General features: G+C 71.6%; 103 protein-coding genes and 2 pseudogenes (2 of these 105 running past the window's edge). 35 read left to right on the top strand and 70 right to left on the bottom strand.

The annotated features are described in order from the left end of the window. Positions 1-37, bottom strand: partial view of an argininosuccinate lyase gene (gene argH, locus ACFYZA_RS25315; protein WP_388492911.1) — the 5' portion only. It extends 1,391 nt beyond the left edge of the window; 37 of the gene's 1,428 nt are visible here — the first part of the coding sequence; it begins with the start codon at positions 35-37; its stop codon lies off the left edge, out of view. A gap of 349 nt (positions 38-386) precedes the next feature. Here argH and ACFYZA_RS25310 point away from each other — a divergent pair, with 349 nt between their 5' ends. Next, positions 387-1,085, top strand: a complete 699-nt coding sequence (locus tag ACFYZA_RS25310; protein WP_382599027.1) for a L,D-transpeptidase — start codon at positions 387-389, stop codon at positions 1,083-1,085. Positions 1,086-1,133: 48 nt separating this feature from the next. Here ACFYZA_RS25310 and ACFYZA_RS25305 read toward each other — a convergent pair whose 3' ends face one another. The 6 genes from ACFYZA_RS25305 to ACFYZA_RS25280 form a co-directional block, all read right to left on the bottom strand. Then, positions 1,134-1,676: an arginine repressor gene (locus ACFYZA_RS25305; protein WP_100577228.1), complete on the bottom strand. Its 543-nt coding sequence runs from the start codon at positions 1,674-1,676 to the stop codon at positions 1,134-1,136. A 7-nt stretch (positions 1,677-1,683) separates the two neighbouring features. Beyond that, positions 1,684-2,841, bottom strand: a complete 1,158-nt coding sequence (locus tag ACFYZA_RS25300; protein WP_388492973.1) for an acetylornithine transaminase — start codon at positions 2,839-2,841, stop codon at positions 1,684-1,686. Between the two features lie 35 nt (positions 2,842-2,876). Continuing rightward, positions 2,877-3,797, bottom strand: coding sequence for an acetylglutamate kinase (gene argB, locus ACFYZA_RS25295; protein WP_382599029.1), 921 nt, complete (start codon positions 3,795-3,797; stop codon positions 2,877-2,879). Next, entirely contained in the window at positions 3,794-4,951 is a 1,158-nt protein-coding gene (gene argJ, locus ACFYZA_RS25290) for a bifunctional glutamate N-acetyltransferase/amino-acid acetyltransferase ArgJ (protein WP_388492909.1), read from the bottom strand. The genes argB and argJ overlap by 4 nt, the downstream gene beginning before the upstream one ends. Next, the gene (argC, locus tag ACFYZA_RS25285) at positions 4,948-5,979 is read right to left on the bottom strand and encodes an N-acetyl-gamma-glutamyl-phosphate reductase (protein ID WP_382599065.1); all 1,032 of its coding nucleotides are present in this window, start codon (positions 5,977-5,979) and stop codon (positions 4,948-4,950) included. The genes argJ and argC overlap by 4 nt, the downstream gene beginning before the upstream one ends. Positions 5,980-6,229: 250 nt before the next feature. After that, a complete protein-coding gene (locus tag ACFYZA_RS25280; protein WP_388492907.1) occupies positions 6,230-7,864 on the bottom strand; it encodes a glycoside hydrolase family 20 protein in 1,635 nt (544 codons plus the stop codon). 76 nt (positions 7,865-7,940) lie between these two features. On the opposite strand from ACFYZA_RS25280, the pseudogene ACFYZA_RS25275 reads away from it, so the two are divergent. The 3 genes and pseudogenes from ACFYZA_RS25275 to ACFYZA_RS25265 form a co-directional block, all read left to right on the top strand. After that, a pseudogene (locus ACFYZA_RS25275) lies at positions 7,941-8,153 on the top strand (SDR family oxidoreductase); the annotation flags it as partial. Between the two features lie 100 nt (positions 8,154-8,253). Beyond that, positions 8,254-9,198: an RNA polymerase sigma factor SigJ gene (sigJ, locus tag ACFYZA_RS25270; protein ID WP_388492906.1), complete on the top strand. Its 945-nt coding sequence runs from the start codon at positions 8,254-8,256 to the stop codon at positions 9,196-9,198. 93 nt (positions 9,199-9,291) lie between these two features. Then, positions 9,292-10,527, top strand: coding sequence for an NAD(P)/FAD-dependent oxidoreductase (locus ACFYZA_RS25265; RefSeq protein ID WP_388492904.1), 1,236 nt, complete (start codon positions 9,292-9,294; stop codon positions 10,525-10,527). A gap of 25 nt (positions 10,528-10,552) precedes the next feature. On the opposite strand, the gene ACFYZA_RS25260 is transcribed toward ACFYZA_RS25265, so the two are convergent. The 4 genes from ACFYZA_RS25260 to ACFYZA_RS25245 form a co-directional block, all read right to left on the bottom strand. Further along, on the bottom strand, positions 10,553-11,800 hold the full coding sequence (locus ACFYZA_RS25260) for an RNA polymerase sigma factor (protein WP_388492902.1): 1,248 nt from the start codon (positions 11,798-11,800) through the stop codon (positions 10,553-10,555). After that, positions 11,797-12,162, bottom strand: a complete 366-nt coding sequence (locus tag ACFYZA_RS25255; protein ID WP_382599039.1) for a YciI family protein — start codon at positions 12,160-12,162, stop codon at positions 11,797-11,799. Before ACFYZA_RS25255 ends, ACFYZA_RS25260 begins: the two co-directional genes overlap by 4 nt. 266 nt (positions 12,163-12,428) lie before the next feature. Beyond that, positions 12,429-12,860, bottom strand: a complete 432-nt coding sequence (locus ACFYZA_RS25250) for a GNAT family N-acetyltransferase (RefSeq protein WP_388492900.1) — start codon at positions 12,858-12,860, stop codon at positions 12,429-12,431. Positions 12,861-12,885: 25 nt separating this feature from the next. Continuing rightward, positions 12,886-14,325, bottom strand: coding sequence for a PLP-dependent aminotransferase family protein (locus ACFYZA_RS25245; protein WP_388492899.1), 1,440 nt, complete (start codon positions 14,323-14,325; stop codon positions 12,886-12,888). On the opposite strand from ACFYZA_RS25245, the gene ACFYZA_RS25240 reads away from it, so the two are divergent. Beyond that, positions 14,324-15,319 (top strand): DMT family transporter, encoded by a 996-nt coding sequence (locus ACFYZA_RS25240; protein WP_388492898.1) that lies wholly within the window; start codon positions 14,324-14,326, stop codon positions 15,317-15,319. The two genes, ACFYZA_RS25245 and ACFYZA_RS25240, sit on opposite strands and share 2 nt — an antisense overlap. Before the next feature lie 22 nt (positions 15,320-15,341). Here ACFYZA_RS25240 and ACFYZA_RS25235 read toward each other — a convergent pair whose 3' ends face one another. After that, a complete protein-coding gene (locus ACFYZA_RS25235) occupies positions 15,342-16,601 on the bottom strand; it encodes a glycoside hydrolase family 10 protein (RefSeq protein ID WP_388492896.1) in 1,260 nt (419 codons plus the stop codon). A gap of 169 nt (positions 16,602-16,770) precedes the next feature. Here ACFYZA_RS25235 and ACFYZA_RS25230 point away from each other — a divergent pair, with 169 nt between their 5' ends. Together ACFYZA_RS25230 and ACFYZA_RS25225 are read left to right on the top strand one after the other, a co-directional pair. Continuing rightward, the gene (locus tag ACFYZA_RS25230; protein ID WP_382599049.1) at positions 16,771-17,631 is read left to right on the top strand and encodes a 3-hydroxybutyryl-CoA dehydrogenase; all 861 of its coding nucleotides are present in this window, start codon (positions 16,771-16,773) and stop codon (positions 17,629-17,631) included. A 191-nt stretch (positions 17,632-17,822) separates the two neighbouring features. Continuing rightward, entirely contained in the window at positions 17,823-18,080 is a 258-nt protein-coding gene (locus ACFYZA_RS25225) for a hypothetical protein (protein ID WP_382599052.1), read from the top strand. Positions 18,081-18,092: 12 nt separating this feature from the next. Here ACFYZA_RS25225 and ACFYZA_RS25220 read toward each other — a convergent pair whose 3' ends face one another. The 10 genes from ACFYZA_RS25220 to infC all read right to left on the bottom strand — a co-directional run bounded on the left by ACFYZA_RS25220 (position 18,093) and on the right by infC (position 29,036). Next, on the bottom strand, positions 18,093-18,629 hold the full coding sequence (locus ACFYZA_RS25220) for an NUDIX domain-containing protein (protein ID WP_382599054.1): 537 nt from the start codon (positions 18,627-18,629) through the stop codon (positions 18,093-18,095). A 51-nt stretch (positions 18,630-18,680) separates the two neighbouring features. After that, positions 18,681-20,021, bottom strand: coding sequence for a transcriptional regulator (locus ACFYZA_RS25215; RefSeq protein WP_382599056.1), 1,341 nt, complete (start codon positions 20,019-20,021; stop codon positions 18,681-18,683). Positions 20,022-20,270: 249 nt separating this feature from the next. After that, complete coding sequence (locus ACFYZA_RS25210) at positions 20,271-21,338, bottom strand: PP2C family protein-serine/threonine phosphatase (RefSeq protein WP_388492893.1); 1,068 nt, start codon at positions 21,336-21,338, stop codon at positions 20,271-20,273. 229 nt (positions 21,339-21,567) lie between these two features. Further along, positions 21,568-24,096, bottom strand: a complete 2,529-nt coding sequence (pheT, locus tag ACFYZA_RS25205) for a phenylalanine--tRNA ligase subunit beta (protein WP_388492891.1) — start codon at positions 24,094-24,096, stop codon at positions 21,568-21,570. After that, a complete protein-coding gene (gene pheS / locus ACFYZA_RS25200) occupies positions 24,096-25,217 on the bottom strand; it encodes a phenylalanine--tRNA ligase subunit alpha (RefSeq protein WP_382600864.1) in 1,122 nt (373 codons plus the stop codon). The genes pheT and pheS overlap by 1 nt, the downstream gene beginning before the upstream one ends. Positions 25,218-25,364: 147 nt before the next feature. Further along, positions 25,365-26,489 (bottom strand): ATP-binding protein, encoded by a 1,125-nt coding sequence (locus ACFYZA_RS25195; RefSeq protein WP_382600866.1) that lies wholly within the window; start codon positions 26,487-26,489, stop codon positions 25,365-25,367. Positions 26,490-26,544: 55 nt separating this feature from the next. Then, a complete protein-coding gene (locus tag ACFYZA_RS25190) occupies positions 26,545-27,399 on the bottom strand; it encodes a TrmH family RNA methyltransferase (RefSeq protein WP_382600868.1) in 855 nt (284 codons plus the stop codon). 158 nt (positions 27,400-27,557) lie between these two features. Then, positions 27,558-27,941 carry a 50S ribosomal protein L20 gene (gene rplT / locus ACFYZA_RS25185; RefSeq protein ID WP_003970214.1) on the bottom strand — a complete coding sequence of 128 codons (384 nt, stop codon included), beginning with the start codon at positions 27,939-27,941 and terminating at the stop codon, positions 27,558-27,560. A 104-nt stretch (positions 27,942-28,045) separates the two neighbouring features. Continuing rightward, on the bottom strand, positions 28,046-28,240 hold the full coding sequence (gene rpmI / locus ACFYZA_RS25180; protein WP_329466136.1) for a 50S ribosomal protein L35: 195 nt from the start codon (positions 28,238-28,240) through the stop codon (positions 28,046-28,048). A 103-nt stretch (positions 28,241-28,343) separates the two neighbouring features. Beyond that, a complete protein-coding gene (gene infC, locus ACFYZA_RS25175; protein WP_382600545.1) occupies positions 28,344-29,036 on the bottom strand; it encodes a translation initiation factor IF-3 in 693 nt (230 codons plus the stop codon). A gap of 347 nt (positions 29,037-29,383) precedes the next feature. Between infC and ACFYZA_RS25170 the strand changes: the two genes are divergently transcribed. Beyond that, a complete protein-coding gene (locus tag ACFYZA_RS25170; RefSeq protein ID WP_382600502.1) occupies positions 29,384-29,743 on the top strand; it encodes a DUF1844 domain-containing protein in 360 nt (119 codons plus the stop codon). Between the two features lie 65 nt (positions 29,744-29,808). Here ACFYZA_RS25170 and ACFYZA_RS25165 read toward each other — a convergent pair whose 3' ends face one another. From ACFYZA_RS25165 to ACFYZA_RS25155, 3 genes are read right to left on the bottom strand one after another with little or no spacing between them, the layout of a single operon-like run. Continuing rightward, the gene (locus ACFYZA_RS25165) at positions 29,809-30,537 is read right to left on the bottom strand and encodes an SseB family protein (protein WP_382600504.1); all 729 of its coding nucleotides are present in this window, start codon (positions 30,535-30,537) and stop codon (positions 29,809-29,811) included. 50 nt (positions 30,538-30,587) lie between these two features. After that, on the bottom strand, positions 30,588-31,814 hold the full coding sequence (mycP, locus tag ACFYZA_RS25160) for a type VII secretion-associated serine protease mycosin (protein ID WP_382600506.1): 1,227 nt from the start codon (positions 31,812-31,814) through the stop codon (positions 30,588-30,590). Then, positions 31,811-32,689, bottom strand: coding sequence for a hypothetical protein (locus ACFYZA_RS25155; protein ID WP_388492888.1), 879 nt, complete (start codon positions 32,687-32,689; stop codon positions 31,811-31,813). Before ACFYZA_RS25155 ends, mycP begins: the two co-directional genes overlap by 4 nt. 22 nt (positions 32,690-32,711) lie before the next feature. Between ACFYZA_RS25155 and ACFYZA_RS25150 the strand changes: the two genes are divergently transcribed. Further along, complete coding sequence (locus tag ACFYZA_RS25150; RefSeq protein WP_388492886.1) at positions 32,712-33,035, top strand: hypothetical protein; 324 nt, start codon at positions 32,712-32,714, stop codon at positions 33,033-33,035. 192 nt (positions 33,036-33,227) lie between these two features. After that, positions 33,228-34,430 carry an amino acid deaminase/aldolase gene (locus ACFYZA_RS25145; RefSeq protein ID WP_388492885.1) on the top strand — a complete coding sequence of 401 codons (1,203 nt, stop codon included), beginning with the start codon at positions 33,228-33,230 and terminating at the stop codon, positions 34,428-34,430. Position 34,431: 1 nt separating this feature from the next. On the opposite strand, the gene ACFYZA_RS25140 is transcribed toward ACFYZA_RS25145, so the two are convergent. The 5 genes from ACFYZA_RS25140 to ACFYZA_RS25120 all read right to left on the bottom strand — a co-directional run bounded on the left by ACFYZA_RS25140 (position 34,432) and on the right by ACFYZA_RS25120 (position 40,305). Further along, positions 34,432-35,346, bottom strand: coding sequence for a DUF2510 domain-containing protein (locus ACFYZA_RS25140; protein WP_388492883.1), 915 nt, complete (start codon positions 35,344-35,346; stop codon positions 34,432-34,434). 22 nt (positions 35,347-35,368) lie between these two features. Beyond that, positions 35,369-36,652, bottom strand: a complete 1,284-nt coding sequence (locus tag ACFYZA_RS25135; protein WP_388492882.1) for a haloacid dehalogenase-like hydrolase — start codon at positions 36,650-36,652, stop codon at positions 35,369-35,371. 120 nt (positions 36,653-36,772) lie between these two features. Beyond that, positions 36,773-37,555, bottom strand: coding sequence for a 3-oxoacyl-ACP reductase (locus tag ACFYZA_RS25130; protein ID WP_382600520.1), 783 nt, complete (start codon positions 37,553-37,555; stop codon positions 36,773-36,775). A gap of 6 nt (positions 37,556-37,561) precedes the next feature. Beyond that, positions 37,562-38,932 (bottom strand): aldehyde dehydrogenase family protein, encoded by a 1,371-nt coding sequence (locus ACFYZA_RS25125; protein WP_388492881.1) that lies wholly within the window; start codon positions 38,930-38,932, stop codon positions 37,562-37,564. Positions 38,933-38,940: 8 nt separating this feature from the next. Then, the gene (locus ACFYZA_RS25120; RefSeq protein WP_382600524.1) at positions 38,941-40,305 is read right to left on the bottom strand and encodes a glutamine synthetase family protein; all 1,365 of its coding nucleotides are present in this window, start codon (positions 40,303-40,305) and stop codon (positions 38,941-38,943) included. 77 nt (positions 40,306-40,382) lie between these two features. Here ACFYZA_RS25120 and ACFYZA_RS25115 point away from each other — a divergent pair, with 77 nt between their 5' ends. The 4 genes from ACFYZA_RS25115 to ACFYZA_RS25100 all read left to right on the top strand — a co-directional run bounded on the left by ACFYZA_RS25115 (position 40,383) and on the right by ACFYZA_RS25100 (position 44,499). Next, positions 40,383-41,135 carry a FadR/GntR family transcriptional regulator gene (locus tag ACFYZA_RS25115; protein WP_382600527.1) on the top strand — a complete coding sequence of 251 codons (753 nt, stop codon included), beginning with the start codon at positions 40,383-40,385 and terminating at the stop codon, positions 41,133-41,135. Between the two features lie 204 nt (positions 41,136-41,339). Further along, positions 41,340-42,791, top strand: a complete 1,452-nt coding sequence (gene eat, locus ACFYZA_RS25110; protein ID WP_388492879.1) for an ethanolamine permease — start codon at positions 41,340-41,342, stop codon at positions 42,789-42,791. A 25-nt stretch (positions 42,792-42,816) separates the two neighbouring features. Beyond that, positions 42,817-43,503: a gamma-glutamyl-gamma-aminobutyrate hydrolase family protein gene (locus ACFYZA_RS25105; RefSeq protein WP_388492878.1), complete on the top strand. Its 687-nt coding sequence runs from the start codon at positions 42,817-42,819 to the stop codon at positions 43,501-43,503. Between the two features lie 312 nt (positions 43,504-43,815). Next, the gene (locus ACFYZA_RS25100; protein ID WP_388492876.1) at positions 43,816-44,499 is read left to right on the top strand and encodes a GNAT family N-acetyltransferase; all 684 of its coding nucleotides are present in this window, start codon (positions 43,816-43,818) and stop codon (positions 44,497-44,499) included. A 7-nt stretch (positions 44,500-44,506) separates the two neighbouring features. Here ACFYZA_RS25100 and ACFYZA_RS25095 read toward each other — a convergent pair whose 3' ends face one another. Then, the gene (locus ACFYZA_RS25095; protein ID WP_382600536.1) at positions 44,507-45,436 is read right to left on the bottom strand and encodes a LysR family transcriptional regulator; all 930 of its coding nucleotides are present in this window, start codon (positions 45,434-45,436) and stop codon (positions 44,507-44,509) included. A gap of 70 nt (positions 45,437-45,506) precedes the next feature. On the opposite strand from ACFYZA_RS25095, the gene ACFYZA_RS25090 reads away from it, so the two are divergent. Then, positions 45,507-46,622 carry a TDT family transporter gene (locus ACFYZA_RS25090; protein ID WP_388492874.1) on the top strand — a complete coding sequence of 372 codons (1,116 nt, stop codon included), beginning with the start codon at positions 45,507-45,509 and terminating at the stop codon, positions 46,620-46,622. A gap of 69 nt (positions 46,623-46,691) precedes the next feature. On the opposite strand, the gene ACFYZA_RS25085 is transcribed toward ACFYZA_RS25090, so the two are convergent. The 4 genes from ACFYZA_RS25085 to ACFYZA_RS25070 all read right to left on the bottom strand — a co-directional run bounded on the left by ACFYZA_RS25085 (position 46,692) and on the right by ACFYZA_RS25070 (position 51,076). Further along, a complete protein-coding gene (locus ACFYZA_RS25085) occupies positions 46,692-47,405 on the bottom strand; it encodes a helical backbone metal receptor (RefSeq protein ID WP_388492870.1) in 714 nt (237 codons plus the stop codon). After that, positions 47,405-47,965 (bottom strand): helix-turn-helix domain-containing protein, encoded by a 561-nt coding sequence (locus tag ACFYZA_RS25080; protein ID WP_388492869.1) that lies wholly within the window; start codon positions 47,963-47,965, stop codon positions 47,405-47,407. Before ACFYZA_RS25080 ends, ACFYZA_RS25085 begins: the two co-directional genes overlap by 1 nt. A 212-nt stretch (positions 47,966-48,177) precedes the next feature. Further along, positions 48,178-49,980, bottom strand: coding sequence for an ABC transporter permease/substrate binding protein (locus ACFYZA_RS25075; protein ID WP_382599883.1), 1,803 nt, complete (start codon positions 49,978-49,980; stop codon positions 48,178-48,180). After that, positions 49,973-51,076 (bottom strand): glycine betaine/L-proline ABC transporter ATP-binding protein, encoded by a 1,104-nt coding sequence (locus tag ACFYZA_RS25070; protein ID WP_382599928.1) that lies wholly within the window; start codon positions 51,074-51,076, stop codon positions 49,973-49,975. Before ACFYZA_RS25070 ends, ACFYZA_RS25075 begins: the two co-directional genes overlap by 8 nt. Positions 51,077-51,326: 250 nt before the next feature. On the opposite strand from ACFYZA_RS25070, the gene ACFYZA_RS25065 reads away from it, so the two are divergent. After that, positions 51,327-52,235, top strand: a complete 909-nt coding sequence (locus ACFYZA_RS25065; protein ID WP_388492970.1) for a 5'-3' exonuclease H3TH domain-containing protein — start codon at positions 51,327-51,329, stop codon at positions 52,233-52,235. 121 nt (positions 52,236-52,356) lie between these two features. Next, complete coding sequence (locus ACFYZA_RS25060) at positions 52,357-53,202, top strand: siderophore-interacting protein (protein ID WP_382599885.1); 846 nt, start codon at positions 52,357-52,359, stop codon at positions 53,200-53,202. Positions 53,203-53,273: 71 nt separating this feature from the next. Here the strand turns inward: ACFYZA_RS25060 and ACFYZA_RS25055 are convergent, their stop codons facing one another. From ACFYZA_RS25055 to ACFYZA_RS25040, 4 genes are all read right to left on the bottom strand, one after another. After that, positions 53,274-54,083, bottom strand: a complete 810-nt coding sequence (locus ACFYZA_RS25055) for an ABC transporter permease (protein ID WP_382599887.1) — start codon at positions 54,081-54,083, stop codon at positions 53,274-53,276. Beyond that, entirely contained in the window at positions 54,080-55,090 is a 1,011-nt protein-coding gene (locus ACFYZA_RS25050; protein ID WP_382599889.1) for an ATP-binding cassette domain-containing protein, read from the bottom strand. The genes ACFYZA_RS25055 and ACFYZA_RS25050 overlap by 4 nt, the downstream gene beginning before the upstream one ends. 268 nt (positions 55,091-55,358) lie before the next feature. Beyond that, positions 55,359-56,012, bottom strand: coding sequence for a PadR family transcriptional regulator (locus ACFYZA_RS25045; RefSeq protein WP_382599932.1), 654 nt, complete (start codon positions 56,010-56,012; stop codon positions 55,359-55,361). 239 nt (positions 56,013-56,251) lie between these two features. Next, a complete protein-coding gene (locus ACFYZA_RS25040; RefSeq protein WP_388492866.1) occupies positions 56,252-56,536 on the bottom strand; it encodes an MMPL family transporter in 285 nt (94 codons plus the stop codon). Here ACFYZA_RS25040 and ACFYZA_RS25035 point away from each other — a divergent pair. Continuing rightward, a complete protein-coding gene (locus ACFYZA_RS25035) occupies positions 56,514-56,906 on the top strand; it encodes an ATP-binding protein (protein WP_388492865.1) in 393 nt (130 codons plus the stop codon). The two genes, ACFYZA_RS25040 and ACFYZA_RS25035, sit on opposite strands and share 23 nt — an antisense overlap. Next, positions 56,903-57,619 carry a response regulator gene (locus ACFYZA_RS25030; protein WP_388492864.1) on the top strand — a complete coding sequence of 239 codons (717 nt, stop codon included), beginning with the start codon at positions 56,903-56,905 and terminating at the stop codon, positions 57,617-57,619. Before ACFYZA_RS25035 ends, ACFYZA_RS25030 begins: the two co-directional genes overlap by 4 nt. Before the next feature lies 1 nt (position 57,620). Here the strand turns inward: ACFYZA_RS25030 and ACFYZA_RS25025 are convergent, their stop codons facing one another. Next, the gene (locus tag ACFYZA_RS25025; protein ID WP_382599897.1) at positions 57,621-57,899 is read right to left on the bottom strand and encodes a glutaredoxin domain-containing protein; all 279 of its coding nucleotides are present in this window, start codon (positions 57,897-57,899) and stop codon (positions 57,621-57,623) included. Between the two features lie 138 nt (positions 57,900-58,037). Between ACFYZA_RS25025 and ACFYZA_RS25020 the strand changes: the two genes are divergently transcribed. Then, the gene (locus ACFYZA_RS25020) at positions 58,038-59,021 is read left to right on the top strand and encodes an ADP-ribosylglycohydrolase family protein (RefSeq protein ID WP_388492863.1); all 984 of its coding nucleotides are present in this window, start codon (positions 58,038-58,040) and stop codon (positions 59,019-59,021) included. 226 nt (positions 59,022-59,247) lie between these two features. Here the strand turns inward: ACFYZA_RS25020 and ACFYZA_RS25015 are convergent, their stop codons facing one another. From ACFYZA_RS25015 to ACFYZA_RS24960, 12 genes are all read right to left on the bottom strand, one after another. After that, complete coding sequence (locus ACFYZA_RS25015) at positions 59,248-62,076, bottom strand: DEAD/DEAH box helicase (protein WP_382599901.1); 2,829 nt, start codon at positions 62,074-62,076, stop codon at positions 59,248-59,250. A 45-nt stretch (positions 62,077-62,121) separates the two neighbouring features. Continuing rightward, positions 62,122-63,054 carry a diacylglycerol kinase gene (locus tag ACFYZA_RS25010; protein ID WP_388492861.1) on the bottom strand — a complete coding sequence of 311 codons (933 nt, stop codon included), beginning with the start codon at positions 63,052-63,054 and terminating at the stop codon, positions 62,122-62,124. A 37-nt stretch (positions 63,055-63,091) separates the two neighbouring features. Then, the gene (gene tatC, locus ACFYZA_RS25005) at positions 63,092-64,045 is read right to left on the bottom strand and encodes a twin-arginine translocase subunit TatC (RefSeq protein WP_382599905.1); all 954 of its coding nucleotides are present in this window, start codon (positions 64,043-64,045) and stop codon (positions 63,092-63,094) included. A gap of 70 nt (positions 64,046-64,115) precedes the next feature. Further along, positions 64,116-64,400 carry a Sec-independent protein translocase subunit TatA gene (gene tatA, locus ACFYZA_RS25000; protein ID WP_382599907.1) on the bottom strand — a complete coding sequence of 95 codons (285 nt, stop codon included), beginning with the start codon at positions 64,398-64,400 and terminating at the stop codon, positions 64,116-64,118. 212 nt (positions 64,401-64,612) lie between these two features. Then, entirely contained in the window at positions 64,613-64,810 is a 198-nt protein-coding gene (locus ACFYZA_RS24995) for a hypothetical protein (protein ID WP_167156401.1), read from the bottom strand. Between the two features lie 10 nt (positions 64,811-64,820). Then, positions 64,821-65,075, bottom strand: coding sequence for a hypothetical protein (locus tag ACFYZA_RS24990; RefSeq protein WP_161250528.1), 255 nt, complete (start codon positions 65,073-65,075; stop codon positions 64,821-64,823). Positions 65,076-65,139: 64 nt separating this feature from the next. Continuing rightward, positions 65,140-66,114, bottom strand: a complete 975-nt coding sequence (locus ACFYZA_RS24985; protein WP_382599910.1) for a helix-turn-helix transcriptional regulator — start codon at positions 66,112-66,114, stop codon at positions 65,140-65,142. 16 nt (positions 66,115-66,130) lie between these two features. Further along, positions 66,131-67,081 carry a YafY family protein gene (locus ACFYZA_RS24980; protein ID WP_161250532.1) on the bottom strand — a complete coding sequence of 317 codons (951 nt, stop codon included), beginning with the start codon at positions 67,079-67,081 and terminating at the stop codon, positions 66,131-66,133. Between the two features lie 147 nt (positions 67,082-67,228). Beyond that, positions 67,229-67,600: an FKBP-type peptidyl-prolyl cis-trans isomerase gene (locus tag ACFYZA_RS24975; RefSeq protein WP_382599912.1), complete on the bottom strand. Its 372-nt coding sequence runs from the start codon at positions 67,598-67,600 to the stop codon at positions 67,229-67,231. Between the two features lie 40 nt (positions 67,601-67,640). Continuing rightward, entirely contained in the window at positions 67,641-68,654 is a 1,014-nt protein-coding gene (locus ACFYZA_RS24970) for an FKBP-type peptidyl-prolyl cis-trans isomerase (protein ID WP_388492857.1), read from the bottom strand. Between the two features lie 136 nt (positions 68,655-68,790). Further along, on the bottom strand, positions 68,791-70,152 hold the full coding sequence (gene pafA / locus ACFYZA_RS24965; RefSeq protein ID WP_053723508.1) for a Pup--protein ligase: 1,362 nt from the start codon (positions 70,150-70,152) through the stop codon (positions 68,791-68,793). A 9-nt stretch (positions 70,153-70,161) separates the two neighbouring features. Further along, on the bottom strand, positions 70,162-71,421 hold the full coding sequence (locus ACFYZA_RS24960; protein WP_382599916.1) for an MFS transporter: 1,260 nt from the start codon (positions 71,419-71,421) through the stop codon (positions 70,162-70,164). Positions 71,422-71,587: 166 nt separating this feature from the next. Between ACFYZA_RS24960 and ACFYZA_RS24955 the strand changes: the two genes are divergently transcribed. Continuing rightward, positions 71,588-72,634: a LacI family DNA-binding transcriptional regulator gene (locus ACFYZA_RS24955; protein ID WP_382599934.1), complete on the top strand. Its 1,047-nt coding sequence runs from the start codon at positions 71,588-71,590 to the stop codon at positions 72,632-72,634. A 34-nt stretch (positions 72,635-72,668) separates the two neighbouring features. Here the strand turns inward: ACFYZA_RS24955 and prcA are convergent, their stop codons facing one another. The 6 genes and pseudogenes from prcA to arc form a co-directional block, all read right to left on the bottom strand. Further along, positions 72,669-73,427: a proteasome subunit alpha gene (gene prcA / locus ACFYZA_RS24950; RefSeq protein WP_382599918.1), complete on the bottom strand. Its 759-nt coding sequence runs from the start codon at positions 73,425-73,427 to the stop codon at positions 72,669-72,671. 55 nt (positions 73,428-73,482) lie between these two features. Beyond that, complete coding sequence (gene prcB / locus ACFYZA_RS24945) at positions 73,483-74,328, bottom strand: proteasome subunit beta (protein ID WP_382599920.1); 846 nt, start codon at positions 74,326-74,328, stop codon at positions 73,483-73,485. Next, positions 74,280-74,474: pseudogene (locus ACFYZA_RS24940) on the bottom strand (endonuclease domain-containing protein); the annotation flags it as partial. The pseudogene ACFYZA_RS24940 and the gene prcB, both read right to left, overlap by 49 nt. A gap of 110 nt (positions 74,475-74,584) precedes the next feature. Next, the gene (locus ACFYZA_RS24935; RefSeq protein ID WP_016325855.1) at positions 74,585-74,803 is read right to left on the bottom strand and encodes a ubiquitin-like protein Pup; all 219 of its coding nucleotides are present in this window, start codon (positions 74,801-74,803) and stop codon (positions 74,585-74,587) included. A 120-nt stretch (positions 74,804-74,923) separates the two neighbouring features. After that, the gene (gene dop, locus ACFYZA_RS24930; RefSeq protein ID WP_388492854.1) at positions 74,924-76,435 is read right to left on the bottom strand and encodes a depupylase/deamidase Dop; all 1,512 of its coding nucleotides are present in this window, start codon (positions 76,433-76,435) and stop codon (positions 74,924-74,926) included. A gap of 234 nt (positions 76,436-76,669) precedes the next feature. Next, positions 76,670-78,436, bottom strand: coding sequence for a proteasome ATPase (gene arc, locus ACFYZA_RS24925; protein ID WP_100577081.1), 1,767 nt, complete (start codon positions 78,434-78,436; stop codon positions 76,670-76,672). Between the two features lie 240 nt (positions 78,437-78,676). Here arc and ACFYZA_RS24920 point away from each other — a divergent pair, with 240 nt between their 5' ends. Next, a complete protein-coding gene (locus ACFYZA_RS24920; RefSeq protein WP_382599925.1) occupies positions 78,677-78,955 on the top strand; it encodes a ferredoxin in 279 nt (92 codons plus the stop codon). A 53-nt stretch (positions 78,956-79,008) separates the two neighbouring features. Here the strand turns inward: ACFYZA_RS24920 and ACFYZA_RS24915 are convergent, their stop codons facing one another. From ACFYZA_RS24915 to ACFYZA_RS24905, 3 genes are all read right to left on the bottom strand, one after another. Continuing rightward, positions 79,009-79,587, bottom strand: coding sequence for a hypothetical protein (locus tag ACFYZA_RS24915; protein WP_382599927.1), 579 nt, complete (start codon positions 79,585-79,587; stop codon positions 79,009-79,011). Between the two features lie 187 nt (positions 79,588-79,774). Next, positions 79,775-80,662, bottom strand: a complete 888-nt coding sequence (locus tag ACFYZA_RS24910) for a tRNA (adenine-N1)-methyltransferase (protein ID WP_100577078.1) — start codon at positions 80,660-80,662, stop codon at positions 79,775-79,777. Positions 80,663-80,719: 57 nt separating this feature from the next. Further along, positions 80,720-82,069: a site-2 protease family protein gene (locus ACFYZA_RS24905; RefSeq protein ID WP_382599147.1), complete on the bottom strand. Its 1,350-nt coding sequence runs from the start codon at positions 82,067-82,069 to the stop codon at positions 80,720-80,722. An 88-nt stretch (positions 82,070-82,157) separates the two neighbouring features. Between ACFYZA_RS24905 and ACFYZA_RS24900 the strand changes: the two genes are divergently transcribed. After that, a complete protein-coding gene (locus tag ACFYZA_RS24900; RefSeq protein ID WP_382599149.1) occupies positions 82,158-83,015 on the top strand; it encodes a RecB family exonuclease in 858 nt (285 codons plus the stop codon). Positions 83,016-83,141: 126 nt separating this feature from the next. Beyond that, the gene (locus ACFYZA_RS24895; RefSeq protein ID WP_053723497.1) at positions 83,142-83,813 is read left to right on the top strand and encodes a response regulator transcription factor; all 672 of its coding nucleotides are present in this window, start codon (positions 83,142-83,144) and stop codon (positions 83,811-83,813) included. Positions 83,814-84,034: 221 nt separating this feature from the next. Here the strand turns inward: ACFYZA_RS24895 and ACFYZA_RS24890 are convergent, their stop codons facing one another. From ACFYZA_RS24890 to metH, 4 genes are all read right to left on the bottom strand, one after another. Continuing rightward, the gene (locus tag ACFYZA_RS24890) at positions 84,035-85,627 is read right to left on the bottom strand and encodes an ABC transporter substrate-binding protein (RefSeq protein WP_382599151.1); all 1,593 of its coding nucleotides are present in this window, start codon (positions 85,625-85,627) and stop codon (positions 84,035-84,037) included. Between the two features lie 73 nt (positions 85,628-85,700). Beyond that, positions 85,701-87,302 (bottom strand): ABC transporter substrate-binding protein, encoded by a 1,602-nt coding sequence (locus ACFYZA_RS24885; protein WP_382599153.1) that lies wholly within the window; start codon positions 87,300-87,302, stop codon positions 85,701-85,703. A gap of 489 nt (positions 87,303-87,791) precedes the next feature. Continuing rightward, on the bottom strand, positions 87,792-88,493 hold the full coding sequence (locus ACFYZA_RS24880; protein WP_382599155.1) for an HAD family hydrolase: 702 nt from the start codon (positions 88,491-88,493) through the stop codon (positions 87,792-87,794). 130 nt (positions 88,494-88,623) lie between these two features. Further along, positions 88,624-92,133 (bottom strand): methionine synthase, encoded by a 3,510-nt coding sequence (metH, locus tag ACFYZA_RS24875; protein ID WP_382599158.1) that lies wholly within the window; start codon positions 92,131-92,133, stop codon positions 88,624-88,626. A gap of 289 nt (positions 92,134-92,422) precedes the next feature. Between metH and ACFYZA_RS24870 the strand changes: the two genes are divergently transcribed. The 10 genes from ACFYZA_RS24870 (at position 92,423) to ACFYZA_RS24825 (ending at position 105,237) form a co-directional block, all read left to right on the top strand. Continuing rightward, entirely contained in the window at positions 92,423-93,187 is a 765-nt protein-coding gene (locus ACFYZA_RS24870; protein WP_382599160.1) for an IclR family transcriptional regulator, read from the top strand. Between the two features lie 389 nt (positions 93,188-93,576). Further along, entirely contained in the window at positions 93,577-94,359 is a 783-nt protein-coding gene (locus ACFYZA_RS24865; RefSeq protein WP_382599162.1) for an MIP/aquaporin family protein, read from the top strand. Positions 94,360-94,402: 43 nt separating this feature from the next. Next, on the top strand, positions 94,403-95,929 hold the full coding sequence (gene glpK / locus ACFYZA_RS24860; RefSeq protein ID WP_382599164.1) for a glycerol kinase GlpK: 1,527 nt from the start codon (positions 94,403-94,405) through the stop codon (positions 95,927-95,929). 5 nt (positions 95,930-95,934) lie between these two features. After that, positions 95,935-97,563, top strand: a complete 1,629-nt coding sequence (locus ACFYZA_RS24855; RefSeq protein WP_382599166.1) for an FAD-dependent oxidoreductase — start codon at positions 95,935-95,937, stop codon at positions 97,561-97,563. Between the two features lie 120 nt (positions 97,564-97,683). Further along, positions 97,684-98,742: an LLM class flavin-dependent oxidoreductase gene (locus tag ACFYZA_RS24850; protein WP_388492850.1), complete on the top strand. Its 1,059-nt coding sequence runs from the start codon at positions 97,684-97,686 to the stop codon at positions 98,740-98,742. A gap of 66 nt (positions 98,743-98,808) precedes the next feature. Further along, on the top strand, positions 98,809-99,480 hold the full coding sequence (locus ACFYZA_RS24845; RefSeq protein WP_388492849.1) for a FadR/GntR family transcriptional regulator: 672 nt from the start codon (positions 98,809-98,811) through the stop codon (positions 99,478-99,480). Positions 99,481-99,959: 479 nt separating this feature from the next. Then, complete coding sequence (locus ACFYZA_RS24840) at positions 99,960-100,952, top strand: PAC2 family protein (protein WP_382599173.1); 993 nt, start codon at positions 99,960-99,962, stop codon at positions 100,950-100,952. 88 nt (positions 100,953-101,040) lie between these two features. After that, entirely contained in the window at positions 101,041-102,447 is a 1,407-nt protein-coding gene (locus ACFYZA_RS24835; protein ID WP_388492848.1) for an NADP-dependent succinic semialdehyde dehydrogenase, read from the top strand. Positions 102,448-102,818: 371 nt separating this feature from the next. Then, complete coding sequence (locus tag ACFYZA_RS24830) at positions 102,819-104,555, top strand: S8 family peptidase (RefSeq protein WP_388492847.1); 1,737 nt, start codon at positions 102,819-102,821, stop codon at positions 104,553-104,555. Between the two features lie 64 nt (positions 104,556-104,619). Continuing rightward, a complete protein-coding gene (locus ACFYZA_RS24825; protein WP_388492845.1) occupies positions 104,620-105,237 on the top strand; it encodes a hypothetical protein in 618 nt (205 codons plus the stop codon). Positions 105,238-105,297: 60 nt separating this feature from the next. Here the strand turns inward: ACFYZA_RS24825 and ACFYZA_RS24820 are convergent, their stop codons facing one another. The 5 genes from ACFYZA_RS24820 to ACFYZA_RS24800 form a co-directional block, all read right to left on the bottom strand. Then, positions 105,298-108,345, bottom strand: coding sequence for an NPCBM/NEW2 domain-containing protein (locus tag ACFYZA_RS24820; RefSeq protein WP_388492843.1), 3,048 nt, complete (start codon positions 108,343-108,345; stop codon positions 105,298-105,300). A gap of 126 nt (positions 108,346-108,471) precedes the next feature. Further along, positions 108,472-109,701 carry a cysteine--1-D-myo-inosityl 2-amino-2-deoxy-alpha-D-glucopyranoside ligase gene (mshC, locus tag ACFYZA_RS24815; RefSeq protein ID WP_382599183.1) on the bottom strand — a complete coding sequence of 410 codons (1,230 nt, stop codon included), beginning with the start codon at positions 109,699-109,701 and terminating at the stop codon, positions 108,472-108,474. A gap of 389 nt (positions 109,702-110,090) precedes the next feature. Then, the gene (locus ACFYZA_RS24810) at positions 110,091-110,912 is read right to left on the bottom strand and encodes an SCO1664 family protein (protein WP_382599185.1); all 822 of its coding nucleotides are present in this window, start codon (positions 110,910-110,912) and stop codon (positions 110,091-110,093) included. Beyond that, positions 110,876-111,466 (bottom strand): DUF3090 domain-containing protein, encoded by a 591-nt coding sequence (locus tag ACFYZA_RS24805; RefSeq protein WP_344375820.1) that lies wholly within the window; start codon positions 111,464-111,466, stop codon positions 110,876-110,878. The genes ACFYZA_RS24810 and ACFYZA_RS24805 overlap by 37 nt, the downstream gene beginning before the upstream one ends. A gap of 68 nt (positions 111,467-111,534) precedes the next feature. Further along, complete coding sequence (locus ACFYZA_RS24800) at positions 111,535-112,221, bottom strand: histidine phosphatase family protein (RefSeq protein ID WP_382599187.1); 687 nt, start codon at positions 112,219-112,221, stop codon at positions 111,535-111,537. 59 nt (positions 112,222-112,280) lie between these two features. Here ACFYZA_RS24800 and corA point away from each other — a divergent pair, with 59 nt between their 5' ends. Continuing rightward, a protein-coding gene (corA, locus tag ACFYZA_RS24795; protein WP_382599189.1) for a magnesium/cobalt transporter CorA crosses the window boundary here: on the top strand, positions 112,281-112,832 show its 5' portion. Its footprint extends 447 nt past the window's final position; the window shows 552 of its 999 coding nt (coding positions 1-552); the start codon lies at positions 112,281-112,283; its stop codon lies beyond the right edge, outside the window.

Here is a 112,832-nt window from a genome sequence, read left to right as displayed (position 1 = left end):
CGCCCCAGAGCCGGACGTCACCGTTGTTGCTGCTCACAGCTCAAGCTCCTCAGAAGTGGATGTGCGGCCGCCTCCCCGCCGCGGAGGAACGGGGAGGCGGCCGTACAACGAGTCGGGCCGACCCGAAGTCGCGCCGGGCGACATTCTCGCCGTTAGGCATAACTATGCAATCCACCGTATGTTTTGTCAACGGCTCAAGGTCCCGACGGCTCGACGGCTCAGTCGCTCCTCGACTGCTCAGTGGCTCTACGGGCCGAACAGGCTCCCCCGCTCCAACCACCGGGTGGCGGCCCGGCACCCCCCGCGCCGCCGCCCGACCGCACGTACGGAGCAACTCCGGCCGGTTGGGGCGGCCCGGCGCCACTGCGGCGCATACGGTCCGGAGCATGCGCATCGTTGCCCTGCTCCTGGCGTCCCTGCTGGTTCCGCTCGCCGCGCCCGCGCACCCCGCGCCGCTGCCGCCGCTGCCCGAACGGCTCGCCCGCACCGGGGGCGGCAGCCAGCTCCTGACCGCCGAGGCGCCCGACACCGGGGCCACCACCGGCCGGCTCACCTGGTGGGACAGGCGCGGCGGACGCTGGGTGGAGGTGGGCTCGGCGCCGGCCAGGTTCGGCGCGAAGGGCCTGGTGGAGGGCGCCTCGCGGGTCCAGGGCACGGACACCACGCCGACCGGCCTCTACCCGCTCCCGTACGCCTTCGGGGTGGCGGCCGCGCCGCCCGGCACCCGCTACCCCTACCGGCGCGCCACGGACCGGTCCTGGTGGTGCGAGGACAACGAGGCCCGCGCCTACAACCGCTGGGTGGAGGGCCTGCCCCGGGACTGCCGGGCGGGCGAGTCGGAACACCTGACGGCGTACGCGAGCCAGTACGCCCGGGCGCTCGTCATCGGCTTCAATTACTGGCGGCCCGTGCGCGGCCGGGGCGCCGGGATCTTCCTGCACGTCAACGGGCGGGGTGCGACGGCCGGTTGCGTATCCGTGCCGGCCGAGGCGATGGACCGGGTCCTCGCCTGGGCGGACCCGGCGCGGCTCCCCCACATCGCGATCGGCACGACCGGCGGCCCGACCGCGATCACGCGGTACTGAACTCGCCCACCACACAGGGGAGTTGGGGATCAGGACCCCAACTCCCGGTCAGCGGTGGTCGTTCTGGGCCAGGCGCAGCAGATGGTCCGCGAGGGCCTGGCCGCCCGACGGGTCGCGGCTGATCAGCATCAGGGTGTCGTCACCCGCGATCGTGCCGAGGATGTCGTGCAGTTCGGCCTGGTCGATGGCCGAGGCGAGGAACTGCGCGGCGCCGGGCGGAGTGCGCAGGACCACCAGGTTGGCGGAGGCCTCCGCGGAGATGAGGAGTTCCGCGGACAGCCGGCGCATCCGCTCCTCCTTCGCCGACTCCCCGAGCGGCGCCTTCGGCGTACGGAAACCGCCCTCGCTGGGCACCGCGTAGATCAGCTCGCCGCCGGTGTTGCGGATCTTCACCGCGCCCAGCTCGTCGAGGTCGCGGGAGAGCGTCGCCTGGGTGACGCTCAGCCCGTCGTCGGCGAGGAGCTTGGCGAGCTGGCTCTGGGACCGCACCGGCTGCCGGTTGAGGATGTCCACGATCCGGCGGTGGCGGGCGGTGCGGGTCTGCGGTACGGCGGGGCCGCCCGGGTCGAAGTCCTGCGCCTCGTCGGTCATCGTCGTCTCATTCTCCGGATCGTCCGTCCCCGTTGACTGTGCCGAGGACGCCGGGCAGTGCCTGGAGGAACGCGTCCACCTCCGCGTCACCGATGATGAGCGGCGGCATGAGCCGTACGACATCGGGGGCGGGCACGTTGACCAGGAAGCCGGCATCCTGAGCCGCCTGCTGCACCTGAGGTGCGAGGGGCTCGTTGAGCACGATACCCAGCAGCAGCCCCGCACCACGGACATGGGAGACCAGCGGGTGCCCCAGGGCCTCGATTCCGTCGCGCAGCCTCTCGCCGGTCCGCTTGACCCGGTCGAGCGCTCCGTCGGCGGACAGCACGTCGAGCACGGCGAGGCCGGCGGCGCAGGCGACCGGGTTCCCGCCGAAGGTGGTGCCGTGCATGCCGGGCTTCAACAGCTCGGCCGCCGCGCCGAAGGCGACCGCGGCGCCGATCGGCAGACCGCCGCCCAGCCCCTTGGCCAGGGTCACGACATCGGGCTCGACGCCCTCGTGCCGCTGGTACTCGAACCAGGAGCCGGTCCGCCCGATGCCGGTCTGCACCTCGTCGAGGACGAGCAGCGCCCCGGTGGCGCGGGTGATCTCGCGGGCGGCCTTGAGGTAGCCGGCCGGCGGGACGACGACGCCGATCTCGCCCTGGATGGGCTCGATGACGACGAACGCGGTCTCCTCGGTGACGGCCGCCCGCAGCGCCTCGACGTCCCCGAACGGCACGTGGGTGACATCGCCGGGCAGCGGCAGGAACGGCGTCCGCTTGCCCTCCTGGCCGGTGAGGGCGAGCGAGCCCATCGTCCGGCCGTGGAAACCGCCGTGTGTGGCGACCATGTGGGTGCGCCCGGTCAGCCGGCCGATCTTGAAGGCGGCCTCGTTGGCCTCGGCCCCGGAGTTGCAGAAGAAAACCCTGCCGGGCCGGCCGAAGAGCTGGACGAGCCGCTCGGCGAGCGCCACCGGCGGCTCCGCCACGAACAGGTTCGAGACGTGCCCGAGCGAGGCGATCTGCTGGGACACGGCCTGGACGACGGCCGGGTGGGCGTGGCCGAGCGCGTTGACCGCGATGCCGCCCACGAAGTCGGCGTACGCGGTGCCGTCCGCGTCCCAGACCGTCGCCCCGGCGCCGCGCACCAGCGACAGCTTCGGCGTGCCGTAGTTGTCCGTCATGACCTGCTGCCAGCGCTGTGCGAGCTCCTGGTTGGTCACCGCGCTCCCCCTTGTCCATCGCTTACGTACGGTCCGTCGGGCACGACCATGGTGCCGATGCCCTCATCGGTGAAGATCTCCAGCAGGATCGAGTGCGGGACCCGTCCGTCGATCACGCGCGCGGTGTTGACCCCGTTGCGCACGGCGAACAGGCAGCCCTCCATCTTGGGGACCATGCCGCTGGAGAGCTCGGGCAGCAGCTTCTCCAGCTGACGTGCCGTCAACTTGCTGATCACGTCGTCGCTGTTGGGCCAGTCCTCGTACAGCCCCTCGACGTCGGTCAGAACCATCAGGGTCTCGGCGCCCAGCGCAGCCGCAAGTGCCGCAGCCGCCGTATCAGCATTGACGTTGTAGACATGTCCGTCGTCCTGGGAGCGGGCGATCGAGGAGATGACCGGGATCCGGCCGTCGTCCAGGAGCGCCTTGATGGCGCCCGGGTCGATCGCGGTGATCTGGCCCACCCGGCCGATGTCGACCAGTTCGCCGTCGATCTCGGGGCGGTGCTGGGTGGCGGTGATGGTGTGGGCGTCCTCGCCGGTCATGCCGACGGCGAGCGGCCCGTGCTGGTTGAGCAGCCCGACCAGCTCGCGCTGCACCTGGCCGGCGAGCACCATGCGGACGACGTCCATGGCCTCCGGGGTGGTGACCCGCAGGCCCGCCTTGAACTCGCTGACCAGGCCCTGCTTGTCGAGCTGCGCGCTGATCTGCGGGCCGCCGCCGTGCACGACGACGGGCTTGAGGCCGGACTGCCGCAGGAACACCACGTCCTGGGCGAACGCGGCCTTCAGGTCCTCGTCGACCATGGCGTTGCCGCCGAACTTGATGACGACGGTCCTGCCGTGGTGCCGGGTCAGCCAGGGCAGCGCCTCGATGAGGATCTGCGCCTTGGGCAGGGCGGTGTGTTTGCGAGTGCTCATGAGCTGTACGCGCTGTTCTCGTGGACGTAGTCGGCAGTGAGGTCGTTCGCCCAGATGACGACGGGACCTGCGGTGCCGGCCGCGAGGTCGGCGGTGATCCCGACCTCCCGGTAACGCATGTCGACGAGGTCGCGGTCCTCGCCGACCGAGCCGTTCCTGCACACCCAGACGCCGTTGATGGCGACGTTGAGGCGGTCCGGGTCGAAGGCGGCCTTCGTGGTGCCGATGGCGGACAGGACCCGGCCCCAGTTGGGGTCCTCGCCGTGGATGGCGCACTTGAGCAGGTTGTTCCGGGCGATCGAGCGCCCGACCTCGACGGCGTCGTCCTCGTCGGCTGCGTTGATCACCTCGATGCGGATGTCCTTGGAGGCGCCCTCGGCGTCCCCGATCAGCTGGCGCGCGAGATCGTCGCAGACGGTGCGGACGGCCTCGGCGAACTCGCCGTATTCCGGGGCCAGTTGAGCGGCGCCGGAGGCGAGCAGCAACACCGTGTCGTTGGTGGACATGCAGCCGTCGGAGTCGACCCGGTCGAAGGTCTGCCGCGTCGCGTCGCGCAGGGCCTTGTCGAGGGTGGCGGCGTCGAGGTCGACGTCGGTGGTGAGCACGACCAGCATGGTGGCGAGCCCGGGGGCGAGCATGCCGGCGCCCTTGGCCATGCCGCCCACGGTCCAGCCGTCCCGGGTGACCACGCTGGTCTTGTGCACGGTGTCGGTGGTCTTGATGGCGATGGCGGCCTTCTCGCCGCCGTGCGGGGAGAGTTCGGCGGCCGCCCGCTCGATGCCCGGCAGCAGCTTGTCCATCGGCAGGGTCACGCCGATGAGGCCGGTGGAGGCGACGGCGACCTCGCCCGCGCTGTGCCCTTCGAGCACCTCGGCGACCTTCTCGGCCGTGGCGTGGGTGTCCTGGAAGCCCTTGGGGCCCGTACAGGCGTTGGCGCCACCGGAGTTGAGGACCACGGCGCTCACCTCGCCGCCCTTGAGCACCTGCTCGGACCACAGGACCGGGGCGGCCTTGACGCGGTTGGAGGTGAAGACGCCCGCGGCGGCGCGGCGGGGCCCGGTGTTGACCACGAGGGCCAGGTCGGGGTTGCCGTTCTGCTTGATTCCGGCGGCGATGCCCGCCGCCGTGAACCCCTGCGCTGCCGTCACGCTCACGGCGCAACTCCAATCGTGGAAAGGCCCGTCGACTCGTCGAGCCCGAGGGCGATGTTCATGCTCTGCACCGCGCCGCCGGCGGTGCCCTTGGTGAGGTTGTCGATGGCGCTGACGGCGATGACGCGGCCGGCGCTCTCGTCGTGGGCGACCTGTACGTGAACGGAGTTGGACCCGTACACCGATGCGGTGGTGGGCCACTGCCCGGCGGGGAGCAGGTGCGCGAACGGCTCGTCCGCGAAGGCCTTCTCGTACGCGGCCCGTACGCTCTCGGCGCTCACCCCCTCCTTCGCCTTGGCGGAGCAGGTGGCGAGGATGCCACGGGACATCGGCGCGAGGGTGGGCGTGAAGGACACGGTGACGTCCTCGCCGGCCACGGCGCTCAGGTTCTGGATCATCTCGGGGGTGTGCCGGTGCCCGCCGCCGACGCCGTACGGCGACATCGAGCCCATCACCTCGCTGCCCAGCAGATGCGGCTTGAGCGCCTTGCCCGCGCCGGAGGTGCCGGTGGCGGCGACGATCACGGCGTCGGGCTCGACGAGTCCGTCCCGGTACGCGGGGAACAGCGCGAGGGAGACGGCCGTCGGGTAGCAGCCGGGCACGGCGATCCGCCGCGTGGACGTCAACGCGGCGCGAGCGCCCGGCAGTTCGGGCAGCCCGTAGGGCCAGGACCCGGCGTGCGCCGAGCCGTAGAACTTCTCCCAGTCGCCGGCGTCCCGCAGCCGGAAGTCGGCCCCCATGTCGACGACCAGGACGTCGTCGCCGAGCTGCTCGGCCACGGCGGCGGACTGCCCGTGCGGCAGCGCGAGGAAGACGACGTCGTGCCCCGCGAGGACCTCGGCCGTGGTGGCCTCCAGCACCCGCCCGGCCAGCGGAACAAGGTGCGGCTGCAGCGCGCCGAGCGGCTGCCCGGCGTTGGAGTTCGCGGTCAGCGCCCCGATCTCGACCGCCGGATGCCCGAGCAGCAGACGCAACAGCTCCCCGCCCGCATACCCACTGGCCCCTGCCACTGCCGCCCGTACCGCCGCCATCGAATCCTCCTCGGTGATGGCATGACTATACGCAGCCATGCAGTTTTATGCAAAGAGTTCCGGTGTGGGCCACGGGCTGCCGGGGTGCGCGGTGCCCAGGCAGGACACGTCCTGGTCGCCGGCCGCCGGCCCGCCGGGACTCGGCGGAGCGGGGAGGACCGCAACCGTTCGGGGAGAGGAGCCGGTCATGGCTGCGGCCACACACCGCCGTCCCGTGGACGGGCGCCGGGCCACTCCGCCCGTCGACCGGTCAGTGAGGGCCGCCGGACGCGGAAGCGCCGCCGGCAGGAGAGGTCGCACCGGCCCGGGCGGGGCCAGCACCCGGGACGGCCCGGCCCACGAGTTCCTGGAAACCGCTCCAGGACCGGGTGGGCTGCCCCGCGTTCCACACCTTCTCCGACAGAGCCGCGAGCGGCATCTTGATCCCGCTCGCCACCTGCGCCTCGGTCTGCGCCCCCGCCCTGTCGCCCCAGACGGCCAGCCGGCCGCCCAGGATGGAGTCCTGGTAGCGGGCGGCGTCGGGGACGGGCCGGCTGCCGCGCAGCACCGCGGGGGTCCATTCCTCGTAGATCGCCCGACCGGTCGGATACGTGAAGTCGTTGGGCTGGCCCAGGACGTAGTACAGGTACGCGTCGTTGAGGTTGACCACCTTGCGCCCCTCGGCGAGGTACCCCTCGGGCAGCCGGGCGCCGATCTCCTTGCCGGTCCAGTACTCGGCCTCGATGGCCGCGTCGGCCTTGGCGATGCCACCGGTGTAGAAGCCGTCGTTCCACGCCTTGAGCCGCTTCTTGGAGGGGGGCAGCGCCCGGGCCCTGTCGTCGAGCCAGCGGGTGGCGAGGTCCTTGACCGTGCCGCCCGGCCCGTACAGCCGGTGGGCCGCGGCCGCGAGGCCCGGGAACGAGGCCTCCGGGTTGCGCCGGGTCAGGGCCTGGTACTCGTCACCGCCCAGATGCCACGCACCACCGGGGAACAGGGGCAGGAACTCCTTGTACAGCGCGTCGACCACCGGGCCGGCGCCGGCCTGGGAGATGTCGATCGCCCCTTGCACGATCCGGCCGTCGACGTCCTTCAGCCGCAGGTCCGGGAAGGACTTGAGCACCGCTCCCAGATGTCCGGGGGAATCGATCTCGGGCACCACCGTGATGTGGAGGGACTCGGCCAGCTTGACGATCCCGGCCAGTTGCGCCTGGCTCAGGCGGGCCGTCGAGACACTCTTCGCGTATCGGGGGTTCTTTATCTCGATCCCGAACCCCTGGTCGTCGGAGAAGTGCAGGACGAGCTGGTTGAGCTTGAGGTCGGCCATCTCGCGCAGCCGTGCCTCGATCCACCCCGGGGTGAAGTACTTGCGGGCGATGTCCAGGTTCAGGCCCCGCTGAGGCTTGGCCGGACCGTCGGTGACCGTGCCCTCGGCCAGTGCTCCCGTGGTGCGCACGGCCTGCTTGACGGTACGGGTGCCGTAGAAGACGCCCGCCTCGTCCGGGCCGGTGACGTCCACCCGGCCATCCCGCACGGTGATCCCGTACGACTCCGCCGGGCCCGAGGCCCCGGACAGCGCGAGGCGTATGTCCCCGGGCCCCGCAGCGGCGGTCTTCCCGTACGCCAGCCCCAACTCCCGTGCCAGGAGCTCGCCTTCGTCGGCCAGGCCGGGGCTCTTCCCGTCCGTCACCACGCGCGAGCCGGGTCCCGGGCGCCAGCCCGGGCCGGAAGCCGCCTTGAACGCGCGGACGGAGGGCACCACGGACGGCGGACCGGTGGCCGTCGGCGCCGCGGGCCGTCCGGGGGCGGCGGGCACCACCGCGGAGGCTGTCCCGGAACCCGCGAGGAAGAGGGCCGAGACGACGACCGTCGTCACGGTGTACCGGTGGTTGTTCCTGTGTACGGACATGTTCCTCCGCTCCGCTCCGTTCGCCCTACCACGCTGGCACGCGGGCCGGGAGGCCGCGACCGGGGCGGGGTGCGGCAACTCGCTGCATCCCGGGGTGATCGCCACACCGATGATCCAGGACCTCCTGGACGAGCAGGGTGACCAGCAGCCGGACATCCGGCGCACCCCGATGCGCCGGGCCGGCCGCGCCGACGAGGTCGCATCCGCGATCCTCTTCCTGGCCTGCGACGACTCCTCGTTCGTCACCGGCTCGGAGCTGGTGGTCGACGGGGGGCTCACGGCGCACTGAACAGCCGGGCCGCGTGGCGGCCCGCCTCCAACGCCGCACCCTCCAGTGGCCGGACCCGCAGGGGGTTGCTCGGCCGGCACGGGAAGCTAGGATCCGCCCCATGGGGCTGACCGTGGATGACGTGGACCGGTTCGAGGCATCGAGGCCCCGGCTGGAGGCCATCGGCTATCGGATGCTCGGTTCCGCGAGCGAGGCCGAGGACGCGGTGCAGGAGACGTTCCTGCGGTGGCAGGCGTCCGGGGGCGCCCACGTCGAGGTGCCCGAGGCGTGGCTGACCAAGGTGCTCACCAACATCTGCCTCAACCAGCTCACCTCGGCGCGGGCCCGGCGGGAAACGTACGTGGGGCAGTGGCTGCCCGAGCCGCTGCTCGACGGGGACCCGATGCTCGGCCCCGCCGACACCGTCGAGCAGCGCGACTCGGTGTCGTACGCGGTGCTCGCCCTGCTGGAGCGGCTTTCCCCCAACGAGCGGGCGGTGTACGTCCTGCGGGAGGCGTTCGGATACCGGCACCGGGAGATCGCCGAGGTGCTCGACCTCACCGAGGCCGCCTGTCAGCAGATCTTCCACCGGGCCAGGAAGCACGTGGCCGAGGGCACGGCCCGTACCGAGATCGACCGTGCCGCGGCGCGGCGGGTCGTCGAGGAGTTCCTCGCCGCCGCCGCCAGCGGAGAGACCGAGCCGCTGGTGCGGCTGCTCACCTCGGACGCCCGGGCGATCGGCGACGGCGGCGGAAAGGTCCCGGCCCGCACCAAGGCGTTCGAGGGCGCTGTCGCGGTCGCGAAGTTCATGCGGGGCCTGTTCAAGCCCGGGAAGGCCAAGCGGGACCTGGTCGGCGGTTCGGCCGAGGTCTACGCCGCGAGCGCCAATGGCGGGCCCGCCGTCGTGGCGGTCGTGGGCGGGCGGGTCGTGGGCGTCGTGTGCCTGGAGATCGGCGCCGACGGCATCGCCGCGTTCCGCAGCCAGGGCAACCCCGACAAGCTCGAACGCGCGACCCGGCAGTGGGCCGCCGGTGACCACGGGGAGCCGCTGCACCGCATCTTCTGACCCGGATGTGACGTGCTTCACATCCGGCACCTGTCAGGAAACGGCGGGCCGCCCGGTTCAAGGGGCGACACCGCGCGAGACAGGAGCAGGGACATGCAGCACCGCATCATCGTTCTCGGAGCCGGATACGCCGGAGCCATCGCCGCCGGACGCCTCGCCAGGCGGCTGTACCGCGAAGACGTGGCCGTCACCCTCGTCAACGCCGAGCCCGACTTCGTCGAGCGCGTCCGACTGCACCAGCTCGCGGCCGGCCAGGACCTCAGGCCCCGGCCCCTCGACGAGATGTTCGCGGACACCGGCGTCGAGGTTCGGCTCGCGAAGGTCACCGGCGTCGATGCCGACCGGAAGGCCGTCGCCGTCGTGGACTCGGACGGGGTGGCCGGGGAGCTCTCGTACGACACCCTCGTGTACGCCCTCGGCAGCGGCTGGAGCGACCACGGCGTCCCCGGCGCGGCCGAGCACGCCCACGAGATCGCCGGCCGCGCGGGCGCGCTGCGGCTGCGCGAGCGGCTGGCCGGGATCGGCGCGGGACAGCAGGTGGTCGTGGTCGGCGGTGGTCTCACCGGCCTGGAGGCCGTGACCGAGATCGCCGAGGCCCGCCCGGACCTCGATGTCGCCCTCGTCGCCCGTGGCGGGCTCGGCGACTGGCTCTCGCCCAAGGGCCGCGCGCATCTGCGCAAGGTGTTCGGCGCCCTCGGCATCACCGCGTACGAGAGCACGGCCGTCACCGGCGTGGCGGCCGACCATGTCACCACCGCCGACGGCCGCGCGATCCCGGCCGCGGTCACCGTGTGGACGACCGGATTCGCCGTCCACCCCATCGCCGGGGCCACCACCCTGGAGGTGGACGGCACCGGCCGGATCGCGGTCGACGCGACCATGCGCTCGCTCTCGCACCCGGACGTGTACGCCGTCGGCGACGCGGCCACCGCGACGGGCCCCGGCGGCAAGCCGCTGCGCATGTCGTGCGCGTCGGGCACCCCCATGGCGTGGCAGGCCGCCGACGCGATCGCGGCCCGCCTGACCGGCGGGAAGCTGCCGAGCGTGGCGCTGCGCTACTTCAACCAGTGTGTCTCGCTGGGCCGCCGGGAGGGTCTGATCCAGTACGTGACGGCCGACGACCGGGCGGTGCGCGGGGTCCTGACGGGGCGGTTCGCCGCCCTGTACAAGGAGCTGGTCTGCAAGGGCGCGGCCTGGGGCGTCGCCAACCCGCTGCTCGGGATGCCGGCCCGGCGCCGCCATGTCGTGGCCCGGCCGTCCCGCACCGACACGGTGAACCCGGCCGGCCCTGCCGACGCGGCCGACTCCACCGCCAAGGTCTCGGCCTGACCGGTGGCCCGTGGAGGGCCGCCCGCTACGCGGCCCCCAGCTCGGCCAACCTCCGTTCCAGGAAGGCCCGTTCGGCCGCGTTTCCCGTGCGGGCGAGTGCCTCCTCGTACGCCCGCGCCGCTTCCTTGGCCCGGCCGAGCCGGCGCAGGAGGTCCGCGCGGGTGGCGTGGAAGAGGTGGTACTCCGCCAGGTCGAGCGCGTCCACGAGGGCGAGGGCCTCGGCCGGGCCCTCGGTCTCGGCCACCGCGACGGCCCGGTTGAGGGCCACGACCGGCGTCGGGGCGAGGGCGAGCAGCTGGTCGTACAGCTGCCGGATCTGGTGCCAGTCCGTCTCCCCCGCTGTCGCGGCGTCGCTGTGCACGGCGTTGATCGCGGCCAGGATCTGGTACGGCCCCGGCCGGCCCAGGCGCAGACAGCGGCGCACCAACTCCTGTCCCCGGGCGATGAGTTCGGGGTCCCAGCGGGTGCGGTCCTGGTCCGCCAGGAGGACCAGCTCGCCGGCCGGGCCGGATCTGGCGGCGCGGCGCGACTCGGTGAGCAGCATGAGCGCGAGCAGGCCGAGGGGCTCCGGCTCGTCCGGCATCAGCTCGACGAGCAGCCGGCCGAGGCGCAGGGCCTCCGCGCAGAGGTCGTCGCGTACCAGGCGCTCGCCGGAACTCGCCGCGTACCCCTCGTTGAAGACCAGGTAGACGACGGCGAGCACCGCGCGCAGCCGCTCCGGGAGGTCCGCCTCGTGCGGGACTCGGTACGGGATGCGGGCGTCGCGGATCTTGCCCTTGGCCCGCACCAGGCGCTGGGCCATCGTCGGTTCGGGCACCAGGAAGGCCCGGGCGATCTCGGCGGCACTGAGGCCGCCCAACAGCCGCAGCGTCAGGGCCACTTGGGCCGTGGGGGCGAGCGAGGGGTGGCAGCACGTGAAGATCAGGCGGAGCCGGTCGTCGTGCACGGGGCCCTCCTGGACGGGTTCGTCGGCCGCGTACAGGAGGTCGCGCCGGGCGGCCTCGGCCTGCCGGTCGGCGCGGGTGGCCTCCCGGCGAAGCCGGTCGACGGCCCGGTTGCGGGCGGTGGTGATGATCCAGCCGGCCGGGCTCGGCGGTGGCCCGTCGACGGGCCACCGGGCCAGCGCGGTCGTGAACGCGTCCTGCACCGCTTCCTCGGCGAGGTCGATGTCCCCGAGCACCCGCACGAGGACCGCGACCGCCCGGCCGTACTCCGCGCGGAAGATCCGCTCGACCCCGGCGTCGCCCGCCTCCCCGTACCGCGACCGCGTCACTCCTGGACTTCGCCGTAGAAGGGCCGCACCTCGATGGGCAGCGTGGTCGCCCGCACCGCCTTGCGGCCCCACTCCAGGGCCGCGTCCAGATCGGGCGCCTTCACGACGCACAGTCCGCCGAGGTATTCCTTGCTCTCGATGTACGGCCCGTCGGTGGTGAGCACGTCGCCGTTCCTCTCGCGCAGCACCGTGGCCGTGGAGGGCGCCGCGAGCCCCCCGGCGAAGACCCAGGCGCCGGCCTCCTTCAGCTCCTGGTGGAAGGCCTGGAGGTTGCCGGTGATCCTGGCCATCTCGGCCGCAGACGGCGGGGTGCCCTCGCTCGGCGTGACCACGCTGAGCAGGTAATACGTCGCGTTCGTCATCACGTTCTCCTCGTACGGTGGCGGCCCCGGCGGGGCGGCCCTCACCATCTATACGAACGGGATCCCGCCCGATCGACACGGATCGCGGGCCGGTGCCGAAGTTTTTTCGCCGCGCGCGGGGACGTTCGTGCGTTTCGGCGCGGTCTTCCTCGACACCGGCGCCGTCGCCGTCGGGGCCGGTGTCCGGATCGGGCCCAGCGTCCGACTCCTCACACCCGTGCACGAGTTGGCTGCCGAGCGGCGGCGGGCGGAGGCGCCGGCCAGGCCTACTGCACGCCGAGGGCCATCCACTTGTCCGCGGTTTCCAGGGTGCGGAAGCCGATCTTCTCGTACACCCCGTGGGCGTCGGCCGTGGCGAGCAGGATCCTGCGGAGCCCGGCCGGCTCCAGGTGGTCCCGCACCGCGGTGACCAGGGCCGTGCCGAGGCCCTTTCCGCGTGCGGCGGGGTCGACGTACACATCGCAGAGCCAGGCGAAGGTGGCATGGTCGGTGACGACCCGCGCATAGGCCACCTGCTCGCCCGAAGTACGGTCGTACGCACCGAAGTTGAGGGATCCGGCGATGGCGGCGTCCTGCTTCTCGCGGGCGCGGCCGAGGGCCCAGTACGCGTCCGTGCAGAGCCAGTGGTGGACCCGGGCGGCGTCGAGGCGGGCGGGGTCGCTGGAGATCGCGTAGTCGCGGAAGATCACGTCACTCATGACGGGAGCCTCGCAGGCGGGGTTGTCAGTAGTCCAGCACACCGTCCAGGGCGGTGCGCAGTCTGCGGACGGCCTCGGAGATCTCCGCGCGGCCCGTCACGCCCGCGAAGCTGAGGCGCAGGTGCCCGGCCGGGGGTTCGGCGCTGAAGTAGGGGCGGCCGGGGGCGACGGCGACGCCCGCGCGCAGCGCGGCGGACACGACGGCGGCCTCGGAGGCGCCGTCGGGCAGGCGGAGCCAGAGGTGGTAGCCGCCGGACGGGACGTGGGGCAGGGCGAGTTCGGGGAGGTGGTGGAGGACGGCGGCGGCGAGGGCTTCCCGGCGTGCGGTCAACTCGCTCGAAACGGCGCGCAGATGGCGGCTCCAGGCCGGCGAGCCGACGAGTTCGAGGGCGGTCTCCTGCAGGGGGCGCGGCACGAAGAAGGAGTCGACGACCTGGATCGCGCGCAGGCGTTCGAGGACCGGCCCCCGGGCGGCGAGCGCACCGACCCGCAGGCTCGGCGAGGTCGCCTTGGTGAGGGACGAGACGTGGACGACGACCCCGTCGGGGTCGTCGGCGGCCAGCGGGACGGGCAGCGGGCCCGCGTCCTCGTGGGCGAGCCGGCGGGCGAAGTCGTCCTCGACGACGAACGCGCCGTGGGAGTGGGCGATGCGGACCACTTCGCGGCCCCGGTCCGGGGCGAGGAGGGCGCCGGTCGGGTTCTGGAAGAGGGGCTGGCAGATCAGGACACGGGCGCCGGTGGCGGCGAAGGCACGGGCGAGGAGCTCGGGGCGGATGCCGTCGGGGTCGACGGGGACGGGCACGGGCCGAAGGCCCGAGGCCCGGGCGATGGCCAGCAGGCCGGGATAGGTGGGCGACTCGACGAGGACGGGTGCGCCGGGCGCGGCGAGCGCGCGCAGGGCGGTGGTCAGGGCGGTCTGGCCGCCGGCGGTGACCAGGACGTCGGCGGCGGTGACGGCGCCGCCGATCTCCCGGGCGAACCAGGCCCGCAGTTCGACGAGCCCGTCGACGGGCGGGCGGCTCCAGACGCCCGGGCGGCGACCGGCCCGGCCGAGGGCGGCTGCCATGGCCCGCTCGGGCTGGAGGCCCGGGTCGAGGTAGCCGCCGCTGAGGTCGACGACTCCGGTCGGCGGGACGACGAGGGTGGCCAGGACGCCGCTCGCGTCGACGGCGCGCGGGGCCGGTTCGGTGGCGCCGTCGGCGCTGAGCGCGACCTCCTGCCAGGAGGTGTCGCCGGTGCGCGGGGCGCTCGTACGCGGCTCGGCACGGTAGGCGCCCGCGCCGGGACGGGTGACGACGAGCCCCTCGGCGACGAGCTGGGCGAGCGCACGCGAGACCGTCACCGGGGACACCCGGTACCGCTCGACGAGCACCCGGCTCGACGGCAGCTTTCCGCCCACCGAGTAGCGGTTCAGCTCGCTCCGCAGGGATTCCGCCAGTTCAGCCACACTGCTACGCTCATGCATGACAGCACAGGATAGCGCTACTCCGCTCAGCTCGATAGCGGTCGGCACGGATCGCGGGACCGGTCCGGCCGCCGGCACCCGAGGGGTCGTCGTCGGCAGCGGGCCGGTCGCCGCCGAAGAGGCCGGCACCGGCACCTCCCTCCCGCAGGGAGCGCTGCTCGCCGCGCTCGGCGTCGTCTCTTTCTCGCTCACCTTCCCCGGCACCGCCTGGGGCCTGGAGAGCTTCGGTCCCTGGTCGCTCGTGTGCCTGCGGATCGCGCTGTCCGCGCTGATCGCGGGCGCGCTGCTGCTCGGGCAGCGGGTGCCGCTTCCCGACCGGGCGCACTGGGCCGGTCTCGCCGTGGTCGCCGGTGGTTCGCTCGTCGGGTTCCCGCTGCTCACCACCCTCGCCCTGGAGACCTCGACGACCTCGCACGCCGCCGTGGTGATCGGGCTCCTCCCGCTGGCCACGGCGGCCCTGGGCGCGGTGCGCACCGGGCGGCGGCCCTCGCCCGCGTTCTGGGCGGCGTCGCTCGCCGGGGCCGCGGTGGTCGCCGTCTTCACGGTGCGGCAGAGCGGCGGGGTGCTGTCCTCGGGGGACGTCTACCTGATCGCGGCGCTGCTGGTCTGCGCCGCCGCGTACGTGGAGGGCGGCCGGCTCGCCGCGGTGATGCCGGGCTGGCAGGTGGTCGGCTGGGCGCTCGTGCTGTGCCTGCCGTTCGCGCTGGCCGGCGCCTCGCTGGCGCTCGTCCACGAACCGTGGCGGCTCACCGGCCACGGCGTGGCCGGTCTGCTCTGGCTGGCCGCCGGGTCCAACTGCTTCGGCCTGTACGTCTGGTACCGGGGGCTCGCCACGGTCGGCGTGCCGAGGGCCAGCCAGTTGCAGCTCGCCCAGCCGCTGCTCACGCTCGTGTGGTCAGTTCTGCTGCTCGGCGAGCACCTCTCCCCCGCCGCCCCGCTCGCCGCGGCCGGGGTCCTGGTGTGCATCGCCGTGACCCAGCGGGCGAGGTCGTGAGGGGCCGAGGTTCCGGTCCGGCTCAGCGGGAGCGGGCCTGGTAGTGGTCGGCGACGACGCGGGCCATCGCCCCGACGCGGTCCTCGGTCACCTCCTTCGCGGCGAAGAAGCAGTGGCCGCGCACCGCGGCGTACCGCCCGGCCAGGGTCAGATGGCGGGAGAGCTCGGCCGGGTCCTGCCAGGCGGCGGGCTGCGCCGGATCGCCCGCCTTGTACAGGGCCTCGCCGATGTACAGGTCCACGCCGGTGCCCCGGGTGACCTCGTCCCACCAGGGCACCAGGACCGCGTAGTCGGCGGCGGCGAGACCGATGTTCCAGTACAGCTGCGGACAGATGTAGTCGATGAGGCCCGCTCGGACCCAGGCGCGGGTGTCGGCGTGCAGATCGTCGTAGGTCTGGACGCCGGCCGTGGTCGCCGAGCCCCGAGGATCACTCGCCCGGTTGCGCCACACCCCGAACGGGCTGACTCCGAAACGGAGTTGGGGCCGCAGCTCCTTGAGCCTGGCCGCCGTCTCACGCACCAGGAGGTCGATGTTGTCGCGCCGCCAGGCATCACGGTCGGGGAAGGCCGACCCGTGGCGCGCGTACGCCTCGTCGTCGTCGAAGCTCTGGCCCGCCACCGGGTAGGGGTAGAAGTAGTCGTCCCAGTGGACGCCGTCGACCGCGTACCTGCGGACCGCGTCGAGCATCGCGTCCTCGACGAAGCGGCGGACCTCGGGCAGACCCGGGTTGTAGTAGAGCTTCCCGCCGTACGGGACGACCCAGCCGGGGTGCAGTCGGGCGGGGTGCGTCGGGACCAGACGCGAGGGGTCGGTGTGGTTCGCGACGCGGTACGGGTTGAACCAGGCGTGCAGCTCCAGGCCGCGCCGGTGCGCCTCCTCGACGGCGGTGCCCAGCGGATCCCAGCCGGGGTCCTGGCCCTGTGTCCCGGTCAGCCACTGCGACCACGGTTCGTACGGGGACGGCCACAGCGCGTCGGCGGTCGGGCGGACCTGGAACACCACCGCGTTCAGCCGCCGCTCGACCGCCTTGTCCAGGTGGGCCAGGAGTTCGGCGCGCTGCGCCTCGGCGGTCAGGCCCGCCCTGGAGGGCCAGTCCCGGTTGGCCACACTGGCCAGCCAGACCCCGCGGAACTCGCGCCGATGCCTGCGGCCCGCCACTTCCCGCACCGCCCGCTCCAGCGTCCCGTCCCGGTCCACGGCCGTCGCACCGCCCGCCGTGACAAGGCCGCTGAGCGCTCCGGCCGTGCCCGCCACGAAGCTCCTGCGCGTGATTCGCCCCACGTCACACCCCTCGCTCGGATCCCATCGGCCCAGGTGTACCGGACAGCATGCCCGCCCCGGCCCCACTGGCACACGCGCGTCCGGAGTAACGTCAGGGGCCGAAGGCGGGCGCCGGAATCACACGGGGGACCCGCCGGGGACGGCAGTAGAGCGAAGCGAAAGGCACGATGTGACCGACATCGAACGCGTCGGAATTGTGGGCTGTGGCCAGATGGGCGCGGGCATCGCGGAGGTGTGCGCCCGCAGCGGCCTGGACGTCATGGTCGCCGAGACCACCGGCGAGGCCCTGGAGATCGGCCGCACCCGGCTGCACAACTCCCTCTCGAAGGCCGCCGAGCGCGGCAAGATCACCGAGGAGGAGCGCGACGCGACGCTCGGCCGGCTCAGCTTCACCACCGACCTGGGCGAGTTCGCCGACCGCGACCTCGTGATCGAGGCCGTGGTGGAGAACGAGCAGGTCAAGACCGAGATCTTCCAGGTCCTCGACCAGGTGGTGACCCGCCCGGACGCGATCTTGGCCTCCAACACCTCCTCGATCCCGCTGGTGAAGCTCGCGGTCGCCACCTCGCGGCCCGACCAGGTCATCGGCATCCACTTCTTCAACCCGGCCCCGGTGCAGAAGCTGGTCGAGCTGATCCCCGCGCTCACCACGTCCGAGGGCACCATCAGCCGCGCCCAGGTGCTGGTCGAGAAGGTCCTCGGCAAGCACGCGATCCGCGCCCAGGACCGCTCGGGGTTCGTGGTCAACGCGCTGCTGATTCCTTATCTGCTCTCGGCGATCCGGATGTTCGAGTCGGGCATCGCCAGCCGTGAGGACATCGACAACGGCATGGAGCTGGGCTGCGCCCACCCGATGGGCCCGCTCAAGCTCGCCGACCTCATCGGCCTGGACACCGTCGCCTCGGTCGCGGACTCGATGTACGACGAGTTCAAGGAGCCGCTGTACGCCGCTCCCCCGCTGCTCCAGCGGATGGTGGACGCGGGACGCCTCGGCCGGAAGACCGGGTCCGGTTTCTACTCGTACGCCTGAGTAAAACGGCGTACTTCTGTATACGCGGGTGTACGCCTGAAAGGCCTGGGCCGGGCGCGTGCCGCGCACACCGGGTGTGCGGCACGAGCCCGCATATGCCCATCGCACACGCTCCCGCCCCTGGTGCACGGCGAGTTGACTCTGAGCCAGCACATCAATGGCACGTCCGGACAGGACTAAGGAGCCCCACCGTGTCCAGCCACCCGGGACATTCGACCACCGTCGACGAACTGGCGGAGTTACGCCGCCGCCTGGACGTCGGCATGGCCCACATGGACGGACAGCTCGCGCTGCTCGCCCAGCGGGGCGAGCAGACGGAGCGTGAACTGACCGAGACGGCGGGACGGGTGGCGGCCCTCGAACACCTGAGGTGGCCGCTCCCCGCCCTCACCGCACTGGCCGCCCTCGGCGCGCTCTCGCTCGCCGTGTGGCAGGCCCTCGGCCGCTAGGGCCTGGCGCGACTAGCCGTCGCCCAGTCGCAGATGGTGCAGGAGCAGGAGTCCGGCCGCCATGTTGGCGGCCGGGACCTCCCCCCGGGCGACCATGTCGGGCACCAGCTTGAGGGGTATCCACTCGCGGCGTGACGACTCGAAGTCGTCCTCGGGGTGGCCGATGTACTCGGCCGACTCGGACCAGAACAGATGGTGCCGGGCGTCGATGAGCCCGTTGGCGGGCTCGACGGTGAGCAGGGGTTTGAGCGGTCCCGGCCGCCAGCCGGTCTCCTCCTCCATTTCCCGGGCGGCGGCGGCCTCGATGTCCTCGCCGTCCTCCACGACTCCGGCGGCCAGCTCCCAGCCCCAGCTGTCGGTGATGAAGCGGTGCCGCCAGAGCAGCAGCACCTCGTTGGCCGCGTTGACGACGGTCGCGACGGCGACCGGCCGCAGCCTGATCAGGAAGTGGTCCAGGTGTCGCCCGTCCGGAAGCTCTACGTCCGCGAGGTTGACCCGAAACCAGCGATTTTCATACACAGTTTGTTCGCTCAGGTTCGTCCACTGCACGTTTCTGCCACCTTCCGACAAGTAGATGGCAATATCGCAGCAGGCTGACGATTAGAGGGGAACGCGAAGTGCCCCGTCGATCAGCTCGGCGGCCTCGTCGGCGCCCGCGCAACCGCTCTCGACCAGGTGCTCGCGCACCACGCGCAGCCGGTCACGCAATCGCTGCGACTCCATCCCCCGGGCCCGCTCCGCCATCTCGACCGCGGTGGCCACGGCCCGGTCAGCGTCGCCCTGCCGCAGCTCGATCTGCGCGAGCATCGCAAGGCGGTGCACCCTGCCCCTGTCGTGGGAGGGCTCGTCGGCCGCGAGGGCGGCCTGTTCGCGCGCGGCCGTCAGGTCACCGAGGCTGAGCAGGGCCTCGGCCACCTGGACGTTGACCAGGCCCGGCTGCACATAGCCGGTCTCGGCCGGCTCCTGGCCCGGCCTGATCCGCCCGGCCGCCGACTCCGCGCTCCGGATCGAGGACAGCGCGCTGTGCCCGTCGCCCAGGTGCGCGTACGCCTTGGCCTGCATCGCGTGCAGATCGGAGGCGAGCGCGGGGCTCAGCCGGCCGCCCGCCGCGCGCAGGGCCGCCTCGGCGAAGGCGACCGACTGGCGGTAGTCCCGCATGAACAGGGACTGGTTGACGAGCAGCGCGATGACGTAGGCCCCAAGTCCCCTGTCCCCACTGGCCTTTGCGAGGCGCAGCGCCTGGTGGAAGTAGCGCTGGGCCAGACCCTGCGCGTTGGAGTCGTAGGCGCAGATTCCGGCGATGGCCACCAACCCGCCCGTGGCGCGGTGGAGTTGGCGCCCGGTGGCGTCGGTGTAGCCGCCGCGCAGTAAGGGCGCCGTCTCGGCGTTGAGGAAGCCGACGATGCGCGAGCGGGTCGCGATGCCGCCCGCCTTGCGGTACATCAGCTCGTAGTGCTCGCGCGCCGAGCGCAGCATCTCGATGTCGGACTCGGCCACCGCGGTCTGGCCGTCGCGGGACACATCGGTGTCCTCCGGCGGGTTCTCCCACTCCCACACGGGCATGACGGCCGGGGTTCCGGTGACGGCCGGGGCGTCCAGGATGTGGGTGCGCTGCTGTTCGTCCGAGCGCCACAGGGCGGTGGCCCGCTCGACGAACCCGGCGAGCGGAGAGCCGTGCACGGGGGCCGGTTCGCCCGGCACCCCGAGGCCGATGTCGTCGAGGGTGACCCGGCGGCGGAGCCGGCCCGCGAGCACCTCGCATATCAGGTCGGGCACCTGGCCGCGCGGCCGCTGGCCCTTCAACCACCGTGCCACGGCGGTGTGTTCGTATCTGAGTGCGAGACCTCTGGCCCGTCCCGCCTGGTTCACCCGGGCCGCCAGGCCCGCGTGCGAGATCCCCGCCTCGTCCACCAGGGCGTCGAGCAGGGTATTGGGCTGCATGGGCCCCTCCAACGGCTCGGTGTGGTCAGCGTAATCGAGCCCGGTTCACACGGGGTGTGAACCGAGTACCCGCATTTATGCGCCGCGCTCTCTGCCCACGGGCGCCCCCAGTCGGTTGACTCTGAACCGCCTCCCGTTGAGGCGGTCGGGCCGCCGGCTCCCCCTCGTACAGTGCGGCGGCCCGCTCCCGGCGCCGTCCGCCCTGTCCGCGCTGCCCGGCACTCCCGGCAGGGCGGCGGCGCCTCATCGTCAGCGGCGTGCACCCGCCGCCGCACCGGCCGCCTGCTGGGCGGGCACCCGGACCCGGTCGTTGCGCAGCACCAGGAGGGCCACGTCGTCCGAGAGCCGCCCGCGCGTGTGGGCCAGGAGCGCGCGCCGCACCCGCTCGACCACATCGGCCGGCGACACCGGCGAGGGGCGGGAGGCGACCGTGAGCGCCTCGCGCAGCGCGAAGAACCGCCCGGCACCGTCCCGGGCGTCCTCGGCGCCGTCGGTGTACAGGCAGAGCGCCTCGCCCGGCAGCAGCCGGGTGCAGCACAGCGGGGGCAGTTCGGCGGGCAGCGGGAAGGGGCCGAGCGGCGGCAGCGGGTCGCCCGGGGTCAGCGGCTCGGCGCCGCGGCCCAGCCGATAGGGCCAGGGATGGCCGCAGTTGAGGGCGTACACATCGCCGGACGGCCGGATCTCCAGGAGCAGTACGGTGACGAAGTCCTCGCCGAGCGGCCGCTCCGGTTCGGCGCCGCCGGACGCCGGGTGCTCGGCGCGGCAGCGCTCGCGCAGATGACGCGCGAGGGCACGGTCCAACCTCCTGAGCACGCCCGCGAGTTGGGGCTCGTCGTAGGCGGCCTCGCGGAAGCTGCCGAGGACGGCGGCGACCGCGCCGATCGCGCCGAGCCCGTGGCCGCGCACATCCCCCATCACCACGCGCACCCCGTACGGGGTCGACATCGCCTCGTAGAGGTCGCCCCCGATCGACGCGCCACGGCTCACCGAGAGCTGTCCGGCGGCCAGCGCGATGCCGTCGAGCCGTGCGGGCACGGGCCGCAGGAGCGCCCGCTGGGCGACCTCGGCGATGTGCCGGATGCGCCTCAACTCCCGCTCCGCCGCGCTCCGTACGCCCGCCGCCAGCCACACCACGGCGATCAGGAAGGCCCCGCACATCGCGATCCGGAAGACCATGCCGTCCGCACCGGCCGGCGGGCGGGCCAGCTCCCAGGCGATCACCAGGGCCAGCCAGCAGGACGGCAGGGCGAGAACGAGGCCCCGGCGGGAGCGCAACGCCGTCGCACAGGCAGCGGTCCATCCCGGTGTACGGATCATGCCGTCGGCCCCCCTCGGCCTCTGCGCCCCGCATGGCACTCGACCACACGGACCGGACGCCGCACCGGCCTGCCCGGCCGCACCGATTCTTTCGATCGCCCGCGCCGTTCAGCGAGGATCGCCCGGCCTTCTCACCCGAACGAGTGAGGCGGGCAGGGCGTGTTCGGGGACGACGAGAGGGGCGCACCGGCAGTGCCGGTGCGCCCCTCTCGGTGTGCTCTCGCGCGGACTAGGCGCCGCGCAGCACCGCGCCCGTGGACTCGGCCGCCTGGGCCACCGCCGCGTCGCGGGCGGCGGAGGCCTCCTCGACGGTCAGGGTGCGGTCGGCGGCACGGAACCGCAGCGCGTAGGCGAGCGACTTCTTGCCCTCACCGGTCTGCTCGCCGCTGTAGACGTCGAACAGGCGGATGGACTCGAGGAGTTCACCGGCGCCGACGCGCAGCGCGTTCTCCACCGCGGCGGCCGGGACCTGGGCGTCGACGACGAGCGCCACGTCCTGGGTGGCCACCGGGAAGGTGGAGATCGACGGCGCCTGCACGGCGCCTTCGGCGGCCCGCTCGAGGACGTCGAGGTCGAGCTCCATCGCACAGCTGCGGGCGGGCAGACCGAACGCCTTGACGACGCGCGGGTGCAGCTCACCGGCGTGCCCGACGAGGGTCTTCACACCCTCGGGGAACACGTACAGCTCGGCGCAGCGGCCCGGGTGCCAGGGGCCGTACTGGCCCTGGTCGACGGCGAGTTCGAGCCCCGCCTCGCGGGCCACGGCACGCGCCGCCTCGACGGCGTCGGCCCAGTCGGCCGGGCGGCCCTTGCCCCACCAGCCGGCCTGCTCGCGCGCCCCGGCGAGCACCGCGCCCACGTGCCGCGGCTGCACGGGCAGCACGGCGTCAAGGGAGGCGATCTCCTCGTCGGTGGGACGGCGGTCGACGGGCAGCCGGGGGGCCACGCCCGGGGTGGGCGAGGGGTGGAAGACCAGGCCCGTCTCGAACAGCGCCAGGTCGTGGCTGCCGCGGCCGACGTTGCGGCGCAGCGTGGCGAGGAGGCCCGGCAGGAGCGTGGTGCGCAGCGCCGGCTCCTCGTCGCTGAGCGGGTTGACCAGCTTCACGACGGCGCGGTTCGGGTCCCCGGCGTCCAGACCCAGCTGGTCGAAGACCGACTCGGCGATGAACGGGTAGCTCGGCGCCTCGGTGAACCCGGCCCCGGCGAGCGCGCGGCCCGCCCGGCGGTGCAGTCGCTGACGCTCCGTCAGACCTCGTCCGGCGGGCGGCTTGGGCAGCGTGGAGGGCAGGTTGGCGTAGCCCTCCAGGCGGATGACCTCTTCGGCCAGGTCGTTCGGCTCGGTGAGGTCGGGGCGCCAGGACGGCACGGTGACCACGAGCTCGTCCTGCCCGTACGCGTCGCAGCCGACCTGCTGGAGGCGGCGCACGACGGTCTCGCGGCCGTACTCGATGCCGGCGACGCGGTCCGGGTGGTCGGCGCGCATCGAGATGGTGCGCGGCGCGGACGGCGAGACGATCTCGGTGACGCCGGCCTCGGCCGTACCGCCCGCGAGCAGCACGAGCAGGTCGACGGTGCGCTGCGCGGCGGCCGCCGCGGCCTGCGGGTCGACGCCGCGCTCGAAGCGCTTGGACGCCTCGGAGGTCAGCTTGTGGCGGCGCGCGGTGCGGGCGATGGCGACCGCGTCGAAGTGCGCGGCCTCGATGACGACCTCGGTGGTGCCCTTGACCTCGCCGGTCTCGGGGTCCGTGACGGAGTCCGCGATCTCGGTGTTGGCCCCGCCCATCACACCGGCCAGGCCGATGGGGCCCCGGTTGTCGGTGATGACGAGGTCGGCGGCGTCCAGCTTGCGCTTGGTGCCGTCGAGGGTGGTGAGCAGCTCGCCGGCCTCGGCGCGGCGCACGCCGATGGGCCCGTCGACCAGGCTCCGGTCGTAGGCGTGCAGCGGCTGGCCGAGCTCGATCATCACGTAGTTGGTGATGTCGACGGCGAGCGAGATCGGGCGCATCCCGGCCTTCTGCAGCCTGCGCTGGAGCCAGATCGGGGAGCGGGCCTCGGGGTCGAGACCGGTCACGGTGCGCGCGGTGAAGCGGTCGCAGCCGATCGGGTCGGCGACCTTGACCTGGTAGCCGTAGGAGTTCGGCGCGGGCACGTCGAGCAGCGCCGGGTCGCGCAGCGGCAGGCCGTAGGCGATGGCGGTCTCGCGGGCGACTCCGCGCATCGACAGGCAGTCGCCGCGGTTGGCGGTGACCGCGATGTCCAGGACCTCGTCGACGAGTTCGAGCAGCGCGATGGCGTCGGTGCCGACCTCGTGCTCCGGGGGCAGCACGATGATGCCGCCGGTGGTGTCCGGGCCCATGCCGAGCTCGTCGCTGGAGCAGATCATGCCGTGCGAGGTCTTGCCGTACGTCTTGCGCGCGGCGATCGCGAAGTCGCCCGGCAGCACCGCGCCGGGCAGCACCACGACGACCTTGTCGCCGACCGCGAAGTTGCGGGCGCCGCAGACGATCTCCTGGGGTTCACCGGTGCCGTTGGCACCGCCGACGTCGACGGTGCAGAAGCGGATGGGCTTCTTGAAGCCCTCCAGCTCCTCGATGGTGAGCACCTTGCCGACGACGAGCGGGCCCTTGAGCCCGGCGCCGAGCTGCTCGACGGTCTCGACCTCGAGGCCGGCGTCGACGAGCTTGGCCTGCACGTCGCGGCCGGTCTCGGTGGCGGGGAGGTCGACGTACTCCCGCAGCCAGGAAAGCGGGACCCGCATCAGATCTCCATCCCGAACGGCCGGGTGAACCGGACGTCACCCTCGACCATGTCTCGCATGTCTTCTACGTTGTGGCGGAACATCAGCATCCGTTCGATGCCGAAGCCGAAGGCGAACCCGCTGTACTTCTCGGCGTCCACACCGCAGGCGGTGAGCACCTTCGGGTTGACCATGCCGCAGCCGCCGAGCTCGATCCAGCCCTCGCTTGAGCAGGTGCGGCAGGGACGGTCCGGGTTGCCGACGGACTCGCCGCGGCAGACGTAGCAGACCATGTCCATCTCGGCGGACGGCTCGGTGAACGGGAAGAAGTTCGGCCGGAGCCGGGTCTCGATGCCCTCGCCGAAGAGCGCCTTGACCATGTGGTCGAGGGTGCCCTTCAGGTCGGCCATGGTCAGACCCTCGTCCACGGCGAGCAGCTCGACCTGGCGGAACACCGGGCTGTGCGTGGCGTCCAGCTCGTCGGTGCGGTACACCCGGCCGGGGCAGATCACGTACACCGGCGGCTCGCGGTCGAGCATCGAGCGGATCTGCACGGGCGAGGTGTGGGTGCGCAGGACGACGCCGGAGTTGGCCGCGCCCTCCGGGCCCCGCACGAAGAAGGTGTCGTGCTCGGTGCGGGCCGGGTGGTCCGGGCCGATGTTGAGCGCGTCGAAGGTGAACCACTCGGCCTCGACCTCGGGGCCCTCGGCCACCTCGTAGCCCATGGCCACGAAGACGTCCTCGATGCGCTCGGAGAGCGTGGTCAGCGGGTGGCGGGCGCCGGCCGGTACACGGTCGTGGGGCAGCGTGACGTCCACTGCCTCCTCGACCAGGACCCGGGCGTCCCGCTCGTCCTCCAGCTCGGCCTGGCGCGCGGCCAGTGCCTTGTTCACGGCGCCGCGGGCCATGCCCACGAGCTTGCCCGCCGCGGCCTTGGCCTGCGGCGGCAGCGCGCCGATCTCGCGGTTGGCGAGCGAGAGGGGCGAGGTGCCACCGGTGTGCGCGGTCTTCGCCTGGGCGAGCGCTTCGAGGTCGCCGGCGGCCGCGAAAGCGGCGAGCGCCTCGTCCCGCATGCGCTCGATCTCTTCCGGTTTCAGCGCCTCGACCTCGACAGGGTCGTACGACTTATTGGGTGCCGACATCTCTTCCCGTGCTTCCGATTGTCTTGGCTGGGGGGTCCCCGCGACCGCGAAGCGATACCGCGATAGCGCGCGGACACAAACGCGCCAAAGGTCGAGTCTAACGGGGTGCGGGAACGCGATTGCGCCCGTGGGCGGCTCGGGGGCGGTCTACTGGAGATACGCCGGAGCGCCGACGGGCAGGATAAATCGGAACTGGGCGCCGCCGCCGGGGCCGCGGCCCACCGTGATCGTGCCGCCGTGGGCCTCGACGATGCCCTTGACGATGTACAGGCCGAGCCCGGTACCGCCGCGCTTGCTCCCCCGCCAGAAGCGGGTGAAGACACGGCCCATCGACTCCTCGGGGATGCCGGGGCCTTCGTCGCTCACGGTGACCGCCGTTCCCTTCTCGTCGTGCTCGTCGATGCGGACGGGCGCTGGTGCCACCTCAATGGTGACGGTTCCCTCGCCGTGGCGCACCGCGTTTTCCAGCAGGTTGCCGAGCACCTGGTCGATCTTGTCCGGGTCCGCCCACAGATCGGGAAGCGGCCGCTGGATGCGGACCAGGAAGCGGTCCGGGGTCTGGCCGGAGGCGACGTGGGCCTGGAGGTGGCGGCCGACGGCGGCCGGGATGTCGACCGGCTGGCGGCGCACTTCGAGGCGGCCCGAGTCGATGCGGGAGATGTCGAGGAGTTCGGCGATGAGGCGCGTGACGCGGTTCGCGTCGGCGTCGACGGTCTCCAGCATGAGGCGCTTCTGGTCGTCCGTGAACCGCTCCCACTTGGCGAGCAGCGTCGCGGTGAAGCCCTTCACCGACGTCAGCGGCGAACGCAGCTCGTGGGCGACGGTGGCGATCAGCTCGGCGTGCGAGCGTTCGGTACGCCGCCGGGCCTCGGTGGAGCGCAGGCTGACCACGACCCGGCGCACCGGGCCGGTCGGACGCTCGCGTACGTAGCGGGCGGAGACCAGCACTTCGCGGCCGCCGGGCAGCAGCAGATTGCGCTCGGGCTGGCCGACCCGGATGGCGAGGCCGCCGTAGGGGTCGGTGAGCTGCCACCAGCGGCGGCCCTTGAGGTCCTCCAGGGGCAGCGCCCGCTCCAGCGGGAGGCCGAGCGCCTCGTCCTTGGTGACCGCCGTGATCCGCACCGCGGCGGCGTTGAAGCAGATCACCCGGCCCTTGTCGTCGGCGACCACGATGCCGTCGGGCAGGTCGTCGGGGTCGAAGCCGAGGACATCAGGACCGCCGGACGGATACAGCGCGGTGCTGTTGCCGATGCCGCTCGTGCCGACAGCCATCCCCGTATCCCCACCTCTCCGAAGCGCTGAGTGGGCCCCCGAGCCCGCCACACTACTAGTACGAGGTGACGGAGCGGCACCCTCCGGCAGCACGCTGCGCACGAGCGGAGGCGTAGAGGCACACGGCGGCGGCGGTGGCGAGGTTGAGGCTCTCGGCCTTTCCGTGGATGGGCACGCGCACCACGGCGTCCGCGAGTGCGCGGGTCTCCTCGGGCAGGCCCCAGGCCTCGTTGCCGAAGATCCAGGCGGTCGGGCCGCCCATCGTCCCCGCGTCCAGCTCGGCGTCGAGGTCGTCCTCGCCTGCGCCGTCGGCCGCCAGGATGCGTACGCCCGCGTCCCGCAGGCCCTGGACGGCCTGCTCGACGGGGACACCGACCGCGACCGGCAGGTGGAAGAGCGAACCGACCGACGCCCGCACGGACTTGGGGTTGTAGAGGTCGACGGAGGCGTCGGTGAGGACGACCGCGTCGGCGCCCGCGGCGTCCGCGCAGCGCAGTACGGTCCCGGCGTTCCCGGGGTCGCGGACGTGCGCGAGCACGGCGACCAGCTTGGGCTGGGCCTTGAGGATCTCCTCGAACGGCGAGTCCAGGAAGCGGCAGACGCCGACCAGGCCCTGGGGGGTGACGGTCTGGGAGACCTCGGCGAGCACCTCGTCGTCGGCGTAGTGGACGCGGGCGCCCGCGTCCAGGGCCGCGGTCACGATGTCGGCGTACCGCTCGGCGGCCTCGACGGTGGTGAACAGCTCGACGAGGGTGGGCTCGCCGTCGCTGCGGTGCTCCACGGCCTCGCGGACGGCCTGCGGCCCCTCGGCGATGAACCGGCGTTCCTTGCCCCGGAAGTTGCGCCGGGCGAGCCGGCGGGCGGCGGCGACGCGCGGGGAACGCGGGGAGATCAGCTCGGGGGTCGGCATGTACTCGCGGTCTCTCTGGAAGGGAGTGGGGGCCTGGGGGCTCGGCCCCCGGAGGCGGAGGGTCCGGGGGCCGAGCCCCCGGGACGACCCCGCAACGCACCGGGACCCGCAGGCCAGCGGCCTGCGGGTCCGGTCCTGCTCAACAAGCCGTCGGGCGCTTACGCGGCCTTCGGGGCGTTGACGTCGCTCGGGAGGGCCTTCTGGGCCACCTCGACGAGCGCGGCGAACGCGTTGGCGTCGTTGACCGCGAGCTCGGCCAGGATCTTGCGGTCCACCTCGATGTTGGCGGCCTTCAGACCCTGGATGAGGCGGTTGTACGTCATGCCGTTCTGGCGGGCAGCGGCGTTGATGCGCTGGATCCACAGCTGACGGAAGTCGCCCTTGCGCTTCTTGCGGTCGTTGTAGTTGTAGACCAGCGAGTGGGTGACCTGCTCCTTGGCCTTGCGGTACAGGCGCGAACGCTGACCGCGGTAGCCGGAGGCCGCCTCGAGAATTGCCCGGCGCTTCTTGTGGGCGTTTACTGCCCGCTTGACGCGTGCCACTTGTTAACTCCTTGTAGCGGGGCCGTGGTTGGACTCACACGACCCGAAATCGAATAGGTCCCGGACTCGACGTTCCGCCTCCGACGGGCGGAGGCGGAGGAACGTCACTTGCCGAGAAGCTTCTTGATCTTCTTGGCGTCGGCCGGAGCCACGACGACCGTGCCCGTCAGCGAGCGGGTCTTCTTGGACGACTTGTGCTCGAGCAGGTGGCGCTTGCCGGCGCGCTCACGGAGCACCTTGCCGGAGCCGGTGATCTTGAAGCGCTTGCTGGCACCGCTGTGCGACTTGTTCTTCGGCATAGCGCCGTTCTCTCCTCGTCAGTGGCGCTCCCAGCCGGTCCGGGGACCGGCGCTCGGGAGCGTCATATGTATCGGTTGATATCCGGAACGGGCTGTCCCGGAATCAGGCCTCGGCGGGTTCCTCGGCCGGCGCGGCCTCGGCGACGGGCGCCTCGGCAACGGCTTCGTCCTCGACGGACTCGTCCGACTGGGCCGACTGACCCTGGCGCTCCGCCTTGCGGGCCGCCTGGGCCTCGCGGGCTTCGGCCATCGCCTCGGTCTTCTTCTTGTGCGGACCGAGAACCATGATCATGTTTCGGCCGTCCTGCTTCGGGCTGGACTCGACGAAGCCGAGCTCCTCCACGTCCGAAGCGAGACGCTGCAGCAGTCGGTAGCCGAGTTCCGGCCGGGACTGCTCGCGACCACGGAACATGATCGTGATCTTGACCTTGTCGCCCTGCTTGAGGAACCGGACGACGTGACCCTTCTTGGTGTCATAGTCGTGCGGGTCGATCTTCGGCCGGAGCTTCATCTCCTTGATGACCGTGTGCGCCTGGTTCTTGCGCGCCTCACGGGCCTTCATGGCCGACTCGTACTTGAACTTCCCGTAGTCCATGAGCTTGCACACGGGCGGACGGGCGGTCGCCGCGACCTCGACCAGGTCGAGGTCATACTCCTGGGCGAGCTCCAGGGCCTTGGCAAGCGGAACAATTCCGACCTGCTCGCCGCTGGGGCCGACAAGTCGCACCTCGGGAACGCGAATCCGGTCGTTGATGCGGGGCTCGGCGCTGATGGATCCTCCTCGGTAGCACCACACGACTGTCTGGCAGACAGCCGCGTACGTCACGTTGACGTGACCAACCGCCACGAGGCACAAAAAATGCCCCGGACGGACACAGGCGGGGCTCCAAGAAAACCGGAACACCGCTGCGGTCTACCGCGGGGCGCACATCGGGCGGCTCCATCGTCCGTACGGAACGATGGTGGCCACCTGACCGGATGACCCGCCGCCCCTGAGGGTGGCCGGGTGGGAGATCGGAGCCTCCACTTGTGGGCCGGGCACACGTGCCTGGCCGGTCGTTACACAAGGTTAGCAGCAACCGGACGGGCGGGCGAATCGAGTGCGCGGGAAGAGGGCGCGCGGGCAGCGCATATCGTGTGGGCATGAGTGAGACGCCCCCCAATGAGCCCGCAGACTTCGACACCATGGCCCGCGACATCGCGGAGGTTCCGGCGGTCGAGGTGATCGTGACGGTCGCCGTGAACCTGATGAGCGCCGCCGCCGTGAAGCTCGGTCTGACCGAGGAGGGCGACGAGTACAAGGACCTCGACGAGGCCCGCAAGCTGGTGCACGCCCTGGCCGGCCTCCTGGACGCCGGGGCCACCGAGATCTCGTCCTTCCACGCCGCCCCGCTGCGCGACGGCCTCAAGTCGCTCCAGCTCGCGTTCCGCGAGGCGTCGGTCGTGCCGGACGAGCCGGGCAAGGGCCCGGGCGAGAAGTACACGGGCGCCGTCTTCGGCTGAGTACTCCCGCGCGCGACCGCTCGCACCATTTTCCCGTACGACCCGGAACGGGCCGCTCCTCTCCCTCAGCGGGTGAAGAGCGGCTCGTTCGGCTGTGGGGCCCCGGACGGCAGCAGCGCCAGGTCGAGGCCGCGCACCAGCCGGGCCCGCAGGGTCTCGTCGGCGGCGATCAGCTCGGCCACCGCGCGGCCCGCGTCGGCCGGCGCCGCGCCGTCGGCGAGGACCAGGGCGAGCGTGCCGTCCGCGCTGCCGGGGCCGAGGTGGGCGCGGAGCACGGCGGGCACCGCGGCCACCGCCGAGCGCACCGCCCCGAGCACCGCGGGGTCCTGGAGCGGGTCCGCGCTGCTGCGGCCCTCGGCGAGGGCGAGCAGGGCCGCGCCCTTCAGCTCGTACGCGACCGGGCCCGCGAGGTCGATGACCACCGTGTCCGCCTTCTCGTGCACGGCCGCCGCGAGGGCCTGGTGCAGCGGGACCGCGACCGGGCGGGCCGCCGGGTCCCACCGGGCCAGGGCGTCGGTCGAGGTGAACGCGGGCAGCGCCGTGCGGTCGCCCGCCTTCAGGGTGGGGACGGCCATGTCGCTGGTCTTCTCGCGCTTGAGGCCGTGTTCGTCGATCTCGCTCTCGCCCAGCATCGCGACCACGGGGACGAGCAGCCGCGCGGTGCGCAGCGCGGCGAGCACCCGTGGTTCGGCCGACCTGTCCTGCGACCAGGCGGCCAGCGCCTCGGTCAGTTCGGGGGCGGCGGTGCCGTCGTCGTCGGAGAAGCCGGAATCCGGAATGTTCTTGAGCGCCACGCGACGAGCCTAACCGGGTCCGCTTCCGGGCCCGCCCACGGCCTCCCGGCTCAGAGCCACTCGCGCGGGGTCCTGACCCGGGTGGAGCGCCAGAGCGCCACCCCGGCCCCGAGCAGCAGGACACCGCCGCCGGCGGAGAGCGGGGCCAGCCAGTCCGCCGGGTCTCCGGCGGCGACCGGCACGTCCGGGCCGCCGCCGAAGTAGGTGCTGCCGTTCGCCGCGGACTCCGACCGGAGGGCCGCGGGCTTCAGGCGGGCGGCGGCGGTGAGGGCGGCGGCCGGGTCGATCATGCCGTAGCCCCGGGCGTCGTCGCGGCCGCCCTCGGGGGCGCCCCGGGCGGTGTCCTCCAGGAGCTTCTTGATCTGCGCCGGGGTGAGACCGCGGTTGGCCGAGCGCACGAGGGCGACGGCGCCGGAGACGAACGCGGAGGCGGCGCTGGTGCCCCAGCCCTCGTAGTACTTGCGGTCCGGGTCGGCTATGACGACGTCCACGCCGGGGGCGCTGACGGTCGCGTACCAGCGGCGGGTGGAGAAGGAGGCGTGGGTGCCGTTCTTGTCGACGGCGGCGACCGCGATGACGCCGGGGTAGGCGGCCGGATAGGAGATGTGGTCGCCCTGGTCGCCGCCGTTGCCGGCGGAGGCCACGACGACGGCGCCCTTGCCGAGCGCGTACTGGATCGCGGCGTCCTCGGCGGGCTCGGGGTGGGCGGAGGCGCTGTCGTCGCCGAGCGAGAGGTTGATGACGTCGGCGCCGTTGTCGGCGGCCCAGCGGATGCCCGCGGCGAGCGCCCCGCCCTTGGTCTCGCGGGCCTGTTTGCGGGCCGGGTCGGTGGATTCCAGGATGACCCGGACCGGCAGGATCCTGGCCTCGGGCGCGATGCCGAGCACTCCCGCGCGGTCTCCGGCGCCATGGCCGTGGCCCGCGATGATGCCGGCCATGGCGGTGCCGTGCCGGGCCCAGTCGCGGCTGCCCTGGCCGGCCCCGAAGCCGATGAGGTCGTTGCCGGGCAGCACCTGCCCTTCCAGGTCGGGGTGGCTGCCGTCGACGCCGGTGTCCAGGACCGCGACGGTGATGCCCTTGCCCTTGGTCGTCTGCCAGGCCTGCTGGGTGTGCATGGCACCCAGCTCCCACTGGCGGTCCCGGATGCCGTCGGCGCGGGCCGGGGTGGCGGAGACGAGCAGGGCGAGGACCGCGGCCGTGGCGAGGGCGCCGGTGCGGCGCAGCCTCGCCTGGCCCGGCCGGGGCGCGGTGGTTCCGGTCGGCAGTGGCTCGGTCATGAGGCGGGCTCCGGGCTTGCGGCGGCCCGCTTGCGCAGGCCGCGTTCGACGTAGTCGGCGACGCCCTTGGCGTCGTGGCCCAGGCCCGCCTCGGCCACGGGGCCGCTGGCGCCGCCGGCCGTGGCCCGCTCGGCGGACTGGGGAGCGTCGGCCTCGCGGCCGTCGGCGAAGCCGGAGACCGCGGTGACGACCACGGGGACGTCGGTGAGGACCCGCACCGTCCAGCTCGCGCGCTGCTTGTCGCCGAACGCGGCGGCGGCCGTGCCCTTGACCGGGTAGGCGCGCGGCATCAGATCGGAGCGCTCGGCCAGCTTCTCGGTGCTGAACCGGTTCGCCAGGGCGGTCATCGCGGCGGGCTCGGCCTGGGTGAAGACGAGGCCGACGGTGATCACGCTGCTGGCGGTGGCGTCGGTGTAGGTGGCGCGCACCGTGCGGGCGCAGCCGACCGGTTCGAGGACCTTGAGCAGGAGGGGGTCGAGGGTGCCCGCGCAGGCGCTGTCCGGGGCCACCCCGATCCGGGTCCACTCGCGGTCGGCGCCGCCGGGGCCGGCACCGGTGCCCCGAACGGTGGGTGGGAAGAGGGTGTCGACGGGCACGCTGTGCCACAGGTCGCGGGCGGCGGTGAAGTTGCTGCGGGCGGCCGGCTCGGAGTCGCCGTCCAGCCAGGTGCCCGCGGCGGCGCCGCCGATGAGCCCGGCGCCGAGCACCACGCAGATCGCGGCGGCGGCCACGCGCCCGGGCCGCCGGGCCGGCACCGGCCGCAGCGGCCCCGGCTCGTCGGACAGCGGTTCCGGCGGAAGCAGCGGTTTCGGCGGGGCGACGGGCAGCGGAGGTATCTCGGGCGGGCGCGGGGCCGAAGGGGCGGCCGCCCGCACGGACCGTGCGGCCGAAGGCGGTATGGCCGAAGGCGCGGACTGTGCCGCCGAAGAGCTGGACCGTGCGGCCGAAGGCGAGGGCGGTACGGGCGGTATGGCCGAAGGCACGGGCGGCGCGGCCGAAGAGGCGGGCGGTGCGGCCGAAGGCACGGGCGGTGCGGCCGAAGGCGCGGGCGGTATGGGCGAAGAGGTGGGCGGTATGGGGGTGTTCGGCAGGACGGGGCCCGGGTCGACCAGGTCGAGCGCGGAGCGGAGCCGGGCCGCCGCGTCGCCGGGCGCGGGCGGCCGAGGCGCGGGCACGGACTTCTCCGAGGGCTCGGACTCCGGTGCGGGCGGCGGCAGTTGAGGGGTGCCCGGGGGTCGTGCGTCGGTGGTCATCCGCCCCCCTCGTACCCCTCTTGCCGTCCAGCTCAGCCCGTTACCGCCAGGGCGTCACTCTACGGGTTGATCCTGTGCGGGCGCAGACCGCCCGGGCGCCCGCGACATCCGCACCCGCTCTCCCCTACCTTGTGGTAACCGGTTCTGGCAGGCTTCCGCCATGACACCCCGCGCCGCAGACCGTGCCCGGTACGACCGGGCGACCGCTCATCTCGACGCGCCTGTGGCGATCGTCGATCTGGAGGCGTTCGACGCCAACGCGGACGATCTGGTCCGCCGGGCGGCCGGCAAGCCGATCCGGGTCGCCAGCAAGTCGGTACGCTGTCGCGCCCTCCTTGAGCGGGTGCTCGCCCGGCCCGGGTTCGCCGGGATCATGTCGTTCACGCTCGCCGAGTCGCTGTGGCTGGCGCGGGCCGGGTTCGAGGACGTGCTGCTGGCCTATCCGTCCGCGGACCGGACGGCGTTCGCCGAGCTGACCTCCGACCCCAAGCTGGCCGGGGCGGTCACCGTGATGGTGGACGACGTGGCGCAGCTCGAGCTGGTGGACCGGGCGCGCGAGCGCGAGGACCTGGAGGTGCGGGTCTGCCTGGAACTGGACACCTCGCTCCAGCTGTTCGGCGGCCGGGTGCGCGTCGGCGCCCGCCGCTCCCCGCTGCGCACTCCGGCCCAACTCGCCGAGCTGGCCCGCTCGGTGGCCCGCCGTCCCGGGTTCCGCCTGGTGGGCCTGATGGCGTACGAGGGTCATGTGGCCGGGGTCGGGGACGCGGTGGCGGGGCGGCCGGTGCGCTCGCGCGCGATCCGGCTGATGCAGTCCGCGGCCCGCAAGGAGCTGTCGGCGCGGCGGGCCGAGGTGGTGCGCGCGGTGCGGGCGGTCGCGCCGGACCTGGAGTTCGTCAACGGCGGCGGCACCGGCAGCGTGCAGCACACCGCGGCCGAGGCGGCGGTGACCGAGATCGCGGCGGGGTCGGGGCTCTACGTGCCGCGCCTTTTCGACAACTACACGTCGTTCAGCGGGCGTCCGGCGGCGCTGTTCGCCCAGCCCGTGGTGCGCCGGCCCGGTGTCGGCGTGGTGACCGTGCTCGGCGGCGGCTACCCGGCCTCGGGCGCGCCCGGCGCGGACCGGCTGCCGGTGCCGTATCTGCCGGAGGGGCTGCGGTACGACGCGCAGGAGGGCGCGGGCGAGGTGCAGACGCCGCTGCTCGGCTCCGCCGCGGACGATCTCCTGATCGGCGACAAGGTGTGGTTCCGGCACGCCAAGGCGGGCGAACTGTGCGAGCGCTTCGAGGAGTTGCTGCTCGTCGAGGGGGACCGGGTGACGGCGGCCGTGCCGACCTACCGGGGCGAGGGCCGCACCTTCCTCTAGCTCAGGGCGACGGCGGGGCCAGGCTGGTGCCGACCCCGCCGTTCCGGCCGCCGCCGATGGGCGTGATGCCCCGGGTGACGGTGTCCATGAGGGCGAGCGGCGGCCCGCCGGGGCCCGCGTCGAAGGCGAACCGCGCGATGACCATCGCCTGGCCGCCCACCGTCGACGGGAAGGCGAGCGACTCGACGTAACCCCCGGGCCCCGCGCCGGTCTTGACCTGCCAGCGGACCAGATATCCGGTGCGCCCGTTGACCACCACGGAGCCGGACTTCACCTGCCGGTGCGAGGTGATGCCGTTGTAGGGGCGGGAGCCGACCGGGTCGTGGTCGTAGGCGTCGTTGGCGGCGTCGGTGATGTCGTTCTCGGCGACGGCCTCGGCGGTCGTGAGGTCGGTCATGGTGGCCGTCGAGGTGGTGACGGTGCCGTGGTGACAGAACCCGGAGTCGCCGGGGCAGTCGTAGGTGTCCTTCGTGGCCATGGTGACGGGCCCGGACACCGGGTCGTCGGTCCTCTCCCAGCCGTCCGGGATGGGCAGCGTGATTCCGTTGAGCTGGTCGACGAGGGTGTGCGGATCGTCGGTCGGGCTCGAACTCGGCTTGCCGGCGGGCGAGTTGACCGGCACCTGCGCCGTGGCGCTCCGGCTCGCGCCCGTGGCCCCCTCCGCGCCGCCGCCGTGGGCGAGGAGAGCGGCCCCGCCGGCGGCCGCACCCACCAGGACCACGGCGGCCGCGGCGATCACCAGCGGGCGGCGCCGCCGGGCGGGCGGCGCGATCACCACGGCGACGGGCTGGGGCGGCCCGGGGACCTGCCCGCCCGGCCCCCTGGTGTGGGCGGTCCAGGCCGTGCCGTCCCACCAGCGTTCGGTGCCGGGCGCGCCCGGGTCCGGGTACCAGCCGGGCGGGGTCGTCATGGTCATGCGCACACCCTAGGACGCGCGTTCAGCCTCCGTACACCGAGTCCCGCTGGTCCGGGACGACCGAGCCGTCGGCGCGCCGCACCGGGGCCGGGGTGCCGTCGTGCTCGGTGTAGCCGGTGCTGGCGCAGGGGTAGGCCGCCGTCTTGCGGCCCTTGGGCTCGATGAACATGGGGTTCACGATCCAGCGGCCGTCGCTGTCGTCGTAGGCCCGGCACATCAGCTCGTTCTTGTTGCGGTTCAGGACGAGGCGCAGCCCGGTCGCGTCCCGCAGGAAGGACACATCGGTGTCGGAGTCGCCGGCCGCGAACACCTGGCGGTTCCTGGCCGGCTGGACCTTCTCGGCGGCGGCGCCGCGCACGCCGAAGATCTCCTGGTTGATCCAGCAGCGCTTGCCGTCGATGTACGTGATCATCGAGTCGGCGCCATCCTTGGCCGAGCCGCAGCCCTTGAGGTGCGAGGTGATGCGGCCGTGCTCGGTGGTGGAGCGGATGCCGATCGCGTGGTCCGGGTCGACGCCCGCGCCGCGCGCCCACACGTCGACCACGGGCTCGGGCGATGCCGAGGTGATCCAGACGTCGAAGCCGGCCTTCTGGAGCGTGCGGATGAGGTCGCGCTGCTGGTCGTAGTAGCGCACCCAGGCGGTCGCCTTGGTGTTGCTGCCCACCGTCTGGACGGCGTCGGCGGGGGCCTTGAGGTTCTCGGCGCGGGCCGCGCTCGCGAAGGACCTGACCTGGGCCGGGGTCCAGCCGTGCAGGAGCTGGGCGAGCCAGGCGTACGAGGGCTCGATGGTGCGGCGGTCGTACCCGGCGAAGGCGGGGGCGCCCTTGCCGGTGGTGCCCTCGCCGTAGACCGCGAGGATCTCGTCCGCGCAGGCGGTGTCGGTGGCGGTCGGCAGCGTCGTGGACCGGCCCGAAGGACAGGCGGCCGCAAGGGACTTGGCGGCGGCGTCGGTCAGGTAGCGGCTGGTGCTGTGCCAGTCGCCGCGCGCCGGACGCTGGATCCTGGAGTTGCGCAGCAGCCAGTACATGGTGGCGTCGCCGACGTCGTTCTTGACGACGGTGTTGTCCCAGTCGAAGACGGCGACGGGCTTCTTGCCGTGGCCGGCGCCCGCGCCGCACTTCCCGTAGGTGTCGATCAGATCCTGGATCCGGTCCTGGTTGTCGCCGAACCATCCGTCGGAGACGGTCAGTTGGGGGCAGTGGGCCGGGTGCGCCGCGGCGGGCTGGGCGGCGACGAGCCCGGCCGCGGCTATGGAGAGGGCCGCGGCGAGGACCGGAAGGCGGCGGACGGCGGTGGACGTGGACACGCTGGGGAACTCCTGTCGTAGGGACGGTCTTCGCGGAGGTTAGACAGCACAGCCGGGCGTCGTGCGACGCCCGGCTGCCGGTTGCGTGGCCCCCAGGTGAACAGCGGGGGCCGGCGGGGTTTAGAGGGGGGTGACGTACGCCCCGGAGATGCCGCCGTCGACCAGGAAGTCGGTGGCGTTGATGAAGGAGGAGTCGTCGCTGGCGAGGAAGGCGACGGCGGCGGCGATCTCGTTCGCCTCGGCGAACCGGCCCGCCGGGATGTGCACCAGACGGCGCGCGGCCCGCTCGGGGTCCTTGGCGAACAGCTCCTGGAGCAGCGGGGTGTTGACCGGGCCCGGGCAGAGCGCGTTGACGCGGATGCCCTCGCGGGCGAACTGCACACCGAGCTCGCGGGACATCGCGAGCACGCCGCCCTTGGATGCGGTGTAGGAGATCTGCGAGGTCGCGGCGCCCATGACGGCCACGAACGAGGCGGTGTTGATGATGGAGCCCCGGCCCTGGCGCTGCATGTAGGGCAGGGCGGCCTTGCAGCACAGGTAGACGGAGGTGAGGTTGACCTCCTGGACCCGGCGCCAGGCGTCGAGCCCGGTGGTGAGGATGGAGTCGTCGTCGGGCGGCGAGATGCCGGCGTTGTTGAACGCGATGTCGACGCTGCCGTAGGTGTCGAAGGCCGTCTTGAAGAGGGCCTCGACCTGCTCCTGGTCGGTGACGTCGACCTTCACGAAGGTGCCGCCGACGGCTTCGGCGGCGGCCTTGCCCGCCGTCTCGTCGATGTCGCCGCAGACCACGTTGGCGCCCTCGGCGGCCAGCCGCTTGGCGGTGGCGAGGCCGATGCCGCTGCCGGCTCCGGTGATGACGGCGGTGCGGCCGACCAGGCGGCGGCAGATGGTGTCGTCGGTCATGTGTGCTCAGGCCTCCGTGCTGATGAAGACGTTCTTGGTTTCGGTGAAAGCGGTGAGGGCGTCGGGGCCGAGCTCACGGCCGAGGCCGGACTGCTTGTAGCCGCCGAACGGGGTCGAATACCGCACGCTGGAATGGGAGTTGACGGACAGGTTGCCCGCCTCGACGGCCCGCGAGACGCGCAGCGCCCGGCCGATGTCCCGGGTCCAGACGGACCCGGAGAGCCCGTAGTCGGTGGCGTTGGCGAGCCGTACCGCGTCCGCCTCGTCCTCGAAGGGCAGGACGACGGCCACGGGTCCGAAGACCTCCTCGACGGCGGCGGGCGCCTCCGCGTCCAGGCCGGTCAGGACGGTCGGCGGGAACCAGAACCCGGGCCCGTCGGGCGCGCTGCCGCGAAGCCCCGGCGCGTCGTCGGCGACGTACGACCTGACCCGGTCCAGCTGTACGCGCGAGATGAGCGGGCCCATCTGGGTCTTCTCGTCGGCCGGGTCGCCGACCACGATCTCCTCGATCGCGGGGCCGAGCAGCTCCATGAAGCGGTCGTACGCCGTGCGCTGCACCAGGATGCGGGTGCGGGCGCAGCAGTCCTGGCCGGAGTTGTCGAGGAAGGACATCGGGGTGGCGGCGGCCGCGGCCTCGATGTCGGCGTCCGCGAAGACGATGTTGGGGCTCTTGCCGCCGAGTTCGAGCGTCACCCGCTTCACACGGTCGGCGCACTTGGCCATGATCTGCTTGCCGACCCGGGTCGACCCGGTGAAGACGATCTTCGCGACGCCGGGGTGCTCGACGAGCGCGTTGCCCGCGATCGCGCCCGCGCCCGGCAGGACCTGGAGGAGGCCCTCGGGAAGCCCTGCCTCCAGGGCGAGTTCGGCCAGCCGAAGCGCGGTGAGCGGGGTCGTCTCGGCGGGCTTGAGGATCACCGCGTTGCCGGCCGCCAGCGCCGGGGCGGTGCCCCAGGCGGCGATCGGCATCGGGAAGTTCCAGGGGGCGATGACGCCGATCACGCCGAGCGGTTCGAGCAGGGTGATGTCGAGGCCGCCCGCGACCGGGATCTGACGGCCGATCAGGCGCTCCACTCCCCCGGCCGAGTAGTCGAGCAGATCGCGGACGTTGCCCGCCTCCCAGCGGGCGTTGCCGACGGTGTGCCCGGCCTCACGGACCTCCAACTGGGCGAGTTCTTCGATGTGTTCGTCGACCACGGCGGCGAAGCGGCGAAGGAGGCGGGCCCGGTCGGCGGGGGCCGCGGCGGCCCAGCCGTCCTGGGCGGCCCTGGCCCGTACGACCGCGGCGTCGACGTCGGCGGAGGTCGCGCCCTGGACGGTCGCGATCACTTCCTCGGTGGCCGGGTTGAGCACCTGAAGCTCGTATGCGCTGGACAAGTCGTTCCTCACAGGCGTTCGAAGGAGCGGCGGAGCTCCCAGTCGGTCACCGCGGCGTCGAACGCTTCGAGCTCGACCCGCGCCATGTTGCGGTAGTGCGCGACGACCTCGTCGCCGAACGCGGCCTTGGCGATGGGGCTGTTCTCCCACAGTTCGGCGGCCTCGCGCAGGCTGGTCGGGACGTGCGCGTAGTCGCCGACGTAGGCGTTGGACGTGCAGGCCTCGGGCAGCTCCAGCTTGTTCTCGATGCCGTACAGGCCGGCCGCGACGAGTCCGGCGACGGCCAGGTGCGGGTTGACGTCACCGCCCGGGAGCCGGTTCTCGAAGCGGGTTCCGGCGCCGTGGCCGACGACCCGCAGCGCGCAGGTGCGGTTGTCGTGGCCCCAGGCGACGGCGGTGGGCGCGAAGGAGCCCGGCTGGAAGCGCTTGTAGGAGTTGATGTTCGGCGCGTACAGGAGGGAGAAGTCGCGCAGGGCGGCGAGCTGTCCGGCGAGGAAGTGGCGCATCACGGGCGACATGTGGTCGGGCCCGTCGCCCGCCATCACGTTGCGCCCCTCCTCGTCGGTGAGCGAGAGGTGGATGTGACAGGAGTTGCCCTCGCGCTGGTCGTACTTGGCCATGAAGGTGAGCGAGACGCCCTCCTGGGCCGCGATCTCCTTGGCGCCGGTCTTGTAGATGGCGTGCTGGTCGCAGGTGACCAGGGCCTCGTCGTAGCGGAAGACGATCTCGTGCTGGCCCGGGTTGCACTCGCCCTTGGCGGACTCGACGGTCAGGCCGGCCGCCTGCATCTCGTTGCGGATGCGGCGGAGCAGCGGCTCGATGCGGCCGGTGCCGAGCACCGAGTAGTCGATGTTGTACTGGTTGGCCGGGGTGAGGCCCTTGTACCCGGCGTCCCAGGCCTGCTCGTAGCTGTCCTTGAACACGATGAACTCGAGTTCGGTGCCGACCTGGGCGGTGTAGCCGAGCTCGGCCAGGCGCTCCAGCTGGCGGCGCAGGATCTGGCGGGGGGCCGCGACGACCGGTGAGGCGTCGCCCCAGGCGAGGTCGGCGATGAGCATCGCGGTGCCCTCGTTCCACGGGACGCGGCGCAGGGTCGCCGGGTCCGCGTGCATGGCGAAGTCGCCGTAGCCGCGCTCCCAGGAGGACATCGCGTAGCCCTCGACCGTGTTCATCTCGGTGTCGACGGCGAGCAGGTAGTTGCAGCCTTCGGTGCCGTGCGCCAGGACCTCGTCGAGGAAGAACCCGGCGGCGAAGCGCTTGCCCTGCAGCCGCCCTTGCATATCGGGGAAGGCGAGGACGACAGTGTCGATCTCACCGCTCGCGACGAGGGCGCGCAGCTCCTCGATCGCGAGCGGGGGTGTGCGGTCTGCCACGGGAAGCTCCTCCTTGGGTCAGCCGAGAGCCATAAGGTATGGGGTAAGACCATTGATTGGGAAGGGGAATCCACGACGTGGCGAAGAAGATCGACTCGGCGGACCGCACGGAGGGCCGGACAGCGGACACGCTCGTCCCCGTACTACGGACCGTACGGGCCGGGAACGGCTTCGAGGAAGCGCTGGAGCAGATCCTCCAGCTGCTGCGCCTGGGCCTGGTCCCCTTCGGTGAACGGCTGCCCTCCGAGCGGGAGTTGGCCGAGCGGATGGGGATCAGCCGGGTCACCCTGCGCGAGGTGCTCAAGGTGCTCCAGGACCAGGGCCTGGTGGAGAGCAGACGCGGCCGCTACGGCGGCACGTTCGTGCTGCCCCGGGCCGCCGAGGGCGGCGAGGACGAGCTGCGCCGGCGGATCGCCTCGGTGGACGTCGAGGACATCCTGCGCTTCCGGGAGGTCCTGGAGGTCGGCGCGGCCGGACTCTGCGCGGCGCACGGACTGTCCGACGAGGGCGCCGAGCGGCTGCGCGCCGCGCTCACCGCGACCCATGACGCCCAGCTCACCGACTACCGCCGCCAGGACACCCTGCTCCACCTCACGCTCGCCGAGCTCTCGGGATCACCGTCGCTCACCGCCCAGTACGCGGCGGTGCGGGCCACCGTGAACGACCTGCTGGACTGCATCCCGCTCCTGGTGCGCAACCTGGAGCACTCGCAGCACCAGCACACCAGCCTGGTCGAGGCGGTGCTCGACGGCGACGCGGACGGGGCGCGCGAGGTGATGCGCGAGCACTGCGGGGGCACGGCGGCGCTGCTGCGCGGCTTCCTGACCTGAGCGGGCTTCCTGAACCGGGTGGGCCGCCCGACCCGAGCGGGCCGGGCCCGAGTGCCCAACGCCCCGCACCGGGAAGAGCGTTCACCCGCGATTTCCGTAACCGCGGTTTTACGTCCACCCCTTGCGCATCCCCCTGCGCTCCAGCAAAGGTATGCAGCCGAACCATTGACCTGATCTTCCCTTGACGATCATCTGGAGCGGCTCATGGCCGAGGGCACCGATCTGCGCACCCCACCGTCCGCCTCCGCCGAGGACGACTATCTGCACCGGCGCACCCTGCGGCGGGGCAGCGCCGGCTGGCTGCTGCTCACCGGGCTCGGCGTCGCCTACGTGGTGTCGGGCGACTTCTCCGGCTGGAACATCGGTCTGTCCAAGGGCGGCTTCGGCGGCCTCGCCGTCGCCACCGTCCTGATGGGCGTCATGTACGCCTGTCTCGTGTTCTCGCTCGCCGAGCTGTCGGCCATCCTGCCCACCGCGGGCGGCGGTTACGGCTTCGCGCGCCGGGCGCTCGGCACCTGGGGCGGCTTCCTGACCGGCACCGCGATCCTCATCGAGTACATCCTGGCGCCCGCCGCGATCTCGCTGTTCATCGGCGACTACGTCGAATCGCTCGGCCTGTTCGGCCTCACCTCGGGCTGGCCCGTCTACCTCGCCTGCTTCGCGGTCTTCATCGGCATCCATCTGTGGGGCGTGGGCGAGGCGCTGCGCTTCAGCCTCGTGGTCACCGCGATCGCGGTCGCCGCCCTGCTGGTCTTCGCCATCGGCGCGTTCACCGACTTCGACGCGGCCCGCCTCAACGACATCCCGGTGGACGCCACCGCGCTCGGCTCCAGCTCCTGGCTGCCGTTCGGCGTGCTCGGCATCTGGGCCGCGTTCCCGTTCGGCATGTGGTTCTTCCTCGGCGTCGAAGGAGTTCCGCTGGCGGCCGAGGAGGCCAAGGACCCCGTACGGTCCATGCCGCGCGCGCTCGCCATCTCGCTCTCCGTCCTCGTGCTGCTCGCCGTGGTGACCTTCTTCGCCGCGACCGGGGCGCACGGCTCGGCCGCCATCAAGGACGCGGGCAACCCGCTGGTCGTCGCGCTCCAGGGCGACGGCGGCCCGACCGCGCTGAGCCGCTTCGTCAACTACGCGGGCCTGGCCGGTCTGGTGGCGTCGTTCTTTTCGCTGATCTTCGCGGGCTCGCGCCAGCTCTTCGCCCTGTCCCGGGCCGGCTATCTGCCCCGCTTCCTGTCCCTGACCAGCCGCCGCAAGTCGCCCTACCTCGGCCTGCTGATCCCCGGCGCGCTCGGTTTCGCGCTGGCCGCCTGGAGCGGCAACGGCGGCCGGATGCTGAACGTCGCGGTGTTCGGCGCCACCATCTCCTACGCCCTGATGGCCCTCTCGCACCTGGTCCTGCGCCGCCGCGAGCCCGGCCTGGAGCGGCCCTACCGCACCCCCGGCGGGGTCGTGACCTCCTCCGTCGCCTTCGTGCTCGCGCTCTTCGCACTGGTGGCGACGTTCCTGGTGGACAAGGACGCCGCGTTCATCGCGCTCGGCGTCTACACGATCGCGCTGGCCTACTTCGCCTTCTACAGTCGCCACCGTCTGGTCGCCCACGCACCCGAGGAGGAGTTCGCCGCCCTGGCCGCCGCCGAGGCCGAGCTCGCCCGGGACTGAATCCCCACGAACGGAGACAGCCGCCGTGTCCAAGCCGCTCATCGGCATCAGTACGTATCTGGAGCCCGCCCGGTGGGGCGTGTGGGACCTGCCCGCCGCCCTGCTGCCCGCCGGATACCCCCGGCTCGTCCGGGCCTCCGGGGGCCTGGCCGCGATGCTGCCGCCGGACGACGACCCGGCGGCCGCCGCCGAGGTCGTGGCGCGCCTGGACGGGCTGGTCATCGCGGGCGGCGCGGACGTGGAGCCGGTCAGGTACGGGGCCGAGCCGTCGCCCCGTACCGGGCCCCCCGCCCGCGAGCGGGACGCCTGGGAGCTGGCCCTGATCGAGGCGGCCCTGGCCTCGGGCACCCCGCTGCTCGGCGTCTGCCGGGGCCTTCAGCTCCTCAACGTCGCCCTCGGCGGCACGCTGGTCCAGCACCTCGACGGGCACACCGGCGGCCGGGGCGTGTTCGGCGAGCACACCGTCAAGCCGGTGCCGGGCACCCTCTACGCCTCGCTCGTCCCCGAGGCGGCAAAGGTGCCGACCTACCACCACCAGTGCGTGGACCGCCTGGCCACCGGTCTCGTGGCCTCGGCGTACGCGGAGGACGGCACCGTCGAGGCGGCCGAACTGCCCGGCGCCGCCTGGGTCCTGGGCGTCCAGTGGCACCCCGAGATGGACCGGGACACCCGGGTCACCGAGGGCCTGGTGCGGGCCGCGTCCCCGCGCTGAGACCCCGGCTCGGACCGGTCGTGGCGGCCCCGGATCCGGCGTGGTCCCGGGCCGCACGACACGCCCGGGAACCCGCGCCCCCACGAGGGGGTGACGATTCGGCGATCATCCGGGTATCTTCCTCTCGCCGCCCCTCACCGGGCGGATTCCCCGAGACTCCTCGCCTTCACCTGGCCGCTCGTTCCTCTTCGCGCTCTCGTTCCTTCCCCGGCCATTTCACGGACACATCCTGACCGTGTGTTCCTCCGTGTCCCCGCTCCCCCCGCCCACCGGTGGGGAAGCTCCGCCACGCCCCGAAGGACCGAAGGCCCCGTGCCCGCACCCGTCATCCTGTCGGGCCGTTCCGTACGGCTCGAACCGCTCAGCCCCTCCCACGCCCCGGCCCTGGCCGCCGCCGCGGCGGCCGACCGGACCTCGTACGCGTTCACACCGGTGCCGCACGGCCTGGACGCGGCGTACGCCTATGTCCACAGCGCGCTCGCCGACCAGGAGGCCGGCCGCAGCCTGGCCTTCGCGACCGTACGGGCCGCCGACGGCCTGGTCGTGGGCTCGACCCGGTTCTGCGAACTCGACTACTGGGACGGGCCCGTGGTGTGGCCGCCCGCGCCGCGCGGGCCGCTCACCGGCGCCGCCGACGCCGTCCCGGACGCGGCGGAGATCGGCGGCACCTGGCTCTCCGCGCACGCCCAGGGCACCGGCATCAACACCGAGGCCAAGCTCCTGATGTTCCAGCACGCCTTCGACACCTGGCGGGTGCGCCGGATCTCGCTGCGCGCGGACGCCCGCAACGCCCGCTCGCGGGCCGCCATCGAGCGGCTCGGCGCGGTGTCCGAGGGGGTGCGCCGGGTGCACACCCGGGGCCTGGACGGACTCGTGCGCGGCACGGCGTTCTACTCGGTCCTCGACGAGGAGTGGCCCGCCGTGCGCCACACCATCGAGCAACGCCTGGCGCGCGCCGACGAACACGCCAACGGCTGCCGTCTGGTGTCTGCCTGACGGTACGTCAGGTGGGCCGGGTCAGCGAGAGCAGATCGCGGGCGGGCCCGGCGGGCAGCGGGCCCTGGCGCCACACCGCGCGCAGATCGCGCCGCAGCCGTACGCCCTCGACCGGGATCCGCACCAGACGGCGGGCGGCCAGCTCCTCGCCGAGCGCGAGCTCGCTGAGCACCGAGGGCCCGGCCCCGCCGACCACGGCGGCCTTCACGGCGGTGGTGGAGGCGAGTTCGATGAGGGGCTCGGCGAGCCCGCCGTGGGCGGCGAGGGCCGCGTCCAGGACCTGACGGGTGCCCGAACCCCGCTCGCGCGAGATGAGCGGGGTCGCGGCCAGCTCGGCGGGCAGCAGCGGCCTCTGCCTGCGGGCCCACGGGTGCGAGGGGGCCGTGACCACGACCAGCAGGTCGTGGCCGATGACCGCCGAGTCCAGGCCCGCGGGCACGCCGAGCCCCTCGACGAAGCCGAGGTCGGCCTCGTCGGCGAGGAGCCGCTCCGCGACCACCGCCGAGTTCCCCGCGCTCAGGGACACCGCCGTGCCGGGGCGCTCCGCGCGCAGCGCGATCAGCCAGCCCGGCAGCAGATACTCGGCGATCGTCATGCTCGCGGCGACCCGCAGCCGTGAGTCCCGGCGGCCGCGCAGCGCCTGGGCGCCCGCGTCGAACGCCTCGGCCGCCTCCACGACCCGCCGCGCCCAGTCCGTCACCAGAACGCCCTCGGCGGTTAGCCGGGAGCCGCGCGGGGAGCGGTCGACGAGGGTGACTCCGAGGAGCCGCTCCATCGAGCGGACCCGGCTGCTCGCGGCGGGCTGGGTGATGCCCAGGTCGCGGGCCGCCCGCCCGAGGCTGCCGTGCCGGGCGACCGCGAGCAGCAGCTCCATCGCCCCCAGGTCCGGCACCCGGTGGGCCAGGGGGGCTGTGTCCTCGGGATCGCTCGCACTCATAAACCCAGCTTATGGGCTCATAGCTCCAGGAGGCGTGGCGGGGGCCGATCGCCGGGCCGAAGCTGGATTCATGGCCACCATCGCGCAGCCGCGCTCCCGCACCCACCACCCCGTCACCGTCCGGCGCCGTCCCGCCCTGCGCCACCTCGGCCCGAACTGGTACGCCGCGGTGATGGGCACCGCGATCATCGCGAACGCGGGCGCGGGGCTGCCGTTCCACGTCCCCGGCCTGCCGGTGGTCTGGGCGCTGTCGCTGGCCATGCTCGTCGTTCTCCTGCTGGCCCGCGCCGGGCACTGGCTGCACCACCGCGACCAGGCCCGCGCCCATCTCCTCGACCCCACCGTGGCGCCCTTCTACGGCTGTCTGTCGATGGCGTTCCTCGCCGTCGGCATCGGTTCCCTGTCCGTCGGCGGCACCGTGATCGGCGAGGCCGCGGCCGTGCCGCTGGCGTGGGTGCTCTACGGCGTGGGCACCCTGACCGGCCTGGTGGCCGCGGTGGCCGTGCCGTATCTGATGGTCACGCGGCACGACGTGGCGCCCGGCAGCGCCTCCCCCGTGTGGCTGCTGCCCGTGGTCGCCCCCATGGTCTCGGCGACCCTGGGCCCGCTGCTCGTGCCCCACCTCCCCGCCGGCCAGGCCCGCGAGGCGATGCTGCTCGGCTCGTACGCGATGTTCGGCATGAGCCTGCTCGCCACCCTCGTCATCCTGCCCGTGGTGTTCTCGCGCCTGATCCACCAGGGTGCGCTGCCCCTGTTCCTCACCCCGACCCTGTTCCTGGTGCTCGGCCCCCTGGGCCAGTCCACCACCGCCGTGAACAAGCTGGCCGATGTGGCGGGCGGCTCCATCGACGCCACGTACGCGCACGGCATGGCGGCCTTCGCCGTCCTGTACGGGGTGCCGGTCATGGGCTTCGCCCTGATGTGGCTGGCGCTGGCGGTGGCCATGGCGGTGCGGGCGGCCCGCGCCGGCATGGGCTTCGCGATGACCTGGTGGGCGTTCACCTTCCCCGTCGGCACCTGTGTCACCGGCGCCGAGGGCCTCGCCCGGCACACCGGTCTGCACGCCTTCGACTGGCTGGCCGTGGCCCTGTACGCCCTGCTGGTGACGGCCTGGCTGGTGGCCGGGTTCCACACCGTACGAGGCCTGGTCAACGGCAGGCTGCTCGCGGCCCCGGTGAAGAAGTAGCGCGCGAAGAAGTAGCGCGCGAAGAAACAGCCGCGTGGAAAGAAGCGGGCCGCGAAGAAGTGATCCCGCTCAGACGTCGATCCGGAGCGCCGCGCCGAGTACGGCCGGCGCTTCGGCCAACGACGGCCCGTACCAGGTGAGTTGGCGGCCGTCGACGAGGGCGGCGGGCAGCGCGGGGAAGGCCTCGGGGCCGTCGTCGGGCGTGAAGCGGTACGGCTCGTCGGGCAGCACCACCAGATCGGCGCCCACCGCGTTCAGCTCGTCGACGCCGATGCGCGGGTAGCGCTCGGGGTGGTCGGCGTAGGCGTTGCGCACGCCGAGCCGGGCGAGCAGGTCGCCCGCGAAGGTGTCCCGGCCGAGCACCATCCAGGGGCGCCGCCAGACCGGCACGACCGCCCGGCGCTCCGGGCCCGGACGCACCGCGTCCCACGCCCGCTCGGCCGCGTCCAGCCAGCCGGGGCGGGCGAGCCCGCAGCCGTCCACCAGCACGCGTTCCAGCTCGGTGAAGGCCTCCGGCAGCGTGCGCACCTCGGTCACCAGGACATCGAGACCGGCCGCGGTGAGGGCGGCCAGATCGGCGGGGCGGTTCTCCTCCTCGTTGGCGACGACCAGGTCCGGGGCGAGCGCGATGATCCGCTCCACGTCCGGGTTCTTGGTGCCCCCGATCCGTACGGCGTCGAGGCCGGCCGGATGGCTGCACCAGTCGGTGACGCCGGCCAGGAGGCCGGGGCCGCTGACCGCGACGGCCTCCGTCAAGGACGGGACGAGGGAGACCACCCTCATCAGTGGCGGGTCTCCTCGATGGCCTCGATGTGGTCGGCGACCGCCACGATCAGGATCCGGGTGCCGGGCACCGCCGCCCGCCAGCGGTGGCGGACCCCGCCGGACAGGCACAGCGTGTCGCCGCGCTCCAGGCGGTAGGCGCGGCCCTCGGCCTCGACCTCGGCGGCGCCGTCGGCCACGTACATCAACTCGTCGTTGCGGTGCTGGAATTCGCGTCCGGTGTCCTGCTCTCCGGTGAACTCCATGGCGTGCAGCTGGTGGTGTCCGCGCAGCAGGGCCCGCACCCCGTCGCCCTCGGCGTCGGGCTCGGTCTCGGCCCGTACGACGTCGACGGTGCGGGTGCAGTCGGCGGCGTCGTACAGCTCGGCGACCGTGGTGTCCAGGGCGCCCGCGACGCGCTGGAGGGAGCGGGCGCTGGGGCGGGCGCGCTCGTTCTCGACCTGGCTGAGGAAGGGCACCGAAAGGCCGCTGCGCTCGGCGACCACCGCGAGGGTGAGGCCGAGGCTGCGGCGCAGGCGCCGCACCGCCACTCCCACCCGAAGAGTTTCCTTGTCGTCCATCTCCCGGGCTCCCTCCCCGTTCACTCGGTCCGCGTCCGCACCGGTTGCGTGCAGGTCACCCTACGCAGCTTCGGGCCCCGAGGGGACCGTCCCGCCAAGATCGCGAAGGGTTCGCCGCCCGATCCGGCCGGATCGCGACGTTCCGCAGCCGCGGCCGGAGGACCGGCCGCGGCTGCGGAAAGGGGAGGTGGGAGGGGGTTTCCCAGCGGCGGCTAGGAGCCGACCGGGGTCCACTTGTCGGCCACGCCCGGGTTCTCCTTCAGCCAGGCCCGGACCGCGTCCTGCTCCTTGCCCTTGCCGGTGGACTGGATCTTCGCCTCAAGGCTGGTGAGCTGCTTCTCGTCCATCTTGAAGTTCTTCAGCCACTTGCCGACCTCGGCGTTGTCGGACGCGAAGCCCTTGCGGGCCAGGGTGTGCACGCCGTCGCCCTTGCCCCAGACGCCCTTGGGGTCCTTGAGCTTCTTCAGGTCGTAGGTGTTGTACGCCCAGTGCGGCGACCAGAGCGGAACCACGATGGGCTCCTTCTTGGCGTACGCGCGCTTCAGCTCGGCGAGCATGCCGGGCGTGGAGCCGTCGACGACCTTGTACTCGCCGTCGAGGCCGTACTCCTTGAGGATCTTGCTCTTCAGGATGCCCGTCTCACCGGCGCTCGGCTCGATGCCGACGATGCGGTTCTGGAACTCGGAGCCCTTGCCCTTGAGGTCGTCCAGGGAGTTGACGTCCTTGACGTAGGACGGCACCGAGAGCTCCAGCGAGGTCGGGCCGTACCACGAGCCCATGTCCTCCAGCTTGTCCTTGTACTTCGCCCAGTACTGGGCGTGCGTGGTGGGCAGCCAGGAGTCGGTCTCGAAGTCGATCTGGCCGCCGGCCATGCCGGTGTAGAGCGCGCCGGCCTCGTACTGGCGGGCGTCCACGGTGAAGCCGCGGCGCTCCAGGAGTTCCTTCCACAGGAAGGTGGAGGCGACGCCCTCGTCCCACGGGATGTAGCCGAGCGAGATCTTCTTGCCCTTGCCCACGTTCTTGGCGCCGGTGGCGGTGGCCTCGCCGGAGGAGCCGAACATGTTCATGCTGCCCGCGACGACGGCGAGGACGACCACGCCGACGATCGCGACGACGGGCTGCGGACGGTAGTTCCAGATCTTGAGACCGCCGGTGGCGGCCTTCGCCTTGGCCAGCGCGCGCCGGCCGAGCGGCGAGACCTGGCGGCTGAGCGCGCCGGTCATCCGGTCCAGGTACATCGCCAGGACGACGATGGAGATGCCGGCCTCGAAGCCGAGACCGATGTCGACGTTGCCGATGGCGCGGTAGACGGCGCCGCCGAGGCCGCCGCCGCCCGCCATGCCCGCGATGACGACCATCGACAGGCTGAGCATGATCACCTGGTTGATGCCCGCCATGATCGTGGGCAGCGCGAGCGGCAGCTGGACCCGCATCAGCGTGTTGCGCGGGGTGGTGCCGAACGCCTCGGCCGCCTCGACGAGTTCGCCGTCGACCTGGCGGATGCCGAGCTCCGTCATCCGCACGCCCGGGGGCAGCGAGAAGACGATGGTGGCGATGATGCCGGGCACGACACCGACGCCGAAGAAGATGATGCCGGGGATCAGGTAGACCATCGCCGGCATGGTCTGCATGAAGTCGAGGACCGGCCGCAGGACGGCGCTGACCGTCTTGGAGCGGGCGGCCCAGATGCCGAGCGGGATGGCGACGACCAGCGTCACGATCGCGGCGACGAGCACCAGCGACAGCGTCGACATGGTGTCGTCCCACAGCTGGATCGAGTCGATCAGCGCGAACCCGGCGAAGGCCAGGACGCCCGCGGACAGACCGCGCAGCCACCAGGCGATCACGGCGAGGATGCCCGCGAAGAGCAGCGGCTGCGGCGCGTCGAGCACCGCGTTGATGCCGTCGTACATGCCGTTGACGACCTGGGTGATGGCGTCGAACAGCCAGGAGAGGTGGCTCTGGAGGAAGTTGACGGCGCTGTCGACCCAGCCGCCGAGGTTCAGCCTAGGCATGCGTGGCCACCTCCTCCATCGAGCAGACGACCGGGCCCTGCTTGTCGTCCCCCAGGAACGCGATCAGCCGCTCCTGCGGCACGACGCCGAGCACGGAGCCGTCGGTGTCCTTGACGGTGACCGGGTGCGGAACCCGGGCGGCGACCGCGCACACGTCCGCCACGGGGGTGTCGGGCAGCACGGTCTCGCAGGCGCACCTGCCCACGTCGGGGCGGTGCGGGGTGGTCATCACGGACAGCGCGGTGAGCACCCGGGAGCGGTCGACGTCCTGGATGAACGAGGCCACGTAGTCGTTGGCCGGCGTGAGCAGGATGTCCTCGGCGGTGCCGAGCTGGACTATGCGCCCGTCGCGCATGACGGCGATGTTGTCGCCGAGCCGCATGGCCTCGTTGAGGTCGTGCGTGATGAAGACGATCGTCTTCTTGAGGCGCTTCTGCAGTTCGAGGAGCTGGTCCTGCATGTCGCGCCGGATCAGCGGGTCGAGGGCGCTGAAGGACTCGTCCATGAGGAGCAGGTCGGCGTCGGTGGCCAGGGCGCGGGCCAGGCCCACGCGCTGCTGCATGCCGCCGGACAGCTCGTCGGGCCAGGAGTCGCCCCAGCCGGCCAGGCCGGTCAGTTCCAGGGCCTCGGCGGCGCGTTTCTCGCGTTCGGCGCGGGGTACCCCCTGGACCTCGAGGCCGTAGGCGGCGTTCTCCAGGACGCTGCGGTGCGGGAACAACGCGAAGTGCTGGAAGACCATGCTGATCTTGCTGGAGCGGACCGTACGCAGCTCGCGGGCGGGCAGGCTCGTGAGGTCCTGGCCGTCGAACAGGACACGGCCCGAGGTGGGCTCGAGGAGCCCGTTGAGCATGCGCAGCAGGGTCGATTTTCCGGAGCCGGAGAGACCCATGACAACGAAGATCTGACCGGGTTCGACCGTGAACGAGGCATCGATCACCGCCGCGGTCGTCCCGTCCGCCCGCAGCTCGTCGCGGTCCCCGCCGCCTTCGAGCGTGCGGACGGCTTCCTCGGGTCGTCTGCCGAACACCTTGTAGAGCTGCTCGGCTTGCAGCCTGGACACATACACCTCACGGGTCGAACTGAAAACGGCCCGCATCCCCCGCGGGCGGGCCGTGGAGCGGCGCGGATTCGGTCCGCAGCCCGAGAAATGGTTGAAATCCATACTTGGGTCCGCTCCGGCGACGCGCCTGCCCCCTCCGACCTGGGGCAAACACAACAGTGACCCAGTTCACTTGTTCACGAGCGGGGTGGCGGGAGTGACGGGAGCGGCGGGCCGAGTGGCGCGCGGGAGTGGCGAGGTGGGTGTCAGTGGGGTGCGGCATCATCGGGGTGTGACGCGACGCCTGATGCTCCTCGACACCTCGTCCCTCTACTACCGCGCCTATTTCGGAGTCCCGGACACCGTCAGGGCGCCCGACGGCACACCGGTCAACGCCGTGCGCGGTCTGCTCGACTTCATCTCCCGGCTCGTCCACGACCACCGCCCGGACGACCTGGTGGCCTGCATGGACGCGGACTGGCGGCCGCAGTGGCGGGTCGACCTGATCCCCTCCTACAAGGCGCACCGGGTGGCCGAGGAGACCCCGGCCGGGCAGCCCGACGCGGAGGAGACCCCGGACACGCTGGCCCCCCAGGTCCCGGTCATCGACGACGTCCTGGACGCGCTGGGCATCGCCCGCGTCGGCGTCGCGGGGTACGAGGCGGACGACGTCATCGGCACCCTGTCCGGTCTCGCGCCCGGCCCGGTCGACATCGTCACGGGCGACCGCGACCTGTTCCAGCTGGTCGACGACGAGCGCGGGGTACGGGTGCTCTACCCGCGCAAGGGCGTGGGCGACTGCGACCTGGTGGACGACGAGCTGATCCGCACGAAGTACGGCGTGCGGCCCGGCCAGTACGCGGACTTCGCGGCGCTGCGCGGCGACACCAGCGACGGGCTGCCCGGCGTGAAGGGCATCGGCGAGAAGACGGCGGCCCAGCTGATCAACGAGTACGGGGACCTGGCGGGCGTCCGCGCGGCCGCCGCCGACCGCTTCTCCAAGCTGACCCCCGCCAAGCGGCGGGGCATCCTGGAGGCGGCCGACTACCTGGACGTCGCGCCGAAGGTGGTGCGGGTCGCGATGGACGTGGCGCTGCCGGCGTTCGACGCGGTGCTGCCCACCGAGCCGCTCGATCCGGCCACCCTCGAAGAGCTGGTGGCCCAGTGGGGTCTGGCCGGGGCGACGGGCCGGCTGCTCTCCACGCTGCGCGGGTGAGGAAGCCGCACCCCCGATGACCCCTTGACGTGGCGGGCCCCCGGCCGATTTCCGGGGCCCTCCGCCGACGGAGGTGTTAACTTAGGTCATCCTAACTAATGGTGGATCAGGGGAGCGCACAGTGGCAGAACGCCCGTCTCGCAAGGCACCGAAGATCAACGAGGCGCGGGTGGTGCGCACCGAGCGCATCACGCCGCACATGGTGCGCGTCGTACTCGGTGGCGAGTCGCTGGCCGGCTTCGGCGTCGGCGAGCACACCGACCACTACATCAAGCTGCTGTTCCCGGCGCCGGGCGTGAGCTATCCGGAGCCGTTCGACATGGAGCGGATCCGTGCCGAGTTCCCGCGCGCCGAGTGGCCGAGCACCCGCGCCTACACGGTGCGCGACTGGAACGCCGGGTCCGGCGAGCTGACCGTCGACTTCGTGGTGCACGGCGACGAGGGCCTCGCCGGACCCTGGGCCCTGCGCGTCGAGCCCGGCGAGACGGTCCGCTTCCTCGGCCCCGGCGGCGGTTACGCCCCGGACCCGGCGGCCGACTGGCACCTGCTCGCCGGTGACGAGAGCGCGCTGCCCGCGATCGCGGCGGCCCTGGAGCGGATGCCGGCGGGTGCGGTGGTGCACGCCTTCGTCGAGGTGGCCGGCCCCGAGGAGGAGCAGAAGATCAGCGCCCCGGACGGCGTGACGGTGACCTGGCTGCACCGGGGCGAGGCCGCGGTGGGATCCCAACTGGTCGGCGCGGTCAAGGACTTGGAGTTCCCGGCGGGCGATGTGCACGCGTTCGTCCACGGCGAGGCGGGCTTCGTGAAGGAGCTGCGCGCGCTGCTCCGGGTCGAGCGCGGGGTGCCGCGCGAGCGCCTGTCGATCTCGGGCTACTGGCGTCTGGGCCAGGACGACGACGCCTGGCGCGCGGCGAAGCGCGAGTGGAACGAGCAGGTGGAGCGCGAGCAGGAGGCCCCCGCCGCCTGACCCGCTCCCCCGACCCCGAAACCCCCGGCGCCTGCCCCGCCGGGGGTTTCGTGCTGGCGCGAGGGCCGGCCCTACACCGACTTCTGGTACGAGCGGAAGGTCCGGGTCGACAGCCACACCGCGACGACCGCGAGGCCGAGCAGCGCGCCGCCCCGGCCGAGCACGAGGCCCCAGTCCGGGTCGGCCGACATGGCCGAACGACCCGCCACCATGCCCCAGTTGAGCGGGTTGAAGTCGGCGATGTGCCGCATCCAGGAGGGCATCTGCGACGGCGCCATGAACGCCGAGGACAGGAAGGTCAGGGGCAGCAGCAGAAAGGTGTTGATGCCGATGATCGACTCGCGCTGGCGGACCAGCATGCCCAGCGCGTTGGAGAAGGCGCCGAAGACCGTGCCGAGCAGGATCGCGGCGACGGCCAGGATGACGAGGCCGCCGAAGCCGCCCGGGTAGTGGGCGCCGCCGAGCTTGCCGAGCAGCAGGATGATCACGGTCTGGACGGTGATGCTGATGCCGTTCTGCACGACGTTGGCGTTCATCAGGGCGCCCCGGCTGACGGGCGTGGTGAGGAAGCGGTTGAGCGTGCCGCGCTCGATCTCCTCCAGGGTGCCCATGCCGGCCCACATGCTGGAGCCCAGCGCGCTCATGAGGACGATGCCCGGTACGAGGTAGTCCAGATAGGACGTGGTGCCGAAGCCGCCGAGCTGGACGACCTTCTTGAAGAGGTTGCCGAACAGGAACAGCCAGATCACCGGCTGCACGAGGGTGATCAGGAGATAGGCGGGCTGCCGGAAGATCGCCATCAGCTGACGCTGCGTCATGTACCAGGTCTGGGCGAGGGCGTTGGAGCGCAGCGGCGCGGGTGCGGCGGTGTCGTTGCTCATCGGGTGCCTCCGGCGGCGGCGAGGGCGGGGGCTTCGGCTGCCGCCTCGGCCTCGGAGTAGCGGCGTCCGGCATAGCGCAGGTAGACGTCGTCGAGGGAGGGGCGGGCCACGGTCGCGGCGGCGACGGAGGCTCCGGCCCGTTCCAGGGCGGCGAGCAGCACGGGCACCGCGGCCGCGCCGTCGTCGGCGCGGGCGCTGACGCGGCGGCCGTCGAGCAGCACCTCGTGCACACCGGGCAGTCCGGTGAGGGCTTCGCGCAGCAGGGAGCGTTCGGTGACGGCTTCGCGGAGCTCCACATGGACGGCGTCGCCGCGCAGTTCGCCCTTCAGCTCGTCGGGGGTTCCTTCGACGACGACCCGGCCGCGGTCCACGATCGCGATCCGCTCGGCGAGCCGGTCGGCCTCTTCGAGGTAGTGGGTGGTGAGCACGATGGTGAGTCCCTCGTCACCGGCGAGCCGGGAGATCTCGTCCCACATCGCGGTGCGGGCCTCGGGGTCGAGCCCGGTGGTCGGCTCGTCGAGGAAGAGCACTTCGGGCCGGTGCACCAGGCCGAGGGCCACGTCGAGGCGGCGCTGCATGCCGCCCGAGTACCCCTTCACGACGCGCTTCGCGGCGTCCGCGAGGTCGAATCGTTCGAGCAGTTCGTCCACGCGCCGCTTGAGGGCCGCGCCGGTGAGCCCATAGAGGCGCCCCTGGAGCTGGAGGTTCTCGCGCCCGGTGGCCACGGGGTCGGCTCCGGATTTCTGCGCCACGACGCCGATCGCGCGCCGGACCCGGTCGGGGTGGCCCAGCACATCGTGCCCGGCGACGGTCGCGGTGCCGCTGTCGGGGCGTGCGAGGGTGGTGAGGATCTTGACGGTGGTGGACTTGCCGGCGCCGTTGGGGCCGAGCAGTCCGAAGACCGTGCCGGCCTCGACGGTGATGCCCATGCCGTTGAGGGCGGTGACATCGCCGGGGTACGTCTTGATCAGGTTGTGCGCCTCGACTGCGGGCGCCCGGGTACTCATGACGGGGCTCTCCTGTGGTGAGCGGGGGTGGTCGGTATGACGGACCGGTCCGCGTGGGGAGTGCCGGGCTATCCTTGGCGTGCCGCACCTTCGATCGCCTGGCCTGCCGCGCGCGGGTCGGGTCCGGGGTCGCGACCCCGGTGGGGGCTGCTGCAACAGCCCGTACCGGGGTTTCTCTTGTTGTCCTGCGGGGGCCGCGCCCGGGCGTACGCGCTGTGCGCGGCCGGGCCCGGATCGTGGGCGGCCGGCCGTGCCGGCCGCCGGCGGACTACCCGCGGGAGTGGTCCTCGTCCTCCAAGTGCTCCCATTCCTCGGGCACTTCGCCCGTGGCGTGCCAGCTGCGCCATCCGTCGATGCCGCTGAGGGTGCCGTCCGCGACCTCCTTCAGGAAGCCGCGCACCCACTCCGCCTCGGCGTCGATCATGTGGAGTTGGTACTCCGTCTCCACGAGGAAGAACCGGGGCAGCGTCTCGCGCAGCTTGCGCAGCGCTCCGCGCAGCCCGGCGGCCCGCACCTCCAGCGTATTGACCCGTTGCGCGAGCAGCGCGGTGACCTCGTCGGGCGGCAGTACGCCGATGAGGGACAGCGCCGTTTCGAAGACCGGGAACTCGTGCACGGGCACCGAGACGATGTCCGCCATCCAGTCGAGCATCTCCTCGCGGCCCGTCGGGGTGAGGGCGTAGAGGGTGCGCTCGGGGCGGTTGCCCTGCCGCTGGACGTCGGCGACCTCGACGAAACCGTGCTTCTGCAGGTTCTGCACGACGGTGTAGAGCGAGCCGTAATTGATCTTGATGCTGTACTCCTTGCCGCGCTGGCGCAGAGTCTGGGCGATCTCGTACGGATGCATCGAGGGACGCTCGGCGAGCAGCACCAGGACGGCCAGCGCCAAGGGGTTGCGGAGCTTGCGCCGCCCGACGGCCATCGCCACCACCTCACATCCCTCGTTCCCGAATACTCGTAGCCGAACATATCGCGACTATCGCGTAAGGGTCAACCACGATGTATCGCGAGTTTGCGTGTGTCGTGCAAAGAGCTGGACGGCCGGCCAACTCCCGCTTCCAGACGGCCTGTTGGGGATCCCCCATGATTGCGCCCGCACGCGGCGGCCGGCTCGTGCCGGCGGGAGGCCTCGGCACGCTCCGGCCCCCGTCGCGGCCGTGGTCAGTACGCGGGGGCCCGCTCCGCCTCCCGGGCCGGTATCGCCTCGGTACGGTCTTCGGGGCGGGCGTCGGTGGCCGCTCCCGGGCGGACCGGCCACCACAGGGCGCGCCCCAGGAGGGCCGCGACGGCAGGGACGAGGACGAGGGACAGGACGAGCGCGGACAGCAGGATGCCGAGCGCCATCGCGAAGGCCATCTGCTCGTTGCCCGGCGAGGTGGCCAGGGTGGCGAAGGACCCGGCGAGGACCAGGCCCGCCGAGGCGATGGCCGCAGTCGTGTGCCGCACCGCGCGGGCCACGGCGGCGCGCGCCGGTCCCGGCCGCCGCATCTCCTCGCGGCGGATCGCGCAGGAGGCGCTCACCAACACCCGCAAGTACGCGGGAGCGACGGCTCGCGCGAGACTCGTCCTGACGTACCGTCAGAACAAGGTCGTCGTCGAGGTACGCGACGACGGTGGGGGCCTCCCGCCGTGCGAGCCGCCGACGCCGAGCCCCGGCGGTTTCGGGCTGATCGGCATGCGCGAACGCGTAGCCCTGCACGGCGGCACGCTCACCACGGGCCCGCGCCCCGGCGGCGGCTTCGCCGTGGTGGCCGAGTTGCCCGTGCCGCAGGACGAGGCGGCCGTCCAGTACGAACCCGAGGGAGCACTGCGATGACCGAGCCGGACAACGGGACGGATCCCCGGGCGATCCGCGTGCTGATCGCCGACGACCAGCCACTGGTCCGCCGCGGGCTGTCCCTGATCCTCTCCCCCGACCCGGCGTTCGAGGTGGTGGGCGAGGCCGAGAACGGTGCGCAGGCGGTCGCTCTGGCCGGCCAACTGCGCCCCGACGTCGTGGTGATGGACATCAGGATGCCCGTACTGGACGGAGTCGCCGCCACCGCCGAACTCGCCGCCGCACCCGGCTGCCGGGTCTTGGCCCTGAGCACCTTCGACCTGGACGAGTACGTGGTGGGCGCGCTGCGCGCCGGGGCGTACGGCTTCCTGCCCAAGGACAGCTCCCCCGAGGACCTGAGCGCGGCGATCCGCACGGTGCACGACGGCGAAGCCGTGGTGGCGCCGCGCCTGCTCACCCGCCTGATCTCCACCTACGTCACCGCCCCGCGCGCACCCGGCCCGTCCTTCACCGCCACCGCCGAACTCACCCCCCGCGAGGTGGAGGTGTGGCACCTGATGGCCAGGGGCCTCGACAACGCGGCCATCTCCCACGACCTGGACATCAGCGCGTCCACGGTCAAGAACTACATCACCAGCATCTTCGACAAACTCGCCGTACGAGACCGCGCCCAGGCGGTGATCGCAGCCTACGAATCGGGCCTGGTGACCGCCGGACCGCCAGGCGCCGTCGCGGGGAGGCCGACCGCCTAGCTCAACGCCCCCTCGGCAATGCCCCCGGCGCATGGGCCCGCACCGCGGCGAACAGCTCCTTCTTCGAAGGATTCACCATCGCCCGCCCGGCCACCGTCACCGTCGGCACCGTCTCGTTCCCACCCGCGACCGAGCGCACGAACGCCGCCGCGTCAGGGTCCCGCCAGATGTTCACCTTCACGAACCGCAGCCCCGTGAAGAGCAGCCGCAGCCGGAGCTTCATGCAGTACGTGCACATGGGCCGCCAGTAGACGACCACCCCGTCCCGATCCTGGGTCACGGATCTCCCCCTGTTCCCGCCGACATCGAGCAGCCGACGCCCCGAGCGTAGGCGAACCAGCCTGGGCCACCGGGCGTGGGGGCATCGATTCGCGAGACCGCCGGGCCACTGGCTAGCGTGATGGCCATGGGCATGGACATGAGCACTGAGGGTGCCGCAGGGACGAACCGCCACGGCGAAGTCGGGGCCGTGGGGCGGGCTCAGCGGGCGGCGGGGGCAGTGGTCGGCTCGGCCGTGGGCGACGCACTGGGCGCACCCTTCGAGTTCGGCCCGCCCGGGGTGTACGCGCGGCGGTTCCCCGACGGCGTCGGCACGATGTGCGGCGGGGGTGGCTGGGATCCCGGCGAGGCCACCGACGACACGCAGATGGCCGTGCTCGTAGCCGACTCCCTCCTGGAGTGCGACGGCCTCGAACCGGCCGACATCTTCCGGCGGTTCCAGCGCTGGGCGGCCTCCGCGCCCAAGGACATCGGACTCCAGACCGAGGACGTCCTGACGAACGGCGAGCCCTGGGATCGCGCGGCCGCTCTCCATTTCCAGGTCAACAGCCGTGCCGCGGGCAACGGTTCACTGATGCGGGCCACTACCGGCGCGGTGTACTTCGCGAGCGCGGGGCGGGAGGCGACGATGGCCGCGGCCCGCCGGATCGCCGCCCTCACCCACGGAGACCGGGCCGCCTGGGAAGGCACGGCGATCTACCACGACCTGATACGCGCCGCGCTGTCCGGCGCCGATCCCCTGGCGGCCGTGCCGGACGCCCTGGCGGGCGTCCACCCCGACCACCGCGCCCGCTGGTCGGCGGTCCTCGCTCCCGACTGGCACCCCGACGACGCGACCGAGTTCAACGGCGCGGTCTGGCCCTGCCTCGGCTCCGCCCTCTGGGCGCTGCGCGCGACGGACTCCTTCGAGCGGGCGCTGGGCGCGGCGATCGACCTGGGGGGCGACACGGACACGGTGGCAGCGGTGACCGGAGGCCTGGCAGGAGCCCACTACGGCCTCCACGCCATCCCGCCCCGCTGGACCACTCCCCTCCACGTCCCCCTGCCGGGCTTCGGCGACCGGGTGCTGCGTCTGACGGAACTGACCGCGCTGGCGCAGGAGTTGGCGGGCCGGGAGCCGTAGGGCGGCAGCCGCTCTGGCGCGGCCAACCTCTCGCTTCCTCCCGCGCGCGCTGACGGCGAGCGGACCCCCGGGGACGGCAGGAGTCGGCGCCCCCCGCAACCACCCGTCACCGAACGGCACTTACCCACACGTTCGCGGCCCCCGCCGGAGACTCCGGCGGGGGCCGCTCCCTGGCCGGCCTCGTCAAGGCCGGCCGCATGATGGCCACTTGTCGCGGTGTGGCCGCTCAGCCGACCGAGCTGTACGCCACGACTCCCCTCAGCAGCGCCTCGACCGCCTTGCGGGCGTTCTTCGCGACGGTGCTGTTCTCCCGGGGCGCCGCCGCCGCGATCTGGCCCAGCACGTCGATGACCTGCTTGCACCAGCGGACGAAGTCGCCCGCGGGCATGTCCGCCTCGCGGAGCACCTCGTCCAGGCCCTTGTCGGAGGCCCACTGGTAGGCGGCCCAGGCGAAGCCCAGGTCGGGCTCGCGCTGGCCCACGCCCTCCGCCTGGTTGATCTTGTGGTCCTCTTCGAGGGCGTCGAGCCGGCCCCAGATCCGTACCATCTCGCCGAGCGACGCCTTGGCCTTGCCGGTGGGCGTCTTGGGCGCGACGGCGTCGTCGGACTGGCGCGCCTCGTACACCAACGCCGATACGCAGGCGGCGAGTTCGGCCGGGTTCAGACCTTCCCAGATGCCCGCGCGCAGGCATTCGCTGGCCAGCAGGTCGAGCTCGCCGTACAGGCGGGCCAGGCGCTTTCCGTGCTCGGTGACCTCGTCGTCGCGCAGATAGTCGAGCTCGGTGAGCAGCGCCACGATGCGGTCGAAGGTGCGCGCGATCGTGTTGGTGCGCCCCTCGATGCGCCGCTCCAGCTGCTGGGTGTCGCGCTGGAGGCGGTGGTAGCGCTCGGCCCAGCGGGCATGGTCCTCGCGCTCGTCGCAGCCGTGGCAGGGGTGCGCCCGCAGTGCGGCGCGCAGCCGGGTGATCTCGCGGTCGTCCGCCGCCTCGGAGCGGGCCTTGCGATGCCGCTCGGGGACGATGTGCCCGGCCTTGGTGCGCAGCGCGGACGCCAGGTCCCGGCGGGACTGCGGCGAGCGCGCGTTGAAGGACTTCGGGACGCGCATCCGCTCCAGGGCCTCCACGGGCACCGGGAAGTCCATCGAGGCGAGCCGCTTGACCTGCCGTTCGGCGGTGAGCACCAGCGGGCGGGGCCCGTCGTGCTGCTCGAAGCCGCGGTGGCCGTTGGTGCGGCCCGCCGGGATCCCGGGGTCGAGGACCAGGGCGAGGCCGGCGAACTTGCCGGTCGGCACATGGATGATGTCGCCCGGCTTGAGCTTCTCCAGGGAGGCCGCGGCGGCCGCCCGGCGCTGGGCCGCGCCGTGCTTGGCGAGCTCGGTCTCGCGGTCCTTGAGGTCGCGCCGCATCCGCGCGTACTCCTCGAAGTCCCCGAGGTGGCAGTGCATGCCCTCCCGGTAGCCCTCCAGGCCCTCCTCGTTGCGCTGGACCTGCCGCGAGATGCCGACCACCGACTTGTCGGCCTGGAACTGCGCGAAGGAGGTTTCCAGCAGCTCGCGCGACCGGTGCCGGCCGAACTGCTGGACCAGGTTGACGGCCATGTTGTACGACGGCTTGAAGCTGGAGCGCAGCGGATAGGTGCGCGTGCCGGCCAGGCCCGCGAGCGCACCCGGGTCCATGCCGCGCTGCCACAGGACCACGGCGTGGCCCTCGACGTCGATGCCGCGCCGCCCGGCCCGCCCGGTGAGCTGGGTGTACTCGCCGGGGGTGATGTCGGCGTGCTGCTCGCCGTTCCACTTGACGAGCTTCTCCAACACCACCGAACGCGCGGGCATGTTGATGCCGAGCGCGAGCGTCTCGGTGGCGAACACGGCCTTCACCAGGCCGCGTACGAACAGTTCCTCCACGACCTCCTTGAAGGTCGGCAGCATGCCCGCGTGGTGGGCGGCGATGCCGCGCTCCAGGCCTTCGAGCCACTCGTAGTAGCCGAGGACGTGCAGGTCCTCGCCGGGGATGGAGGAGGTGCGCTCCTCGACGATCTCGCGGACCTTCTGGCGCGCCTCCTCGTCGTTGAGCCTGAGCCCCGCGTACATGCACTGCTGGACCGCGGCCTCGCAGGCGGCACGGCTGAAGATGAAGGTGATGGCCGGCAACAGGCCCTCGGCGTCGAGCCGTTCGATCACTTCGGGGCGGCCCGGCGTCCAGATCCGGGAGCGCGAGCGGCGCTCCCGCTCGCGGTCGGCCTCGCGCACCATCTTGCCCCGGCGCCGGTCGCGCGGGTTGTACGTCTTCTGGTTCTCCATCCGCGCCATGCGCAGCAGGTCGGGGTTGACCTCGCGGCGCGAGACGCCCCGGCCGCCGTGGTCGGACTCCTCCTCGAAGAGGTCGTACATCCGGCGCCCCGCCATGACGTGCTGCCACAGCGGCACGGGCCGGTGCTCCGAGACGATCACTTCCGTGTCGCCCCGCACGGTGTCCAGCCAGTCGCCGAACTCCTCGGCGTTGGAGACGGTCGCGGACAGCGAGACGAGCGTGACGGACTCCGGGAGGTGGATGATCACCTCTTCCCATACGGCGCCGCGGAAGCGGTCGGAGAGGTAGTGCACCTCGTCCATCACCACGTACCCGAGCCCGAGCAGCGCCTGGGAGCCCGCGTACAGCATGTTGCGGAGCACCTCGGTGGTCATGACGACCACGGGCGCGTCCGCGTTGACGCTGTTGTCTCCGGTCAGCAGGCCCACCTTGTCCGCGCCGTAGCGGCGGGCGAGGTCGGCGTACTTCTGGTTGGACAGCGCCTTGATGGGCGTGGTGTAGAAGCATTTGCGGCCCTGCTCCAGGGCCAGGTGCACGGCGAACTCGCCGACGATGGTCTTGCCGGAGCCGGTCGGGGCCGCGACGAGCACGCCCTTCCCGGCTTCGAGGGCCTGGCACGCCTCGATCTGGAAGGGGTCCAGATCGAAGTCGTACAGGTCGCGGAAGGGTGCGAGCGCGGTGGCCTGCTCGGCGGCGCGGAGCCGGGCAGCTGCGTACGCTTCGGCTGGTGAGAGGTCCTCTGTCATCTTGTCTTCGAGCCTACCCGCCGCCTCTGACAGAGGTCGCGATCTTTATTGGAGGCCTGGTGTTCCGGCCTTCCGGCCGGGCGCCGGTACGGGTGCCAATACCCGTACCGCGCCGCGTACACACTCCGCGGTGAGCGGGAGCGGACCGAGCCGCTCCCCGTCCGCGTACCCGGTGATCCCGTCCGCGGCCAGGGTGATCGAGGCGACGCGGTACGTGGTGACCGCGGGGTGGCCGAGGTGGGTGCCCTTGTAGACCCGGGGGAAGACCTTGACGAGGGTCGCCCGCGAGCAGTCCCCGACGACCGTGACGTCGAAGAGCCCGTCGGTGAGGTCGGCGTCGGCGCAGATGCGCATGCCTCCTCCGTAGGAGGAGGCGTTTCCGACGGCGACGAGGGTCGCCTCGATTTCGCGGGTCTCGCCGTCGTCGAGGATGATCTTGTACGGGATGGGCTTGAAGGCGGCCAGCTCGGCGACCATCGCGAGGTCGTATTTGAAGCGGCCGCCGGGCCAGCGCATGCGGTTGCCGCGGTCGTTGACCTTGGAGTCGAAGCCGGAGGCGAGGACGGTGGCGAACCAGCGGTCGCCGGTCCGGCCGAGGTCGATGTCCGTGAGGTGGCCGCCCTTGAGGGCCCGGGCCGCGACCTGACCGGCGCGGGCCGGGTCGCGTATCGGAAGCCCGAGGGCGCGGGCGAAGTCGTTGCCGGTGCCCGCGGCGACGACGCCCAGCGGGGTGGTGGTGCCCGCGACGGCCTGGAGCGCGAGGTTGACCATGCCGTCGCCGCCGACGGTGATCAGCGCCCCGGTGCCGCCCTCGACGGCCTCGCGGGCCCGGCGCAGGGCGTCGTCGGCGTCCTCGCCGAGCACGGTGCGTACGGAGAATCCGGCGGCCCGCAACGCGGAAGCGGCCGGCTGCGCGGCGTGCGCGCCCCGGCCGCGTCCCGCGGTGGGATTGACGAAGAGGGTGATCTCGCTGGTCACCCGCCGGACCCTACAAGGTCCGGCGTTCCCGTCAAGGTCAGGTGATGTCGTCGTACCCGTTGAGCTTGGTGGAGCGCCCGCCGTCCGACTGCTCGGGCAGCGCCGGGGGCGAGGTCACCGCCTCGACGGTGCCGATGTCCTCGGGCGTGAGGTCCAGGTCGGACGCCTCGTCGTCGGCCGGTCCCGCTTCGGCACGCTGCTTGCGGCGCTTGTCGTTCATCAGCGAGATGATCACGGCGACGAAGTAGAGGCCGACGATCGGGGTGGCGAGCGAGAGCATCGAGACCGGGTCGACGGTCGGCGTGGCGAACGCCGCGAAGACCGTCACACCCATGATCATTCCGCGCCACCAGCCCAGCATCCGGCGGCCGGTGAGGATGCCGCTGAAGTTGAGCATGACGAGGAACAACGGCAGCTCGAAGGAGAGGCCGAAGACGATGATCATGCGGGTGACGAGATCGATGATCTCGTTGAGGGGCAGCAGGTTGGTCACGCCCGAGGGCGTGAAGCCCAGCAGCACCTCGGCCGCCGCCGGCAGCACGTTGTACGAGAACCAGCCGCCGGCCAAGAAGAGCGGGACGCCCGCCGCGACGAAGCTCAGCGAGTAGCGCCGCTCGTGCTTGTGCAGACCGGGCGCCACGAACGCCCACAGCTGGTAGAGCCAGACCGGGCTTGCCGCGACGACGCCCGCGACCATCGACACCTTGATCATCAGCGTGAACGGCCCCATCAGGCCGGACATCGTGATGTTGCCGCAGGTGTCCTTGTTCTTGCTGGCCAGCTCGTGGAAGTTGTCCGGGCAGCCGACCGACCTGGTGATCGGCCCGGTGATCAGGCCTGCGATGTCCTTGTAGTAGAACGCCGCCACGATGGCGCAGACCAGGATCGCCAACACCGACTTCGCGAGCCGGTTGCGCAGCTCGCGAAGGTGGTCCGAGAGCGGCATCCGGCCCTCGGGGTCCCTCTGTTGTTTGCGGGCAGACTTGAGCAACCCACGTCCTCATCTCGTGCGGCAGGTCACTTTGGTCACAGAGGTGAACAGCGCCTGCTTCGGCCCGGTGTCAGCGCTGCGTGGTGTCCGTCGGCTCGGTCACCGGACGGGCGCTGCTCACATCGCCGGGCGAGGACTGGATCGTGCGCTGGGCCGGCGGCTGCTCGCCCGGGACCGGCGGGTCGGCCGGGGCGGGCTGCTGACCCTCGGACTTCATGGCCTTGGCCTCGCTCTTGAGGATGCGGGCCGACTTGCCGAGCGACCGCGCCATGTCCGGGAGCTTCTTCGCGCCGAACAGCAGGACGACGACGATGAGGATGAGAATGATCTCGGGGGCGCCGAGCCTTCCGAACATAAGCGTTTACCTTCTCACCGAGGCTGCAGGGTAGGGGGCTGCCGGTTGGTGGCCGGACTGGTGTCCGACCGCCTTACGTGCAGCGATCGTAACGCGCAGGGGTTAACGCTGGGCAATCCCCGTGCGTACGCCCGTTTGCGGACCGGGCCTCGCTACCTGGGCCGCGTTGTGCAGCGTACCGTCCCGAAACGGGCGACATCAGAGCGCACCAGTCATCTCAGCGTTTCCCCCGCCCCCGCGAGGTCGACCGCGGCGCGCTCCAGGTCCTCCGCCGCACGGTTGATCTTGCTTGTGGTGTCGGCCACTTGGCGGCCGAGCCGCTGCGCCTCGACGAACACCTTGACGGCGAGCACGCCGAGCACGGCGATCCCGAGGAAACCGAGGGTGATGGCGGTCATCGGCCAGAACATGATGCGGACCCTAGACGGTGGAGTGGAGGCGGAGGGTGCGGACGCCGCCCCCGGTGAGGAGTTCGATGATGCGCTCGCCCGCGGGCTTGCGGACGGCCGAGCCGCACTCGGGGCAGGTGAAGGAGTAGAAGGTGGTGCGCCGGCTGGCGCCGATCGCGAGCCGCAGCGCGGCCGCGCCCAGTTCGAGACGGGCGCGGCACTCCGGACAGGCCGCCTTGAAGAGGACCGGGATCACCGGACGAGCAATACCGGGCAACACCGACATGATCCGCAGTTCTCCTCAGCTCTGGTGGTCGAGTACGGGGGCGGTTCGGCTCCGACGGGCGGGTTCAGCCCTGATGGCGCACGGCCTGCGGTTCCTCATAGGCGGCCAGTGCCTCGCGGGCCACGTCGCGGGCGCTCTCCGCGAGGTCGTCCGGCGTGACGATCCGGCCGTCCTGGCCGAGCCGGAGGGCCAGGCGCCGCAGCGACGCCGGGTCGGGCGTGCGCAGGGTGATCCGCAGCCCGCCGTCGGGCAGCTCGTCGGCGCTGTCGTGCGGGTAGTACTCGGCGACCCAGCGGCCCCCGGGGCCCACCTCGACGACCACCTCGGGATCCTCGGCGGACGGCTGGACCAGCCCCTCCGACAGGTCGCGCAGCTCCAGCTCGGGCGGGGCGGAGGCCTCGTCGAGCAGGCGGATCTCGGCGACCCGGTCGAGGCGGAAGGTGCGCCGCGCCTCGGAGAGGCGGCACCACGCCTCCATGTACGTGTGGCCGACGGCGAAGAGCCGGATCGGGTCGACCTCGCGCTCGGTCAGCTCGTCGCGGGCCGGCGAGTAGTACTTCACCCACAGCCGGCGGCGCTCCGAGATCGCCCGGTCGACCTCCGCGAAGACGCCGCCCTCGGACTCGAAGGTGACGGAGAGCCGGGAGCTGGCACCGGCGGCCTCGCCGGCCGCGGCCTCCAGCTTGGCGGTGGCGCGCAGCAGCGCCTGCCGGTCTCCCTCGCGCAGGCCGGGCAGGGTGGAGACGGCCCGCGCGGCGACGAGCAGCGCGGTCGCCTCGTCGGCGGCCAGCCGCAGCGGCGCGGCGACGTCGTCCGGGTTGTGCCACCAGATCCGGTCGCCGTCGGTGTCGATGTCCAGGAGGTCGCCGCCGCGGAAGCTCGTGCCGCACATGGGCAGCACGTCGAGGTCGGAGATCAGTTCGTCCTCGGTGATGCCGAAGGCGCGGGCGACGTCGCCGACGCGGGCGCCGGGGCGCTCGCGCAGATAGGTCACCAGCGACAGCATCCGCCGCGTCTGGTCGATGGCGTTTGCAGCCATGGTCGTACGGTCCCCCTCAGCCCTTGGCCACGGCACGCAGCCGGTCCATCACGTCGGCCCGCAGATCGGCGGGTTCCAGCACGACCACATCGGGGCCGAACTCCACCAGGTGGGCATCGAGCCCGTGCCCGTACGGAATCTCCAACTCGTCCCAGCCGTCGCCGAGTTCCCGCGTCGAGGTGGCGCGCGAGCGCAGCGGGTAGCCGGCACCCGCGCGCAGCCGGATCCGGGCGGAGCGGGTCGCGGTCTCCCCCGCCCAGGTCTCGACGGTCTCGCGCACGGTGACGACGTCGGGCACGGGCGCGGTGAAAGCGGCCGCGCGCGAGCGGACCTTGCCGGAGATGCGGCTGAGCCGGAACACCCGCTCGGCACCCCGGTCGCGGTCCCAGCCGGCCAGGTACCAGTGGCCGCGCCAGCACTCCAGGCCCCAGGGCTCGACATGGCGGGCCTCGGGGCGTACGGCGGTGACCTTGCGGTAGTCGAAGACGACCGGGCGGCGGTCGCGGCAGGCCAGCATCAGGGGCTCGAACGCCGCCTCGTGGACCGGGATGCGCGGCTCGATCGCGCTGTGCTCATAAGGATTGTCGGCTTCCGGCATACCGGCGGCGCGCAGCTTCTGGAGTGCGCCGCTGGCCGCTCCGGCGAGCCGGGCCTGCTGCCACACGCGGGCGGCGAGGCCGAGGGCCGCGGCCTCCTCGGCGTCGAGCTGGACGGGCGGCAGGCGGTTGCTGTCGCGGCGGGCGAGGTAGCCGGTCTCGCCGTCGAGGTTCTCGACGGTCTCGATGACCAGGCCCAGCTCCCGCAGGTCGTCCTTGTCCCGCTCGAACATCCGGTTGAAGGAGTCGTCGGAGCCGGCCTCGAGATAGGCCTCGATGGACTCGCGCAGCTCTCGCTTGCTGAGTGCGCGTCGTGTCCCGAGCAGACACAGCGCCAGGTTCATCAGCCGCTCTGCCTTGGCGATCGCCATCGATGCCCTACGCCCTCTCTCGTTGTGCGCTACGACCGTTGACCGTACCGCTCCGGGCTGCCGGGGCAAAAGCCGAGGGTCCATGCCGGCAGGCATGGACCCTCGGTCCGATCAGGTCCGATCGCTCGGGACCGATCCGGGTGCGTCTCAGACGGCGACCAGGTCGCAGACGAAGATCAGCGTCTCGCCCGGGGCGATGGCGCTGCCCGCCCCGCGGTCGCCGTAGGCGAGGTGCGCGGGGATGGTCAGCCGGCGGCGGCCGCCGACCTTCATGCCCTGGATGCCCTGGTCCCAGCCGGAGATGACCTGGCCGGCACCGAGCTGGAACTGCAGCGGGGTGCCGCGGTTCCAGGACGCGTCGAACTCCTCGCCGCTGGAGAAGGCCACGCCCACGTAGTGGACCTTGACGAAGTCCCCGGCCTTGGCGACGGCGCCGTCGCCCTCCCAGATCTCCTTGATCTCCAGGTCCGCCGGCGGCTCGCCCTCGGGGAAGTCGATCTCGGGCTTGTCGATGCTCACGTAATGCTCCTACTAATCGCTATGGGCAACCGGGACAGTCTTACACTGCTCCGAGGATGTCCACGACGAAGACGAGGGTCGAATTGGCCGGGATGTCCGCGCCCTGGGCCTTGTCCTTGTAGCCCTGCTCCGGCGGGATGACGAGCAGGACACGGCTGCCGACCTTCTTGCCGACCAGACCCTTGTCCCAGCCCTCGATGACCTGGCCCTGGCCGATCACCGTCGAGAACGGGGCGCCGGTCTTCCACGAGGTGTCGAACAGCTTCGCCTGCGCCGCGCCCTCGTTGGGCTTCCAGGTGGCGCCGCTGTACTGCATGTAGACGGTCTGGCCGCTCTTGACCTCGTCGCCCTTGCCCTCGATGAGCACCTGGTCCACGAGCTTCTTCGGCGGGTCGTTCTTCGGGACCGTGATGGTGGCGGCCTCGTCCTTGTCCGCCTTGATCTGCGGCAGGTCGGACGGGATGGTGGCCTGGCTGCCCTCGACCTTCTTCGGCATCACGCTCTCGACGTCGAGGACGAAGACCAGGTTGTCGGTGCCGGAGACCCCGAGCTCCTGCTTGCCCGCGGCGCCGAACGCGGCGGCCGGCGGCGCGACGACCAGCACACGGGCGCCGATCTTCTGGCCGAGCACGGCCTCGCTGAACGCCGGGATGTAGGTCTGCGAGCCGGCCGGGATGACCTGGGGCACGCCGCCCTGGTCGTAGGAGCCGGCCAGGTCCTTGCCGCTCTTCCAGATCTTCCCGGTGTACTTCGTCACCGTGAGGTCGTCCTTCTTGACCTCGGGGCCGGTGCCGGCGGTCAGCGTCTTGATGACGAACTTCCCGCTCGGGTCGCCCTTGGGGATGGTGATCGTGGGCTTCTTGCCCGCGTCACCGGCGACGGTGGGCATCGGCGAGGCGTCGGACACCGGCTTGGGAGCCGCGGGCGGCTGCGACGCCGAGTCGGAGGGAGAAGCGGACGCGTCCTTCTTCTTCGCTGCGTCGTCACCTCCTCCGCAGGCCGCGGTGAGCATCAGGGCCGGCACGATGAGCGCGGCAGCAAGTCGGCGTCGCACAGTGGTCCTCGGGGTAGCTGGAACGGTCGGAGCGGCCACTCTACGGCCCCACTCCGCCACCACAAGGGCGCGGCATGCCCGGGGGCCCCGTGCGCAACAGCACACGGGGCCCCGGGTTCACACGGCTGACGTCGTCTCACATACCGGCGATCAGCTTCTCCACCCGGTCGTCGACCGACCGGAACGGGTCCTTGCACAACACGGTCCGCTGCGCCTGGTCGTTGAGCTTCAGATGCACCCAGTCGACCGTGAAGTCCCGGCGCTGCTCCTGCGCCCGGCGGATGAAGTCGCCGCGCAGCCGGGCCCTGGTGGTCTGCGGGGGCACCGACTTGCCCTCGAAGATCTTGAGGTCGTTGCAGATCCTCGCCGCCTGGCCCTTGCGCTCCAGGAGGTAGTACAGGCCCCGCCGACGGTGGATGTCGTGGTAGGCGAGGTCTATCTGCGCGACCCGGGGGTGCGACATGGTCATGTTGTTCTTGGCCCGGTAGCGCTCGATGAGCTTGTACTTCATGACCCAGTCGATCTCGGTGCCGATCCGGTCGAGGTCCTCGGCCTCGATCGCGTCCAGGGTGCGGCCCCACAGTTCGAGTACCTGGTCGACGGTGCCGGTGCGGATGCCCCGGCGCTCCACGAAGTCGACGGCCTTCTCGTAGTACTCGCGCTGGACTTCGAGGGCGGAGGCCTCGCGCCCGCTGGCCAGGCGCACCTTGCGCTGGCCCGTGATGTCGTGGGAGACCTCGCGGATGGCCCGGATCGGGTTCTCCAGGGTGAGGTCGCGCATGACGGTGCCGGCCTCGATCATGCGCAGCACGAGGTCGGTGGCGCCGACCTTCAGGAGCATGGTCGTCTCGGACATGTTGGAGTCGCCGACGATGACGTGCAGGCGCCGGTAGCGCTCGGCGTCGGCGTGCGGCTCGTCCCGGGTGTTGATGATGGGACGCGAGCGGGTGGTGGCGGAGCTGACGCCCTCCCAGATGTGCTCGGCGCGCTGGCTGACGCAGTAGACCGCGCCGCGCGGGGTCTGCAGCACCTTGCCGGCGCCGCAGATCAGCTGGCGGGTGACGAGGAACGGGATGAGGATGTCCGCGAGCCGGGAGAACTCTCCGTGACGGGCGACCAGATAGTTCTCGTGGCAGCCGTAGGAGTTTCCCGCCGAGTCGGTGTTGTTCTTGAAGAGATAGACGTCGCCCGCGATTCCCTCCTCGTGCAGGCGGCGTTCGGCGTCGACGAGCAGGCCTTCGAGAATGCGCTCACCGGCTTTGTCGTGGGTGACCAGTTCGGTCACGTTGTCGCATTCGGGAGTTGCGTATTCCGGATGCGATCCCACGTCGAGGTAGAGGCGGGCGCCGTTCCGCAGAAAGACGTTGCTGCTGCGGCCCCATGACACAACACGGCGGAAGAGGTAGCGCGCCACTTCGTCAGGAGACAGTCGGCGCTGTCCCCTGAACGTGCACGTGACGCCGTACTCGTTCTCCAGCCCGAAAATGCGGCGGTCCATGAGTGAACATTACGCCTGATGGCCTGAGCTGAAACCGGGTTCGACGGCACGGTTTCGATCATTTTCGTCAACTCCCACGACATGGCGCGGACGCTCGGGAGCCGCAAGCACCCTTTGCGTCGTGAGCAGCACCACGAGCGCGGCGATTCCGCCGCCGCCCGCGACCGCGAAACTCGCGCCGGTTCCGCCGAGTTCGACCGCCGGCCCGGCCGCCGCCGTGCCGAGCGCCGTGCCCACGCCGAAGGCGGTCACGAGCCAGGAGAACGCCTCGGTCACCGTGCCGCGCGGGGCGTGCCGGTCGACGACGATGAACGCGCAGGCGATGGACGGCGCGAGGAAGAGTCCGGAGACGACGGTGAGCGCGGCCATCGCGGGCACACCGGGGACCAGCGTCAGCGGCAGATAGCCGACGGCGAGCAGCGCGACCAGGATCCGCAGCCGCTTCTCGGGGGCGCCGCTCCACTGCCGGGCCCCGTAGACGAGCCCGCCGAGCAGCGCGCCGAGCCCGTTGGCGGCCATCAGCCAGCCGTAGATCGTGTCGCTGCCGTGGTCGTCGGCGTAGGCGGACGCGGCCACGATGATCGCGCCGAGCGCGAGCCCGACGAAGAAGAACGAGCCGAGCAGCGCGAGCAGCCCGGGCGAGCGCAGCGCGCCGAGCCAGTGCGCCTCGCGGGGCGCCGAGCGCCAGGTCCTGGACGGCCGGGACAGGACGACGCTGAGCGCGCCGAGCACACCGAGCGCGTTGATCAGGAGCAGCGCGGTGGCGGGCGACCAGAGGGCGATGGAGACGGTGACGAGCAGCGGCCCGACCGTGAACATGACCTCCTGGGCTATCGCGTCCATGGCGTACGCCGTGTGCACCTGGTCCTCTCGCTTGAGGACGCTGGGCCACAGTGCGCGGAGGCCGCCCTCCAGGGGCGGTGTGGCGAGCCCCGCGACGAGGACCGCCGCGTACGCCACGGCCACCGGCTCGATGCCGGCGACGGCCAGCAGGACCATGCCGAGGGCGGACAGGACGGAGGCGGGGAGCATCACGCGCGGCTGGCCGTACAGGTCGACGGCCCGTCCGAGCAGCGGCTGGCCGACGGCGGTGGCCACGCCGTAGACGGCGGTGAGCGCGCCGGCCAGCGAGTAGCTGCCGCCCTCGGCCCGGACGAAGAAGACGACCGCGATGGCGGCGGTCGCGTTCGGCAGCCGCCCGGTGAGCGTGCCCGTGAGCAGCCGCGCGGCGTGCCGGGTCCGAAGGATCTCTGCGTACCCCGCCGCCATGGCCACTCCTCAAGTGTTACGTATAACGTCCGAGGTCATACGTACCATGTGGCAAGTCCGCGGGTCCACCCCGCGCCCACCCGCCAGCCGCGATGGAGGCCCCTTGACCAGCCCGGACACCCCGGAATCCGCAGCGGAGCCCGTACCGGTGGCCCCCCGCGCGGGGGTGCGGGCCGTCCGCGCCGCGCCGTCCGGGCGGCCCGCCGGGGCCCGGCCGCCCACCAGCCGGGACGTGGCGAGCGCGGCCGGCGTGTCGCAGGCCACCGTCTCGCTGGTCCTGGGCGACAAGTGGCGGGGCCGGGTCTCCGAGCGGACCGCGGGCCTGGTCCGGGAGGCCGCGCGGGACCTCGGCTACCGGCCCAACCTCGCGGCCCGCAGCCTGCGGCTCGGCCGCACCAGGACGGCGCTGCTCGTGGTGCCCGCCATGACCAGCGAGTTCTTCGCCCAGGTCTACGCGGGCGCGGCCAGGGTCGCCGCCGAACACGGCTTCGGGGTCGTGCTCTACCCCTCCCCCGAGGGCATCGGCCCGGCCCGCGACCCCTTCGACTCCGCGCGTACCGCCCTGGACGGCGTCATCGCCTCCTCGATGGCGGCGGACGCGCTCGCCTCGATCCGCGGCAGCGACCTGCCGCTCGTGATGCTCGACAGCGACCCCGGCGAGGCCGGGCCCGCGGCCCACGTCAACCTCGACATCGCCGACGGCGTACGGCGCCTGACGGAGCATCTGCTCGGCCTCGGCCACCACCGGTTCACGCACATCGCCGCCGATGTGGACTCCTGGACCTTCGTCGTACGCGCCCGGGCACTGGCCGACGCGCTCGCCGGGGTGCCGGGCGCCGAACTGCGCACGGTACGGGCGGAGCTCAGCGTGGACGGCGGCCGGCGGGCCGCGGAGCGGGCCCTCGGCTCTCCCGGGCCGCGCCCGACCGCACTGGTCTGCGACGACGACTTCCTGGCGGCGGGCGCCTGCAAGACCGCCCACCGGCTCGGCCTTCGCGTGCCCGACGACGTGTCCGTCACCGGATTCGACGGCCTCAGCATCGCCACCGCCCTCGAACCGGAGCTGACCACCCTCAACCTGCCCGCCGAACAGGTCGGCGCACGCGGCATGGCGGCCCTGCTCGCCGTTCTGGAGGGGCGCCCGGCGGAGACCGGGGACCTGCCGGTGACGCTGGCCGTACGGGGCTCAACGGCCGCGCCCCGGCCCGCCTGAGGCGGAACCGGGGCGCGGCCAGGAGCGAGGGGGACTACTCGTCCTCCGTCTCCTCCAGGTCCGAAGGGGCCTCGGTGGGCTCGGTCTTGGCCACATCGGCCTGGAGCAGCCGGGAGAGCTGGCGGCCCACGATGCGCTTGAACTTCCGCTGCTGCGGCCGCGTCCGGTCCAGGACCGCGACCTCCAGACGCTCGGCGGGGATCTCGCGGTCCGCGCCGTTCGTCTGGTTGGAGAGGGCCTGCACGGCCAGCCTCAGCGCCTCGGCGAGCGACATGCCGTCCTGGTGGCGCTGGTCCAGGAAGGTGCTGATCTGCTCCGCGTTGCCGCCGACCGCGACCGAGCCGTGCTCGTCCACGATCGAGCCGTCGTGCGGCAGCCGGTAGATCTGGTCCTCTTCGGGGGTGCTGCCGACCTCGGCGACGACCAGTTCCACCTCGTACGGCTTCTCGCCGACGCTGGAGAAGATGGTGCCCAGCGTCTGCGCGTAGACGTTGGCGAGCCCACGGGCCGTCACATCGTCGCGGTCGTAGGTGTATCCGCGCAGGTCCGCGTAACGGACGCCGCCGATGCGCAGGTTCTCGTACTCGTTGTACTTGCCGGCGGCCGCGAAGCCGATCCGGTCGTAGATCTCGCTGAACTTGTGCAGCGCGCGGGACGGGTTCTCACCGACGAACACGATGCCGTCGGCGTACTGGATCACGACCAGGCTGCGGCCGCGGGCGATGCCCTTGCGGGCGTACTCCGCACGGTCGGCCATGGCCTGCTGGGGTGAGACATAGAACGGGGTCGACACCGGCTAACCGTCCCTTTCTGTCAGTGGCTGGGTCATCTCGGGGCCTGCGCGGGCCTCAGAGGAGGGAGGCCCGGGGGCCGTCGGGCTGCTCCAGCCGCCGTTCCAGGATGGAGCGGGCGAGCTCGGAGGACTCCGCCTCGGTGAGCCTGCGGAAGCCGTCCTCCGTGATGACGGTGACGATCGGGAAGATCCGGCGCGCCATGTCGGGGCCGCCGGTCGCCGAGTCGTCGTCGGCGGCGTCGTAGAGCGCCTGGATGACGAGCGTGGTCGTCTCCTGCTCCGTCAGATCGTCGCGGTAGAGCTTCTTCATGGAGCCCCGGGCGAAGATGGAGCCCGAGCCGGTGGCGGCGAAGCCGTGCTCCTCGGAGCGGCCGCCGGTGACGTCGTAGGAGAAGATGCGGCCCTTCTCGCGGTCGACGTCGTACCCCGCGAAGAGCGGGACCACGGCGAGGCCCTGCATGGCCATGCCCAGGTTGCCGCGGATCATCGTGGAGAGCCGGTTGGCCTTGCCCTCCAGGGAGAGCGTGGTGCCTTCGACCTTCTCGAAGTGCTCCAGCTCCAGCTGGAAGAGCTTCACCATCTCCACCGCGAGACCGGCGGTGCCCGCGATGCCGACCGCCGAGTACTCGTCGGCCGGGAAGACCTTCTCGATGTCACGCTGGGCGATCATGTTGCCCATCGTGGCCCGCCGGTCGCCCGCCAGGACGACCCCGCCGGGGAACGTCGCGGCCACGATCGTCGTGCCGTGCGGGGCCTCGACATGGCCCTGCACGGGCGGCAGGACGCGCTTGCCGGGGAGCATCTCCGGCGAGTGGTCGGACAGGAAGTCCATGAATGAGGAGGAGCCAGGCGTCAGGAAGGCAGCTGGTAGACGCCCGGTGCCACGAGTGTTGGCTTCCACGAGTTTCCTTCCAAGTAGGCGGCAGCCCGACGGGCGGTGTCGGGGAAAATCCCCAACAGGCCGATGGCCGAATTGCAGTTGAAGCTGAAGTACGACTGGACCCTACCCGCCGTGTGGCAGTGATCCACATGAACGGCCGGGCAGGACCGGCCAATTGCGCGGTTACCGCTGCCCCCACGGAGCCGGGCCGTACCAGGGGAAGCCCTCACCCCTGGCCGGGCTTCCCACGACGGACCCCACTGTTCACATTCGTGAACTACTGTCCACCCTTTTGAACGAAGGAGCGCACGAAGTCCTCCGCGTTCTCCTCGAGGACGTCGTCGATCTCGTCCAGCACGGAGTCGACGTCGTCCGACAGCTTCTCCTGGCGCTCCTTGAGGTCCTCCGAAGCCTGCGCGTCCTGCGCCTGCTCCTCGACCTCCTCGGTGGAGCGCGTCGCCTTCTGCTGGCCGCCGCCGGTGTCCTTGGTCGCCATCTACCTCACCCCGCTCGGTTCGATGTCCTTGATCAGACCCTACAAGCAGGGTCTGACATCGGCCCCGCAGTTCCTGGAAAGTGCGGGGCCTACCTCTGTGTTTCCCACACCTGCGGTCTTTCAGCCGCCCGAGAGCACCCGCACCAGATCTTCGGCCGTCCGGCACCGGTCGAGCAGCGCCTTCACGTGATTACGCGTTCCGCGAAGGGGTTCCAGGGTTGGCACCCGCTGCAGCGAGTCCCGGCCCGGAAGATCGAAGATCACCGAATCCCAGGAAGCGGCCGCGACGTCGTCCGCGTACTGCTCCAGGCAGCGGCCGCGGAAGTACGCCCTGGTGTCCTCCGGGGGCTTCGTCTGGGCCCGCAGCACACCGGGGTCGTCCAGGAGCCGCTTCATCTTGCCGCGGGCCACCAGACGGTTGTACAGGCCCTTCTCGGGCCGTACGTCGGCGTACTGGAGGTCCACCAGGTGCAGCCGCGCCGCGTCCCACTCCAGGCCGTCCCGGCGCCGGTAGCCCTCCATCAGCTCCCGCTTGGCGATCCAGTCGAGCTCCCCCGACAGGCTCATCGGGTCGTTCTCCAAGCGGTTCAGGACGTCCTCCCAGCGGACCAGGACGTCCTTGGTCTGCTCGTCGGCGTCGGCCCCGAACCGCTCCTCGACGTACTTGCGCGCCAGCTCGAAGTACTCCATCTGGAGTTGGACGGCCGTCAGTGTGCGGCCGCTGCGCAGGGTGACCAGGTGTTGCAGTGTGGGGTCGTGCGAGACCTGGTGGAGGGTGCGGACCGGCTGGTCCACGGCCAGGTCGACGTTGATGAAGCCTTCCTCGATCATGGACAGGACCAGCGAGGTCGTGCCCAGCTTGAGGTACGTCGAGATCTCCGAGAGGTTGGCGTCGCCGATGATGACGTGCAGGCGGCGGTACTTCTCGGCGTCGGCGTGCGGCTCGTCGCGGGTGTTGACGATCGGGCGCTTGAGCGTCGTCTCCAGGCCGACCTCGACCTCGAAGTAGTCGGCCCGCTGGCTGATCTGGAAGCCGTGCTCGTGGCCGTCCTGCCCGATGCCCACGCGTCCGGCGCCGGTGATGACCTGGCGCGAGACGAAGAACGGGGTCAGGTGGCGCACGATGTCCGAGAAGGCGGTCTCCCGCTTCATCAGGTAGTTCTCGTGCGTGCCGTACGAGGCGCCCTTGTTGTCGGTGTTGTTCTTGTAGAGGTGGATCGGCTGGGCGCCGGGCAGTTGGGCCGCGCGCTCGGCGGCCTCGGCCATGATGCGCTCGCCGGCCTTGTCCCACAGGACGGCGTCGCGCGGGTTGGTGACCTCCGGCGAGCTGTACTCGGGGTGCGCGTGGTCGACGTAGAGCCGCGCCCCGTTGGTGAGGATGACGTTGGCGAGGCCGATGTCCTCGTCGGTGAGCTGGCTGGAGTCGGCGGCCTCGCGGGCGAGGTCGAAGCCGCGGGCGTCCCGCAGCGGGTTCTCCTCCTCGAAGTCCCAGCGGGCGCGGCGCGCCCGGTGCATCGCCGCCGCGTAGGCGTTGACGATCTGGGACGAGGTGAGCATGGCATTGGCGTTGGGATGGCCGGGGACGGAGATCCCGTACTCCGTCTCGATGCCCATTACTCGCCGTACGGTCATGCGGCCCTCCTTGCCCGGCGGCGCTCCCCCGCGGGAGCGGCGCTCAAGTACCGCTGGTTCTCCGGTGCGTGTGCGGTGCCCGTCCCCGCACTGCGCGACTCGGCGGTACCGAAGAGCCTAGAACGCCTTTGCGCTGGTGGGGAGATCAATTCCGTCATTGCTCTTGCTCTGCTTGTGGCCTGAAAAGCAGTCGGCTGCGGATGCCCGCCCGGGCACCCGCAGCCGGCCTGCCTTTTACAGGTACTGACCGGTGTTGGCCACCGTGTCGATGGAGCGCCCGGTGTCCGCGCCCTGCTTTCCGGTGACGAGGGTGCGGATGAATACGATCCGCTCGCCCTTCTTTCCGGAAATCCTGGCCCAGTCGTCCGGGTTGGTGGTGTTCGGCAGATCCTCGTTCTCCTTGAACTCGTCCACGCAAGCCTGGAGGAGGTGGGAGATCCGGAGACCCTTCTGGTTCTGGTCGAGGAAGGCCTTGATGGCCATCTTCTTGGCCCGGTCCACGATGTTCTGGATCATGGCGCCGGAGTTGAAGTCCTTGAAGTACAGGACTTCCTTGTCGCCGTTGGCGTACGTGACTTCCAAGAAGCGGTTCTCCTCGGATTCCGCGTACATCTGCTCCACCACGGACTGGATCATCGCGTGGGTGGTGCCGTCCTTGTCCCCGCCGTGCTCGGCGAGGTCGTCGGCGTGCAGCGGCAGCGAGGACCTGAGGTACTTGGCGAAGATGTCCTTCGCCGCCTCCGCGTCCGGACGCTCGATCTTGATCTTCACGTCCAGCCGGCCGGGCCGCAGGATCGCGGGGTCGATCATGTCCTCGCGGTTGGAGGCGCCGATCACGATGACGTTCTCCAGGCCCTCCACGCCGTCGATCTCGGCGAGCAGCTGCGGGACGATGGTGTTCTCCACGTCCGAGCTGACACCGGATCCGCGGGTGCGGAAGAGCGATTCCATCTCGTCGAAGAAGACGATGACGGGGGTGCCCTCGCTCGCCTTCTCCCGGGCACGCTGGAAGACGAGGCGGATGTGCCGCTCGGTCTCACCGACGTACTTGTTGAGGAGCTCGGGGCCCTTGATGTTGAGGAAGTAGCTCTTCCCCGCGGGCTGGCCGGTCACCTCGGCGACCTTCTTGGCAAGGGAGTTGGCGACCGCCTTGGCGATCAGCGTCTTGCCGCATCCCGGCGGACCGTAGAGCAGGATGCCCTTCGGCGGCCGCAGTTCGTGCTCCTTGAAGAGGTCGGGGTAGAGGTAGGGCAGCTCGACCGCGTCGCGGATCAGCTCGATCTGGTTGCCCAAACCGCCGATCTTGTCGTAGTCGACGTCCGGAACCTCTTCGAGGACGAGCTCCTCGACCTCGCTCTTGGGGACCACTTCGTAGACGTAACCGGACCTGGGTTCCAGCAGGAGCGCATCGCCGGGGCGGATGGTGATGTCCAGGAGCGGCTCGGCGAGCCTCACCACCCGTTCCTCGTCGGTGTGCCCGACCACCAGGGCGCGCTCGCCGTCCTCCAGGATCTCCTTGAGGGTGACGATGTCCCCGGCGCGCTCGAACTCCATGGCCTCGACCACGTTGAGCGCCTCGTTGAGCATGACTTCCTGGCCGCGCCTCAGATCGTCGAGCTCGACGCTGGGGCTGACGTTCACCCGGAGCTTGCGGCCCCCGGTGAAGATGTCGGCGGTGCCGTCCTCGTTGGACTGCAGGAAGACACCGAAGCCGGCCGGCGGCTGTGCGAGCCGGTCGACCTCCTCCTTGAGGGCCACGATCTGGTCGCGGGCCTCACGGAGGGTGTTGGCGAGCCGCTCGTTCTGCGCGGACACGCCCGCCAGACTGGTCTGCAACTCGACGATCCGCTCTTCGAGAATCCTCGTATGACGCGGCGAGTCGGCGAGCTTGCGTCGCAGGACGGCGATTTCCTGCTCTAGATAGGCAACCTGGCCGGCTGGGTCCTCAGACCCCCGCCCGGGCCGGATGCCGCGGTTGATGTCGTCGTCGTGGGCTGCCACGGTCCTCACCTCCTCCAAGGGGAGCTGGACGCTTCCTGACCCTACCTGGGCTGGTGGTGATTGAAACCCCTAGATCACAAAGACTCTGGGGTGTGTCCGATCTTCACCCTTGCGCTTCCCCTCACCTCAGGGGAATACCCACCCAACAACATCGGAAAGCGGGCGGTTGTTATCGTCGATGGGGTCAACACCCGTCAGGGCTGGCACCGATTGATTCACTCGCGCAGGAACGGCAGGGACATGAACGAGGCTCTCGAAGTCTGGATCGACCAGGACCTGTGCACCGGCGACGGCATCTGCGTCCAGTACGCGCCCGAGGTCTTCGAGCTGGACATCGACGGACTCGCGTATGTGAAGAGCTCCGACGACGAGTTGCTGCAGACCCCCCGGGCCACAACGCCCGTGCCGCTGCCGCTCCTCCAGGACGTCGTGGACTCCGCCAAGGAGTGCCCGGGCGACTGCATTCACGTACGTCGGGTTTCGGACAGCGTCGAGGTCTACGGGCCCGACGCGGAGTGAGCGCGGGGTGACCGGCGGCTACGCACGGTCGCCCCGGCGGGCCGCCGCCGGGTTCAGACGCCCAGCGCGTCGGCCCCGGTGGAGCGGACGAACTTCCCGCCCTGCCAGCGCCACTTGACCGCCTGGCGCACATCGGGCTCGAAGCGCGGCACGTCGTCGGAGGAGTAGCCGACCAGGGTCGCCGCCACCACGCCGTCGCGTATCGCGAAGTCGGTGACGGTCTGCTTGCTCTTCGGGTCGACGAGCGTCGCCACCACACGCGGCCGCCCTCCCCCGGCCGCCGGCCGCGTCACCACGTAGACGCCGTTGGGCGGGGTGCCGCCGCCGGCCCGGCAGTGGACGACCGCCACGGTCTCCGGTACGCCGTCGCCGTCGAGGTCGCCCGCCGCCTTCTTCTCCACCACCACGCCCACGGGCCCGCAGTCCAGGGGGAAGGCGACCGTGCCGGGGTCGGGCGCCGCCGCCGTCGTGAGCTGGGCGTCCTGCTTCCCCGGGGTCTGGGAGGCCGTGGCCGCGTCCGGCGTCAGCAGGCCGGCGAGGGCGACCACCGCCGCCATCGCGGTGGCGGTGGCGATCCAGTGCACGGGGCGGGCGTGGGTGTGCGCGAGCTCAGGGACGGCGGCATTCTGCACGCGGGAGGTCTCCTGTGAAGGGCGGTGCGGGTGGTGGGGGTGGCCAGCATCGTGCCACACGTCACAGGTGGGCGGAATACCGGGGCATCAGGCTCAACGTAAAGGCGCCGCCGCCGAGTTCCCGTGTCGGTCCGGGAACTCGGCGGCGGCGCCGGTTCGTTGTACGAGGCTCGGCCCCTGACCGCGGTCAGTCCTTGTTGGGGCCCTCGTAGTCGTCGCCGTACGCGCCCTTGGCGGGGCGGCGGCGGCGCATCGGGGGTTCCACGCCGTCCGCGAGGCGGCGGGCGGTCACCAGGAAGCCGGTGTGGCCGATCATGCGGTGGTCGGGGCGGACGGCCAGGCCCTCGACGTGCCAGTTGCGGATCATCGACTCCCACGGCTGCGGCTCGGCGAAGCAGCCGATCTCGCGGATGGACTCGACGGTGCGCGAGAGCTGGGTGGTGGTCGCCACGTAGCAGCACAGGATGCCGCCGGGGACGAGCGCCTTGGAGACGGCGTCCAGGCACTCCCAGGGAGCCAGCATGTCCAGGATGACGCGGTCCACCTCGGTGTCCGACAGGTTGTCCTGGAGGTCGCCGACGGTGAGCTGCCAGGCGGGGTGCGGTCCGCCGAAGTAACGCTCCACGTTCTGCGTGGCGATCTCGGCGAAGTCCTCGCGGCGCTCGTAGGAGTGCAGCATCCCGTGGTCGCCGATGGCGCGCAGCAGGAAGGCGCTCAGCGAGCCCGAGCCGACCCCTGCCTCGACGACGCGGGCGCCGGCGAAGATGTCGGCGAAGGCCAGGATCTGCCCCGCGTCCTTGGGGTAGACCACGGCGGCGCCGCGGGGCATGGACAGGACGAAGTCGGGGAGCAGGGGGCGCAGCGCGAGGTAGGCGACGTTTCCCGTGGTACGGACAACACTGCCCTCGGGAGCACCGATCAGCTCGTCGTGCGGGAAGGAACCCTTGTGGGTGTGGAAATTCTTCCCGGCTTCGAGCGTGAACGTGTAGTGGCGTCCCTTGGGGTCGGTGAGCTGGACCTGGTCCCCGACCTTGAAGGGCCCGCGACGGCGGGCGGCACCGGTCGGTTCGGACATACGACCAGAGTACCGGCCGTTCCAGGTCTCGAACGCCACGGCGGCGGGGCCGCGCCCCTAGGAGCCGGGCCGCGCCATGGCCGCGACGAAGGCCTTCTCCACGTCTGCCGCCGAGAGCACTCCGTAGATCTCTCCGGTCTCCTCGACGACCAGGTACTCGGTCGCGGGGGTGGCACGCAGGAGGTCGAGGAGCGGCTCTCCGGCGAGTTCGGCCGGGACGTGCATGCCGTCGGTGAGGTCCTGGGCGAGGCCGCTGACGGCGACCCAGGGGCGCCGGTGTTCGGGGACGCCGACGATCGCCGCCTCGCGGACGAGGCCGGTCGGGTCGCCGTGTCCGTCGACGACGACCAGGGCGCGGGCGCCGGCCTCGTTGGCGCGGCGCAGCGCCTCGGAGAGCGGGGTGGTGGACTCCACGGGGACGGCGCGCCGGGTGAGGGTGCGGGCCCGCAGCTCGGGGAGGTGTTCGCGCAGCCTGGCCATGCGCAGGCTGTTGCCGGCGCCGGTCCAGATGATCGCGGCGAGGATGGCCGCGAGCAGCGCGTCGGTGACGGTGTCCATGCCGCTGACCTCGTCGGGCGAGTTGCCCAGCGCCCCGGTCTGGGTGAGCAGCGGCAGGCCGATCAGGACGGTGACGGCGAGCGCGCGGCCGACCCAGGCGGCGGCGACGGTGCCGCTCATGGGCCGCCCGGTGATCTTCCACACGACGGCCCGCAGCATCCGGCCGCCGTCCAGGGGCAGGCCCGGCAGCAGGTTGAATCCGGCCACGATGAGGTTGGAGACCATCAGGCCGGCCAGCAGTACGCCGGGGACGGTGCCGGGTTCGACGGCCTTCATGCCGAGGTAGAAGACGCCGGACAGGACGAGCGAGAGCAGCGGGCCGACGAAGGCGAGGACGAACTCGCGGCCCGGCGTCTCGGTCTCCTTCTCGATCTCGGAGACGCCGCCGAAGAACTGGAGCTGGATGCGGCGCACCGGCAGCTCGAAGCGGAGGGCCGCCACCGTGTGGGCGAGTTCGTGGACCAGGACGGAGGCGTAGAAGGCCACGGCGAAGAAGAGGGACACGAGGTAGCGGGCCGCGCCGAGTTCGGGCAGGACGCGGTCGAGCTGGCCGCCGAAGACCCAGGTGATGAGGGCCGCGACCAGGAACCAGCTGGGGGCGACGTAGACGGGCACCCCGAACGGGCGGCCCATCAGGATCCCGCCACCGGGGCCCGAGCGCGGCTGCCTGCCCTTGCCAGGACCTCCGCCGCCGGGGGACTTGCCCGCCGCGCCGGACCGCGGCCGTCCGCGCTCGCCGCTCTCGCCGCTGTCTTCCACGGGTTCCCTTCGTCGGTACGATGCCTGCTCCGGGAAACCTGCCCCGGAGCCCCGGCCGGACTCTCTTCGTCCGCCGAATGTTCGCTGCATGGTGCGATGTCCCGATCATGCAGGGTGAGGGCGCCTGTCGTCGATGGTATTCCGCTCGCTGTCAGTGGCGGGTCGTAGGGTCTGTGTCATGAGTACGAGTACCGGTGGGGCCGCCGCCGCACAGCAGCCGACCGCGCTGTCGCCGTCGCGGGCGAACGACTTCATGCAGTGCCCCCTCCTGTACCGGTTCCGGGTGATCGACCGGCTGCCCGAGAAGCCGAGCGAGGCGGCCACGCGCGGCACCCTGGTGCACGCCGTTCTGGAGCGCCTCTTCGACGATCCCGCGGCCGAGCGCACCGCGCCGCGCGCCAAGTCGATGATCCCGGGGCAGTGGGACCGGCTGCTCGAATCGAAGCCGGAGCTCACCGAGTTGTTCGCCGAGGACACCGGGGGCGAGCGGCTCGCGCAGTGGCTGGGCGAGGCCGAGCGGCTGGTGGAGCGCTGGTTCTCGCTGGAGGACCCGACCCGCCTTGAGCCGGTGGAGCGGGAGTTCTTCGTCGAGACCGAGCTGGATTCGGGGCTGCGGCTGCGCGGCGTCATCGACCGGGTGGACGTGGCGCCCACCGGCGAGGTCCGCATCGTCGACTACAAGACGGGCAAGGCCCCCCGGCCGCAGTACGCGGAGGGCGCGCTCTTCCAGATGAAGTTCTACGCCCTGGTGGTGTGGCGGCTCAAGCAGGTCGTGCCGCGCCGGCTCCAGCTGGTGTACCTGGGCAGTGGGGACGTGCTGACGTACGACCCGGTCGAGGCGGACCTGGTGCAGGTGGAGCGGAAGCTGCTCGCGCTGTGGGAGGCGATCCGGCTCGCCACCGAGACGGGCGACTGGCGGCCGAGGCCCACGAAGCTGTGCGGCTGGTGCGACCATCAGGCGGTCTGTCCGGAATTCGGGGGGACTCCCCCGGTATACCCGCTGGCCATCACCGTGGCGTCAGATTCGGCAGGCTGAGTTCCATCGGCGGCCTCCGGCCGGGGTGCTTCCCGGGAGGCGTCCGCCGGGGCCGTGCCCGGCCGTGTCCACCCCGGGTGAGCAGGGCAGAATGGGCCCGGTCCAGCAACCTGATGAGGAGTACCCGTGGCGATCCGCGTCCTACTGGTCGACGACCAGCCGCTGCTGCGCACCGGCTTCCGGATGATCCTGGAGGCCGAGCAGGACATCGCGGTGGTCGGCGAGGCCGGTGACGGTCTGCAGGCCCTCGATCAGGTGCGGGCGCTCCAGCCCGATGTGGTCCTCATGGACATCCGGATGCCCCGGATGGACGGGGTGGAGGCGACGCGGCAGATCAGCGGACCCGGCAAGGACGGCCCCGCGAAGGTGCTGGTGCTGACCACGTTCGACCTCGACGAGTACGTGGTGGAGGCGCTCAAGGCGGGGGCCAGCGGCTTCCTTCTGAAGGACGCGCCCGCCAATGAGCTGGTCCAGGCGATCCGGGTGGTCGCGGCCGGCGAGGCGATGCTGGCGCCGTCGATCACGCGGCGGCTGCTCGACAAGTACGCCGACCACCTGCCGTCCGGCGAGGAGCCGGTGCCGGACACCCTGCACACGCTGACCGACCGTGAGGTCGAGGTCCTGAAGCTGGTCGCCCGTGGCCTCTCCAACGCGGAGATCGCGGCGGACCTCTTCGTCAGCGAGACGACGGTCAAGACGCACGTGGGGCATGTGCTGACGAAGCTGGGGCTGCGGGATCGGGTACAGGCGGCGGTCTACGCGTACGAGAGCGGGCTGGTTCGGCCGGGTGCCCAGTAGGTAGGGCGGGGCGGCTCCCCGAGGCACCGGGGGCTCCGCCCCTCGACCCCGGCTCCTCAAACGCCGGAGGGGCTTCCTCTGTGCGTCCACCGCAGGTTGTACGTGGCTGGTCGCGCAGTTCCTCGCGCCCCTTGGCGGGGCTGACAGCAGACCGCCCTCGCGCCCGCGCGGCGGGGCCGCTGGTGTCGCGGGCCCGTGTGCTCGGCGGGGGCGGTCTCGGCTCAGCCCTTCTTGATTTCCCAGAAGCGGAAGACCGTTGACGCGTCCAGGGTCCACTCCAGGCCGGTGATTCCCGTGCGGGCCACCGCGTACTGCTTGCCCTGCCACAGGGGCAGGACCGGGAGTTCGTCGGCCACGATGTCCTGGAGCTTGGCGAACTCGCCCTCCGTGGCGGCGCGGTCGGCGGTGCCCGCGGTCGCCGGCAGGATCTCGTCGGTGATCTGCTTGTTCGTGTAGTTGTTGGACAGCACGTTGCCCTTGCCGAAGAACGGCAGGGTGAAGTTGTCCGGGTCCGGATAGTCGGGGACCCAGCCCTTCACGTAGACGCCGTACTTGCCGGCCTCGATGTCCTTCTCGTACTGCTTGAACTCGACCGACTTCACGTCCGCGTCGAACAGGCCGCTCGCGTTGAGCTGCCCCGCGATCGCCTTCAACTCGTCGTCCGTGGACGGTCCGTAGCGGCTCGGCGTGGACCACAGGGTGAGCTTCACCTTGCCGCTGATGCCCGCCGAGTGCAGCGCCGCCTTCGCCTTGACCGGGTCGGGGCTGCCCCCGTACTGGTCGAACAGGGCCGTGGTGTGGGCGGTGATGCCGCTGGGGACGACCGAGTACAGCGGGGTCGCCGTGGACGAGTACACATCGCGCACCAGGGCCTCGCGGTCGACGAGGTAGGCGATGGCCTTGCGCACCCCGAGCTTGCCCGCGACCGGGTCCTTCATGTTGAAGACCAGGTCCTGGACCTCGGCGCTGGTGCCCTCGACCACGTTGACGCCCTGCTTGCCGGCGGTCGTCGAGGTCTGCAGCGCGGCGGTGTCCTTGGCCGTGAGGCCTCGGTAGGCGAGGTCGATCTCGCCCTTGTTGAGGGCGGCGGCCAGGCCCTTCTGGTCACCGTGGAACAGCTTCACGGTCAGACCGGAGTTCTTGGCCTTGACCGTGCCCTCGTAGGAGGAGTTGACCGAGAAGTCGGCCTGCTTCTCGCCGAAGGAGTCCAGCTTGTAGACGCCGGAGCCGACCGCCTTGCCGTCGGTGCGCAGCTTGTCGGCCGGGTACTCCTTGTGGTCGACGATCGAGCCGGCACCGGAGGCGATCTTGCTGGGGAAGGTGGCGTCCGGAACCTTGAGGTGGAAGACGACCGTCTTCGCGTCCGGGGTGTCGACCTTGCCGAGGGTGGCGAGCATCGGCGCCGGGCCGCTGTCGTCGTTGATCTTCAGCACGCGCTCGAAGGAGTACTTGACGTCCTCGGAGGTCAGCGCGTCACCGTTGCTGAACTTGAGCCCCGGGCGCAGGGTGCAGCGGTAGACCGTGGACCCGCCCCGGTCGAAGCCGCACGCCTGCGCGGCCTCGGGCTGCGGCGTCGAGCTGCCCTTGGGGAAGCTGAGCAGGGACTGGAAGACGTTGTTGAAAAGGAGCCACGAGCCCGGGTCGTAGCCGGAGGCGGGGTCGGTGGCCAGGATGTCGTCGGACATCCCCATGACCACCGAACCGCCGCCGCCGGAGGCCGCGCCGCCACCCTGCTGCGTCCCACAGCCACTCACGAGACCGGCCGCCACACCCGCCGCGAGCGGGGCGGTCAGCCATCGGTTTCGTATCTTCACCTGCACGTGCCTCACAGTCCTGCTGACGGGGATGTCCGCCCGGCGCGCAAGGGGACCGCGGCCGGGTCCTGCGTTACTTCTTGCCGCGCCCGAGTTCCCACAGCTGAAGGTCGGACGAGGAGTTGATGGCCCACTCGGTGCCGGTGATGTCGGTGCGGGCCGCGACGTACTGCTTGCCCTGCCACAGCGGGATGACCGGGACTTCGTTCGCGACGATGTCCTGGATCTGCTCGAAGGGCTTCGCCGCCTGGTTGCGGTCGGCGGCCACCCGCGACTGCGGGATCAGGGTGTTGCGGATGTCGTTGCTGACGTACGGGGTGTTGAGGAAGTTGTCCTTGCCGAAGAACGGCGCCACGAAGTTGTCCGGGTCCGGGAAGTCGGGGAACCAGCCGAGGCCGTAGACCGCGTACTCGCCCTTCTTCTGCGCGGGGCGGAACTTCGACCACTCGGTGCCCTGGATCGTCGTGCTGAACAGGCCGGTCGCGTTCAGCTGCGCCGACAGGTTCTTGAACTCGTCCTCGGTGATCGAACCGTAGTGGTCCTTGGTGTAGTTGAGGGTGAGCTTGACCGGCGTCGAGATGTTGGCGCTCTTCAGGATGTTCTGCGCCTTGGCCTTGCTGGCCTCGCCGTACTTGTTGAAGAACGAGTTGGTGTGGCCGGCGATCGAGGTCGGGATCAGCGAGTAGAGCGGCTCGGCGGTCTGCCCGTACACCTTGCTCACCAGCTGGTTGCGGTCGATGGCCTGGGCCATCGCCTCGCGCACCGCCTTGTTCTTCACCGCCGGGTCGTCGGTGTTGAAGCCGAGGTAGCGGATCTCAAGGCCGGGCATCTCGACGAGGTTGACGTCCTTGCTGGGGCTGACCTGCATCTGCTGGATCTGCCCGGGCGTCATGGCGCGCGCCATCAGGTCGATGTCGCCCTTGGCGAGGGCGGCGCCCATGGCCTCGGCGGTCGGGAAGGAACGCAGCTCGACCTTGTCGTTCGCGAACTTCACATCACCCTTGTAGTTCGGGTTCTTGGTGAAGGTGAACTTCTCGACCTGCTCGCCCTTGATGTCGGCCTTCATCGTGTACGGCCCGGAGCCGTCCATCTCGAAGCCGTCGCGGAGCTTCTTGGGCTGGTACTTGTCCTTCTGCACGATCCCCGCGGCGGGCGTCGCGAGCTTGTACGGGAAGGTGGCGTCCGGCGTCTTGAGATGGAAGACGATCTCGGCGTCGCCCTTGGTCTCCATGGTGTCGATGTTGTCGAGGAGACCGGCGGGGCCGTTGTCGTCCTTGATGTCGAGCACACGCTGGATCGAGTACTTCACGTCGTCGGCGGTCACCTTGGTGCCGTCCGCGAACTCGAGGCCGCCGCGCAGGGTGCAGCGGTAGCTCTCGTTCTCCTTGTCGGTGAAGTTGCAGGAGGAGGCGGCGTCCGGGACGGGCAGACCGCCACCGCGCGGCACGTGGACCAGCGACTGCGTGGTCTGCCGCATGACGTTCCAGATGCCGGTCTCGTACGCGTGGGCCGGATCGAAGGGGGCAGGGGCGTCCTTGGTTGCCACGAACTGGTCCGTGGTGCCCACGACGATGGTCTTCCCGCCGTCTCCCCCGCTCTCCGATCCGCCGCAGGCGGCGAGTACGGGAGCGAGCAGGCCCACTACGGCCGGCAGCACCAAAGTCTTGCGGTTCATCCTGGACGATCTCCCTTGTCCGGCACTTTGGGGTACAGCTGTGTACGGGACACTCCGCCGCGTCCGCCCGTTCGGGGCGGGGCGATCGGGCCGGGTTTGTGCGATCGGACCTGCGCTCCCGTCCACTGGGTGTGCGGCGGGGCAGATGAGGGTGCGGCGAAGTTCTCGAATGAGATTAGTGCTCGCCGCACGAAAAGCTGGAACTGGCTCTGGTGCACGGGGAATCAATCCGTCCGCCCCAATAGCGGCCCGCCGATATCGGGGTGCCGGAATGTTTCGTACACCGGATCACCAAACGGGACACAAGGGTGCGCCCAGGGGGCCTGGAGTGCCCGGACCGGGCTTCTGTCGACCCCTGGTCAGGTGACGAACGTCACCCCGTGAGCCTCTTTGACAGGGCGTGAATTCGATCTGTGGAGGTCACGGAAAATGCACGCGCGGCTGCGATGAGTTTCTACCGTATTCAACGGCCCACGCTCGGTGAACAGCTCAGTTCAGACGCGTGATCAGGGTGCGCAGAAAGGCCAGGTCGACCTCTTCGAGGGAGTCGACCACGACCCGGCCCTCGGCCGCCTCGATGGGGGCGACCGAGGGCACCGCGACCACCCGGCAGCCGGCCGCCTCGGCGGCGGCGACCCCGGTGGCGGTGTCCTCCACGACGGCGCATCTGGCCGGGTCGGCGCCGAGCCCGCGGGCCGCTACCAGATACGGGTCGGGGTGCGGCTTGGTGCGGGCCACCTCGTCGCCCGCGACGGTCAGGGCGAAGTGGGACGGGCCGAGCGAGTGCACGATCTTGTCGATGATGCGGCGGTGCGAGGCGGAGACCAGGGCGGTGGGGACGCGGTGGGCGGCCAGCTCGGCGAGCAGCCGCGCGGCACCCGGCATCAGCGGCACCCCGCGGGCGATCCGGGCCTCGAAGCGGTCGTTGAGCAGTACGGTCAGCTCGGCCAGGGTGATGTCCGCGCCCGTGGCCTCGATGAGGAAGCCCGCGCTGCGCGTCATGGGCCCGCCCACCACGATGTCCCGCCACGACTCGTCCAGGACGTGCCCCAGGGACGCGAAGGCCTCGCGCTCGGCGTCCCACCAGAAGCCCTCGGTGTCGACGAGCGTGCCGTCCATGTCGAGGAAGACGGCCTGGAGCGCGGAGCCTTCGGCCGTCAGAGTCATGGCTGTGGGGACCGTACTGGTCATCGGCACACCTCCTGAAGGGACGAGAAGGCCGGTCGCCTTCCCCAGCGGGGAAAAGCGACCGGCCTTTTACTGGGCCGACCAGTGTACGTCCGGTCCGCTGAACGTGCGCTGAATTAACCGGGGCGCCCGGTCATCGGGCGTTGAAGTACTTGGCTTCGGGGTGGTGGATGACGATGGCGTCGGTGGACTGCTCGGGGTGGAGCTGGAACTCCTCGGAGAGGTGGACTCCGATCCGCTCCGGTTCGAGCAGCTCGGCGATCTTGGCCCGGTCCTCCAGGTCGGGGCAGGCCCCGTAGCCGAGCGAGAAGCGCGCGCCGCGGTACTTGAGCGCGAACATGTCCTCCACGTCGGAGGGGTCCTCGCCCGCGAAGCCGAGCTCGGAGCGGACCCGGGCGTGCCAGTACTCGGCGAGCGCCTCGGCCAACTGGACGGACAGGCCGTGCAGTTCGAGGTAGTCGCGGTAGGAGTTGGCCTCGAAGAGCTTGGCCGTCTCCTCGCCGATCCGGGAGCCGACGGTGACGACCTGGAGGCCGACCACGTCCACCTCGCCGGACTCCTCCGGGCGGAAGAAGTCCGCGAGGCACAGGCGGCGGCCGCGGCGCTGGCGCGGGAAGGTGAAGCGGGTGCGCTCGCTGCCGTCGTCGTTCAGCAGGATCAGGTCGTCGCCCTTGGACACGCACGGGAAGTAGCCGTGTACGACGGCCGCCTCCAGGAGGCCTTCGGTGTGCAGCTTGTCGAGCCAGCCGCGCAGGTGCGGGCGGCCCTCGGTCTCCACCAGCTCCTCGTAGGTGGGCCCGCCCTTGCGGGCCTCCTTCAGGCCCCACTGGCCCTTGAACAGCGCGCCCTCGTCGAGCCAGGACGCGTAGTCCTTGAGCGGGATGCCCTTGACGACGCGGGTGCCCCAGAACGGCGGGGTGGGCACCGGGTTGTCGACGGCCACGTCCGAGCGCACCGAGCCCTCGGGCTCCTCGGCCTCCACGACCGGTGTGTCCCGCTTGGGCACCCGGCGCTGCTTGAGCTCGGGCAGTACGGCTCCGGGCACGCCGCGCTTGACGCCGATCAGGGCGTCCATGAGCCGCAGGCCCTCGAACGCGTCGCGGGCGTAACGGACTTCGCCCTCGTAGATCTCGTGCAGGTCCTGCTCGACGTAGGCCCGGGTCAGGGCCGCGCCGCCGAGGATGACCGGGTAGTCGGCCGCCAGCTTGCGCTGGTTCAGCTCCTCCAGGTTCTCCTTCATGATCACGGTGGACTTGACCAGGAGGCCGGACATGCCGATGACGTCGGCGCGGTGCTCCTCTGCGGCGTCCAGGATCGCCGAGACCGGCTGCTTGATGCCGAGGTTGACGACGTTGTAGCCGTTGTTGGACAGGATGATGTCGACGAGGTTCTTGCCGATGTCGTGGACGTCGCCGCGCACGGTGGCCAGCACGATCGTGCCCTTGCCGTCCGCGTCGGACTTCTCCATGTGCGGCTCCAGATGGGCGACCGCGGACTTCATGACCTCGGCGGACTGGAGCACGAACGGCAGCTGCATCTGGCCGGAGCCGAACAGCTCGCCGACCACCTTCATGCCCGCCAGCAGCGTGTTGTTCACGATGTCGAGGGCCGGGGTGGACTGGAGCGCCTCGTCGAGGTCGGCCTCCAGGCCGTTCTTCTCGCCGTCGATGATGCGGCGCTGGAGCCGCTCCTCCAGCGGCAGGGCCAGGAGCTCCTCGGCCTTGCCCGCCTTCATCGACTTCATGTTGACGCCCTCGAACAGCTCCATGAGCTTCTGCAGGGGGTCGTAGCCCTCGGCGCGCCGGTCGTAGATCAGGTCGAGCGCGACCTTGACCTGCTCCTCCTCCAGGCGCGCGATCGGCAGGATCTTGGAGGCGTGCACGATCGCCGAGTCCAGGCCGGCCTTGACGCACTCGTCGAGGAACACGGAGTTGAGGACGACACGGGCGGCCGGGTTGAGGCCGAAGGAGATGTTGGACAGGCCCAGCGTGGTCTGCACGTCGGGGTGGCGGCGCTTGAGCTCACGGATCGCCTCGATGGTGGCGATGCCGTCCCCGCGCGACTCCTCCTGGCCGGTGCAGATGGTGAAGGTCAGGGCGTCGATGAGGATGTCCGACTCGTGCACCCCCCAGTTGCCGGTCAGGTCCGCGATCAGGCGCTCGGCGATGGCGACCTTGGTCTCGACGGTGCGGGCCTGGCCCTCCTCGTCGATGGTCAGCGCGATCAGCGCGGCCCCGTGCTCGGCGGCCAGGGCGGTGACCTTCGCGAAGCGGGACTCGGGCCCGTCGCCGTCCTCGTAGTTCACGGAGTTGATGACCGCCCGGCCGCCCAGCTTCTCCAACCCGGCCCGGAGCACGGGGAGTTCGGTCGAGTCGAGCACGAGGGGCAGGGTGGAGGCGGTCGCGAAGCGGCCGGCCAGCTCGGCCATGTCGGCCACGCCGTCCCGGCCCACGTAGTCCACGCACAGGTCGAGCATGTGCGCGCCCTCGCGGATCTGGTCCCGGGCCATCTCCACGCAGTCGTCCCAGCGGCCCTCCAGCATGGCCTCGCGGAACTTCTTCGAGCCGTTGGCGTTCGTCCGCTCGCCGATGGCCAGGTAGGAGGTGTCCTGGCGGAACGGCACGGTCTGGTAGAGCGAGGCCGCGCCCGGCTCCGGGCGCGGATCCCGCTCGCTCGGCACCTCGCCGCGCACCCGGTCCACGACCTGGCGCAGGTGCTCGGGGGTCGTACCGCAGCAGCCGCCGACCAGGGACAGGCCGTAGTCGCGGACGAAGTTCTCCTGCGCGTCCGCCAGGCCCTCGGCGTCGAGCGGGAAGTGGGCGCCGTCCTTGGTCAGGACGGGCAGACCGGCGTTGGGCATGCAGAGCAGCGGGATGCGGGAGTGCCGGGTCAGATAGCGCAGGTGCTCGCTCATCTCGGCGGGGCCGGTCGAGCAGTTCAGGCCGATCATGTCGACGCCGAGCGGTTCGAGCGCGGTCAGGGCCGCGCCGATCTCGGAGCCCAGCAGCATCGTGCCGGTCGTCTCGAAGGCGAGCGAGACGAGGAGCGGCAGGTCGGCGCCGGCCGCCTCCATGGCGCGGCGGGCGCCGAGGATCGCGGACTTGGTCTGGAGCAGGTCCTGGGTGGTCTCGACGATCAGAGCGTCCGCGCCGCCCTCGATCAGGCCCTCGGCGTTCGCCTGGAAGCCGTCGCGCAGCGCGGGGTAGCCGATGTGGCCCAGGGTCGGCAGCTTGGTGCCGGGGCCGATGGAGCCGAGCACCCAGCGCTGCTGCCCGGTCGAGGCGGTGAACTCGTCGGCCACCTCGCGGGCGATGCGGGCGCCCGCCTCCGACAGCTCGTGCACCCGCTCGGGGATGTCGTACTCGCTCATCGCGGTGTGGTTGGCGCCGAAGGTGTTGGTCTCCACGCAGTCCACGCCGACCGAGAAGTACGCCTCGTGCACGGTGCGCACGATGTCGGGCCGGGTCACGTTCAGGACCTCGTTGCAGCCCTCGAGGTCCTGGAAGTCCTCCAGGGTGGGATCCTGCGCCTGCAGCATCGTGCCCATGGCACCGTCGGCCACCACCACCCGGGTGGCGAGCGCCTCGCGGAGGGCGTCGATACGGGTCCGGCTGTCAGCGGAAGGGGTCGGCAACGAGGCCATGGATGTACTCCCTGGAGTGCGACGGCTGTCGGCTTTGCGCCGTCCGGCAGGAGGGCGCACGCGGCCAGCGTAACCGGGCGGCCCCGACCCGCGCGCGGGTGTATCGGGGGGTGGACCTCGGCTGCGGGGCGGCCAGGAGTCGTCCCCAAGGGGTGGGAGCGGTGGCGCACACCGTGACACGAGGTCGACAACGGCCGATACTGTTCAGCATTGTCGAACCAGTCATGTCAGAGCCGGCCACTTCAGGAACGACAGCCGGTTCAGCAGTGCCCGAAAGGGAGGGAGCGCGATGGCGCGCAACATCCAGTCGCTCGAACGGGCGGCCGCCATGCTGCGGCTGCTCGCGGGCGGCGAGCGACGGCTCGGCCTGTCCGACGTGGCCTCCTCGCTGGGCCTGGCCAAGGGCACCGCGCACGGAATCCTGCGCACTCTGCAGGCCGAGGGCTTCGTGGAGCAGGACCCGGCGTCGGGCCGCTACCAGCTGGGCGCCGAGCTGCTGCGCCTGGGCAACAGCTACCTGGACGTCCACGAGCTGCGGGCGCGCGCCCTGGTGTGGACGGACGACCTGGCGCGGTCCAGCGGCGAGAGCGTGTACGTGGGGGTGCTCCACCAGCAGGGCGTGCTGATCATGCACCACGTCTTCCGGCCCGACGACAGCCGCCAGGTCCTGGAGGTCGGGGCCATGCAGCCGCTGCACTCCACGGCCCTGGGCAAGGTGCTCTCGGCGTACGACCCGGTGGCGCACACCGAGGCCGTGGACAACGCGCACGAGGCGTTCACACCCGGCACCGTCACCTCGGCCGACGGCTTCGAGGAGCTGCTCGCGCTGACCCGGGCGCGCGGCTGGGGCTCGGACGTCGAGGAGACCTGGGTGGGCGTCGCCTCGGTGGCCGCCCCGATCCACGACCGGCGCAGGATGCCGGTGGGCGCGGTGGGCGTCACGGGCGCGGTGGAGCGCGTCTGCAAGGAGGGCGAGGTGCGGCCCGAGCTGGTGGCCGCGGTACGCGACTGCGCCCGCGCGGTCTCGCGGGACCTCGGCGCCGGCCGCTTCTAGCGCCTCCCGCCCGGCCCGCGGGCCCCGTACGACGCACTGCCGACCCCCGGGCGCCCCAGGGGCGCCCGCCCCGAGGAGCCGCGCCGAGGAGCCCCGTCCGGGGCTCGCGCGAGCACTTCGAGTTGCCCCCGGACCCGGGTCGGCGTTTGGTGGTTCGTACCACCTGGTAACGATCGGGATTCCAGTCACAGAAGTATTGACGTGCAGTTAACCCGAGGGCAAAACTGCCGTTCAGCGGTCGGCATTGTCGAACACCTACCGGCAATACGAGTTAGAGTGTGACAACGCCAAGGGCCGGCAGTCCTCAACTCGAGGGCGCGGAACACCGGAGGGACCCGGTGCTCTGCCTGTTGGGGTTTCCCCCTGGACGAAGGACAAAGGAGTCGCGGATGTCCAGCCACGACATCTTCATCGGCGAGACCATAGGTACCGCCATACTGATCCTGCTCGGCGGCGGCGTCTGCGCCGCCGTCACCCTGAAGCGTTCGAAGGCGCGCAACGCCGGCTGGCTCGCGATCACCTTCGGGTGGGGCTTCGCGGTCCTGACCGGCGCCTACATCTCGGCCCCGCTCTCGGGCGCCCACCTCAACCCCGCGGTGACCCTTGGTCTCGCGATCGAGGGCGGCACCAAGTGGAGCGACGTCCCCGTGTACCTCGGCGGACAGATCCTCGGCGCCATGATCGGCGCGGTGCTCGTGTGGCTCGCCTACTACGGCCAGTTCCACGCGCACCTGACCGACCCCGAGATCGTGGGCGAGGGCGAGGGCAAGTCCGTCGAGGCCCGTGAGAACGCGGCGGGCCCCGTGCTCGGCGTCTTCTCGACCGGTCCGGAGATCCGCAACGTGGTCCAGAACCTCGTCACGGAGATCATCGCCACGTTCGTCCTGGTCCTCGCGATCCTGACGCAGGGCCTGAACGGCGACGGCAAGGGCCTCGGTGTGATCGGCGTCCTCATCACCGCGCTCGTCGTGGTCGGCATCGGCCTCTCGATCGGCGGTCCGACCGGATACGCCATCAACCCGGTCCGTGACCTCGGCCCCCGCATCGTGCACTCCCTGCTCCCGCTGCCCAACAAGGGCGGCTCTGACTGGAGCTACGCGTGGATCCCGGTCGTCGGCCCGCTGATCGGCGGAGCGATCGCCGGTGGCATCTACAACATCGCCTTCGCCTGACGAGACACGACGCGATCCCCCTTCGGACTTTCCAGGAGCACCCATGAGCGACATCCACTCCACCGGCCCGTTCATCGCGGCCATCGACCAGGGCACCACCTCCAGCCGCTGCATCGTCTTCGACAAGGACGGCCGGATCGTCTCGGTCGAGCAGAAGGAACACGAGCAGATCTTCCCGAAGCCGGGCTGGGTCGAGCACGACGCCAACGAGATCTGGACCAACGTCCAGGAGGTCGTGGCCGGGGCGATCGAGAAGGCGGGCATCACCTCCGCCGACGTCAAGGCGATCGGCATCACCAACCAGCGTGAGACCACGCTGATGTGGGACAAGAACACCGGCGAGCCCGTGCACAACGCGCTGGTCTGGCAGGACACCCGCACCGACGCCCTCTGCCGCGAGCTCGGCCGCAACGTCGGCCAGGACCGCTTCCGGCGCCAGACCGGCCTGCCGCTCGCCTCCTACTTCGCGGGACCGAAGGTGCGCTGGCTGCTCGACAACGTCGAGGGGCTGCGCGAGCGCGCCGAGCGCGGCGACGTCCTCTTCGGCACCATGGACTCCTGGATCATCTGGAACCTGACCGGCGGCGCCGACGGCGGTGTGCACGTCACCGACGTCACCAACGCCTCGCGCACCCTCCTGATGAACCTGCACGACATGGCGTGGGACGAGAAGATCTTGCACTCCATGGACATCCCGGCGGCCGTGCTGCCCGAGATCCGCTCCTCCGCCGAGGTGTACGGGCATGCCAAGGGCGGCGTCCTGGACGGCATCCCCGTCGCCTCCGCGCTCGGCGACCAGCAGGCGGCCCTGTTCGGCCAGACCTGCTTCTCGGAGGGCGAGGCCAAGTCCACCTACGGCACCGGCACCTTCATGCTGATGAACACCGGTGACAAGCCCGTCAACTCCTACAACGGGCTGCTGACGACGGTCGGTTACCAGATCGGCGACCAGAAGCCGGTCTACGCCCTCGAAGGCTCCATCGCCGTCACCGGCTCGCTCGTCCAGTGGATGCGCGACCAGATGGGCATGATCAAGACCGCCGCCGAGATCGAGACGCTGGCCTCCTCCGTCGAGGACAACGGCGGCGCCTACTTCGTGCCGGCCTTCTCCGGCCTGTTCGCCCCGTACTGGCGCCCCGACGCCCGCGGCGTGATCGCCGGCCTGACCCGGTACGTCACCAAGGCGCACATCGCGCGCGCCGTCCTCGAGGCCACCGCCTGGCAGACCCGCGAGATCAGCGACGCCATGACGAAGGACTCCGGCGTCGAGCTGACCGCGCTCAAGGTCGACGGCGGCATGACCTCCAACAACCTGCTGATGCAGACCCTCTCGGACTTCCTGGACGCGCCGGTCGTGCGTCCGATGGTCGCCGAGACGACCTGCCTCGGCGCCGCCTACGCCGCCGGCCTCGCCGTCGGCTTCTGGCCGGACACCGACGCGCTGCGCGCCAACTGGCGCCGGGCGGCGGAATGGACCCCTCGCATGGACGCCGACAGGCGCGACAGCGAGTACAAGAACTGGCTCAAGGCCGTAGAGCGGACCATGGGCTGGATCGAGGACGAGGAGTAATCGACATGACCACCCTGCAGAGCGTCCCTGCCCTCGGGACGCACCCGGCTTCCGGCTCCACTGTGTCTTCCTTCAAGGCAGTGAGCCGCGCCGAGACCCGGGAGCAACTGTCCAAGGCGACGTACGACCTCCTGGTCATCGGCGGCGGCATCCTGGGCATCTCCACCGCCTGGCACGCCGCGCAGTCCGGTCTGCGGGTGGCCCTGGTGGACGCCGGTGACTTCGCCGGCGCCACCTCCTCCGCCTCCTCCAAGCTGCTCCACGGCGGTCTGCGCTACCTGCAGACCGGCGCGGTGAAGCTGGTCGCGGAGAACCACTTCGAGCGGCGTGCGGTGTCCCGTCAGGTGGCCCCGCACCTCGCCAACCCGCTCACGTTCTACCTGCCCGTGTACAAGGGCGGCCCGCACGGCGCCGCCAAGCTGGGTGCGGGCGTCTTCGCCTACTCGGCGCTCTCCGCCTTCGGCGACGGCGTCGGTCACCTGCTCTCCCCCGCGAAGGCCGCGGCGGACGTGCCCGAGCTGCGTACGGACAACCTGAAGGCCGTGGCCGTGTACGGCGACGACCAGATGAACGACGCCCGCATGGCCCTGATGACGGTGCGCGCCGCCGTCGAGGCCGGCGCGGTCGTGCTCAACCACGCCGAGGTCACCGGACTGCGCTTCACCAAGGGCCGGGTGACGGGCGCGGACCTCAAGGACCGCATGGACGGCGAGGAGTTCGGCGTCGACGCCCGGCTCGTGCTCAACGCGACCGGCCCCTGGGTCGACCACCTGCGCAAGATGGAGGACCCGGCCTCGGCCCCCTCCATACGCCTGTCGAAGGGCGCGCACCTGGTCCTCAAGCGCACCGCCCCCTGGAAGGCCGCGCTCGCGACCCCCATCGACAAGTACCGCATCACCTTCGCGCTGCCGTGGGAGGACATGCTCCTGCTCGGCACCACCGACGAGGAGTTCGAGGGCGACCCGGCGGACGTCGCCGTCACCGAGGCGGACACCGCGCAGATCCTCGACGAGGCCGCGTTCTCGATCCGCGACCAGCAGCTGTCCCGCGATCTGATCACCTACTCCTTCGCGGGGCTTCGGGTGCTGCCCGGCGGGCCCGGCGACACCTCGAAGGCCAAGCGCGAGACGGTCGTCACCGAGGGCCGCGGCGGCATGCTGTCGGTGGCCGGCGGCAAGTGGACGACGTTCCGCCACATCGGCCGTACGGTGATGAAGAAGCTGGAGCAGCTGCCGGGCCACCCGCTCGGCAACGACTTCGAGCCCATCTCCGAGCTCCCCGGCAAGATGCCGCTGCCCGGCATTGCCAACCCGCGTGCCGTCGCCCACCGCCTGATGGTGGACGCCCAGGCGCCCGGCGCGCACATGGCGGCCGACACCGCCAAGCACCTGGCCACGCACTACGGTTCGCTGTCCTTCGACATCGCGCGCCTCGCCAACGAGGACGCGGCCCTGGCCGAGCGCATCCACCCGGACGCCCCGGAGATCTGGGCGCAGGTCGCCTACGCCCGGGACCACGAGTGGGCCGAGACCGCGGACGACGTGCTGCGCCGCCGTACGACCCTGACGATCCGGGGTCTGGCCACGGACGAGATCCGCGGCAAGGTGGACGACCTGCTGAACGAGAAGAACTGACGGTACGTCAACTCACCCCGAAGGGGCGGCTCCCGCGAGGGGCCGCCCCTTCGGCGTACCCGCGACCGCTGCCATACGCCGTACATCCGGCCGCAACACGGCGCGGCGAGAGTGGGGGGCATGAAGTTCCAGGTGCTCTCGATCGTCGGCCATGCCCCCCACCCCGTGACGGGTGAACTCCCCTCGTCCGCCGACCGGTTGGCGCAAGTGCTGGAGGTCGGTGAGGCCGCCGAGCGGCTCGGCTTCGACGCGTACGCCATCGGGGAGCGGCACGCCGGCGCCTTCCTCTCCTCCAGCCCGACCGTGCTGCTCGCCGCGCTGGCCGCCCGCACGCACCGCATCCGGCTCCTCACCGGCGTGACCGTGGTCGCGATCCTCGATCCGGTCAGGGTCGCCGAGGACTACGCGACGCTCGACCAGATCTCGCGCGGCCGGATCGAGCTGGTCATCGGGAAGGGCGCGGAGGCCGGCCACTTCGATCTGTTCGGGCTCGACGAGTCCCGCCAGTGGGACCTCCAGCGGGAGAAGTACGAGCTGCTCCGCCGGCTGTGGAGCGAGGAGGGCGTCGACTGGGAGGGCGAGTTCCGTCCCCCGCTGCGCGGTGTCACCACCGTGCCGCGGCCGTACGCCGGGGTGCCGCGGATCTGGCACGGCTCGGCGACCTCCCTCAACTCCCCCGAACTCGCGGCCCGGCACGGCGATCCGCTGTTCACCGCGAACGCGATCCAGCCGCGCGCCGCGTACACCCGGCTCATCGCGCACTACCGGGAGAAGTTCGAGGAGTACGGGCACGATCCGGCGCGGGCCCATGTCGCGGCCGGCTCGGGCGGCCTGATGATCGCCGACACCGCCGAGCAGGCGGTCTCGCGCTACCGGGAGGTGTACGAGGCGAGGGTGCGACAGTCCTTCAAGCCGCATCTGGAGGGGAAGGCGGGCTACAACACCCCGTTCCGCACCATCGAGGACGCCATCGCGGACGGCCCGGCGCTCATCGGCTCCCCGCAGCAGATCATCGACAAGATCCTCGGCTTCCACGAGGCGTACGGGCACGACCTCCAGTCGGTGACGGTCGACGGGTTCGGCCTCTCCACGGCCGAGCAGACCGAGACGCTCGCGCGGTTCGCGGAGGAGGTCGCGCCGGTGGTGCGCAAGGAGGCGCCGAGCACTCTGTGGGAGTGAGAAGCCCGGGGGGTCCGGGGCACGCATAATGGGGGCGGATACATCGGATGTATGGAGGTCGCCCCCATGGCTGTCACCGACGAGGCCATCGAGAAGATCAAGGAAATGATCGTCTCCGGTGCGCTGCGGCCGGGCGACCGGCTCCCCAAGGAGAGCGAACTCGCCGCGGAACTCGGCCTGTCCCGCAACTCCCTGCGCGAGGCGGTCCGGGCGCTGTCCCTGATCCGCATCCTGGACGTCCGCCAGGGGGACGGGACTTACGTCACCAGCCTGGACCCCCAGCTGCTCCTGGAGGCGATGGGCTTCGTCGTGGACTTCCACCGGGACGACACGGTCCTGGAGTTCCTCGCGGTACGCCGCATCCTGGAGCCGGCCGCGACGGCGATGGCGGCGTCGCGGCTCACCGACTCCGAACTCGACGCGTTGTCCTCGAAGTTGGACGCGCTCGGGGAGGCTCCGTCGGTTGAGGAGCTGGTGTCCGCGGACCTCGAATTCCACCGGGGGATCGTGGCCGGCTCCGGGAACGCGGTGCTGTGCTCCCTGCTCGACGGGCTCTCCGGCCCGACGACCCGGGCCAGGATCTGGCGCGGCCTGACCCAGGAGGACGCGGTGAGCCGCACCCTGCGTGAGCACCGGGCGATCCTGACGGCCCTGCGGGACCGGGACGCCGAGGCGGCCCGGTCCTGGGCCACGGTCCACATCGCCAGCGTGGAGCAGTGGCTGCGCTCGACCCCGTAACCCCTCGGGGCTCCGCCCCAGACCCCGTTCGCGCCGCAAGGGCGCCCGTCCTCAATCTCCCGGGCCGGGGGACCCCACGACGGGCTGAAGATGCCCACGGCCTCATGCACGCTCCCCTTGAATGAACGCGTGCATCCGCACCGGGATCAACGGCTGGATGAACCGCTGGATCGACGGCTGGATGAACCGCTGAACGAACGTCCGCAGAAACGTCCAAGGGAACATCCGCCTGAACATCGGATCTCTACCAGTCATCCGATGTATATCGCCGGCCAAGCGCCACCGTCCAGGTCCGTGCCGAAGATTTCGGCGCACAGCTCGGATGAATCAACGGGAGAGTGCGCTGCTGCCCCGTCGGCCCCACCTTCATTCCTGCGTCACTCCCGGCATCGCCGGACCGTGCACGGGGGCTGCGGCTGGGTAGGTCTGAAGCCGTAAGGTTGGGACGTACGCAAGGGAACTTCGGAGGGAGGCACTGGGTGATCGAGCTGGAGGGCGTTCCCGAGCTGGTCGACCCGGTCATGATCGCCGCGTTCGAGGGCTGGAACGACGCGGGCGACGCCGCCTCCTCCGCGGTCGCGCACCTGGACGGGGCATGGAAGGGCGAGGTCTTCGCCGCGCTGGACGCGGAGGACTACTACGACTTCCAGGTCAACCGGCCCACGGTGTGGCTGGACGGCGGGGTCCGCAAGATCACATGGCCCACCACCCGGCTGTCCGTCGTCCGGGTCGGCGGCGACAAGCCGCGCGACCTGGTCCTGGTGCGCGGCATCGAACCGTCGATGCGCTGGCGGTCGTTCTGCAACGAGATCCTGGGCTTCGCCCACGAGCTGGGCGTCGAGATGGTGGTGATCCTGGGCGCGCTGCTCGGCGACACCCCGCACACCCGGCCGGTGCCGGTCAGCGGCGTGACCTCGGACCCGGACCTGGCGCGGACCATGGATCTGGAGGAGACCCGCTACGAGGGCCCGACGGGCATCGTCGGCATCCTCCAGGAGGCCTGCACGCACGCCGGCGTTCCGGCGGTCAGCCTGTGGGCCGCGGTGCCGCACTACGTGTCCCAGCCGCCCAACCCGAAGGCCACGCTCGCCCTGCTCAACCGCCTCGAAGACCTGATCGACCTGCGCATCCCGCTCGGCGAGCTCGCCGAGGACGCCCGGGCCTGGCAGCTCGGCGTCGACCAACTGGCCGCCGAGGACAGCGAGGTGGCCGAGTACGTCCAGACCCTGGAGGAGGCCCGCGACACCGCGGACCTGCCCGAGGCGTCCGGCGAGGCCATCGCCCGCGAGTTCGAGCGGTATCTGCGGCGCCGTGACGGCGGACCCGGCCCGGGCCAGGCCACCGCGGGCGGCCATGCCACCGAGGCCGACGGGTCCTATCTGCGGGACACCTCCAGCGGGCGCACCCGCCCGCCGAAGCCCCCCAAACCGCCGACGACCGACGAGCCCGGCGAGGAGACCCCCGAGGAGTAGGGGGCCGGCCGGGCCCGGTTCGCGTTGCGGCGCCTCCTTCCGCGCGGGAAGGTCGAAGGACCAGTGCCTTCAGGAGGTGTCGTACGTCATGGCCATCGCCACGGTGAATCCGGCTACCGGTGAGACGCTCAAGAGCTTCGGGGCCATGGGTCCCGAGGAGGTCGAGCGACGGCTCGCCACGGCCGCGACCGCCTTCGCCGGCTACCGCACGACCGCCTTCGAGCAGCGCGCCCGCCTGGTGCTGCGCGCGGCCGAGCTGCTCGACGCCGACCGCGAGGACATCGCGCGCACCATGACCCTGGAGATGGGCAAGCCGGTCGTGGCGGCCCGCGCCGAGGCGGCGAAGTGCGCGAAGGCACTGCGCTGGTACGCCGAGCACGCGGCCGGGCTGCTCGCCGACGAGGAGCCCGACGAGGACGACGTCCGCGACTCCGGGGCCGAGCGGGCCCGGGTCCACTACCGGCCGCTCGGCGTGGTCCTCGCGGTGATGCCGTGGAACTTCCCGCTCTGGCAGGTCGTACGGTTCGCGGCGCCCGCCCTGATGGCGGGCAACGTGGCCCTGCTCAAGCACGCCTCGAACGTGCCGCAGACAGCGCTGTACCTGGAGGACCTGTTCCGCCGGGCGGGCTTCCCCGACGGCTGCTTCCAGACCCTGCTCATCGGCTCCGACGGCGTCGAGAAGGTGCTGCGCGACCGGCGGGTCGCGGCGGCGACGCTGACCGGCAGCGAACCGGCCGGGCGCTCGGTCGCGGCCATCTGCGGCGACGAGATCAAGAAGACGGTGCTCGAACTGGGCGGCAGCGATCCCTATGTGGTGCTCGCCTCCGCCGATGTGGAGCGGGCCGCGCGGACCGCGGTGACCGCGCGGACGCAGAACAACGGGCAGTCCTGCATCGCCGCCAAGCGCTTCATCGTGCAGGACGAGGTCTACGACGCCTTCGCCGAGCAATTCACCGCCGGTATGCGGGAGTTGAGGGTGGGCGACCCGCTCGACGACGACACGGACATCGGCCCGCTGGCCAGCGAGCAGGGCCGCGCCGACCTGGAGGAGCTCGTCGAGGACGCCGTACGCAAGGGGGCCACCGCGCTGTGCGGCGGGAGCCGACCCGAGGGCATCGGCGGGGGCTGGTTCTACGAGCCCACCATCCTGGCCGGCATCACCGCCGACATGCGGATCCACCACGAGGAGACCTTCGGCCCGGTGGCCACGCTGTACCGGGTGCGCGACCTCGACGAGGCGCTCGATGTCGCCAACGACACCCCGTTCGGGCTGAGTTCCAACGTCTGGACCCACGACAGCGTCGAGGTGGACCGCTGCGTACGCGACCTCCAGACGGGCGGCGTCTTCTTCAACGGCATGACCGCCTCCCACCCCGCCCTGCCGTTCGGCGGCGTGAAGCGCTCCGGCTACGGCCGCGAGCTCTCCGGCCACGGCATCCGCGAGTTCTGCAATGTGACGACGGTGTGGCACGGGGCGGAGCCTTCGGAGTCCTGACACCAGGTCAGGGCCGGTCAACTGGCCCTGTTCCGCCGGACGTTGTATCCGGTCGTGCGCGTCGGCGACCGCCGTCGCGATCCGGAAACACCTGCGGGGCTGTCCGTGCGGCAGCCCCGCGGGCATGTCCCGTTGGCCCCGCGCGGACGTGCCACCCCGGCCGCTCGGACCCCTCCGGGCCACCCCAACCCCCGCCGTTTTTGGCCTGATTGGGGCGTGACATCGGTTTCCGGACGGAATGGGCGGGTTGCCCATCCAGCTGGATTTCAAACTCTGTTCGCTCCCATGGGGTGGACGTACTGCCGCGTCGGGAGCAGGGTGTGTCCCCGAAGGCACGCCACGCACGGCACCCGAGGGGAGCGGCGGAAGCGATGACCGATCGGATTCACGCGGGTCAGGGCCCCGGAACGGCGGGCCCAGGACCCGACGGAGCTGGATTCACCTATCACGGAGCCGAGCCCGAACTGATCGTCGTCGCACGGGCCGAGGCCCGGCTGCGGGTCGGTACCGAGGGCGTCCGCTCGGCTTCCGGGGCCGACACCTCGGCCCTGGCGATGTTCCTCGCCGATGAACAGATCGCCCTGGAACCGCTGTTCGGCCGCGAGGAGCGGCCGGCACGGGTGCCGCAGGGCACCTCCCACCAAACGCTGCCGGACCTGTCCCGCTTCTACCGGGTGCGGGGCGGTGCCGAGCGGGCCAGGGAGCTGAGCGCCCGGCTCGCGGCGCTGCCCGAGGTGGAGACCGCCTATGTGAAGCCGGGCGCGGTGCCCGCCTCCCTGACGGGCCGGGACGAGGAGACGATCAAGCGCCTCAAGGAGGGCGCCCCCGCGACGCCCGACTACACCGGCCGGCAGGGCTATCTGGCCCCCGCCCCCGAGGGCGTCGACGCGTACTGGGCGTGGCTGCGGCCGGGCGGCAGCGGCGCGGGCGTCACCGTCGTCGACGTCGAGGGCGCCTGGCAGCTGGGCCACGAGGACCTGGCGGAGAAGCTGGCCGGGATCGTGGTGGGCAACCCGGTGCAGGACCTGGCCTGGCGCAACCACGGCACGGCCGCGCTCGGGATCATCGGCGGCGACCGGGACGGGAAGGGCATCACCGGGATCGCCCCGGAGGCGGTCACGGCCGCCGCCTCGGTCCAGGGCATCGGCACGGCGGCGGCGGTGTACGCCGCGGCCGGGCGGCTCTCGCCCGGCGACATCGTCCTGATCGAACTGCACCGCCCCGGGCCGAGGTTCGACTTCCAGGAGCGCGACGACCAGGAGGGCTACCTCCCCGTGGAGTGGTGGCCGGACGACTTCGCGGCGATCCGCTGGGCGACCGCGCGGGGCGTCCTGGTGGTGGCGGCGGCCGGCAACGGCGGCGAGAGCCTGGACGACGCGCTGTACGAGCGGCGCCCCGAGGGCTTCCCGCAGGACTGGCGCAACCCGTTCAACCCGACCAACGAGGCCTCGGGCGCGGTCCTGGTGGGCGCGGGCGCCCCGCCGCCCGGCACGCACGGCCGCGACCACGGCCCGGACCGCTCGCGGCTCGCGTTCTCCAACTACGGGGCCCGCGTGGACGCCCAGGGCTGGGGCCGCGAGACCACCACGGCCGGCGGGTTCTGGGACCGGGCGGGCGATCTCCAGGGCGGCGCCGAGGAGATCGCCTGGTACACCGACACGTTCTCCGGCACGTCGGCCGCCGCCCCCCTCGTGGTGGGCGCCCTCGCCTCGCTCCAGGGCATCCTCAAGGCCACCGGGCAGGAACCGATGACGCCGGAGCGGGCGCGTGCCGTGCTGCGCTCGACCGGTTCGCCGCAGCAGGACGCGCCGGGCCGTCCCGCGTCGCAGCGGATCGGCAGCCGGCCCGACATCAAGGCCGCGGTCACCCGTCTGATGCCCTCGACGATCGGCACCGGCCAGGCCGAACGGTACTGGGACGAGCTGGTCCCGTACCCCCCTGAACTGCCCCCGAGGCTCCGGCTGTTCGTGGCCGGGGCGTGGCGCGATCTGAACAACCCGGCGCCCGAACTGCGCCAGGCGGTGCACGCCGCCTTCGCGGCGGGGCGGCCGGACATCCGGGTCTGGTTCTCGGACGACGAGGTCGTCGGCCTGGTGGTCGCCGGCTGAGTGCCGGGGGCGCCCAAGGCCCCGGACAGCGAACGGAACTCACGACAGGGAAGGTGACACCCGCATGAGCACCACCCCGCAGATGAGCCAGCAGCACCAGCAGCAACCACAGCAGCAGTACGGGCAGCAGGGCCAGCAAGGCCAGCAGGGACCCAGCACGTCCCCGCCGCAGGCCTTCGGTGAGCAGCAGGGGTTCGGCCAGCAGGGCATCGGTCAGCAGGGGTTCGGCCAGCCCTACGGCCAGCAGCCCTACGGCCAGCAGGGCTTCGGTCAGCAGGGCGCCGGCCAGCAGTCCGGCCAGCAGCACCTCCCGCCGCAGATCCAGCAGCAGCTTCAGCAGCTCGGCCAGCAGCAGCCCTACCAGCAGCTGCTCCAGCAGATGGGCGGCCAGGGCCAGCAGGGCCAGCAGTCGATCGGCCAGCCGCTCGTGCTGCCCGCGGCCGTCAACAGCGCCGCCCTGGTCAGCGGCATCGCCACGAAGTTCTGGGACGTCGTGACCCCGCTGCCCGGCCAGCCGTCGATCCTGTACCTGTTCATCGACGGCAGCTGGCGCCAGCTCGCGAACCCCAACCCCGTGACGCATGACGGGGTCCAGGAGGCCTTCGCGTTCGGGCATCAGGTCATCGGGTTCTACGACTCCACCAACGGCGTCATCCAGGCGGTCATCATCAACAAGCAGTAGGCCAACTCCCGCACAGAGGGCGCCGGATGGGGAGATCCCATCCGGCGCCCGCCCGTGCTCCTAGGCGCAGCTGAACTTCGCCGCGGCCCAGTCCCCGTGGTCCCCGGACTTGGAGTTGTTGGTGTCGGTGATCTTCAGGTGGACGTGCCGCGCCCCGGCGAGGGGCACATTCACCGGGACGGTCGCCGAGGCGCCGGTGACCTTGGGCGAGGTCCACAGCACCTTGCCGTCCGCCTCGACGGAGAAGGCCACCTCCCCGTATCCGTTGATCTCGTCGTCGATGCCCACGTCGGCCGTGAAGGCGTCGCACCGCCCGCCGGTGTAGACCTCGATGTCGGAGTCGGCGTGAGCGCCGATGCCCTTGGCGTAGGTCGTGCCCGCGAGCGTGAGGGGGTGCCCGTCGGCCGCCCCGGACTCGCCGTTGGAGCGGTCGCGTTCGGGCGGCCCGTACCCGTTCGTCGACGTCAGCCAGGTCAGGTCACTGGCCCAGGCGTCCGCCGACGGGGGCGCCGGCATCACGGACACCGCCAGCCGCTGCTGTGAACTGCCGCCCCGATAGCCGGAGTTGGCGGTGAGGGTGACCTCGCCGGGCTTGGTGTCCTTGGCGGGGGTGACGCCGACCTCGACGCGCCGGGTGGTGCCGGCCGGGACGCGGTCGAGCGCGGCGGCCGGGGTCACGGTCCACCCGGCCGGCGCGGCGACGGAGACCTGGACGTTCCGGGCGTCCCTGCTTCCGGCGGTGACGTCCACGGCCACCTTGCCGGGCGCGCCCGCGCCGAGCTCCTGCCCGGCGGGCGCGGCCAGCGTGACCGGCGAGCCGGGCCCCTTGCCGCCGACGGCGCTAGTGTCCGCGAGCCTCACCTCGAAGGCCTTGTCGGTGCGCAGGGTCGCGGTCTTCACCAGGACCACACCGCCGCGGTCGCTCGGGTCGTAGAACCAGCCGGTCGCCGCCTTGTCGTACGCGGCCTTCGAGCCGAGCCGCGCGAGCCCACGGCCCGAGACCTCCACCTTCGAGGGCGCGCTGCCGGTGTGCAGGGTCAGCTGATAGGGCCGGGCGGTCTGCTTGCCCTTGAACTCGCCCTTGCTGGCGCCCACTTGGACCGTCACATCGCCCGGTCCGCGCTGCGGGGCCGAGACGTCGGCGCGCTGGGTGGCGTAGGCGCCGGTCCGGTTGGCGCGGGTCACGCCGTCGTCCTCGTACAGCTGGAAGGAGGAGCGGCCCTGCGGGTAGACGTCCCAGGCCAGCGGCGAGTTCGCGGTGCGGTCCTGGTAGGAGCGGATGCCGGGCCACATCGGGACGGCGGCCCCGGCCTTCACGAACAGGGGCAGCGTGTCGAGGGGCGCGCTGTAGCCGTCGACGGTGGTCGGGCCCTGGTAGGTGCGCCCGCTCCAGTAGTCGATCCAGGTGCCCTTGGGCAGGTAGATCCCGTTGCGCACGGTCGTGTCCTGGTAGACCGGCGCGACCAGGAAGTCCTCGCCGGACAGGAACTCGTACTTGGCGGCGTCGGTGGCGGCCTTCGGGTCGTCGGGGTATTCGAGCGCCAGCGGCCGGACCGGCCCGATGCCGGTCTTCGTCGCCTCGTGGGCGTAGGAGTACATGTAGGGAAGGAGCGACTCCTTCAGCTTCAGATAGCTCCGGTTGACGGAGGTGTAGGGCTCCCCGTACTGGTAGGGCTGCTTGTCGCTGGCGGCCCAGCCGTCCATGGTCATCACGGCGGGCAGGAACGACTTCCACTGGAGGTCGCGGGTGTACGTCTTGGGGCTGCCGCCGAAGATGCCGTCGATGTCGCCGCTGGTGTAGGCGAGGCCCGACAGGGTCGCGCCCGCGTAGGTCGGGATCTGCCAGCGGATGTAGTCCCAGCTGCCCGACTGGTCGCCGGACCACTGGACGCCGCAGCGCTGCGCGCCGGACCAGCTCTCGGGTGCCCAGGTGAAGCCGCGCGCGTCGCTGTTGGCCTCGATGCCCTGATAGGCGGCCTTGCAGCCGTCGAGCGCGTGCTTGTACCCGTCGCCGACCCAGGCGACGTCCAGCTTCGCCACCCGCTGGCCCGCCTTGACCTGGTCGGCGAGCTTGTCGAGCCCGTCCTCGGTCCACAGGCCCATCCGCATCGAGTCGCCCTCCAGGCCCTTGGCGGTCTCGGGCAGGTTCTCGTAGCCGCAGCCGTAGCCGTCGTTGACCAGCATCCAGCCGTTGGGCATGTCGTTGGTCTTGTACGCGTCCGCGATCTTGAGGGCGTCGAGGGTGTGGCGCTCCCCCCGGTTGGCGTTGTGCAGATAGCAGTCGGAGTCGCCGGGTTCGAGCCCGTAGACCGGCGGCAGGAACGGCTTTCCGGTCAACTGGGTGTAGTCGCCGATGACTTGCTTGGGGTCGCCGGCGAAGTAGTAGGCGTCGAAGCGCTGTTCCTTGGCGCTCGCGGTGACGGGCTGCCCGAAGACGTACGTGTTGGGGGCGTACGTGTTGCGGAAGACGCCGTAGCCGCCGGTCGAGAGGTAGAACGGGACGGAGTTGGGGTGGCCGCCGTCGTTCCAGTTGTCGTCGACGCTCACCTGGACGGTCTGGTCGCGGTGCGAGGTGTTGCCGCGGCCGTTCTGCATGCCGCCGCCGTAGAAATGTTCGGCGGCGCCCCGGGACAGGGTCTGGGTGGTGGTGTCCTTGGTCCAGCTGAGCGGCTTGGTCTCGGACCAGAGCTGGGTGCCGTCCGCCTTGTAGAGGGCGAAGCGCAGCGGGGACTTGAAGGCGCGCAGGGTGACCTTGTCGGTGCTCAGCTCGTAGCGGTCGCCCCTGTCCTTCCAGCGGGCGGCCGGCGGCTTGCCCTGCGGCAGGACGATGTCGGTCCCGGTCGGGTCGGTGAACTTCCCGTCGGGGGCGAGCTCGATGCGGAAGGTGTCGGCCGCGACGAAGCTGACGCGGGCCTCGGCCGCGCCCGCGTGCAGCCGGAAGACAGAGCCGCCCGCCGCCTCGAAGCCGGTCACATCGCCTACGGAGGTATCGCCCGTCGGGCCGGCGGGGGTGTCGGCCTGGGCGCTGCCGGGTCCGGCGAACACCGCGAGCAGACCGAGCACGGTCGCTCCCGCGAGCGCCACTCTCGTGCGTATTGGTGATTGCATAGAGCGTGTTTAGCGCAGAAACGAGCATTGGACCATGGGGTGGGCCCAGGAAAAACGAAAACCGCCCCCGGACTCACGTGGAGTCCAAGGGCGGTTCGGGGCTTGCCTGTTGAGGCCGCCCGAGGGTCAGAGGGCGACGCCGAGCAGGGCGTCGACCGTACGGGACACGAGGCCGGGGGCGGCCTCGTCGGTGCCGCCCTCCGCGCCCTGGCGCTCGGCCCAGCGGTCGACCGCGGCGAGGGCCGCGGGCGCGTCCAGGTCGTTGGCGAGGGCCTCGCGGACCTCCTCGACCAGGGCGTCCGCCGAGGTCCCGTCGGGCCGGGACACGGCGGCCCGCCAGCGCCCGAGGCGCTCGACGGCGTCCTGGAGCACCTGGTCGGTCCACTCCCAGTCGGCCCGGTAGTGGTGGGCGAGCAGCGCGAGCCGGATGGCGGCCGGGTCGACGCCGTCGCGGCGCAGCTTCGAGACGAAGACGAGGTTGCCCTTGGACTTGGACATCTTCTCGCCGTCCAGGGCGACCATGCCGGCGTGCACGTACGCCTTCGCGAAGGGGTACTCGCCGGTCAGCGCCTGGGCGTGGGACGCGCCCATCTCGTGGTGCGGGAAGACCAGGTCGGAGCCGCCGCCCTGGACGTCGAAGCCCATGCCGAGGTGGTCGAGGGCGATGGCGACGCACTCGATGTGCCAGCCGGGCCGGCCGCGCCCGAGCGAGGCGCCGTCCCAGCTCGGCTCGCCCTCGCGGGCGGCCATCCACAGCATCGGGTCGAGCGGGTTCTTCTTGCCGGGCCGCTCGGGGTCGCCGCCGCGCTCGGCGGACAGCGCCCTCATGGCCGCGGCGTCGTAGTGCGAGACGTTGCCGAAGTGCGGGTCGCTCTCGACGGAGAAGTAGACGTCCCCTTCGAGCTCGTACGCGGCGCCCGCGTCCCGGAGCCGCTCGACGAGCGGGACGATCCCGGGTATGGCCTCGACGGCGCCGATGTAGTGCTTCGGGGGAAGCAGCCGCAGGGCGGTCATGTCCTCGCGGAACAGCGCGGTCTCACCCTCGGCGAGCTCCACCCAGTCCTTGCCGTCGCGGATGGCTCGCTCCAGCAAGGGGTCGTCCACGTCCGTCACGTTCTGGACGTAGTGAACCTGCCGCTTGGTGTCGAGCCACACGCGCTGAACGAGGTCGAACGCGTTGTAAGTCGCCGCGTGACCCATGTGGGTCGCGTCGTACGGGGTGATCCCGCAGACGTAGATACGGGCGACGGGACCGGGGTCGAGGGAGACCAGTCCGCCGGTCGCGGTGTCGTGGATCCGGAGGTCGCGGCCCTTGCCGGGCAGGGCGGGGACCTCAGAAGCGGGCCAGGCATGCATGTCCTGAGCGTAACCGGACGCACGTTCCGGATACGAACCGGATCCCGCTCTTGGCCGAATCGGGGCTCTTGCGCCCCCGGGCGCGGGGGTGCTAATCCCTCAGGGGTGCTAATCCCCGGCCCCGCCTGGGGCTCCGCCCCAGACCCCGGGGATTTGCCCCACCCCGCCCCTTCCCGAGACCCTCCGGGCGTGGAGTGATTCGTCTGCGGGCCGTGCTTGGCTGGTCGCGCAGTTCCCCGCGCCCCTGAAGGCCTTGGTGCGGGCCCGCATCGGGCATTTCAGCCCGTCATGGGGGTCCCCCCTGGCCCTTGAGGCCTTGGGGGAGTTTGAGGACGAGCGCCCTTAAGGCGCGAACGGGGGTCTGGGGGCAGAGCCCCCAGAAGTCGGGGTCAGACCGGGGGCCAAGGGATGGCGGGCCATTCGCCCGAAGGGGTGGGGTGGACGCCCGTGTCCAGGAGGGAGGCCACCCTCGCGCGCAGGGCGTCCAGCTCCGCCTCCGTGATCAGGGAGGACAGCCGCACGGCCAGGGGAGCGAGGGGTTGAAGGGCCTCGGCCAGGCCCTTCAGGGCGCCCACCGCCTCCGAGGTGAGCGGCTCGCCCGCCCACCCCCACAGCAGCGTCCGCAGCTTGTCGTCCACGTTGAACGTGACCCCGTGATCGATCCCGTACAGCCGCCCGTCGGGCGCGGGCAGCAGGTGCCCGCCCTTGCGGTCGCCGTTGTTGATCACCGCGTCGAGCACGGCGAGGCGCCGCAGCCGGGCGTCGTCCGCGTGCACGAGCAGCGCGGTGCGCCCCTCGCCCACCTCGGCGAGCGCGACCGCCTTCCAGCCCTCGGCCGGCTCCTCGTCCTCGACGAGCGCGAGCAGCCCGGAGTCGCCCTCCACCGGCTCGATCCACAGCTGGACCATGCCCTCGCCGTAGGGCCCCTCCCGCAGCACGGTGGGCGGCACGAGGTCCCACCCGGTCGCGAGCGACACCTCGTACGCCGCCACCTCGCGCTGGGCGAGCGTGCCGTCGGGGAAGTCCCACAGCGGCCGCTCCCCCGCGACGGGCTTGTAGACGCACTCCGCGCTCTCGTCCCCGTACGCGACGGAGCAGTACAGCACCGCGTTGGAGGCCTCGCGGATCCGCCCGAGGACGGTGAGCTCCCCCTTGGCGAGGAGCTCGGCGGAGGTCAGGCTCCGCGGCGGTATCCGTTCTGGCGCGGGCATACGTGTCCTTCCGGGTCGAGCGGGAGGCTGCACAGGGGGCACGGCGGCCGGCCGGCGTTCACGACGTCGAGAGCCCGCTTGGCGAAGGCCCGGGCCTGGGCTCCGGTCAGGCGCACCCGCAGCATCGGCGGGCCGTTCTCCTCGTCCTGGAGCATCCGCTCCTCGGCCTCGGCGAGGTCGTCCTCGGTGTCGGCGTCCAGCTCGACCAGGGCCTGCGCCTCAATGATCATGCGCTGTTCGTCGCCGTCCCAGGCCAGCGCCATGGTGCCGACCCGGAACTCCTCCTCGACCGGCGAGTCGAGGGGCGCGGTGTCGGTCACGTCGGGCGGGGCCACGGCGGGCACAGGAGCGTTTCCTCCGGTCCTGCGCACGACCTCGTCCAGCAGCTCGTCGATCCGCTCGGCGAGCGCCGCCACTTGGGTCTTCTCCAGGGCGACGCTGGTGGTGCGGCTGCCCGCGGACGCCTGGAGGAAGAACGTACGGCGCCCGGGCAGCCCGACCGTGCCGGCCACGAAACGGTCCGGCGGGTCGTAGAAGAACACCTGACGGGACACGTTCTGGTCTCCCTAGTTCGGAGTTGGAGCAGCGGTTTTCGGCGCGTCCACCCTACTGTGCCCGGCGATCACGGTGCTCCCGCACCGCCACCGACCTCGGCCTGTTCCTCGGCGGGGGTCTCCCGCGGCATCAGCGAGGCGAGATCCCCGGTGTCACCAAGGCGCACCAGGTAGGGCCGCAGGCGGGTGTAGCGGATCACGGTCAGGGAACACGGTTCCACCGAGATGCGCTGAAAGAGGTCGAGATGCATGCCGAGGGCGTCCGCCACGACGGACTTGATGATGTCGCCGTGCGAGCACATGGCGTAGACCGCGTCGGGACCGTGCTCAGTCTCGATCCGCTCGTTCCAGTCCCGTACGGCCCCCACGGCCCGGGCCTGCATCGCGCGCATCGACTCGCCCCCGGGGAAGGCCGCGTTGGAGGGGTGCTGCTGCACGACCTCCATGAGCGGCTCGGGGGACAGCTCGGCGAGCTTGCGGCCCGACCAGTCGCCGTAGTGACACTCCCCGATCAGGTCCTCGGGGTGCAGCGGCAGGCCGGGGCGGGCGTCGAGGAGCGGCCGCACGGTCTCCCGGCAGCGCTGCAGCGGGCTGGTGACGACGGCGGCGAGCGGCACCCCGGCGAGCCGGGCGGGCAGGGCGGCGGCCTGGGCGTTGCCCCGCTCGTCGAGGGCGACACCCGGCGTCCAGCCGGCCAGCACCCCCGCCGTGTTGGCGGTGGAACGTCCGTGGCGTACGAGGATCAGCGTGGCCATGGGCGTCAGCCTAAGCGGCCGCTGCCCCTCGGGTGCGGGCGGCTCCCGTTCACGGGAGAATGCACGCGATGATCGTCGACTGCGCCATCTACCACGAGGGCCGCCGCACCGAGGGGCCCCAGGACTTCTCCGATGCCCTCGCCCGGGCGCGCGCCGAGGGGGACAGCTTCCTGTGGGTGGGGCTCCATGAGCCCACCGAGGAGGAGTTCGACCTGGTCAGCACCGAGTTCGGGCTCCATGAACTGGCCGTGGAGGACGCCTTGAAGGCGCACCAGCGGCCCAAGCTGGAGGTCTACGACGACTCGCTCTTCATGGTCCTCAAGCCCGTCGTGTACGAGCCCGACAGCGACACCGTCTCCACCGGCGAGCTGATGCTCTTCGTGGGCGACTGCTTCGTGGTGACCGTCCGGCACGGCGAGGGCGCCCCGCTCAAGGCGGTGCGCACCCGCCTCGAAGCGGAGCCCGAACTCCTCAAGCACGGGCCCACGACCGTCCTGTACGCGGTGAGCGACGCGGTCGTCGACCACTACACGGACGTGGCGGCCGAGCTCCAGACGGACCTGGAGGAGCTGGAGGCGCAGATCTTCTCGCCCACCACGGGCGGCCGCGAC

Origin of the sequence: Streptomyces sp. NPDC001828, from assembly GCF_042892175.1 — a bacterium.
Lineage (GTDB): Bacteria > Actinomycetota > Actinomycetes > Streptomycetales > Streptomycetaceae > Streptomyces.
The sequence above is the reverse complement of the archived record's forward strand: the minus strand, read 5'-3'. Positions and strand labels throughout refer to the sequence as shown.

Bases quoted from the DNA above. Each gene is read 5' to 3' on its own strand.
- ACFYZA_RS25310 (WP_382599027.1), top strand. From the start codon at position 387: ATGCGCATCGTTGCCCTGCTCCTGGCGTCCCTGCTGGTTCCGCTCGCC.
- ACFYZA_RS25305 (WP_100577228.1), bottom strand. From the start codon at position 1,676: ATGACCGACGAGGCGCAGGACTTCGACCCGGGCGGCCCCGCCGTACCG.
- ACFYZA_RS25300 (WP_388492973.1), bottom strand. From the start codon at position 2,841: ATGACGGACAACTACGGCACGCCGAAGCTGTCGCTGGTGCGCGGCGCC.
- argB (WP_382599029.1), bottom strand. From the start codon at position 3,797: ATGAGCACTCGCAAACACACCGCCCTGCCCAAGGCGCAGATCCTCATC.
- argC (WP_382599065.1), bottom strand. From the start codon at position 5,979: ATGGCGGCGGTACGGGCGGCAGTGGCAGGGGCCAGTGGGTATGCGGGC.
- ACFYZA_RS25280 (WP_388492907.1), bottom strand. From the start codon at position 7,864: ATGTCCGTACACAGGAACAACCACCGGTACACCGTGACGACGGTCGTC.
- sigJ (WP_388492906.1), top strand. From the start codon at position 8,254: ATGGGGCTGACCGTGGATGACGTGGACCGGTTCGAGGCATCGAGGCCC.
- ACFYZA_RS25265 (WP_388492904.1), top strand. From the start codon at position 9,292: ATGCAGCACCGCATCATCGTTCTCGGAGCCGGATACGCCGGAGCCATC.
- ACFYZA_RS25255 (WP_382599039.1), bottom strand. From the start codon at position 12,162: ATGACGAACGCGACGTATTACCTGCTCAGCGTGGTCACGCCGAGCGAG.
- ACFYZA_RS25250 (WP_388492900.1), bottom strand. From the start codon at position 12,860: ATGAGTGACGTGATCTTCCGCGACTACGCGATCTCCAGCGACCCCGCC.
- ACFYZA_RS25240 (WP_388492898.1), top strand. From the start codon at position 14,324: ATGACAGCACAGGATAGCGCTACTCCGCTCAGCTCGATAGCGGTCGGC.
- ACFYZA_RS25245 (WP_388492899.1), bottom strand. From the start codon at position 14,325: ATGCATGAGCGTAGCAGTGTGGCTGAACTGGCGGAATCCCTGCGGAGC.
- ACFYZA_RS25215 (WP_382599056.1), bottom strand. From the start codon at position 20,021: ATGCAGCCCAATACCCTGCTCGACGCCCTGGTGGACGAGGCGGGGATC.
- ACFYZA_RS25210 (WP_388492893.1), bottom strand. From the start codon at position 21,338: ATGATCCGTACACCGGGATGGACCGCTGCCTGTGCGACGGCGTTGCGC.
- pheT (WP_388492891.1), bottom strand. From the start codon at position 24,096: ATGCGGGTCCCGCTTTCCTGGCTGCGGGAGTACGTCGACCTCCCCGCC.
- pheS (WP_382600864.1), bottom strand. From the start codon at position 25,217: ATGTCGGCACCCAATAAGTCGTACGACCCTGTCGAGGTCGAGGCGCTG.
- ACFYZA_RS25195 (WP_382600866.1), bottom strand. From the start codon at position 26,489: ATGGCTGTCGGCACGAGCGGCATCGGCAACAGCACCGCGCTGTATCCG.
- ACFYZA_RS25190 (WP_382600868.1), bottom strand. From the start codon at position 27,399: ATGCCGACCCCCGAGCTGATCTCCCCGCGTTCCCCGCGCGTCGCCGCC.
- rpmI (WP_329466136.1), bottom strand. From the start codon at position 28,240: ATGCCGAAGAACAAGTCGCACAGCGGTGCCAGCAAGCGCTTCAAGATC.
- ACFYZA_RS25170 (WP_382600502.1), top strand. From the start codon at position 29,384: ATGAGTGAGACGCCCCCCAATGAGCCCGCAGACTTCGACACCATGGCC.
- mycP (WP_382600506.1), bottom strand. From the start codon at position 31,814: ATGACCGAGCCACTGCCGACCGGAACCACCGCGCCCCGGCCGGGCCAG.
- ACFYZA_RS25150 (WP_388492886.1), top strand. From the start codon at position 32,712: ATGGCCGAAGGCGCGGACTGTGCCGCCGAAGAGCTGGACCGTGCGGCC.
- ACFYZA_RS25145 (WP_388492885.1), top strand. From the start codon at position 33,228: ATGACACCCCGCGCCGCAGACCGTGCCCGGTACGACCGGGCGACCGCT.
- ACFYZA_RS25140 (WP_388492883.1), bottom strand. From the start codon at position 35,346: ATGACCATGACGACCCCGCCCGGCTGGTACCCGGACCCGGGCGCGCCC.
- ACFYZA_RS25130 (WP_382600520.1), bottom strand. From the start codon at position 37,555: ATGACCGACGACACCATCTGCCGCCGCCTGGTCGGCCGCACCGCCGTC.
- eat (WP_388492879.1), top strand. From the start codon at position 41,340: ATGGCCGAGGGCACCGATCTGCGCACCCCACCGTCCGCCTCCGCCGAG.
- ACFYZA_RS25095 (WP_382600536.1), bottom strand. From the start codon at position 45,436: ATGAGTGCGAGCGATCCCGAGGACACAGCCCCCCTGGCCCACCGGGTG.
- ACFYZA_RS25090 (WP_388492874.1), top strand. From the start codon at position 45,507: ATGGCCACCATCGCGCAGCCGCGCTCCCGCACCCACCACCCCGTCACC.
- ACFYZA_RS25085 (WP_388492870.1), bottom strand. From the start codon at position 47,405: ATGAGGGTGGTCTCCCTCGTCCCGTCCTTGACGGAGGCCGTCGCGGTC.
- ACFYZA_RS25080 (WP_388492869.1), bottom strand. From the start codon at position 47,965: ATGGACGACAAGGAAACTCTTCGGGTGGGAGTGGCGGTGCGGCGCCTG.
- ACFYZA_RS25075 (WP_382599883.1), bottom strand. From the start codon at position 49,980: ATGCCTAGGCTGAACCTCGGCGGCTGGGTCGACAGCGCCGTCAACTTC.
- ACFYZA_RS25070 (WP_382599928.1), bottom strand. From the start codon at position 51,076: ATGCGGGCCGTTTTCAGTTCGACCCGTGAGGTGTATGTGTCCAGGCTG.
- ACFYZA_RS25065 (WP_388492970.1), top strand. From the start codon at position 51,327: ATGCTCCTCGACACCTCGTCCCTCTACTACCGCGCCTATTTCGGAGTC.
- ACFYZA_RS25055 (WP_382599887.1), bottom strand. From the start codon at position 54,083: ATGAGCAACGACACCGCCGCACCCGCGCCGCTGCGCTCCAACGCCCTC.
- ACFYZA_RS25050 (WP_382599889.1), bottom strand. From the start codon at position 55,090: ATGAGTACCCGGGCGCCCGCAGTCGAGGCGCACAACCTGATCAAGACG.
- ACFYZA_RS25045 (WP_382599932.1), bottom strand. From the start codon at position 56,012: ATGGCCGTCGGGCGGCGCAAGCTCCGCAACCCCTTGGCGCTGGCCGTC.
- ACFYZA_RS25035 (WP_388492865.1), top strand. From the start codon at position 56,514: ATGGCCGCAGTCGTGTGCCGCACCGCGCGGGCCACGGCGGCGCGCGCC.
- ACFYZA_RS25030 (WP_388492864.1), top strand. From the start codon at position 56,903: ATGACCGAGCCGGACAACGGGACGGATCCCCGGGCGATCCGCGTGCTG.
- ACFYZA_RS25020 (WP_388492863.1), top strand. From the start codon at position 58,038: ATGAGCACTGAGGGTGCCGCAGGGACGAACCGCCACGGCGAAGTCGGG.
- ACFYZA_RS25015 (WP_382599901.1), bottom strand. From the start codon at position 62,076: ATGACAGAGGACCTCTCACCAGCCGAAGCGTACGCAGCTGCCCGGCTC.
- tatA (WP_382599907.1), bottom strand. From the start codon at position 64,400: ATGTTCGGAAGGCTCGGCGCCCCCGAGATCATTCTCATCCTCATCGTC.
- ACFYZA_RS24995 (WP_167156401.1), bottom strand. From the start codon at position 64,810: ATGTTCTGGCCGATGACCGCCATCACCCTCGGTTTCCTCGGGATCGCC.
- ACFYZA_RS24990 (WP_161250528.1), bottom strand. From the start codon at position 65,075: ATGTCGGTGTTGCCCGGTATTGCTCGTCCGGTGATCCCGGTCCTCTTC.
- ACFYZA_RS24985 (WP_382599910.1), bottom strand. From the start codon at position 66,114: ATGGCTGCAAACGCCATCGACCAGACGCGGCGGATGCTGTCGCTGGTG.
- ACFYZA_RS24980 (WP_161250532.1), bottom strand. From the start codon at position 67,081: ATGGCGATCGCCAAGGCAGAGCGGCTGATGAACCTGGCGCTGTGTCTG.
- pafA (WP_053723508.1), bottom strand. From the start codon at position 70,152: ATGGACCGCCGCATTTTCGGGCTGGAGAACGAGTACGGCGTCACGTGC.
- ACFYZA_RS24960 (WP_382599916.1), bottom strand. From the start codon at position 71,421: ATGGCGGCGGGGTACGCAGAGATCCTTCGGACCCGGCACGCCGCGCGG.
- ACFYZA_RS24935 (WP_016325855.1), bottom strand. From the start codon at position 74,803: ATGGCGACCAAGGACACCGGCGGCGGCCAGCAGAAGGCGACGCGCTCC.
- dop (WP_388492854.1), bottom strand. From the start codon at position 76,435: ATGACCGTACGGCGAGTAATGGGCATCGAGACGGAGTACGGGATCTCC.
- ACFYZA_RS24920 (WP_382599925.1), top strand. From the start codon at position 78,677: ATGAACGAGGCTCTCGAAGTCTGGATCGACCAGGACCTGTGCACCGGC.
- ACFYZA_RS24910 (WP_100577078.1), bottom strand. From the start codon at position 80,662: ATGTCCGAACCGACCGGTGCCGCCCGCCGTCGCGGGCCCTTCAAGGTC.
- ACFYZA_RS24905 (WP_382599147.1), bottom strand. From the start codon at position 82,069: ATGCAGCGAACATTCGGCGGACGAAGAGAGTCCGGCCGGGGCTCCGGG.
- ACFYZA_RS24900 (WP_382599149.1), top strand. From the start codon at position 82,158: ATGAGTACGAGTACCGGTGGGGCCGCCGCCGCACAGCAGCCGACCGCG.
- ACFYZA_RS24885 (WP_382599153.1), bottom strand. From the start codon at position 87,302: ATGAACCGCAAGACTTTGGTGCTGCCGGCCGTAGTGGGCCTGCTCGCT.
- ACFYZA_RS24880 (WP_382599155.1), bottom strand. From the start codon at position 88,493: ATGACCAGTACGGTCCCCACAGCCATGACTCTGACGGCCGAAGGCTCC.
- metH (WP_382599158.1), bottom strand. From the start codon at position 92,133: ATGGCCTCGTTGCCGACCCCTTCCGCTGACAGCCGGACCCGTATCGAC.
- ACFYZA_RS24870 (WP_382599160.1), top strand. From the start codon at position 92,423: ATGGCGCGCAACATCCAGTCGCTCGAACGGGCGGCCGCCATGCTGCGG.
- ACFYZA_RS24865 (WP_382599162.1), top strand. From the start codon at position 93,577: ATGTCCAGCCACGACATCTTCATCGGCGAGACCATAGGTACCGCCATA.
- glpK (WP_382599164.1), top strand. From the start codon at position 94,403: ATGAGCGACATCCACTCCACCGGCCCGTTCATCGCGGCCATCGACCAG.
- ACFYZA_RS24855 (WP_382599166.1), top strand. From the start codon at position 95,935: ATGACCACCCTGCAGAGCGTCCCTGCCCTCGGGACGCACCCGGCTTCC.
- ACFYZA_RS24850 (WP_388492850.1), top strand. From the start codon at position 97,684: ATGAAGTTCCAGGTGCTCTCGATCGTCGGCCATGCCCCCCACCCCGTG.
- ACFYZA_RS24845 (WP_388492849.1), top strand. From the start codon at position 98,809: ATGGCTGTCACCGACGAGGCCATCGAGAAGATCAAGGAAATGATCGTC.
- ACFYZA_RS24835 (WP_388492848.1), top strand. From the start codon at position 101,041: ATGGCCATCGCCACGGTGAATCCGGCTACCGGTGAGACGCTCAAGAGC.
- ACFYZA_RS24830 (WP_388492847.1), top strand. From the start codon at position 102,819: ATGACCGATCGGATTCACGCGGGTCAGGGCCCCGGAACGGCGGGCCCA.
- ACFYZA_RS24825 (WP_388492845.1), top strand. From the start codon at position 104,620: ATGAGCACCACCCCGCAGATGAGCCAGCAGCACCAGCAGCAACCACAG.
- ACFYZA_RS24820 (WP_388492843.1), bottom strand. From the start codon at position 108,345: ATGCAATCACCAATACGCACGAGAGTGGCGCTCGCGGGAGCGACCGTG.
- mshC (WP_382599183.1), bottom strand. From the start codon at position 109,701: ATGCATGCCTGGCCCGCTTCTGAGGTCCCCGCCCTGCCCGGCAAGGGC.
- ACFYZA_RS24810 (WP_382599185.1), bottom strand. From the start codon at position 110,912: ATGCCCGCGCCAGAACGGATACCGCCGCGGAGCCTGACCTCCGCCGAG.
- ACFYZA_RS24800 (WP_382599187.1), bottom strand. From the start codon at position 112,221: ATGGCCACGCTGATCCTCGTACGCCACGGACGTTCCACCGCCAACACG.